Annotated in this window: 96 protein-coding genes and 4 tRNA genes; 68 read left to right on the top strand and 32 right to left on the bottom strand. The window is 72.2% G+C overall.

The window, feature by feature from the left end; all coding sequences use genetic code 11:
• Positions 1 to 58: 58 nt before the first annotated feature.
• Positions 59 to 940, bottom strand: coding sequence for a hypothetical protein (locus ACPYO6_RS06810; protein ID WP_424796248.1), 882 nt, complete (start codon positions 938 to 940; stop codon positions 59 to 61).
• Between the two features lie 86 nt (positions 941 to 1,026).
• Between ACPYO6_RS06810 and mobF the strand changes: the two genes are divergently transcribed.
• The 4 genes from mobF to ACPYO6_RS06790 all read left to right on the top strand — a co-directional run bounded on the left by mobF (position 1,027) and on the right by ACPYO6_RS06790 (position 7,960).
• The gene (gene mobF, locus ACPYO6_RS06805; RefSeq protein ID WP_425714130.1) at positions 1,027 to 4,563 is read left to right on the top strand and encodes a MobF family relaxase; all 3,537 of its coding nucleotides are present in this window, start codon (positions 1,027 to 1,029) and stop codon (positions 4,561 to 4,563) included.
• Between the two features lie 157 nt (positions 4,564 to 4,720).
• On the top strand, positions 4,721 to 5,074 hold the full coding sequence (locus ACPYO6_RS06800; protein ID WP_424796246.1) for a sulfate permease: 354 nt from the start codon (positions 4,721 to 4,723) through the stop codon (positions 5,072 to 5,074).
• 173 nt (positions 5,075 to 5,247) lie between these two features.
• Positions 5,248 to 6,807, top strand: coding sequence for a thymidylate synthase (locus ACPYO6_RS06795; protein ID WP_424796245.1), 1,560 nt, complete (start codon positions 5,248 to 5,250; stop codon positions 6,805 to 6,807).
• Between the two features lie 94 nt (positions 6,808 to 6,901).
• Positions 6,902 to 7,960, top strand: coding sequence for a nucleotide kinase domain-containing protein (locus ACPYO6_RS06790; RefSeq protein WP_424796244.1), 1,059 nt, complete (start codon positions 6,902 to 6,904; stop codon positions 7,958 to 7,960).
• 16 nt (positions 7,961 to 7,976) lie between these two features.
• Here ACPYO6_RS06790 and ACPYO6_RS06785 read toward each other — a convergent pair whose 3' ends face one another.
• Positions 7,977 to 8,603, bottom strand: a complete 627-nt coding sequence (locus ACPYO6_RS06785; protein ID WP_424796243.1) for a hypothetical protein — start codon at positions 8,601 to 8,603, stop codon at positions 7,977 to 7,979.
• Positions 8,604 to 8,618: 15 nt separating this feature from the next.
• Entirely contained in the window at positions 8,619 to 9,086 is a 468-nt protein-coding gene (locus ACPYO6_RS06780) for a TIR domain-containing protein (protein WP_424796242.1), read from the bottom strand.
• Between the two features lie 82 nt (positions 9,087 to 9,168).
• On the opposite strand from ACPYO6_RS06780, the gene ACPYO6_RS06775 reads away from it, so the two are divergent.
• Positions 9,169 to 10,389: a toll/interleukin-1 receptor domain-containing protein gene (locus tag ACPYO6_RS06775; RefSeq protein ID WP_424796241.1), complete on the top strand. Its 1,221-nt coding sequence runs from the start codon at positions 9,169 to 9,171 to the stop codon at positions 10,387 to 10,389.
• Positions 10,386 to 11,234 carry a hypothetical protein gene (locus ACPYO6_RS06770; protein ID WP_424796240.1) on the top strand — a complete coding sequence of 283 codons (849 nt, stop codon included), beginning with the start codon at positions 10,386 to 10,388 and terminating at the stop codon, positions 11,232 to 11,234. The genes ACPYO6_RS06775 and ACPYO6_RS06770 overlap by 4 nt, the downstream gene beginning before the upstream one ends.
• Before the next feature lie 30 nt (positions 11,235 to 11,264).
• Here the strand turns inward: ACPYO6_RS06770 and ACPYO6_RS06765 are convergent, their stop codons facing one another.
• Complete coding sequence (locus tag ACPYO6_RS06765; RefSeq protein WP_425714129.1) at positions 11,265 to 12,464, bottom strand: tyrosine-type recombinase/integrase; 1,200 nt, start codon at positions 12,462 to 12,464, stop codon at positions 11,265 to 11,267.
• Positions 12,465 to 12,644: 180 nt separating this feature from the next.
• Between ACPYO6_RS06765 and ACPYO6_RS06760 the strand changes: the two genes are divergently transcribed.
• Positions 12,645 to 13,073: a very short patch repair endonuclease gene (locus ACPYO6_RS06760; RefSeq protein WP_424796238.1), complete on the top strand. Its 429-nt coding sequence runs from the start codon at positions 12,645 to 12,647 to the stop codon at positions 13,071 to 13,073.
• On the opposite strand, the gene ACPYO6_RS06755 is transcribed toward ACPYO6_RS06760, so the two are convergent.
• On the bottom strand, positions 13,063 to 14,241 hold the full coding sequence (locus ACPYO6_RS06755) for a hypothetical protein (RefSeq protein ID WP_424796237.1): 1,179 nt from the start codon (positions 14,239 to 14,241) through the stop codon (positions 13,063 to 13,065). The genes ACPYO6_RS06760 and ACPYO6_RS06755 overlap by 11 nt on opposite strands.
• Positions 14,242 to 14,392: 151 nt before the next feature.
• Here ACPYO6_RS06755 and ACPYO6_RS06750 point away from each other — a divergent pair, with 151 nt between their 5' ends.
• From ACPYO6_RS06750 to ACPYO6_RS06740, 3 genes are read left to right on the top strand one after another with little or no spacing between them, the layout of a single operon-like run.
• Positions 14,393 to 15,553, top strand: coding sequence for a DNA cytosine methyltransferase (locus ACPYO6_RS06750; RefSeq protein WP_425714128.1), 1,161 nt, complete (start codon positions 14,393 to 14,395; stop codon positions 15,551 to 15,553).
• A 54-nt stretch (positions 15,554 to 15,607) separates the two neighbouring features.
• Complete coding sequence (locus ACPYO6_RS06745) at positions 15,608 to 15,811, top strand: hypothetical protein (protein WP_424796235.1); 204 nt, start codon at positions 15,608 to 15,610, stop codon at positions 15,809 to 15,811.
• Positions 15,808 to 18,402 carry an AAA family ATPase gene (locus ACPYO6_RS06740; RefSeq protein WP_424796234.1) on the top strand — a complete coding sequence of 865 codons (2,595 nt, stop codon included), beginning with the start codon at positions 15,808 to 15,810 and terminating at the stop codon, positions 18,400 to 18,402. Before ACPYO6_RS06745 ends, ACPYO6_RS06740 begins: the two co-directional genes overlap by 4 nt.
• 363 nt (positions 18,403 to 18,765) lie before the next feature.
• Here the strand turns inward: ACPYO6_RS06740 and ACPYO6_RS06735 are convergent, their stop codons facing one another.
• Positions 18,766 to 19,488: a transglycosylase family protein gene (locus ACPYO6_RS06735; protein WP_425714127.1), complete on the bottom strand. Its 723-nt coding sequence runs from the start codon at positions 19,486 to 19,488 to the stop codon at positions 18,766 to 18,768.
• A 318-nt stretch (positions 19,489 to 19,806) separates the two neighbouring features.
• Complete coding sequence (locus tag ACPYO6_RS06730; RefSeq protein WP_425714126.1) at positions 19,807 to 20,940, bottom strand: aminotransferase class V-fold PLP-dependent enzyme; 1,134 nt, start codon at positions 20,938 to 20,940, stop codon at positions 19,807 to 19,809.
• Positions 20,941 to 21,064: 124 nt separating this feature from the next.
• On the opposite strand from ACPYO6_RS06730, the gene ACPYO6_RS06725 reads away from it, so the two are divergent.
• The 7 genes from ACPYO6_RS06725 (at position 21,065) to ACPYO6_RS06695 (ending at position 29,872) form a co-directional block, all read left to right on the top strand.
• Positions 21,065 to 22,255, top strand: coding sequence for a GDSL-type esterase/lipase family protein (locus ACPYO6_RS06725; protein ID WP_425714125.1), 1,191 nt, complete (start codon positions 21,065 to 21,067; stop codon positions 22,253 to 22,255).
• 86 nt (positions 22,256 to 22,341) lie between these two features.
• Positions 22,342 to 23,487 (top strand): ROK family protein, encoded by a 1,146-nt coding sequence (locus ACPYO6_RS06720; protein WP_425714124.1) that lies wholly within the window; start codon positions 22,342 to 22,344, stop codon positions 23,485 to 23,487.
• A 378-nt stretch (positions 23,488 to 23,865) separates the two neighbouring features.
• On the top strand, positions 23,866 to 24,945 hold the full coding sequence (locus tag ACPYO6_RS06715; RefSeq protein WP_425714123.1) for a substrate-binding domain-containing protein: 1,080 nt from the start codon (positions 23,866 to 23,868) through the stop codon (positions 24,943 to 24,945).
• A gap of 109 nt (positions 24,946 to 25,054) precedes the next feature.
• Positions 25,055 to 26,581, top strand: coding sequence for a sugar ABC transporter ATP-binding protein (locus ACPYO6_RS06710; protein ID WP_425714122.1), 1,527 nt, complete (start codon positions 25,055 to 25,057; stop codon positions 26,579 to 26,581).
• A complete protein-coding gene (locus ACPYO6_RS06705; RefSeq protein WP_425714121.1) occupies positions 26,578 to 27,594 on the top strand; it encodes an ABC transporter permease in 1,017 nt (338 codons plus the stop codon). The genes ACPYO6_RS06710 and ACPYO6_RS06705 overlap by 4 nt, the downstream gene beginning before the upstream one ends.
• Complete coding sequence (locus ACPYO6_RS06700; protein WP_425714120.1) at positions 27,591 to 28,586, top strand: ABC transporter permease; 996 nt, start codon at positions 27,591 to 27,593, stop codon at positions 28,584 to 28,586. The genes ACPYO6_RS06705 and ACPYO6_RS06700 overlap by 4 nt, the downstream gene beginning before the upstream one ends.
• Positions 28,587 to 28,618: 32 nt before the next feature.
• Entirely contained in the window at positions 28,619 to 29,872 is a 1,254-nt protein-coding gene (locus ACPYO6_RS06695; RefSeq protein ID WP_425714119.1) for a Gfo/Idh/MocA family protein, read from the top strand.
• Between the two features lie 226 nt (positions 29,873 to 30,098).
• Here ACPYO6_RS06695 and ACPYO6_RS06690 read toward each other — a convergent pair whose 3' ends face one another.
• The gene (locus ACPYO6_RS06690) at positions 30,099 to 30,554 is read right to left on the bottom strand and encodes a hypothetical protein (protein WP_425714118.1); all 456 of its coding nucleotides are present in this window, start codon (positions 30,552 to 30,554) and stop codon (positions 30,099 to 30,101) included.
• A 155-nt stretch (positions 30,555 to 30,709) separates the two neighbouring features.
• On the opposite strand from ACPYO6_RS06690, the gene ACPYO6_RS06685 reads away from it, so the two are divergent.
• Positions 30,710 to 31,933 carry a sensor histidine kinase gene (locus ACPYO6_RS06685; RefSeq protein ID WP_425714117.1) on the top strand — a complete coding sequence of 408 codons (1,224 nt, stop codon included), beginning with the start codon at positions 30,710 to 30,712 and terminating at the stop codon, positions 31,931 to 31,933.
• Entirely contained in the window at positions 31,930 to 32,598 is a 669-nt protein-coding gene (locus ACPYO6_RS06680; RefSeq protein ID WP_425714116.1) for a response regulator transcription factor, read from the top strand. Before ACPYO6_RS06685 ends, ACPYO6_RS06680 begins: the two co-directional genes overlap by 4 nt.
• Before the next feature lie 35 nt (positions 32,599 to 32,633).
• Here the strand turns inward: ACPYO6_RS06680 and ACPYO6_RS06675 are convergent, their stop codons facing one another.
• From ACPYO6_RS06675 to ACPYO6_RS06665, 3 genes are read right to left on the bottom strand one after another with little or no spacing between them, the layout of a single operon-like run.
• Complete coding sequence (locus ACPYO6_RS06675) at positions 32,634 to 35,354, bottom strand: multicopper oxidase domain-containing protein (protein WP_425714115.1); 2,721 nt, start codon at positions 35,352 to 35,354, stop codon at positions 32,634 to 32,636.
• The gene (locus ACPYO6_RS06670; protein WP_425714114.1) at positions 35,351 to 36,550 is read right to left on the bottom strand and encodes a hypothetical protein; all 1,200 of its coding nucleotides are present in this window, start codon (positions 36,548 to 36,550) and stop codon (positions 35,351 to 35,353) included. Before ACPYO6_RS06670 ends, ACPYO6_RS06675 begins: the two co-directional genes overlap by 4 nt.
• The gene (locus ACPYO6_RS06665) at positions 36,543 to 37,208 is read right to left on the bottom strand and encodes a helix-turn-helix transcriptional regulator (protein ID WP_425714113.1); all 666 of its coding nucleotides are present in this window, start codon (positions 37,206 to 37,208) and stop codon (positions 36,543 to 36,545) included. Before ACPYO6_RS06665 ends, ACPYO6_RS06670 begins: the two co-directional genes overlap by 8 nt.
• 51 nt (positions 37,209 to 37,259) lie before the next feature.
• Here ACPYO6_RS06665 and ACPYO6_RS06660 point away from each other — a divergent pair, with 51 nt between their 5' ends.
• Complete coding sequence (locus ACPYO6_RS06660; RefSeq protein WP_425714112.1) at positions 37,260 to 37,568, top strand: DUF2249 domain-containing protein; 309 nt, start codon at positions 37,260 to 37,262, stop codon at positions 37,566 to 37,568.
• A gap of 67 nt (positions 37,569 to 37,635) precedes the next feature.
• Here ACPYO6_RS06660 and ACPYO6_RS06655 read toward each other — a convergent pair whose 3' ends face one another.
• A complete protein-coding gene (locus ACPYO6_RS06655; RefSeq protein ID WP_425714111.1) occupies positions 37,636 to 38,673 on the bottom strand; it encodes a YeiH family protein in 1,038 nt (345 codons plus the stop codon).
• Positions 38,674 to 38,786: 113 nt separating this feature from the next.
• Between ACPYO6_RS06655 and ACPYO6_RS06650 the strand changes: the two genes are divergently transcribed.
• A complete protein-coding gene (locus ACPYO6_RS06650) occupies positions 38,787 to 39,923 on the top strand; it encodes a cytochrome P450 (protein WP_425714110.1) in 1,137 nt (378 codons plus the stop codon).
• Between the two features lie 45 nt (positions 39,924 to 39,968).
• On the opposite strand, the gene ACPYO6_RS06645 is transcribed toward ACPYO6_RS06650, so the two are convergent.
• Positions 39,969 to 40,502: a sugar O-acetyltransferase gene (locus ACPYO6_RS06645; protein WP_425714238.1), complete on the bottom strand. Its 534-nt coding sequence runs from the start codon at positions 40,500 to 40,502 to the stop codon at positions 39,969 to 39,971.
• Between the two features lie 85 nt (positions 40,503 to 40,587).
• Positions 40,588 to 41,226, bottom strand: coding sequence for a DUF4386 family protein (locus ACPYO6_RS06640; protein ID WP_425714109.1), 639 nt, complete (start codon positions 41,224 to 41,226; stop codon positions 40,588 to 40,590).
• A 172-nt stretch (positions 41,227 to 41,398) separates the two neighbouring features.
• Here ACPYO6_RS06640 and ACPYO6_RS06635 point away from each other — a divergent pair, with 172 nt between their 5' ends.
• Positions 41,399 to 42,070, top strand: coding sequence for a TetR/AcrR family transcriptional regulator C-terminal domain-containing protein (locus tag ACPYO6_RS06635; RefSeq protein WP_425714237.1), 672 nt, complete (start codon positions 41,399 to 41,401; stop codon positions 42,068 to 42,070).
• A gap of 75 nt (positions 42,071 to 42,145) precedes the next feature.
• Here the strand turns inward: ACPYO6_RS06635 and ACPYO6_RS06630 are convergent.
• Positions 42,146 to 42,217 (bottom strand) — tRNA-Val (locus ACPYO6_RS06630).
• A gap of 182 nt (positions 42,218 to 42,399) precedes the next feature.
• On the opposite strand from ACPYO6_RS06630, the gene ACPYO6_RS06625 reads away from it, so the two are divergent.
• The 3 genes from ACPYO6_RS06625 to ACPYO6_RS06615 all read left to right on the top strand — a co-directional run bounded on the left by ACPYO6_RS06625 (position 42,400) and on the right by ACPYO6_RS06615 (position 42,670).
• Positions 42,400 to 42,471, top strand: a tRNA-Gly gene (locus tag ACPYO6_RS06625).
• 55 nt (positions 42,472 to 42,526) lie between these two features.
• A tRNA-Cys gene (locus tag ACPYO6_RS06620) sits at positions 42,527 to 42,597 on the top strand.
• A 1-nt stretch (position 42,598) separates the two neighbouring features.
• Positions 42,599 to 42,670, top strand: a tRNA-Val gene (locus ACPYO6_RS06615).
• A gap of 167 nt (positions 42,671 to 42,837) precedes the next feature.
• Here the strand turns inward: ACPYO6_RS06615 and ACPYO6_RS06610 are convergent.
• Positions 42,838 to 43,407, bottom strand: coding sequence for a hypothetical protein (locus tag ACPYO6_RS06610; RefSeq protein ID WP_425714108.1), 570 nt, complete (start codon positions 43,405 to 43,407; stop codon positions 42,838 to 42,840).
• Positions 43,408 to 43,546: 139 nt separating this feature from the next.
• On the opposite strand from ACPYO6_RS06610, the gene thrS reads away from it, so the two are divergent.
• The 17 genes from thrS to ACPYO6_RS06525 all read left to right on the top strand — a co-directional run bounded on the left by thrS (position 43,547) and on the right by ACPYO6_RS06525 (position 62,122).
• The gene (gene thrS / locus ACPYO6_RS06605) at positions 43,547 to 45,655 is read left to right on the top strand and encodes a threonine--tRNA ligase (RefSeq protein ID WP_425714107.1); all 2,109 of its coding nucleotides are present in this window, start codon (positions 43,547 to 43,549) and stop codon (positions 45,653 to 45,655) included.
• Positions 45,656 to 45,662: 7 nt separating this feature from the next.
• Positions 45,663 to 46,295, top strand: a complete 633-nt coding sequence (locus tag ACPYO6_RS06600; protein ID WP_425714106.1) for an HIT family protein — start codon at positions 45,663 to 45,665, stop codon at positions 46,293 to 46,295.
• Positions 46,295 to 46,924 (top strand): phosphatidylinositol phosphate synthase, encoded by a 630-nt coding sequence (gene pgsA, locus ACPYO6_RS06595; RefSeq protein WP_425714105.1) that lies wholly within the window; start codon positions 46,295 to 46,297, stop codon positions 46,922 to 46,924. The genes ACPYO6_RS06600 and pgsA overlap by 1 nt, the downstream gene beginning before the upstream one ends.
• Positions 46,921 to 48,018: a phosphatidylinositol mannoside acyltransferase gene (locus ACPYO6_RS06590; RefSeq protein ID WP_425714104.1), complete on the top strand. Its 1,098-nt coding sequence runs from the start codon at positions 46,921 to 46,923 to the stop codon at positions 48,016 to 48,018. Before pgsA ends, ACPYO6_RS06590 begins: the two co-directional genes overlap by 4 nt.
• Positions 48,015 to 49,331 (top strand): glycosyltransferase family 4 protein, encoded by a 1,317-nt coding sequence (locus ACPYO6_RS06585; RefSeq protein ID WP_425714103.1) that lies wholly within the window; start codon positions 48,015 to 48,017, stop codon positions 49,329 to 49,331. The genes ACPYO6_RS06590 and ACPYO6_RS06585 overlap by 4 nt, the downstream gene beginning before the upstream one ends.
• Positions 49,332 to 49,340: 9 nt before the next feature.
• A complete protein-coding gene (locus ACPYO6_RS06580) occupies positions 49,341 to 50,486 on the top strand; it encodes a PrsW family intramembrane metalloprotease (RefSeq protein ID WP_425714102.1) in 1,146 nt (381 codons plus the stop codon).
• Positions 50,479 to 51,051 (top strand): NUDIX hydrolase, encoded by a 573-nt coding sequence (locus ACPYO6_RS06575; RefSeq protein WP_425714101.1) that lies wholly within the window; start codon positions 50,479 to 50,481, stop codon positions 51,049 to 51,051. Before ACPYO6_RS06580 ends, ACPYO6_RS06575 begins: the two co-directional genes overlap by 8 nt.
• A 205-nt stretch (positions 51,052 to 51,256) precedes the next feature.
• Positions 51,257 to 52,018 (top strand): YebC/PmpR family DNA-binding transcriptional regulator, encoded by a 762-nt coding sequence (locus tag ACPYO6_RS06570; RefSeq protein WP_425714100.1) that lies wholly within the window; start codon positions 51,257 to 51,259, stop codon positions 52,016 to 52,018.
• 98 nt (positions 52,019 to 52,116) lie between these two features.
• Positions 52,117 to 52,872 (top strand): TSUP family transporter, encoded by a 756-nt coding sequence (locus ACPYO6_RS06565; protein ID WP_425714099.1) that lies wholly within the window; start codon positions 52,117 to 52,119, stop codon positions 52,870 to 52,872.
• A 22-nt stretch (positions 52,873 to 52,894) separates the two neighbouring features.
• Complete coding sequence (gene ruvC / locus ACPYO6_RS06560) at positions 52,895 to 53,521, top strand: crossover junction endodeoxyribonuclease RuvC (RefSeq protein ID WP_425714098.1); 627 nt, start codon at positions 52,895 to 52,897, stop codon at positions 53,519 to 53,521.
• Positions 53,522 to 53,631: 110 nt separating this feature from the next.
• Entirely contained in the window at positions 53,632 to 54,258 is a 627-nt protein-coding gene (gene ruvA, locus ACPYO6_RS06555) for a Holliday junction branch migration protein RuvA (protein WP_425714097.1), read from the top strand.
• 76 nt (positions 54,259 to 54,334) lie between these two features.
• On the top strand, positions 54,335 to 55,336 hold the full coding sequence (gene ruvB / locus ACPYO6_RS06550; protein ID WP_425714236.1) for a Holliday junction branch migration DNA helicase RuvB: 1,002 nt from the start codon (positions 54,335 to 54,337) through the stop codon (positions 55,334 to 55,336).
• Positions 55,337 to 55,502: 166 nt separating this feature from the next.
• Positions 55,503 to 55,961, top strand: a complete 459-nt coding sequence (yajC, locus tag ACPYO6_RS06545) for a preprotein translocase subunit YajC (RefSeq protein WP_425714096.1) — start codon at positions 55,503 to 55,505, stop codon at positions 55,959 to 55,961.
• Between the two features lie 9 nt (positions 55,962 to 55,970).
• On the top strand, positions 55,971 to 58,025 hold the full coding sequence (secD, locus tag ACPYO6_RS06540) for a protein translocase subunit SecD (protein ID WP_425714095.1): 2,055 nt from the start codon (positions 55,971 to 55,973) through the stop codon (positions 58,023 to 58,025).
• Positions 58,025 to 59,131 (top strand): protein translocase subunit SecF, encoded by a 1,107-nt coding sequence (secF, locus tag ACPYO6_RS06535; protein WP_425714094.1) that lies wholly within the window; start codon positions 58,025 to 58,027, stop codon positions 59,129 to 59,131. The genes secD and secF overlap by 1 nt, the downstream gene beginning before the upstream one ends.
• A complete protein-coding gene (locus ACPYO6_RS06530; protein WP_425714093.1) occupies positions 59,128 to 59,676 on the top strand; it encodes an adenine phosphoribosyltransferase in 549 nt (182 codons plus the stop codon). Before secF ends, ACPYO6_RS06530 begins: the two co-directional genes overlap by 4 nt.
• Before the next feature lie 145 nt (positions 59,677 to 59,821).
• Positions 59,822 to 62,122, top strand: a complete 2,301-nt coding sequence (locus ACPYO6_RS06525) for a RelA/SpoT family protein (RefSeq protein ID WP_425714092.1) — start codon at positions 59,822 to 59,824, stop codon at positions 62,120 to 62,122.
• A gap of 14 nt (positions 62,123 to 62,136) precedes the next feature.
• On the opposite strand, the gene ACPYO6_RS06520 is transcribed toward ACPYO6_RS06525, so the two are convergent.
• From ACPYO6_RS06520 to ACPYO6_RS06510, 3 genes are all read right to left on the bottom strand, one after another.
• The gene (locus ACPYO6_RS06520; protein WP_425714091.1) at positions 62,137 to 63,135 is read right to left on the bottom strand and encodes an NAD-dependent epimerase/dehydratase family protein; all 999 of its coding nucleotides are present in this window, start codon (positions 63,133 to 63,135) and stop codon (positions 62,137 to 62,139) included.
• Between the two features lie 63 nt (positions 63,136 to 63,198).
• Positions 63,199 to 63,807 (bottom strand): hypothetical protein, encoded by a 609-nt coding sequence (locus ACPYO6_RS06515; protein WP_425714090.1) that lies wholly within the window; start codon positions 63,805 to 63,807, stop codon positions 63,199 to 63,201.
• Between the two features lie 107 nt (positions 63,808 to 63,914).
• Positions 63,915 to 65,801: a DUF349 domain-containing protein gene (locus ACPYO6_RS06510; protein ID WP_425714089.1), complete on the bottom strand. Its 1,887-nt coding sequence runs from the start codon at positions 65,799 to 65,801 to the stop codon at positions 63,915 to 63,917.
• A gap of 170 nt (positions 65,802 to 65,971) precedes the next feature.
• Between ACPYO6_RS06510 and ACPYO6_RS06505 the strand changes: the two genes are divergently transcribed.
• The 4 genes from ACPYO6_RS06505 to ACPYO6_RS06490 all read left to right on the top strand — a co-directional run bounded on the left by ACPYO6_RS06505 (position 65,972) and on the right by ACPYO6_RS06490 (position 71,644).
• Positions 65,972 to 66,712 carry an MBL fold metallo-hydrolase gene (locus ACPYO6_RS06505; protein ID WP_425714088.1) on the top strand — a complete coding sequence of 247 codons (741 nt, stop codon included), beginning with the start codon at positions 65,972 to 65,974 and terminating at the stop codon, positions 66,710 to 66,712.
• A gap of 173 nt (positions 66,713 to 66,885) precedes the next feature.
• The gene (hisS, locus tag ACPYO6_RS06500) at positions 66,886 to 68,271 is read left to right on the top strand and encodes a histidine--tRNA ligase (protein ID WP_425714087.1); all 1,386 of its coding nucleotides are present in this window, start codon (positions 66,886 to 66,888) and stop codon (positions 68,269 to 68,271) included.
• Positions 68,268 to 70,025: a dynamin family protein gene (locus ACPYO6_RS06495; RefSeq protein ID WP_425714086.1), complete on the top strand. Its 1,758-nt coding sequence runs from the start codon at positions 68,268 to 68,270 to the stop codon at positions 70,023 to 70,025. Before hisS ends, ACPYO6_RS06495 begins: the two co-directional genes overlap by 4 nt.
• Positions 70,022 to 71,644, top strand: coding sequence for a GTPase (locus ACPYO6_RS06490; protein WP_425714085.1), 1,623 nt, complete (start codon positions 70,022 to 70,024; stop codon positions 71,642 to 71,644). Before ACPYO6_RS06495 ends, ACPYO6_RS06490 begins: the two co-directional genes overlap by 4 nt.
• A gap of 88 nt (positions 71,645 to 71,732) precedes the next feature.
• On the opposite strand, the gene ACPYO6_RS06485 is transcribed toward ACPYO6_RS06490, so the two are convergent.
• Positions 71,733 to 73,811, bottom strand: a complete 2,079-nt coding sequence (locus ACPYO6_RS06485) for a DEAD/DEAH box helicase (protein WP_425714084.1) — start codon at positions 73,809 to 73,811, stop codon at positions 71,733 to 71,735.
• 300 nt (positions 73,812 to 74,111) lie between these two features.
• Positions 74,112 to 75,710 carry an MFS transporter gene (locus tag ACPYO6_RS06480; RefSeq protein ID WP_425714083.1) on the bottom strand — a complete coding sequence of 533 codons (1,599 nt, stop codon included), beginning with the start codon at positions 75,708 to 75,710 and terminating at the stop codon, positions 74,112 to 74,114.
• Between the two features lie 114 nt (positions 75,711 to 75,824).
• On the opposite strand from ACPYO6_RS06480, the gene aspS reads away from it, so the two are divergent.
• Positions 75,825 to 77,708: an aspartate--tRNA ligase gene (gene aspS, locus ACPYO6_RS06475; protein ID WP_425714082.1), complete on the top strand. Its 1,884-nt coding sequence runs from the start codon at positions 75,825 to 75,827 to the stop codon at positions 77,706 to 77,708.
• Complete coding sequence (locus ACPYO6_RS06470) at positions 77,705 to 78,481, top strand: GNAT family N-acetyltransferase (RefSeq protein WP_425714081.1); 777 nt, start codon at positions 77,705 to 77,707, stop codon at positions 78,479 to 78,481. Before aspS ends, ACPYO6_RS06470 begins: the two co-directional genes overlap by 4 nt.
• A gap of 18 nt (positions 78,482 to 78,499) precedes the next feature.
• On the opposite strand, the gene ACPYO6_RS06465 is transcribed toward ACPYO6_RS06470, so the two are convergent.
• A complete protein-coding gene (locus ACPYO6_RS06465; protein ID WP_425714080.1) occupies positions 78,500 to 79,204 on the bottom strand; it encodes a hypothetical protein in 705 nt (234 codons plus the stop codon).
• A 101-nt stretch (positions 79,205 to 79,305) separates the two neighbouring features.
• Here ACPYO6_RS06465 and ACPYO6_RS06460 point away from each other — a divergent pair, with 101 nt between their 5' ends.
• The 4 genes from ACPYO6_RS06460 (at position 79,306) to ACPYO6_RS06445 (ending at position 82,646) form a co-directional block, all read left to right on the top strand.
• Positions 79,306 to 79,926 carry an L-threonylcarbamoyladenylate synthase gene (locus tag ACPYO6_RS06460; protein WP_425714079.1) on the top strand — a complete coding sequence of 207 codons (621 nt, stop codon included), beginning with the start codon at positions 79,306 to 79,308 and terminating at the stop codon, positions 79,924 to 79,926.
• Between the two features lie 137 nt (positions 79,927 to 80,063).
• Complete coding sequence (locus ACPYO6_RS06455; protein ID WP_425714078.1) at positions 80,064 to 80,987, top strand: ABC transporter ATP-binding protein; 924 nt, start codon at positions 80,064 to 80,066, stop codon at positions 80,985 to 80,987.
• Positions 80,980 to 81,852, top strand: coding sequence for an ABC transporter permease (locus ACPYO6_RS06450; RefSeq protein WP_425714077.1), 873 nt, complete (start codon positions 80,980 to 80,982; stop codon positions 81,850 to 81,852). The genes ACPYO6_RS06455 and ACPYO6_RS06450 overlap by 8 nt, the downstream gene beginning before the upstream one ends.
• A complete protein-coding gene (locus tag ACPYO6_RS06445) occupies positions 81,849 to 82,646 on the top strand; it encodes an ABC transporter permease (RefSeq protein WP_425714076.1) in 798 nt (265 codons plus the stop codon). The genes ACPYO6_RS06450 and ACPYO6_RS06445 overlap by 4 nt, the downstream gene beginning before the upstream one ends.
• A gap of 40 nt (positions 82,647 to 82,686) precedes the next feature.
• On the opposite strand, the gene ACPYO6_RS06440 is transcribed toward ACPYO6_RS06445, so the two are convergent.
• The gene (locus tag ACPYO6_RS06440; RefSeq protein ID WP_425714075.1) at positions 82,687 to 83,961 is read right to left on the bottom strand and encodes an MFS transporter; all 1,275 of its coding nucleotides are present in this window, start codon (positions 83,959 to 83,961) and stop codon (positions 82,687 to 82,689) included.
• Between the two features lies 1 nt (position 83,962).
• Complete coding sequence (locus ACPYO6_RS06435; protein ID WP_425714074.1) at positions 83,963 to 86,272, bottom strand: MMPL family transporter; 2,310 nt, start codon at positions 86,270 to 86,272, stop codon at positions 83,963 to 83,965.
• Positions 86,273 to 86,460: 188 nt separating this feature from the next.
• Between ACPYO6_RS06435 and ACPYO6_RS06430 the strand changes: the two genes are divergently transcribed.
• From ACPYO6_RS06430 to ACPYO6_RS06400, 7 genes are all read left to right on the top strand, one after another.
• Positions 86,461 to 87,822 (top strand): replication-associated recombination protein A, encoded by a 1,362-nt coding sequence (locus ACPYO6_RS06430; protein ID WP_425714073.1) that lies wholly within the window; start codon positions 86,461 to 86,463, stop codon positions 87,820 to 87,822.
• A 139-nt stretch (positions 87,823 to 87,961) separates the two neighbouring features.
• Positions 87,962 to 88,585 (top strand): 30S ribosomal protein S4, encoded by a 624-nt coding sequence (gene rpsD / locus ACPYO6_RS06425; RefSeq protein ID WP_425714072.1) that lies wholly within the window; start codon positions 87,962 to 87,964, stop codon positions 88,583 to 88,585.
• Positions 88,586 to 88,763: 178 nt separating this feature from the next.
• Positions 88,764 to 91,445, top strand: a complete 2,682-nt coding sequence (alaS, locus tag ACPYO6_RS06420) for an alanine--tRNA ligase (RefSeq protein WP_425714071.1) — start codon at positions 88,764 to 88,766, stop codon at positions 91,443 to 91,445.
• Entirely contained in the window at positions 91,442 to 92,038 is a 597-nt protein-coding gene (ruvX, locus tag ACPYO6_RS06415; protein ID WP_425714070.1) for a Holliday junction resolvase RuvX, read from the top strand. Before alaS ends, ruvX begins: the two co-directional genes overlap by 4 nt.
• The gene (mltG, locus tag ACPYO6_RS06410) at positions 92,035 to 93,201 is read left to right on the top strand and encodes an endolytic transglycosylase MltG (protein ID WP_425714069.1); all 1,167 of its coding nucleotides are present in this window, start codon (positions 92,035 to 92,037) and stop codon (positions 93,199 to 93,201) included. The genes ruvX and mltG overlap by 4 nt, the downstream gene beginning before the upstream one ends.
• A complete protein-coding gene (locus ACPYO6_RS06405) occupies positions 93,198 to 94,136 on the top strand; it encodes a shikimate dehydrogenase (protein WP_425714068.1) in 939 nt (312 codons plus the stop codon). The genes mltG and ACPYO6_RS06405 overlap by 4 nt, the downstream gene beginning before the upstream one ends.
• Positions 94,137 to 94,284: 148 nt before the next feature.
• Positions 94,285 to 95,031 carry a prepilin peptidase gene (locus ACPYO6_RS06400; protein ID WP_425714067.1) on the top strand — a complete coding sequence of 249 codons (747 nt, stop codon included), beginning with the start codon at positions 94,285 to 94,287 and terminating at the stop codon, positions 95,029 to 95,031.
• Between the two features lie 92 nt (positions 95,032 to 95,123).
• Here ACPYO6_RS06400 and ACPYO6_RS06395 read toward each other — a convergent pair whose 3' ends face one another.
• The 6 genes from ACPYO6_RS06395 to ACPYO6_RS06370 all read right to left on the bottom strand — a co-directional run bounded on the left by ACPYO6_RS06395 (position 95,124) and on the right by ACPYO6_RS06370 (position 102,537).
• Complete coding sequence (locus tag ACPYO6_RS06395; RefSeq protein WP_425714066.1) at positions 95,124 to 95,777, bottom strand: class II aldolase/adducin family protein; 654 nt, start codon at positions 95,775 to 95,777, stop codon at positions 95,124 to 95,126.
• A gap of 62 nt (positions 95,778 to 95,839) precedes the next feature.
• Positions 95,840 to 96,877 carry a zinc-dependent alcohol dehydrogenase gene (locus ACPYO6_RS06390; protein ID WP_425714065.1) on the bottom strand — a complete coding sequence of 346 codons (1,038 nt, stop codon included), beginning with the start codon at positions 96,875 to 96,877 and terminating at the stop codon, positions 95,840 to 95,842.
• Between the two features lie 211 nt (positions 96,878 to 97,088).
• Positions 97,089 to 98,639 carry a xylulokinase gene (locus ACPYO6_RS06385; protein ID WP_425714064.1) on the bottom strand — a complete coding sequence of 517 codons (1,551 nt, stop codon included), beginning with the start codon at positions 98,637 to 98,639 and terminating at the stop codon, positions 97,089 to 97,091.
• A 292-nt stretch (positions 98,640 to 98,931) separates the two neighbouring features.
• Complete coding sequence (locus tag ACPYO6_RS06380; RefSeq protein ID WP_425714063.1) at positions 98,932 to 100,062, bottom strand: bifunctional 2-methylcitrate synthase/citrate synthase; 1,131 nt, start codon at positions 100,060 to 100,062, stop codon at positions 98,932 to 98,934.
• 55 nt (positions 100,063 to 100,117) lie between these two features.
• Positions 100,118 to 101,011 carry a methylisocitrate lyase gene (gene prpB / locus ACPYO6_RS06375; RefSeq protein ID WP_425714062.1) on the bottom strand — a complete coding sequence of 298 codons (894 nt, stop codon included), beginning with the start codon at positions 101,009 to 101,011 and terminating at the stop codon, positions 100,118 to 100,120.
• Positions 101,011 to 102,537 (bottom strand): MmgE/PrpD family protein, encoded by a 1,527-nt coding sequence (locus ACPYO6_RS06370; protein WP_425714061.1) that lies wholly within the window; start codon positions 102,535 to 102,537, stop codon positions 101,011 to 101,013. The genes prpB and ACPYO6_RS06370 overlap by 1 nt, the downstream gene beginning before the upstream one ends.
• A gap of 91 nt (positions 102,538 to 102,628) precedes the next feature.
• Here ACPYO6_RS06370 and aroC point away from each other — a divergent pair, with 91 nt between their 5' ends.
• From aroC to nusB, 8 genes are all read left to right on the top strand, one after another.
• Positions 102,629 to 103,846 carry a chorismate synthase gene (gene aroC / locus ACPYO6_RS06365; RefSeq protein WP_425714060.1) on the top strand — a complete coding sequence of 406 codons (1,218 nt, stop codon included), beginning with the start codon at positions 102,629 to 102,631 and terminating at the stop codon, positions 103,844 to 103,846.
• Positions 103,843 to 105,510: a 3-dehydroquinate synthase gene (gene aroB / locus ACPYO6_RS06360; RefSeq protein ID WP_425714059.1), complete on the top strand. Its 1,668-nt coding sequence runs from the start codon at positions 103,843 to 103,845 to the stop codon at positions 105,508 to 105,510. Before aroC ends, aroB begins: the two co-directional genes overlap by 4 nt.
• Positions 105,507 to 106,160, top strand: coding sequence for a shikimate kinase (locus ACPYO6_RS06355; protein ID WP_425714058.1), 654 nt, complete (start codon positions 105,507 to 105,509; stop codon positions 106,158 to 106,160). The genes aroB and ACPYO6_RS06355 overlap by 4 nt, the downstream gene beginning before the upstream one ends.
• A 303-nt stretch (positions 106,161 to 106,463) precedes the next feature.
• Positions 106,464 to 108,041 carry an HNH endonuclease gene (locus ACPYO6_RS06350; protein WP_425714057.1) on the top strand — a complete coding sequence of 526 codons (1,578 nt, stop codon included), beginning with the start codon at positions 106,464 to 106,466 and terminating at the stop codon, positions 108,039 to 108,041.
• A gap of 32 nt (positions 108,042 to 108,073) precedes the next feature.
• A complete protein-coding gene (locus tag ACPYO6_RS06345) occupies positions 108,074 to 108,682 on the top strand; it encodes a hypothetical protein (RefSeq protein ID WP_425714056.1) in 609 nt (202 codons plus the stop codon).
• On the top strand, positions 108,679 to 109,170 hold the full coding sequence (locus ACPYO6_RS06340; RefSeq protein WP_425714055.1) for a hypothetical protein: 492 nt from the start codon (positions 108,679 to 108,681) through the stop codon (positions 109,168 to 109,170). Before ACPYO6_RS06345 ends, ACPYO6_RS06340 begins: the two co-directional genes overlap by 4 nt.
• 106 nt (positions 109,171 to 109,276) lie before the next feature.
• Complete coding sequence (gene efp, locus ACPYO6_RS06335; RefSeq protein ID WP_425714054.1) at positions 109,277 to 109,834, top strand: elongation factor P; 558 nt, start codon at positions 109,277 to 109,279, stop codon at positions 109,832 to 109,834.
• Positions 109,835 to 110,548, top strand: a complete 714-nt coding sequence (nusB, locus tag ACPYO6_RS06330) for a transcription antitermination factor NusB (protein WP_425714053.1) — start codon at positions 109,835 to 109,837, stop codon at positions 110,546 to 110,548.
• Positions 110,549 to 110,592: 44 nt separating this feature from the next.
• Here nusB and ACPYO6_RS06325 read toward each other — a convergent pair whose 3' ends face one another.
• The gene (locus ACPYO6_RS06325) at positions 110,593 to 112,884 is read right to left on the bottom strand and encodes an FtsX-like permease family protein (RefSeq protein ID WP_425714052.1); all 2,292 of its coding nucleotides are present in this window, start codon (positions 112,882 to 112,884) and stop codon (positions 110,593 to 110,595) included.
• The gene (locus tag ACPYO6_RS06320) at positions 112,881 to 113,603 is read right to left on the bottom strand and encodes an ABC transporter ATP-binding protein (protein WP_425714051.1); all 723 of its coding nucleotides are present in this window, start codon (positions 113,601 to 113,603) and stop codon (positions 112,881 to 112,883) included. The genes ACPYO6_RS06325 and ACPYO6_RS06320 overlap by 4 nt, the downstream gene beginning before the upstream one ends.
• 426 nt (positions 113,604 to 114,029) lie before the next feature.
• Between ACPYO6_RS06320 and ACPYO6_RS06315 the strand changes: the two genes are divergently transcribed.
• Positions 114,030 to 115,337 (top strand): ISL3 family transposase, encoded by a 1,308-nt coding sequence (locus tag ACPYO6_RS06315; RefSeq protein ID WP_425713489.1) that lies wholly within the window; start codon positions 114,030 to 114,032, stop codon positions 115,335 to 115,337.
• The last annotated feature ends 6 nt before the right edge of the window (positions 115,338 to 115,343 follow it).

Here is a 115,343-nt window from a genome sequence, read left to right as displayed (position 1 = left end):
GCCTGTGTCTGCAACCCGAACAGGTCCCTGAGGAGCTACGCGCGCAACCACCTCGATGTCAACGGGGTCTTCGCAGCCAAGATGGCGCTCGCCGTGCACCGACCGCCGAAGATCGTATCCCGCGGCTGCGCCTCCCAAGTGCCTCGAAGGAATCGTCGCTGAGCGTGAGCTTCTTCGGAACAACGCCCTTGATTGCTTCGAGCTTGCTTCCGACGGCCTCGATGTCCTTGCCAATACGCACGAGTGGATCGATAGGCAACTCGATGCGCTTCTCGACGTCGAGGTCGAGTACAAACGTTTCGTGGAACGGTTCTGGAGATGCCGTTCCGGTGTACTCGGCTTCGACTTCCCAGCGGCGCGGGATTCCCGACGCGTCGTCAAACAACTCAGGTACTTGACCCAGGAACCAGATGTATGTGTTGCCCGGATTGAGCGTACGAAAGCTCACGTTGCCGCTGAACGTCTCGTTGACCTCAGCGAAATGTGCGTTCATCATTCCAGGTTTGAAGAATTTCTCCAGGGAAGTGAACGGCGGGCTCACGCGCAACCGCACCTCGTGGGCCGGACTCACCCCGATGTTTCGTACGGCGATATGAAGCGTGCCCTCTGCCGGTGCACCGCGGTTCTTTCGAACGAAACGAGTGGGTTCCAGGGCGACCTGGACCCTCGGTCGGACGGCTTCGACGTTGACCTGGCGCGCCAGTTCGTTCGATGCGATCAGCGCCTTGTTCGACTGATCCACCTGACGAATCTGATACCAAGCGAACCCCAACGCAACCAGAGCTGACGCTCCGAATATGGCAGACCATTCTTCGGCGGTCGGCATGTTGGGGAACCGCCACCACGAGCCCCATATCGCGACGCTGGCAGAGAACAGCCCGAACGCAACCACTACAACAGCAGCAACCGACAAGACGATGCGTGCGGCCGGGTTCTTCACCTTCCCAACTTTATCGGCGGCGACCTGCGGCCACTGTGATGCTTACGTCAGTTGTACCGCGAACACCTACGTGTATGACCGTTTCGATGCGCGTGATGAGCGCCGGCGACGGCTACAAGTACCTGCTCCGCACCGTCGCCGCAGGCGACGGTGACCGCTCACTCTCGACCCCGCTGACGAGGTACTACGCCGAGGCGGGCAGCCCGCCGGGTCGCTGGCTCGGCGCGGGCGTCGCAGCGCTGGGCGGGGTGATCGTGGAAGGCGATCAGGTCTCCGAATCCCAACTCCAGCTTCTTGTCGGGATGGGCCGGCACCCTGTCACCGGCGACCCGCTCGGACTGGCGTATCCCGCGTACAAGACCGCGGCGGATCGCATCGAGGAGCGCGCCGCGGCGCTCGATCCCGGCCTCGGGCCGGCCTCGCGTGCCGAGGCGGGTGCGCAGATCGAAGCCGAAGAAGCGGGGCGGGGGACGCGGCGCGCGGTCGCTGGGTACGACTTCACGTTCTCAATCCCGAAGTCCGCATCAGTGCTGTGGGCAGTCGCGGACGCGGGCACGCAGGCGCTCATTGCCGAGGCGCATCATGCGGCGGTTGCGGAGGTGGTTGCGTTCATGGAGCGGGAGGTTGCAGCCACCCGCACCGGCGCAACCGCACGCGGTGGAGCCGTTGCACAGGTAGATGTCCGTGGCCTGATCGCCACGGCGTTTGACCACTACGACTCCCGGGCTGGAGATCCGCACCTGCACACTCATGTCGTCATCTCGAACAAGGTGCAGACCGTCCTGGACGGCAAGTGGCGCTCCCTCGACGGCCGGCCCATGCACGCCGCGACGGTCGCGCTCTCCGAGCTGCACGAGGCCGTGTTCGCCGACCACCTCACGAGGTCGTTTGGCGTCTTCTGGGAGTCCCGCGAGATGGGCCGGGACCGCAATCCGGCGTGGGCGGTGGCGGCCGTGCCGGAGGAGCTGGTGGCCGAGTTCTCCTCCCGATCCCGGCACATTGAGGCCGAGAAGAACCGGCTCATCGCCGAGTACGTCGACAAGCACGGCCGTCAGCCCTCGACTGCAACGATCATCAAGCTCCGCGCCCAAGCCACCCTCACCACCCGCCCAGAGAAGCAGGTCCGGTCGCTGGCTGACCTGACCGCCGAATGGCGGCACCGCGCCGGCCGTATCCTCGGCACGGATGCGACCTCATGGGCGCGGATAGTCGCAGCGAACGACGCACCGCTGCTGCTTCGCGCCGACGACATCCCCTTGGACGTGATCGCGTCCCATGGCCAGTCGGTCGTGGAGGTGGTGGGCGAGAAGCGCTCCACCTGGCGTCGGTGGAATCTCACCGCCGAGGCGGCCCGGCAGACGATGGGTTACCGGTTCGCCTCCACCGTGGATCGGGAAGCGGTCGTCGGACTGGTCGTGGATGCCGCCGAGGCCGCGTCGCTGCGGCTCACCCCGCCCGAGCTCGCGACGAGCCCGGTGGCGTTCCGCCGGCCGGATGGCACTTCGGTGTTCCGGCCGAAGCACTCGACGGTGTTCTCCTCCGAGCTCCTGCTGGCAGCCGAAGACCGCCTCCTCAAGCGCGCCCGCATGACGACCGGCCCGACCGTGCCACTTTCCACGGTGGAGCGGATCGCTACCAGGCCCGACCGGGAAGGGCGGGTGCTCGGCGACGATCAAGCCGCCGCGTTGGTGTCGGTCGCCGTGTCCGGCCGCGTTGTCGATGTCCTGGTCGGCCCGGCCGGAGCGGGCAAGACCACGGCGATGTCCGCGTCGCGGCGGGCATGGGAGGCCGAGCACGGACCCGGCAGCGTGGTCGGGCTTGCGCCGTCTGCGGTCGCCGCGCAGGTCCTCGCCGACGACCTCGGGATCGCGACGGAGAACACTGCGAAGTGGTGGGAGATCCATCAACGCACCGGCCAGTCGTTCCGCACGGGTCAGCTCGTGATCGTGGACGAAGCGTCCCTCGCCGGCACGCTGTCCCTGGACCGGATCACCGCGCTGGCGGCCGGGGCGGGGGCGAAGGTGCTGCTGGTCGGGGACTATGCGCAGCTCCAGTCCGTCGACGCCGGTGGCGCATTCTCTCTGCTGGTCCACGATCGGTACGATGCGCCCGAGTTGGCCGATATCCACAGGTTCACGAACTCGTGGGAGAAGACCGCCTCCCTCGGCCTTCGGCACGGGCGCACTGAGGTCATCGACACCTACCTCGACCACGACCGCATCCAGGGCGGGGAGACGGAGGCGATGATCGACGCCGCCTACACCGCATGGCGAGCCGACCGGCAAGCGGGCCGTGCGACGGTGCTGGTCACCGACTCCAACGAATCCGTCCTCGCGCTCAACCAACGCGCCCGTACGGACCTGATCCTCGACGGCACCGTCCACGGCACCCGCGAGGCCGAGTTGCACGATGGCACCCGCGCCGCAGCCGGGGACACGGTCATCACCCGCCGCAACGACCGCCGCCTGCGTGCCGGCCGGTCCTGGGTTCGCAACGGCGACCGGTGGACCGTCACCGACATCCGCAACGACGGCTCAGTCACCCTCCGCCGCGTCGAGCACAGACGGGGCGGATCGGTTGTGCTCCCGGCGGACTATGCGGCCGAGCACCTGGACCTCGGCTACGCGGTGACCTCCTACCGGGCACAGGGCATCACCGTGGACACCTCGCACGTCCTTGTCGACTCATCCATGACGAGGGAGAACCTGTACGTCGCGCTCACCCGCGGCCGAGACGCGAACCTCGCCTACGTCACCATCGACAAGCCCGACGACTCCCACCAGGGACCTCACCCCGGCGACAACACCGACGCCACCGCCAAGAGCGTGCTGTTCGGGGTGCTCCAGCACGTCGGCGCCGAGCTCTCCGCCCACGAGACCATCGCCGCCGAGCAGGACGCTTGGAGGAACATCGGTCAGCTCGCTGCGGAGTACGAGACGATCGCCGCCGCCGCCCAACGCGACAGGTGGGCGAACCTCGTGCGCGCATCCGGACTCACCGACGACGATGCGGGCGCCGCGATCAGCTCCCCAGCGTTCGGCGCATTGACTGCCGAGCTTCGCCGTGCCGAAGCCAACCACCACGACATCGAGGCCCTGCTGCCACGGCTCGTGCGGGCACGGGGCTTCTCCGATGTCGACGACATCGCCGCCGTCCTCCACTACCGCGTGACTCGCGCCACCGCCCGCCCCGCCGGCTCCGGCCGCGCCCGCAAGACGCCCCGGCTGATCGCCGGCCTCATCCCCGAAGCCACCGGCACCATGAGCGGCGAGCTCCGGCAGGCGCTCACCGAACGCCGCGACCTCATCGAGACCCGCGCCGACGCCCTTCTCGACGCCGCGCTCATCGAAGGCAAGGGGTGGGCGAAGGCGCTCGGCGCCCCGCCGAAGGACGCCAAGACCGCCGCGACCTGGCGCGGCCTGGCTCGTACGGTCGCCGCGTACCGCGACCGCTACGGCATCACCGATCCCACGCCGCTCGGCGCTCCCGCCGAGAACGACGCGCAGAAGATCGACGCGGCCCGCGCGAGCGCCGCCCTCGACCGCGCACGCGACCTCGCGCGAGGGCCGGGGGAGGAGCCGCAGCGGCGGCCCGGACAAGAGCCCGTGCGCCGCTCGCTATGACACGCATGCCCTTCCCGATGTCAGGGCCGCGTCGTACGATGGATGACGAGGCGGCCTCTATATTGGCGCTGTCGCTCCCCGCTACAGCATGACCAACCCGCAACAGCGGGCGGTCCTTTCAGGTTCTTGTCGCCGAACCCCTGAGAGGACTATGCCCATGTTCCGGCTCATCTGGGCGGCCGGCGTCCGCACCCACACCATCCTCAGCTACGCGCCCACCAACCTCCTGATCGCCGCGACCCGCACTCGCCGCGGCCTGCGCTGGGGCATCCCGGCCATGCTCGTTGCAGTGCCCTATGGGTTCGTCGCGAGCTGGTGCATCACCACCATTGATAGCGGCGGTTCGGGTTGGCTGAACCTGCTCGTTCTCCTCGCCACCTGGAACATGCTGAAGCTCATCGTCAATGGGCCGATCACCGCGCTGCTCCTGTTTCACACATGGACGTGCGAGATCGCCATTCGACGCCGAGCTCATCGGGCCAGGCCGCGATATGACGAGGTCTCGCGCTAACGCGCCGGCACGACCGACCCTGTCGTCGCATACTGACGCCCCCGCCGCCGAAGAACTGACGCGGCAGTCTCTATGCCACGACACGACCGGCACCGGACTTGTTCGATCACGGGATTCCTCGCGCCACGCGGGATACTCGATCTCAAGATCGAAGCGGCTCGGGGAGGGTATGCATGCTCTATCGCAATGCTGCGCGGGCCTTCATCGCTGAGCTTGCCGAGATTCGTTCGAGTGGGCAACCGGTGACGGTTCGCGGACTGCCGACTCACGAGCGTCTCGCACGTACTGTGACCTTGGCGCAGCCAACGGAACGTTTCATCACAGTACCGGGTCGTCGCAACGATGTGTTCGCGACCATCGCCGAGACGATGTGGGTGCTCGCTGGGCGCAATGACATGGAGTATCTAGCCCGCTACCTCGGCCGCGCGCTGCAGTTCTCGGATGACCAGGTGACATGGCGTGGTGGCTATGGGCCACGGTTGCGCGACTGGGGTGGAGTCGATCAAGTGGATGAGATCCGCAAGCTCCTCCGTTCGGACCCTGAGTCTCGCCGGGCGGTCGCCGTCCTGTTCGATCCGGCGCGCGACTTCGCGGATACGCTCGATGTGCCCTGCAACAACTGGCTGCACTTCCTCGTCAGGGATGGCAGCGTACACCTCAACGTGACCGTGCGTTCCAACGACATCCTGTGGGGATTCTCCGGCATCAACACGTTCGAGTGGAGTGTCCTGCACGAGATGATGGCCTTCTGGCTCGGTGCGCGACTCGGTCACGCGTCGTTCTTCATCTCATCCCTTCATCTCTACGACGAGCGGAATGAGCAAGCTGACCGTGCCCTCGCCGGGTTTGGTGGCGCCACCGGCTATGAGGAGGCGTGGGCGGGCGCTCAGTTCGGGACTCGGTGGGAGGACTTCGCGGGTGTGCTCGATCGCTGGTTCGACATCGAAGCTCGACTGGCGTCCGGGGAGAACTGTCACGTGGAGATCGCTGGCTTCTCCGACCCGTTACTGCGTCAGTTCCTTCAAGCGATCGCGATCAAGTGGGAGATCGCCGCAGGTGCTGACGACGCCCGGCAACGTGAACTCGTCGACGAGCTCGGCCACAGCGACATCGCCTTCGCGCTCCACGAGCAACTGTTTCGAGACTCCGCCCAGCTACTGTCCCAGTCCGTCTCCACGGTGGATTGGGTCGACCTGCGCGAGTCGGTCATCGCCTTGCATCGGTCGAAGGACGCCGCCTACGGCAACTCGTGGAAGAAGCGCGGGGAGCTGATCAGCATCGCCGCCAACCTCGCCCGCAAGATCGATCGCATCGATCAGGTGGCAGGTGGTGCGGCAGCGGGGAGAGAGGCACTTCTGGACACTGTGGTCGATCTCCTCGTGTATGCAGTCAAATATGAGACCTTCCTCGCGGACCAGTCGACCGACGTCGCCGAGCAACTCTTCACGAATGGCGGTGAGCGGTTCAGCGACGGCCCGGATGGTTTCGAGGAACTCATGAAGGCGCGTGACGTCGTCGGCGAGGTCGGGACCGTTCATGCCGAGGCCGCAGAGGCCTCGACGGTGTTCGACGAGTTGAATGCTTTCCTCCAGCTCCACCCGCAGGGCGAGTGGATGGAGAAGCTCGCATTGGCAGAGCGCCTGACGGCGACCGCGTTACGCCTCGTGCTTGCGGTCGCGCTGTCCGACCCGGATGGAGTCGACACGCTACGCCGCGACGCGGGACGATCATGACGGCGGTTCTGGCGGGCTGCGACGCGTCCGGCGAGAGATGATGGAGCGAACCAGTGGCCGACGGGTCGGACTTGCATCTCGCCACGAGAAGCGGATGACCATAGGCAGCACAAAACGGAGACAGGCACAGTTTATGCGAGCACCAACTCCCCGGGACGGGGTCTACGACCTCTACTGGAAGTTCGCCGCTGAGCGACAGCACGTGTTTGAGGCGCGAGTCGCTGGAGCCCCGGGGCCGTGGACGCAGGACCGGATTCTTCAGGAGTACAAGTTCTGCAACGTCTATCGGGCTGCTGACCGTGTCAGCCAGTACCTCATCCGTGACGTCGCTTACCGCGATGACGACTCAAGCCCTGCCGATCGTCTGTTCCAGATCGTCGCGTTCCGAAACTTCAGCAATGTCAGTACGTGGGAGACCGTCGTCGAGATACTTGGGCGGTCGCCTCGGATTGCAGATCTGGAGACCGGTGTGTTCGAAGCCGCGCTCACCGAGGCGAAGGACCGCAACGGCGGCCTCTACACGGGGGCGTTCATCCTCTGCGCCACGGACGCTTACGGTCGCAAGACCAAGCATCTGAACCATGTGGAGCTGTTCCGGGACATGTTCGTGCGGTCGCGCCTTGGCGAGCGGATTCTTGAGGCCAAGTCGCTGGAAGAGGTCTATGACCTGCTCCACACTTTCCCCTTGATGGGGGATTTCATGTCTTACCAGATGGCGATTGACCTGAACTACTCGGAGCACGTGAACTTCTCCGAGAACGACTTCACGAAGCCTGGTCCGGGCGCGCTACGTGGCATCAAGAAGGTATTCTCCGACCTCGGTGGTCTCACGCCGCAAGAGGTGATCATGTGGATGGTCGACAACCAGGAGGCTGAGTTCGCCCGCCTGGAACTTGACTTCAGCGGTCTCTGGGGTCGGCCGATCCAGGCGATCGACGCTCAGAATCTCTTCTGCGAGACGGACAAATACTGCCGTGAGGCGGTTCCGGAGCTTGCTAGCGCGAGAAGCCGGATCAAATCGCGCTACGTCTCCACGCCGGAGCCGATGACGCTCTTCTTCCCTCCCAAGTGGGGGATCAACAGTCACCTGCCTCAGAACGAGGTGCTGGGAGGTGAGTTCGCGCGTGCGCGCGTCCTCGAGCCCATGTTCTAGTTGAGCGCGCTGACGTTCACGCGGCTGCTGCTGGCTGCCGGCGACGTGGCCAGTCGTGCGGGCGTCCTTGCACCCCCGGCTCGAGCGATCGCACCCATTCGATGATCGCTGCGACGTGCTCGTTGGTGAAGTTGCTTCGGTATGCAGGTCCCGAGTGCACGAGGTCGAAGCCATAGTCGTTGCGCAGTGATTCGGGGATGACTGGGCCGTCTCCGCCGAAGTACACGAACTCGTCTCCGAGCATCACCCGCTCGCTCTTCGTGTCGCGCAGCATGTGGCGCGCCTCTAGAGAACCGTCGTCCTTACTGTGGCGGGAGTTCTCCTGGATCCATTCATCGGCCAGATCGCGGTGGTAGATGTTGTCGCCGAAGTGCTGCATGCGGCTGCCCCGAAGGTTCGGCCGTTTCTCAGCGAAGCGTTCATCGTCCCAATACGCCTGGAAGCTCACGATCTCTGAGACGCGCATGGCGTAGACGAGGTTGCCTGCTTTGCCGTTCGGTCGGGAGCCCGTGCCGACTATCCAGTCGTCGACCTGGGCGACCCGGCGGATGTCCTGCTTGCAGGTGGCAAGAGAGCAGACCCCGTGAAAGGGGTTTGGCGCGAACCCGACGTCGTAGCGCACGATGTAGCTGAACACCTTCACGCTCGACCTCCTTATTCAGCAGGCAGCCCGCGGAATCGACTGCACAGGCGCGGGAGCACCACTGGGTTCTGTCCAGTTGTCCTTGCCGTCAAGAGCGTCGATGATCGCCTGGGCATCCCAGTTGACGATCGCGTTCGCGTAGTCTTCGAGCGGCTCGGGCATGTCGTCGTGCGTGGTGCCGGGTGCCCAGACCCCGACGATCCGCTTGTCGGGGAACTTGCGGGCGTACTCGATCTCCCAGTCGACCCACTCGTGGCTCTTCGTGTCGGGGGAGATGATGACGATGATCTTGCCCGCCCATCGGATCTGGTCGGCCAGGATCTGTCTGATGTAGTCGGGGCTCTTCGCGTTGTTCGGGGTCTCGCTCGTGATCGACGAGTCCCGGATCTCGGCTCCGCTGCCGGAGAGCATCTTCTTGAGATCTCCGACCAGCGCGTCGTCCTCGTGACGGTGGCTGATGAAGATGTTGTGCTGGTCGCTCATGTCGGGCTCCTCCCTTCCAGGGATAGTCTACTTTTGACCACCGACATCGCCCCGATGAGGCGGCGTTTCGAGAGGAGAGCGCGTGCCGATCCCGCCGATCCTCGACGTGTTCGTCGTCTGGCACCCCGACGACGCGATCGGCGCCGAGCGATTCGCGGAACTCCATGAGCACTTCCATAGCCCGGCATTCTCGGGCCTGGCTGGCGGTGCCGTCGAGGTGTATGCGCGCAGCGATCCCTGGGAGGACGGAGCTCCGCCACGGCCCTTGGGCATTGCGACGCCGCTCGGCGAGGGACTCCCGGCCGCACAGTTCAACGCGATCGTGCCGATCATCGACACGAATTTGCTCCGTGCAGCGGCCGAGGCGGTCAATCCATGGAACAAGTATCTTCGCGAGATTGTCGAACTGAACCTGAGGGATGGCGTAGGCGTCTACCCTGTCGTGGCGGAAGGCCTGCAATGGGGTACCAGCATCGTCAATCAGATCCTCGGCGGCATCCAGACCCTGCCAGCTGACGTGAACACGGATAGCGGCTTGTTCGGGCGCGAGCTGGCGCAGGCGATCACCCAGCAGATCCAGCAGGAGGCGAACCTCCCCGCACGGCTGACGGTGTTCGTGAGTCACACGAAACACCGTTCTTCCGAGGAAGCTTCGCGTTCCGGCCCCGCGATGTTCGAGCGTGTACGTGACCACATCCAGCAGTCTCACCTGTCGGCGTTCTTCGACGCGCAAGACATCCAACCTGGTGGCGACTGGGAGAGGACGCTTGAGGACGCCGCTGGCAGCAGCGCGCTGCTGATGATCCGCACCGACGTGTACGCCGCACGAGAATGGACCCAACGTGAGGTCCACGCCGCAAAGCACAGCGGCATGCCGGTCGTCTGCATGTACGCGCTCACTGCCGGGGAGGAGCGGGGCTCCTTCCTGATGGACCACGTCCCCTCGGTAGTCTGTGACCTCGCCGATCCCGCTCCCGGGGTTGCTCTTGCCCTCAACAGGCTCGTCGACGAGACGCTCAAGAACACTCTTTGGCAAGCGCAGACGTCCTATCTCTCGGAGGACGGGTTCGATTGGCTTCCTGCGCAATCGCCTGAGCCGACCACACTCGCCCCCTGGCTCGCTTCACATCAAGAGACGCAGCCAGATGACAAGCACCTCTGGGTCATTCACCCCGATCCGCCCCTCGGGCCCGCGGAACGAGAGGTGCTGCTGCAGTTGTGCGCGGTGGCAGGCTACGACGTCGACGTCGACATCTTGACGCCCCGGACGTTCGCTGCGCGCGGTGGAGCACTCAAGAAATGAGCGAACCCACCCTCATCTCGCGAGACGCTCTCTCGGGCCAGAAAGTCACCTTGTCAGTCTCTGAGAGCGCCGATCTCTCACGTCTTGGTCTCACTGAGCAACACTGCCGACTGGTCGTCGCCGAAGTAGGCAGAGCGATCATGCTCGCGGGAGGAACCGTCGTATACGGCGGTCACCTCAATCCCGGTGGCTACACCGAGATCCTGATCGAAGAGGCCCAACGTTTCAGCAGCGGAAGATCCGCGCTTGAGATCACGCTCGCCGAATCTGAGTACCGGAAGCTCACGGCAGACGAGCTGATCGCGGCAGACAGGAATCTCGGTGACATCGGCAGACTGACGTTGGTTTCCGAGTCGCGTAAGACGGTGCCGATCTCGCGTGCCCTGGACGGCTCTTGGACCCAAGACGCCGGCAACGCGTTGACCGCGATGCGCGAGCATGTCGCGAGCGAAACGACAGCCCGTCTGATTGTTGGGGGGCGCCTCGCGGGCTACGTCGGCGCGGAACCGGGCGTGATCGAAGAGGCCCGTCTGACGATTCAGTCCGGACGCCTGCTCCTCGTCGCCGGAGGGTACGGTGGCGCAGCAGCGGCAGTCGCGCAGCGTCTATATCCGCAGTCTTTCGATGGCTGGGCACCCGGCGCGTACCCGGCTCATGCTCAGGACGCACAGGTCGCAGTCGCGCTGGATGCGCTGCATGACGCGTACGCCAGTGCCGCCTCCGGCCCTCACCTTGACGAAGAGCTCTCGCGGCTCCTCACAATCAGCCACAGGCCAGCCGACATCGCGCGCGCGACCGTGCGCCTTCTCTCAGCGGCGGCGAACTCAGCTGACGGCTCGACGTGAGTAGCAAGAGCATCCCCTGAGCGCACCGGGTCAGGTTCCCTGGCGCCGTTGTATGTCCTTCGCGAATGCCTCGTCCAAGTGCACGGCAGTGACCGGATCGACCATCTCGTTTCGACGAATGTAGTGACGCAGCGTCGTCCTCGGATCAGTGTGACCAAGCAGCGCTGCCGCGAGCTCGACACTCGCGCGATCATTGATCGCAGTGGCCGCCGTACGGCGGAACATGTGCGACGTCACACCCTCGATGCCGGCCAGATCGAGGACATGACGAAGCTGCCGACGCACGTTGTTGGTCGTCAGAGGTGTGCCGTTCCGGCTGGAGAACACGAGATCGTCCTCATTCATACGACAGCGATGCGCCAGGCGAGTCCGAAGCGCCTCGGCCGCGAAGGACGGCAGGGCGACCACACGGCGGGAGCGCGCCGTCTTCGGGTGATCTTGACGACTGGTCGCCACCCCACGCTGGCTGACGACTGTCCCAGCGATCCTCACCGTGGCCGGCGCCGAAGTCAGGTCGATGTCGCGCCGCCGCAACGCCAGGACTTCCCCGATGCGAGCGGAGGTGCCGAGCATCACCTCGATGACTGCCCCGAGTTGTCCGTCCGGTCGAGGCCCGGTCTCGTTCAGACCCGTCTCCCAGTAGCGCACCGCAGCACGCACAGCATCAACCTCTGCCGGAGTCAGCGCCGATGGTGGGATGCGCTCGCGGTGGAGCCTTCCAACATGATCCATCGGGTTGCGCGGGAGGATCTCGTGCCGCACGGTAAGGCCCAGTGCGAGGCGGAGCGCAACGCGCGCCCTGTTTCGCTTGCTGGGACTTTCGCGGGCAAGGCTCTTTAGAAACCGGTCGCAGCGGGCCACGCCTACCTCGCGCAATGTCAGGTGCTCGAAAGCGGGCAGCACCAGAGTCCGCATGTTCCGCTCGTAGAGCTGCTGAGTCGTCAACGACAGACGGTCTTCCAGCTCCATGTCCTCAAGCCAGTAGTCCACCAAAGCCGGGAAGCCGCTGTCCGGCGTGATGTCGGCGGCGCCGGGCTGGAACAGTGACCGCTGTGACAGTTTCGACTTCAGCGCGCGCTCCGCTGCGGCCTTCGTGTCTGCTGTGGCTGACACCTGCCGAGACGCACCGTCCCAGTCGCGATAGCGCGTGCTGGCCGTGACCCGGCCCGACGCCACGCGAAAGACTCGGATCTTCCCGAACGTGCCGATCGGCGTGCGCGGCCTACCCAAGTGGCCAACCCTTGCCCGACCTCGTCCGACGCTGGCTACTGGCGACTGGTTGCGGAGACACGGCCTTCAACTTTAGCGGCCTCCTCATCTGGCGGCGACCGAGCGACTCGTCCTTCCCCGGGGCGTCGTAATCGGCCCCGACGGAGTGAACCATTCACGACGAGTCCGTAACCTCGAAGCATGTACACGCCGTGGGCTTCCAGTGCTGCCGCTCGGAAGACCATGCAGGGCAACCGAAGCCGGGACACGCAGGCGGAGCTGGCGGTGCGCCGCCTGGTGCACGCCACGGGACTGCGATACCGGGTCAACGCGCGACCGGAGCGCGACCTGCGCAGGACGGCAGATCTGTTGTTCACTCGCGCCCGTGTCGCCGTGCTCATCGATGGCTGCTACTGGCACGGCTGTCCCGAGCACTTCAAGATGCCGTCGACGAACCGCGACTACTGGGAGGGCAAGATCGGCCGGAACCGGCTCCGCGACATCGAGACCACCGCGTTGCTTGAGGGGCGCGGTTGGAGGGTTCTGCGGTTCTGGGAACACGAAGCCCCCACCTCTATCGCCGCGAGCATCGTGGATGTCGTGCGCGATCGACGAGAGGTCACTCACTGAGAGCGGACAGGCTCTCAGCCCAGTCGTCGGTGATCGTCTGGATCGGCGCGAGCCTGTCGGGAAAATCCTTGTGCCGCGACATGCGTGAGGTGAGCCCGTAACGGAACTCCCACCGTCCGGTCGGCGAGAAGAGGCAGGCGGCGACGACGTCGAACCCGTCGACGGGGTAGAAGCGCGACGCGGGATCGCCCTTGGAGGCGCGGGTCTTCTGCACCTCGACCTTGAAGCTGCCGCTGGCGGAGGTCTTGGGGCTCGCGTTCTTGCACTCGACCCTCATCAGCCTTCCGTCCGCGAGGATCACGTTGAAGTCGTGCATCGCGTCCACGTCGAGCCGCTCGACCGCGGAGATGTCGGGCGAGCTCTCGAGCAGGTGTTCCAGGTGGTACTCGGCGACCCCGCCGCGCACGGCGACAGAGAGCCGGTTGCGTCCGCCGATGATGTCGAGGATCTGCTCGCTGGTGAGCGCGAACTGCTCCTCCAGCACGTGCCGGCGCGGCAGCTCATCGACCGCCGTCTCATCGGCAAGCGCTACGGCAGCCGAGTACCGCAGCGGCGGGTCCAGACGCAGGGAGGTCGCTCGTCGTTCGAGACGCGCGTAGTCGATGAGGCGGTCGGGAGTGAACGCGACGACCGTCTCCAGATTCGTGGGTGAGCGGGGCTCCGAGCGTTTGGTGCCGGTGCGGTTGATCTTCTCCCAGACGTGCCACCCGGATGCTTTGGCCTGCATGATCTCGGCGTCTTTGGCGTAGAAGGAGATGCCCATTGGCAGCGGGTCCCAGAGGTTGGCGTCCAGGCCGAGGATGACGCCGTCGGCGAGGTCGACGCCGAGGATCATCGTCACGTCCACGCCGGCGACGTCGCGTCCAAGGGGGTGCTCTCTCTTCCAGGACTCCTCAGCGCCGTAGCGGAGCTGGCCGCGGACCTCGTCGTCAGGGCGGTTCTTGATCGAGTTTCGGGTGACGCGGAAGGGGTAGACGAGCATCCCGATCCGCTCGTCGGAGCTCAGCTGCACCCCGAGGTAGACCGGCGCGCGGTGCGGGTCGCTCGCGTACAGCACGCGGCCGCCGGAGGCACGCACGGCGTCGAGGAGGAACGCGTGCAGGTCGCTGCGTCCCTGGACACGGTAGACCTCGCCGAAGGCTCGCCCGGCGAGCGGCTCTTCCTCCACAGGACCCCTTCCGGATTGCGTTGTCCACCGATGTCCTTGGTCACGTTGGGCATGTCGGTGGCTGTTGGCAGACTCGTCTCGACGATACTGGTCAGACACGCACTGCCCGCAGAGGCCGGGCCGTGCGTGCACGTATAGAAAGAGGTGGCCGATGGGCGAGCAACTCCCGGTGGTGAGCCTGTTCTCCGGAGCAGGAGGACTCGACCTCGCCGTCGAACGTGCCGACGCCGAGCCCCTCGATGCCGGCGACCCCGGCAGCGGCCTCCTTCGTGTGTCGGTCGCGACGGACTACAACGAGCCCGCGTTGCAGACGTTGAAGGCGAACTTCGACGGTGCCGCGACCCTCACCGGCGACATCCAACAGGTCTCCACCGAGCAGATCCTCGCCACCGCAGGGCTGCGGGCCAAAGAGCCTGTGCTGGTCGTCGGCGGCCCGCCGTGCACTCCGTTCAGCAAGTCGGGGTTCTGGCTGGAGCAGAAGCGCGAGAGCCGCGACCCGAACGCCTCGCTGCTGGACGAGTATGTCCGTGTTGTCCGCGAGTCCCGCCCCGAGGCGTTCATCCTGGAGAACGTGCAAGGCCTGACGTACAAGACCCACAAGGCGCAGTTCGATCGGCTCCTCAAGGGACTCGGCGAGCTCGGCTACAACCCGCAGTGGAAAGTGCTGCTCGCCGCCGATTACGGCGTCCCTCAGCTGCGCCGTCGCGTGTTCGTCGTCGGACGCCGCGACGGGGAGAAGTTCGAGTTCCCCGAGCCCACCCACTCCGGCTGGAGCGAGCACACCCGCACCGTCGACGCGAACAAGATCCCCCACGTCACCTCCTCCCAGGCGTTCGCCGGACTGCCCCGACTGGTCCGTGCGGCCGAGGACGAGATCGTCGATGGCAACTACGGAGAACTTGCCGCGGAAATCCCGCCCGGTCAGAACTACCTTTGGCACACCGAACGCTACGGCGGCCGCAACCACTTCGAATGGCGCAGTCGCTACTGGACCTTCCTGCTCCGCCTCGACCCCAACCGGCCATCCACCACGCTCCAGGCGCAGCCCGGACCGTGGGTCGGCCCGTTCCACTGGGAGAACATCCGCACAGCCTCTGGCGAAGAACGAGCACGACGCCTCCGCGTCAACGAAATGCTGCGCCTGATGTCCTTCCCGGACGACTTCAAGATCGACGGCACTCGAGTCGACGTTCAACGCCAGCTCGGCAACGCCGTCCCGCTCGAACTTGGCAAATCCGTAGTTCGCGCGCTCATGGATCAGCTCGGTTATCTAGGGCGAGAAGGCACAGCTCGAATAGCCGCGTTCGGCTGAGCCGTCTGCTGAACGTCTATTTCTTGGCCCGGTGACGCAAGGAGGAGCATCGCGGTGAGCGCCCTGGTTCCCAATCTTCCAGAGCTGATCGCCCGGCTGGGTGACGGCAACGACGCCCGCGCTGTCGCTGAAGCGTTCGATGCGGAGACAGTCGAGGCAGCACGCACTTCCCTGCAGCGGATCACCGAAGCTTGGGAGGGGCGTACCGCGGAGGCGGACACCGAAGTGATTGCAAGCCGAGGTGAGACGCCTCGATGAGGATCAGCTACATCGAGATCTGTGGCTTTCGCTCCTACGGACCGCAGCCACAACGAGTTGAGTTGAACACCCCGATCACGGTGATCCACGCCGACAACAGCCAAGGGAAGACGAGTCTCGCTGAGGCCTTCGAATTCCTTTACACCGGCAGCACATCCCGACGTCAACTCGGTGGTGGAAGCCCAGGCGAGTTCGAGGGCGCCCTACGCAACGCTCATCTTCCGGCATCTGCTGAGGTATACATCGAGGCTGAGATATGTCTCCAGGATGGCAGCCGCAAGATCCTCCGCCGCCAGTTGATCGACGACTACCAGGGGGCGGCCGACTGCGTCAGCGTCCTGTCGTTGGATGGGATTGACATCGGCTCAGTTACCGAAGCCGGAATGCAGCTGTCCGACCCACCGCTTGCGGCTCCCGTTCTACTTGAACATGCCCTGAGATACGCCGTTTCGGCGAAGCCGGGCGAGCGGAGCGACTATTTCAAGGCGGTGCTTGAGGTCGCGGACCTCGATCTGCTGCGCTCAGAACTCGCAGCTCTGATCAGTGAACGAGAGGCGCAGCCTAGGGAACTTTTGGTAGCAAGGCTGGAGGGTCTGCGTTCACATCCTCAAATCGGCCCGCTTGTGGCGTCCACCTCACCGTGGACCGCGGCTCAGCTCTCCACGTCGCTCGTCTCTGCGCTAAACACTCTCGTACCTCCTGCCGAGAATGAGCCGCAGCCCGCACGCGAGCTGTCGACCGCAGTTGCACGAGTGACGAACGAGCTCACTGCGCGCACGAACACACTGCTACCACTCACCCAACTCCGCCCGTCGACCGCTGCTATGCCTTCACAACGCATGCGACTTTTCGATGCACAGTCGCCGACGCCTGGCGGTCGCTCATCAGCGACCGAGCAATCATTTGCCGCGGAACTTGATAGCTATAACGACGCCGTGTCGAGAGTGGACGCCTCAGTAGCAAAGGTTCTGCCGCTATTCCATGCGGTTCTTGGCGTTGACGGTCTTCCTCAACATCCGGGCGATGGTCCAGTAGACTGCCCGGTCTGCCAGACGCCTGCATCACTGACTGCCGAGAGGGTAGAAGTGATCCGGCACCAGCTGGCAGATCAAGAGGGCCTGACTGGCGCGAGTACCAAACTTCGTGCTGCGATCACGCAGCTTTCGAATGAGCTCGAAGCCGCTGGGAGCTGGGCAAGCGCGAGCATTCCGGCAGCTGCCGGATGGACAGCTGACGGTCGGGCGGCCCACGAGTCTGCTGTCGCTGAACTTTTAGGAGAAACAGACTCCTTCGTCGCCGTCGCGCAGCTTGCGCAAACCCTGAAAGCCAGCGCACAAACGGTTCAGGGACATGTCGACGACTCTCTGGCGGCGATCGAGCACATCCGAGAGCAGGTGAGCAGAAACACCGCAACAACCAGGGCGGATTTCGAGGCTCTAATGAGTGCCGAGGAAGAGCTTCGACAAGCGTTGACCACTCACAAGTCTCTCTTGTCACAGGCAGCGGCCGATGTGGAACCTGTCATCAGCGTGCTGGAGCCCGTGCTCGCCGCAAGGAGCAACACGACCGGATGGACCGAACTGCTTGAGCTCGCCCGAGCTGAGGATGCGCTGCTGGAAGCGCTCGAACGCCAGCGCCTCAGGGATGCAGCGACGAGTCGGCTGAAGAGCGCGCAGCGAAAGATCACGAGCGCAGCTAAAGAGGTCGTTGACCAGAAGCTAGAACTCATGGCCGCCGAGATTCGTAAGTGGTGGTCATTGATGCGGCCCGACGAGCTAACTGCTTTTGATCGCTTGGCTCGACGCGGGGCTGGCAGCCGCTACCTGGATCTGACGGCTTCGCTGGTTCCTGAAGCTGATGCGTCGGGCGTGGTGCGTAACGCATTGGCGGTCTTGAGCAACAGCCAGCTGAACGCGCTCGGGCTGGCGACATTCCTCGCCCGGTGCCGTCAGCTTGGGAGCGCGATGATCTTCCTTGACGATCCGGTGCCCGGAAGCGATCGGGAACACAGATACACGTTCGCGGACAAGGTGACCTCGGAGCTGCTTTCGAGCGGGGTGCAACTCGTAGTCACGACCCATGATGCGGAACTCGCGAGAACCCTTCAGTCCCTCTACCAGCATCTGGGCACTGGCGAGTATTCGGCTACGCTCATCGACCCACGGCAAGGTACCACTGTGCTCCGTACGGGGGACGACTTCGAACGACTCATGTTGAACGCGCAAGGACAGATGAGTTCGCCACTCCACGAGAATCGCCGCTCGGCCGGAAACAGTCTACGAATCGCCACGGAGCGCTTGGCAAAACACATACTCATCGCGGCGCGGCAATCCGACGATGACACCCAAGCTTCATTGGCTGACTACGAGGGGAAAAACCTGCGTGATCTGCGTCCCTTGGTGGTAGCACGCTGCAAGGCACCGAACGAGCCCGGTCAATGGCAGACCCTCGCGCGAATCCTCAACGACTCCGATCACGACACTGACCCTCCTCAGCCCGCCGACTTGAAGACGTGCTACGACATGCTCAGAGACATCAAACGACGACACGGCGTCAGTACCTCGTCGTCGGCAGTGGCTCAAGCAGCATAGGCACCGCCGTCGGGCGGACCTTTCCGGCACCTGGCGAGGTGGACCAATGAGGTGACCAACAGCCCGCAAACTCTGCAAAATGTGATGCGCAGAGCGTGCCCCTGAAAAGCAAAACCCCAGGTCAGGTGGGCTACGAGCGCTGATCCTGGCACCTGGGGGTCAAGGGGTCGCAGGTTCAAATCCTGTCAGCCCGACAACAGCTGAAGGGCCGCCGTCCTGCGGAAACGCGGGAGGCGGCCCTTTCTGCTCCCCACCCATCCTCGTCCCACGACGACGGACCGCCGGCCCACCTCGCGGTGGACCGGCGGTCCGTGGTGCCTGCCGTGCAGGTCCCCGTCAGGGGAGCGGCTGGTGCCGGTCGCCTCAGGCGGCCGGGAGCTCGAGGGCCTGGCCCACGAAGATGAGGTCGGGGTCCGCGACCGTGTCGGCGTTGAGGGCGTAGATGTCCTCCCACGACGCGATGCCGTGGGCCTCGGCGATCGTGCTGAGGGTGTCGCCCTCGGCCACGACGTACTCCTCGCCGGAGCCCTGGACGGTCGGCGCCGGGGCCTGCTCCTGCGGAGCGGCCTGCGGTGCGGGCGCCTGCTCCTGGGGAGCCTGCTCCTGCGGGGCGGCCTCCGGCTCGGGCGCGGGCTGCTGCGGGGCCTGCTCCTGGGGAGCCTGCTCCTGCGGGACGGTCTCGGGTGCCGGCGCCTGCTCCTCGGGAGCCGGCTCGGGCGCGGCCTCGCCGCCGCCCGGCACGGAGTTGCCGGAGAGGCCGAGCTGGGCCGAGCAGGCGGGCCATGCGCCCCAGCCCTGGACGGCGAGCACGTTCTCGGCCACGCGGATCTGCTCGGCGCGCGAGGCGTCGGCCGGGTTGCCGGTGCCACCGAAGGCGGCCCAGGTCTGCGGGTGGAACTGGAGCCCGCCGTAGTAGCCGTTGCCGGTGTTGATCGACCAGTTGCCACCGGACTCGCACTGCGCGAGGTCGTCCCAGACGGAGGTGGGGGCAGCGCTCGCGGCCGAGGCGCCCATGACGCCTCCTGCGGCGAGGACGCCGGCGACGGCGAGGCTGCGGATTGCGGTCGTGGTCTTTCGAGTTCGCATGATCTCTTCCTGGGTGCCTCACGTCAGGCTGCCACCTGCTGATCGACTGTCAGGAGGGCGCCCGCCCGGCAGCGACTGAGGCTGGCGGACGCCCGTGGGACGTGCACGACGTCACCCCGGCTCCGCGTTGCGGAACCGTGACACACGTGACTGCCCAGGTCACGCCATTCCAGTCGACGACTGGCCTGGCGGTCGGTCCGGCGTTGCCGATCCGTGACCTGAACGCATCGCGCCCGCCACGCTAAGGAGAAGGTGGGCGTGCTGTCTACCGTGCCTCGGCGTTGTGGGCCGTGGCGTCGGCCACACCGTCGTCGAGTCTCAGCGCGGGTCGATCGCGTCGAGAGCGGCCTCGAGGCGGCCGACCGCGGCATCGACGTCGCCCAGCTTGTCGAGCCCGAACAGCCCCATCCGGACGGTGGAGAAGTCCTCGCCCTCGCCGCACTGCAGGGGGACGCCGGCGGCGACCTGCAGGCCGACCTGCTTGAACGCCGCGCCCGTGCGCACCGCCGGGTCGTCGGTGTGCACGACGACGACGCTCGGCGCCGCGAACTCTCCGTCGGCCACCGGCGGCAGGCCTCGGGAGGCGAGCAGCTCCCGGACCCGGGTGCCGAGCTCGAACTGCGACGTGCGCAAGGTCTCCAGCCCGCGCCCGACCGTCTCGCGCATGAGCTCGAGGTTGTGGGCCAGCGTGTCGGTGGGCATCGTCGCGTGGTAGGGCGCGCGGCCCTCGCGGTACTCGTCGGCGATCGAGAGCCACTTCTTCAGGTCTGCCGCGAAGCTGGTCGACTCGGTCGCGAGGACGGCCTCCCGGGCCGCCTCGCCGAGCATGACGTACCCGGCGCCCGGCGACCCGCTCCACCCCTTCTGCGGCGCGGTGAGCAGGACGTCCACGCCGATGTCTGCCATGTCCACCCACAGGGCCCCGGAGGCCACGCAGTCGAGGACGAACAGGCCGCCCACCTCGTGGACAGCCTCGGCGACGGCCCGCAGGTAGTCGTCGGGCAGCACCATGCCCGCCGCCGTCTCCACGTGGGGGGCGAGCACGACGTCGGGGCGGCCCGTGCGGATCGCCTCGACGACCTCCGCCACGGGCGCGGGGGTCCACACCGACCGGTGCCCCGTCGTCGTCGGGCGTGCTGCGCACACGGTGACCTCGTCCGCGATGGCGCCCCGCTCGAGGATCTGCGACCACCGGTAGGAGAAGAGCCCGTTGCGGATGACCAAGGCGCGACGGCCCGTGACGAGCTGGCGGGCGACGGACTCCATCGCGTACGTGCCGCCGCCGGGCACGATCGCCACGCTGTGCGCCGCGTACGTCTCGGCCAGGATGTCGATCAGCTCCTGCATGACCGAGACGAAGCGCGCGGACATGTGGTTGAGGGCGCGGTCCGTGAAGACGACCGAGTACTCGAGGAGGCCGTCGGGGTCGACGTCGTCGTGCGGAAGGCTCACGCGGACACTGTGCCACGCATACGCGGCGGGGCGATCGTCCGTACGGCATCCGGGCCGGCGTCCGTACGGTGGTGGGTGCCGCGCCGCGCCGCGCCGGCCGGCGCGGACGGACGAGAGGACGCACATGATCAGCACTCCGGTCACCCCCGACCTGGTGGTCGGGATCGACCGCCTGGAGACGACGGCCCGCGGCCTGCGCCCCCACCGGCTGCCGGCCTGGGTCTGCGAGCAGGTGCCCGACCCGCGGATGGCGGCGATGGAGGCGCAGCCGGCCGGCGCGCGGATCGTCGTGGACACGGCCGCGACGTCTCTCGAGCTCGTCCTGCACCCGACGCACCTCGCCTACCGGGGCATCGTGCGCCCGCGCGGGGCCGTCGACCTCGTCGTCGGGTCCGAGCTCCTCGCCACGGACGAGCTGACCGGGGGTGACGCGTTCGTGACGGACCTGACCACCGGGGAGACCGAGCTCGTGGCCGGGCCGGCGCACGTCGCGCGGTTCGGGGGCCTGGCGGCGGGGGAGAAGCGCCTCGAGCTGTGGCTGCCGCACAACGAGACGGTCGAGCTCGTCGAGCTGCGCTCGGACGCACCGGTGGCGGCGGCCCCGCGGACGGGCCGGCGGTGGCTGCACCACGGCAGCTCGATCAGCCAGGGGTCCAACGCGGCGACGCCGGCGGGGACCTGGGCCTCGCGGGCGGCGCGGCTCGGAGGCGTCGACCTGCGCAACCTCGGACTCGGCGGCAACGCGTTCGTCGATCCGGGCCTCGCCCGGCTCATGCGGGACACGCCCGCCGACCTCCTCAGCGTCAAGCTCGGCATCAACGTGGTCAACGCCGACGCCATGCGCGTGCGGACGCTCGTCCCGGCGGTCCACGGGTTCCTCGACACTCTGCGCGACGGGCACCCCGACACCCCGCTCCTCGTCGTCTCCCCGATCTTCTGCGCGATCCACGAACGCACGCCCGGGCCCGGCGCGTTCGACACCGAGGCCCTGGCGCGTGGGCAGGTGCGCTTCGCCGCGACGGGGACCGAGGGCGACGTCGAGCTCGGCCGACTCACGCTGGAGGTCGTGCGCGAGGTGCTCGCCGACGTCGTCGCGCGCAGGGACGATCCACACCTGCACCTCCTCGACGGCCGGGACCTCTACGGCGAGTCGGACGCGGTCGCGCACCCGATGCCGGACGCCCTGCACCCGGACACCGCGACTCACGAGCTCATGGGTTCCCGGTTCGCGAACCGTGCATTCGGCCCCGGCGGACCGTTCGCAGGATCCTCGCCGGGGAGGACTTCCACCCCGGACTCGCACCAAAGGCCCTGATCCGGCGGTATCGTCCGTCGACGCCGTCGCTCCACCGAACGCCGGCGCACCCGCGGGTGCATCGACGAGACGAGGGGGAGGGCGACGTGCCGGAGGAGGAGGTCCCGCCGGGCCGTCGGGTCGTCGAGTGCATCCGAGACCTCGGGCCGATCTCGAGGGTGGACGTCGCTCGGCGCACCGGTCTGGCGCCGGCCACCGTCAACCGGTGGGTCGCCCGGATGATGCGATCGGGGCTGGTCCGCGACGTGGGTGCCGACCTCGGGACCGGCGGCCGGCCGTCCGTGCTCGTCGAGCTGGACGAGCGCCACGGGGTCGTCCTCGCGGTCGATGTGGCCGACCGGCACATCGACCTCGCGCACCTCGATCTCACCGGTTCGGCGATCTCGACGGAGCGGGTGCCGACGCCCGGGCCCAAGGGACAGGACCGCCTCCAGGTGGTCATCGACCACATCGCCGCGGCCGCCGCGGCCGAGGACGGCCCGCCCGTCCTCACCATCGGAGTCTCCGTGCCCGGGCCCGTCCACCACGACGGCACGGTCCAGTTCGCGCCGTCCCTCGACTGGCACGACGTCCCCCTCGGCCACCTGCTCGAGGAGGCGACCGGCCTCAGCGTGGTCGTGGAGAACGACGCCAACCTCATCGCGCTCGCGGAGTTCGCCCGCGGCCCCTGGGAGGACGTCCAGACGCTGGTGACGATCGCCGTCTTCGACGGCGTCGGCATGGGCATCGTCGAGGGCGGCCGGGTGTGGCGCGGCGCGACGGGGGCCGCCGGCCAGATCGGCCGCATGCTCTTCTCGCCCGACGCGCTCGGGACCACCTTCGGCGGCTTCGGTGACCTCGAGCTTCACCTCGGCCGGGTCGGCATCGCCTCCCGTGCCTCGGCGCTCGGGCTGGTGACCGGGAACGACCCGCGCGACGCCGACGTCGTGCTCGAGCGGGCCGCCGCCCGGGAGCCGGGGACGCGCGCGCTGCTGGGCGAGCTCCTCGACGACTACGCGTTCGCGCTCGTCAACGTGTGCGCGCTGCTCGAGCCGGACGTCGTCGTCCTCTCCGGCCTGTTCGACCGCTGGGGCGACCTCGTCATCCCGTTGCTGGCCTCCCGGATGGAGGGGCAGGTCGTGACGATGCCCCGGCTCGAGCGCCCCTCGATCGGCCCGACCGGTGCCCTCGTCGGCGCCGGCCTGCGCGCCTTCCAGGAGAGCGGCGGGCTCGGCTCGCTCATCACGGGCTGACCGGTCGCGTCGGCGGTGCGGGGGCAGGCCGTGGGAGAGAAGGCGGCCCGAGCCGCGCTCTCGACAGCTCGGCCCGGTCCGAGCCGCACTCTCGACCACAGGGGGTGGCGCGCCCCTTCATCGAGAGTGCGGTTGGGGCCCCAACCGCAATCTCGACGACGACGAACCGCAATCTCGACGACGACGAACCGCAGTCTCGACGGGCCGTGGCTGATCCGTGGCCGAGCTGTGGCCGATCCGTTCATCGGTGCTCCGAGGGGCGCGCCGCGCCGCGTGATCGAATGCGCTTGACGCCTGGCGGAGCGCCGGGGTAACTTCACGGCACGACTTTGCATCACCCCAAAAATAAGTCGGCCACCGGTTCAAGGAGGAACTGTCATGCGCAAGCGCACAGTAGCGACGGCCGCTGCAGGCCTGTCACTCACCATGGTCCTCGCCGCCTGCGGCGGCGGGGACGACGAGGGCGGCGGCGAGGGTGGAGAGGCCGCGGAGGGCCCCTTCACCGTCGGCGTCAGCAACGCGTTCGTCGGGAGCGAGTACCGCACGCAGATGATCGAGGTCATCGAGGAGACGTTCGCGGAGTACGAGGAGCAGGGCCTCGTCGACGAGCTCGTCATGGAGAACGCCGACGCGGACGTCAACGGCCAGATCCAGCAGATCCGCAACCTCATCAACCAGGACGTCGACGTCATCATCGTCGACCCCAACTCCGCCACGGCCCTCGACGCCGTGTTCCAGGAGGCCATCGGCCAGGACATCATCGTCATGGCCATCGACCAGGCGGTCGAGACCGCGGACGTCGTCAACGTCGGCATCTCCCAGGAGGACCTCGGCCGCACGAGCGCAGAGTGGTTCGCCGAGCAGGTCGGCGAGGGCGCGCAGATCGTCACGGTCGAGGGCGCGTCCGGCAACCCGGCCACCGACGCCCGCTGGGCCGGCGCCGAGCCGGTCTTCGAGGAGGCCGGCATCGAGGTCGTCGCCCGCGGCGACGGCGGCTGGGACCAGTCGGTCGGCCAGACCACGGCCACCGACCTCATCTCGACCAACCCGGACATCGACGGGATCTGGACCTACGACGGCATGGCCCAGGGCGTGCTGCGCGCGGTCCAGGCCGCCGACGCCGTCGAGGACCTCGTCATCGGCGGCGAGGCCCGCGTCCAGTTCATGTCGAGCTGGACCACCATGCTCGAGGAGGGCACCGACTTCTCCAGCATCGGCGTCATCAACCCCCCGGGGACCGGGGCCGCGGCGATGCACATCGCCATTCGCCTGCTCCAGGGCGACGAGCTCGACGAGTCGCAGCTCGAGAACGGCAACACGGTCGTCCTCGAGCTCGCCGACCCGGTGACGAACGACAACATCGAGGAGCAGTGGGCCGAGGTCTCCGACGAGGCCGACACCTACGTCCTCGACTCGGTCCTCACGGCCGACGACGTCGACCAGTACTTCGCCGAGTGACGCGACGGGGCGGCGCCACCGCACCGGTGGCGCCGCCCCTCGTGCGCCAGGGGGTCCGCGACCCGGACCCCGTCCCGCCCCACGACATCCGCCCTCAGGAGGTGCCCGGATGAGCACGCTCACGATCGACCAGGTCGACAAACGGTACGGCGGCGTCCAGGCCCTCAAGGACGCCTCGCTCGAGCTGCGCGCCGGCGAGGTCCACGGACTCCTCGGCCCCAACGGCTCCGGCAAGTCCACGCTCAACAAGGTGATGTCGGGCGCCGTCAAGCCCGACCGCGCCCGCATCGCCATCGACGGCACCGAGATCTCCATCGACCGGCCGCTCGACGCCCAGCACCACGGCATCGCGTCGGTCTACCAGCACCTCTCCATCGTCCCGCACCTGACCGTGGCGGAGAACCTCGTGCTCGGCACGGAGGCCACGAGCGCCGGCTTCCTCACGCCCGGCAAGCAGCGCAAGCGGGTCGACGAGGTCCTCGAGCGCCTGGCGCCCGGCCTCGGCCCCAAGGTGCGCCCCGACACCCGCGCCGGGCGGCTCGGCCCGGGCCAGAGCCAGATCCTCGAGCTCGGCAAGGCCTGGCTCCGGGACCCGCGCTTCCTCGTGCTCGACGAGGCCACCGCCTCGCTGCACCGCGACCAGGTCGAGCTCCTGTTCTCCGTGGTCCGCGAGCTGACGGCCGACGGCGTCGGCGTCGTCTTCGTCTCCCACCGCATGGAGGAGGTCCTCGCGCTGTGCCAGCGCGCGACCATCCTGCGCAACGGCCTCAACGTCGCCACGGTCGAGCTCGCCGAGACCACCGACAAGGAGCTCGTCCGGCTCATGGTCGGCGACGAGCTCGCCGCGCGCGTCGGCACAGCGACCGAGACCAACCGTCGTCCCGGGTCCGACCCCGTCATCGCGACGACCGACCTCGTGGCTCGCGGCGTCGACAAGGTGACGATGCAGGTCCGGCCCGGCGAGGTGCTCGGCCTGGGCGGCCTGCAGGGCCAGGGCCAGTCCGAGCTCCTGCTCTCGCTGTTCGGCGCGAACCCCGCCACCTCCGGCGAGATCACGATCGACGGCACGCCGCGCCGCCTCGGCCGCACCCGCACGGCGATCCGCGCCGGCGTCGCGCTCGTCCCCGGCGACCGGGGCAAGGAGGGGCTCTACGACAAGCGCTCCATCCAGGAGAACATCTCGACCGTCTCGCTGCGCGCCCGCGCCCTCCTCGGCGCGATCTCCATGCGCAAGGAGCGGTCGGTCGCCCGCGAGCAGGTCAAGGCGATGAGCATCAAGATCGGCTCCCTCGACCACCCGGTGAGCAGCCTGTCCGGCGGTAACCAGCAGAAGGTCGTCATCGCCAAGTGGCTGCCGGCCGACCCGCGCATCGTCCTCCTCGACGACCCGACCAAGGGCGTCGACGTCGGCGCGAAGGCCGAGATCTACTCGATCATCCGGGCCCTGACCGCCGACGGGGTCGCCGTCGTCCTCAACTCGAGCGACGACGCCGAGCTCGAGGAGCTCGCTGACCGCGTGCTCGTCCTGTTCGAGGGCGGGGTCGTCAACGAGCTCGAGGGCGAGGAGATCACCCACTCCGCCCTCGTGGCGAGCGCCCTGCTGGTCGACGACGACAAGGAGGCCATGCCCTCATGACGCAGACCACCGAGAGCTCCACGCAGGGCTCGACCTCACCCACGATCGCCGACCGGCTCCGGGACGGCGGCTGGCAGCGCCGGCTGACGTTTTCCCTGTCCGGCTGGGTCACGCTCGGCCTGCTGGTGGCGGTCATCGCGCTCAACGCCGCGCTCCAGCCGACGTTCTTCACCGAGTACTCGATCACGAGCAACTTCGCGACGTTCGCGCCGCTCGTGCTCGTCGCGATCGGGCAGGGCATCGTCGTCATCGGGGGAGGGCTCGACCTCTCGGTCGGCTCGAACCTCGCGCTCTCGAGCGTCGTCGCGCTCAAGGCGATGGGCGGCGACGACAGCCGGATCCTCGTCGGCCTCGCCGCCGGCATCCTCACCGGGGCGCTGTGCGGCCTCGTCAACGGGTTCGTCATCGCCGTCGTCCGGCTCCAGCCCCTCATCGCCACGTACGCGACCGGCTCCGTGTTCGCCGGTGCCGCTCTCGTCGTGCTGCCCTCACCGGGTGGCAGCGTCCCCGGCGAGATGGTGAGCACGTACCGCGACACGATCATCGGGCTGCCCGTCGCCGCACTCATCGTGCTGGCCGGCATGGCCGCCTGGTTCGCCCTCGACCGAACGCGCCTCATGCGGCACATCCGAGCCGTCGGCGGCAACGAGCAGGCCGCCTACACCTCGCTCGTCCCGGTCGTGAAGTCCCGCGCGCTGACCTACACGGTCGCCGGCGCGTTCGTCGGCGCCGCCTCGCTCGCCATCCTGGCGAACTCCGGATCGGGCGACCCGTTCATCGGGGAGGCGTTCATCCTCGATTCCATCGCCGCCGTCGTCCTCGGTGGCATCGCCCTGTCCGGCGGCCGCGGGACCGCGATCGGCGCCGTCGCCGGTGCCGTCATCCTCACGATCATCGACAACGTGCTCGGACCGCTCGGCGTCCCGACCTTCTGGCGGCCGCTCATCAGCGGCCTGGTCATCATCGCCGCCTTCGCGCTGTCGGTCCTCACCAACCGGAGGGAGTCCGAATGAGCACCGCGACTGACCTGACCTCTGACGGCGACCTGCGGGCACGGCTCGTGACGGCTCTCCGTCAGCCCATCGTCGTCGCCGCCATCGCGGCGATCGCCATCCTCGTGGTCGGCCAGCTCGTCTCGCCGGGCTTCGCGAGCTACGGCCAGATCATCTCGATGCTCCGCGTGGCGAGCTTCCTCGGGATCATGGCGATCGGCCAGACCATCGTCATCCTGTCCGGCAACACCGGCATCGACCTCTCGGTCGGCGCGGTTGCCACCTTCGGCGCGATCGTCGGGGCGCGGGTGATGGACGGGGACAACTCCAACCTCCTGCTCGGCATCCTCATCCCGGTCGCCCTCGGTGCCGGCCTCGGAGCGATCAACGGCCTCGGCATCGTCGCCCTGCGGCTCCCGCCGTTCGTCATGACGCTCGGGATGATGGGTGTGGCCGGCGGCCTCTCGCTCGCCTACACCCAGGGCGTCGCGGAGGGCCGCAGCGCACCGGCCCTCACGAGCCTCGTCAACACCCGCTGGTTCCTCGGTGTCCCGGGCGTGGTCTACGTGTGGATCGCCCTCATCGTCATCGTCACCCTGCTGCTGCGGCGGACCTCGTACGGCTGGAATCTCTACGCGGTCGGCACGAACCGTCGGGCCGCGCGGCTCTCGGGCCTGCCGGTCAACCGCACGGTCATCGGCGCCTACGCCGCCTCCGGCGCGTTCGCGGTCGTCGGCGGGCTCATGCTCCTGGGCTACAACGAGTCCGTCCTGCTCAATCTCGCCGACGACTACACGCTCACCACCGTCGCGGCCGTCATCATCGGCGGCACGCTCGCCGCCGGCGGCATCGGTGGCTACGCCGGCACCGCGGTGGGCGCGGTCCTCCTGCAGTTCCTGCAGAGCTTCCTCACCACCGTGCGGATCCCTGAGTCCTGGCGGACCATCATCACCGGCCTCGTCCTGCTGTCCATCCTCGCCCTGTTCGGACGCCAACGCCGGCTCCGTTCCTGACCACCACGACAGACCTCACAAGGAGATCCATCATGTCCCAGCGCACCACCCTCGGCGTCGGAATCGTCGGGGCGGGATTCATCGGCAACTTCCACGTCGACTCGTGGCAGGGAGTCCGGGACGCCGACATCGTCGCCGTCACCTCCCGGACGCGCGCCTCCGCCCAGGCCCTCGCGGAGAAGGCCGAGGCCACCGGCGTCGGGTCGGACGTCGCGGTGCACGACGACGTCGCCGCCCTCGTGCGCGACCCCCGCGTCGACGCGGTGTGGGTCCTCACGCCGAACTTCACCCGCCTCGAGGTCGTCCGCGCGATCACCGAGGAGGTGACGTCCGGGCGTGCGGAGCTCAAGGCGATCGCCATCGAGAAGCCGCTCGGCCGCACGATCGAGGAGGCCGTCCAGGTCCTCGAGCTCGTCGAGGGCGCGGGCCTGCTGCACGGCTACCTCGAGAACCAGGTCTTCTCCCCGAGCATCACCCGGGCGCACGAGCTGCTGTGGAACCGCGGCGCCTCCGTGGCCGGCACGCCCTACCTCGCGCGCGCCGCCGAGGAGCACTCCGGCCCGCACAACACGTGGTTCTGGAACGGCGCCGACGAGGGCGGCGGCGTCCTCAACGACATGATGTGCCACTCGGTCGAGTCCGGCCGGTTCCTGCTCACGCCCCCCGGCAAGGACTCCGCCGAGTGGCTGACCCCGGTCTCGGTGACCGCGACCATCGCGTCCCTCAAGTGGGGCCGCGCCGCGTACGCCAAGCAGCTCTCGGACACGTACCCGGGGGTCGTCGACTACACGAAGACCCCGAGCGAGGACTACGCCCACGCCGTCTTCGAGTTCGTCAACGGCGACGGCGAGCCCGTGGTCGTCGAGGCCACGACCTCGTGGAGCTACGTCGGCGCCGGCCTGCGGCTGTCGTTCGAGCTGCTCGGCCCCGAGTACTCGATGAAGTCGGACACCCTGTCGACCGAGTCGCAGATCTTCCTCTCCCGCGCGCTGATCCAGGCCGAGGGCGAGGACATGGTCGAGAAGCAGAACGCCGAGCAGGGCCTCATGCCGATCGTCTCGGACGAGTCCGTCACCTACGGCTACACCGGGGAGAACGCCACGTTCGCGTCGGACTTCCTCGCGGGTCGCCAGCCGGTGGAGAACCTCCGCACGGGCCTCGACGTCGTCCGCCTGCTCATGGCGGCCTACCACTCGGCCGAGACCGGCCAGACGGTGCGCTTCCCGTTCGAGCTGACGGACTACGTGCCCGCCGTCGCGCGCGGGGAGTGGAACCCCCGCGCCTGACCCCAGCCCGGGAGGGCCTCATCGCTCCCTCCCGTCCGCGGTCGGGGCCCGGTGACGGTCCGCTCCCGTCACCGACCGACCGCACCAGCGCGACGCTCCGGCGGACTCCGCCGACTACCGCCGGGGCGTCGTCGCGCGTCCGGACGCCGTCCCTCGCGACGGGTGCAGGAGGACGTACCGCGCGGTGCGGTCCTTCGGACGACGACCGTGCGGCGGCCCCGTGGGGTCAGCGCCGTACCTCGGCGTCGTCCCGGGTCGAGCGCACGGCGAGGGCCAGGAGACCGGCGACCGCACCCCAACCGGCGTTGACCGCAAGCACGGGGACGATGGCGATCGGGTTCGCCAGCGGCCCGTCGAGCCGGCCGTCGAGAAGGGGCGACAGGATCCCGCTGAGCAGGATCGACGCCACCGCGTAGACGAGTCCCGTGACGACGAGCGTGGCGAAGGGGCGCCGCGTCCGGCCCAGTCCCACGACCGCGACCCAGACGACGGTGACGAGCACGGTGGCGCCGATCGGGAGCGCGGCACCGGTCTCGACCTCGGCCTGGCCGGTGACGATCCGGGCGAGCGGGCGCACGAGCCCGAACAGGCCGAGCCCGACGGCGAGGAACCAGCCGATGCCGGCGTGCCAGGGTCGCGTGGGACCGTCCGCCGAGGACCGTGATGCGTGGTGAGTGTTCATGGTCGCGACGCTAGGGACGGCGTCCCGGGACCCGCGTCCGCACCGGGACGCTCGTCCCGTCGTGCTCCGACGACGACGCCGGACGTCCGGAGGCGACACCGCTGTCCGCCCTGCGGCCGATCCCGGAACGGGGCACGGCTGCCTAGGCTGACGGGATGACGGGCGCCACGGTCTCGGCGAGACCCGCGCCCCGGGTCGTCGACCTGCTGCTCGCGGTGGGGGTCTCCGCGGCCCTCGTCATGATCGTCGCGCTCGCCGAGCCGGTGCGGGGCGGCGCGCCGCGGCCGCTGGCGCACCTGTTCGCCGTCGGGTTCGGTGCGGTCCTCCTCCTGCGCCGTCGGTTTCCCGTGGGCGTCCTGGTCGTCAGCGCCCTGGGCACGTTCGGCTACTACGCGGCCGACCTGCCGGTGATCGGGGTGGCCGTCCCGATCCTGGGTGCGCTGTACTCGGCCGCCGAGGCGGGGGCGACCCGCGCCTCGATCGCCTGCGGGTCCGTCGTCCTCGTCGTCGCGCAGCTCTTCCGGCTCCGGGACGATCCCCGCCCGGCGGGTTACGTCCTCGGGTACGAGTCGGTCGCCAACCTCGCTCTCATCGGCGGCGCGATCGCACTCGGGTACGGGGTGCGCGCGGGGCGGGCGCGGGCGGAGCAGCAGGCGCGGATCGCCGAGATGACCCGTGAGCAGCTCGAACGCGAGGGACGGATGCAGGTCCAGGTCGAGCGTGACCGGATCTCCCGCGACCTGCACGACACGGTGGGCCACGCGCTCTCGGCGATCACCCTCCATGCGAGCGTGGGGCTGGAGGCTCTCGGGCGGGACGACGGCGAGGTCCGCTCCACCACGCCCCGTCCGCCGGGCGTCGGCGCCGCCGACCGGCAGGCACCCGACGTGTCCGACGCCGGCCACGCCCTCGCCCAGATCCGCGACGAGGGCGCGCGTGCGCTCGGAGAGCTGCGGACGATGGTGCGCGTCCTGCGCGCGGAGGATCGTCGGCGCGAGGTGCTCTCGCTGGACGCGATCGGCCCGCTCGTCGAGCGTGCGCGCCAGGCCGGGATCGACGTGTCGGCGGACGTCGTCGTCGATGTCGCCGAGCTGTCCGGGCCGGTCGACACGGCGGGCTACCGGGTGGTGCAGGAGGCGCTGACGAACGTGCTCCGCCACGCCCGCGCGCGCACGGTCACGGTGCGCGCCCGTCTCGCCGGCGGGACCCTGGAGCTCACGGTGGCCGACGACGGCGTGGGCGCCGCCGAGGTCACCGCCGGCTACGGCCTTACCGGCATGGCCGAACGGCTCCGCCTCCTGGGCGGTTCGCTCACCACCTCGTCCGCGCCCGGCGAGGGGTTCGTCGTCGTGGCACGCGTCCCGGCGAGGCTCACGTGATCCGCGTCGTCCAGGTCGACGACCAGGAGCTGGTCCGCACCGGCCTGCGCTCCCTCCTCGAGCGGGACGGCGACATCGAGGTGGTCGCGGAGGCCGCCGACGGCCTCGACGGCATGGCCGCCGTCCGGACCCGCGCCCCCGACGTCGTGCTCATGGACATCCGGATGCCCCGGCTCGACGGCATCGCGGCCACGGCACAGGTCGTGGCCGACTCCCGCCTGAGCGACGTCCGTGTCGTCGTGCTCACCACCTTCGACGACGACGCGGACGTGCTCGCCGCGGTCCGCGCGGGCGCGTCGGGCTACCTCCTCAAGGACGTGTCGCCGACCGATCTGCGCGAGGCCGTGCGGGTCGTCGCGGGCGGGGAGGCGCTGCTCTCGCCGGCGGTGACGACGACCCTCCTGGCGCACGTCGCCCGCGGGACGGCCGGTGACGTGCGGCCCGCGCTCCTCGACGGACTGACCGCCCGGGAGCGCGAGGTCCTGGCCCGGGTGGGACTGGGGGAGTCCAACGCCGAGATCGGCGCCGCCCTGCTCATCTCTCCCGCGACCGCGCGCACGTACGTCAGCCGGCTCCTCGCCCGGCTCGCCGCCCGGGACCGTTCGCAGCTCGTCGTCCTCGCCTACGAGTCCGGGCTCGTCACCCCGGGGGGCGGCGACGGCTGACGCTCGTGCGGTCTCGGCGGCGATCCGCCTCGCCGTCACTCGACCTCGATGATCCCGCGCGCGCCCATCTCGGCGTCGACCATGTGGTGCGTGACGACCGTGTAGCTGCCGGGCTCGGCGAAGGAGAGCTCGACGAAGCCGCCCTGGGAGGGGCCGAGCGCGAGGGCCTGCGATCCCCCGTCGCCCGTGGAACCGCCGTCCCGCAGCAGGTAGTCGCCCTCGGTCCACACCGTGTCGAACTGGCCGCCGATGACGTGGAACGCGGTCGGCCGGTTCGGGCCCAGGTCCATCACCCAGAACCGGACGCGATCGCCGACCCGGGCCTCGAGCGGGTCGTGCAGGTACTGGTCGACGTACCCGTTGAAGGTCATCGCGCTCGGCCGCTGCGCGGCGAGGGCCTCGGTGTCGAGCGCGCCGCCCCCGGCGCCGAGGTAGAGCTCGGACTGGGAGATGACGTAGCTGCGGTCGACCTCCGGCAGTCCCTCCGGCTCGATGACCACCGTGCCCGCCATTCCCGAGGCGATGTGCTGCGAGGCCGGCGCCGTGCCGCAGTGGTACATCCACACCCCCGAGCGGTTCGCGGTGAAGGTGTAGGTCAGCGACTCGCCCGGCGCGATCGTGCGCATCGGGCCGTCCGGCGCCACCTCGGAGGCGTGGAAGTCGAGCGAGTGGCCCATGGTCCCCTCGTTGACGATGGTGATCTCGAACGTGTCGCCGACCCGGCCGTGGAGGGTCGGCCCCGGCGCGGAGCCGTCGAACGTCCACATCTGCTGGGTCACTCCGGGCGCCACCTCGATCACCTCCTCCGTCATCGACCACGTCTCCCGGTGCGTGACCGGGCCCTGGTCCTCCGGGAGCGGCTCGAGAGAGGCGTCGCGGGCCTCGAACTCCTCCGACGGGACAGCGGCGGGGTCGACGGTCGCGTTCTCCGACGCGTCGGAGGACGAGCCGTGCTCGCCGTGCGCGGCCGAGGAATCGGCGTCATCGCCCGTGGACGCGTCCACCACCCCGCCGGAGACGACGACGTCGAGGGTCATGCCCTGCTGCCGGTGACCGATGATCGAGCACCACCCCTCGAACGACTCCCCGACGACGCCGACCTCGAGCGTGGCGCTCTCGCCCGGTGCCAGGCGCGGGGTGGAGTGGCCGGTCGGCAGGACGAGGTCGTGGACCTGACCGGCGTCGGCATTGGTCACCTCGAGGATCAGCTCGGTGCCCGCCTCGACCTCGATGCGGTCCGGGGTGAAGGTCATCCCCTCGGCCACGACCTCGACGGTCTCCGTCCGCCCGTTGGCCGGGACCGAGGAGGCGGAGGCGGTGCCGAGCCCGGCCGCGGTGGGGTCGACGAGCACCCCCGCGACGACGACGCCGAGCACCGCGACGAGCACGCCCGCGAGCTGGGGGCGGTGCGAGGCGGAGGTGGCGGCGGGTGCGGGCGCGGCGCCGTCGGACATCGCGGAGAGCCCGACGCGTGCCGCGTCGGTCGTGCCGCCCGGGGCGGGGTCGGTGGGCGGCACCGCGGGGGTCGTCGTCGGGCCTGTCGCCGTCGGGCCGGTGTGCGCGCGACGCGCGGCGCGGACGGACCCGACCGTGACCGGGACGAACGCGGCCATCGCCACGAGGTAGGCGACCGAGGCGAGGACCCGGACCGCGGAGGGCACCGGGAGGACGCAGATGAGGAGCATGGCGTTGGCGACGCCCACCCGCAGCGCCGCCCCCCGGTCCATCGCCGCGTTCGCCGCGCGGGCCGACGCCGGGCCCCGGCTCAGCTGGACCGGCAGCAGGTAGGACATCGCGCCGATGAGCACCTGGGCACCCGTGCCGGCCGCGAGGTAGGGGGCGACCTCGTCGAGCGCGGCCGCGGCGGGCGCGAGGTCGCCGGGGATTCCGCGCAGCGCGCCGACGACCAGCCAGGTGAGGCACGCGAGCAGCCACAGGACGCCGGCGGCGACGGACCAGGCGGCGTACGTCGTCGGACGCTTGTGCACCACGGTGCGGACCATCCGGGCCACGGACCAGGCGGTGCCGACCGCGTAGCCGGCGAGGCCGAGCGCGAGGACCTCGGGCCGGCCGGTCAACGCCCCGGCGGCGGCCACGGCGAGCCCGCCGGCGAGGACAAGCAGCGAGCGACGGGCGACGGTGACGGCGCCGTCGAGCATGCGGGTGCGCAGGATCGTCGGCCACAGGGTGACGAGGGTGCCGAGGATCGTCAGCCCCATCCAGCCCAGGACGTTGACGAGGGCGTGCGCGAGGATGAGCCGGTCGTAGGTCTGCCCGGCCGGGTCGCGCGCGAGGAGCACGCCGAGCGTCGCCCCCACGCCGAGGAACGCGACGGCCGCCAGGTAGTACCGCACCGTGACCGCGAACCGGGACCCGAGCGCCCGGCGCAGCCGGACGGCGAGCGAGGCCCCGTGCCAGAGCACGGCGGCCGCGACGAGCGCGGCCCCGACGAGGACGAGCGCCCAGGTGTCCGTGAGGATCCCGGCCACGACGACGGCGGCACCCCCGTTGCTCAGAGCGAGCCGGAGGTCCTGCGCGCGGCGGTCGGTCCCGGCCCGCAGCAGCGCGGTGGCGAAGTACTCGCTCCACACGAGGATCGAGTGCGTGATCGCACCGAGGAAGAAGAGGTGGAGCATGAGCCAGCGCGGCGCCGGCACCCACGGGTGGACGAGGACGGCGACGACGAGTGCGGCGAGCCAGACGAGCGCGGGCAGGTCGCGCAGCGGGCGGAAGCCGCGCGCGGACGGGGATCTCACGGACGGGTCCTCTCGGACGTGCGGGGCGGGGCGGTGGTCCGCCCCGTGGTGAGGGCCGCGACCACGGCGACCAGGACGAAACCGAGGAGCGCGACGACCGTGGCCGTCGAGCCGATGCGATGGACCACGGTGAGGCCCATGCCGTCGCCGAGCCACACCCGCGCGAGCAGCCCGAGGTGGAGGAGACCCGCGGGCACCCACATGGCGCGGTGGTAGGGCAGCGGGCGGCGGACGACGGCGGGCAGGATGACGCTCGCGTGCGCCATCACCATGCTGAGCGCGAAGCCGACGAACACGCAGTGGATGACGGCGTCGTACGCGGCGTCGGCCGGCGGGCCGAGCAGCCAGATCGCCCCCGCGACCGCGAGCCAGGCGAACCCGGCGAGCATCGCGGCCGCCATGAAGCGGGGCTGACCCGGCCGGCGGACCATGCGCCGGGCGACGTCGTGGACCGCGAGCCAACCCGTGAGCCCGAGCGTCGCGGCTCCCGCGAGCGGGAACCCGACCGCGGGCCACAGCAGCGCGACCGCGCACGCCGCGGCGAGCGCGCCGACGAGCCCGACGAGCACCCGCCCGGCGCTGCGCGGCATGGCGACGCGGGCGAGCTCGAGCCGCTCGCCCCCGATCGTCGCGACGACGAAGACCGCCAGCCACAGGTGGAGCACCTCCATCCCGATGCCGCGGGCGCCGAGGATCGCGGCGCCGGCGGCGAGGACGGCCCCGAGGAGCTGGACGAGCACGGCGTCGTCCCGGGTGCGCCGCCACAGGGGCAGGTAGGTGACGGCCAGCGCGACGGCACCGGCCGCGAGGAGCAGGCGCCCCTCCGCGCGCCCGGCGAGCAGGGTGAGGCCGCCGGCCCCGAGCAGCGCGGGGGCCAGGTAGCCCCAGGCCCGGTCGAGCGCGACGGAACGCTCGAGCGCGATGACCGTGCCGAGGAAGCCGAGCGTCATCAGCCAGCCGTGCTCGTCGGCGAGCACCCCGGGCAGGTCGGGTGCGAGACCGAGCAGGGCGAGCGCGCCGCCGAGCCCCGCGAGCATCGCGAGGCCGCCAGGGAGGAGCAGGAGCGCGCGGGCCGGGAGCGGCCGGGCGGTCCGTGGGTGGGCGGCCGGCGGGGCCGGGGTCGTGCCGTCCGTCCCCGTGGTGCCCGGCCGGTCTGCCGGGGGCGGAGCGGCGCGCGTCGCGGTCTCGTCACTCATCGCTGCCGCCGACCCGCAGCACGCACGTCCCGGGGGAGGCGAACGGCTCGAGCGAGGTGGGCACGTCCCCGGCGCCCCGCGCCTCGAGCGCCCCGCGGACGAGCCCGTGGTGGACCGCGCACACCACCTCGGGCGTCTCGGCGGCGGCCTCGAGGAGCGGGCACGAGTGCAGCGTGACGCGCGGCGTGCCCGCCTCGTGCTGCGGCTCGTAGCCGAGCCGGCGCATGAGGTCGACGACGATCGCGGTCGGGGACGAGCGGGTCTCGTCGTCGGCGTTCGTCGCGTCGTCGGCCGGCTCGAGATCGGCCGCCCAGGCGCGACCCGCCTCGTGCGCGATCGATCCTGCGTCCGGCAGGCCGGTGAGCGAGCGCGCGAGGGCGGAGGCGAGACCGGCGTAGCCGGCGTCGTCGGGACGGGTGGGACGCCAGACCCACGGCGGCCGGCCCCGTCCGGTCGCGGTGCCGCGGGAGCGCTCGACCAGACCCTCGTCGAGCAGCGCCTCGAGGTGGCCGCGCACGGTGTTCTCGTGCAGGCCGGTGAACCGCGCGATCGCCGAGAGCCGGACGCCCCGGTTGCGGCGGACGAGCTCGAGCACCTGGGCGCGCGAGGGGGAGTGCGCGCGCCGGTTCTGCGTCCCGGACCCGGATGTATTTTCCACGGGGTTCATCGTAGTAAAGTTTGAGCACGTCACCTACCGAGGAGGAGCACGATGAAGTCACACGTCGAGATCGGCGCCGAGACCACGAGCCAGGGCGGGTGCGCCTGCGGACACCACGACGACGGTGCCCTGCCCGAGCTGGACGTCCAGCAGATCCCGCACGCCGTCCGGCACGGCGCGATCTTCGGCGCGCTCGGCCAGCTGCGCCCCGGGGGTGGGCTCGTCATCCGCGCGACCCACGACCCGATTCCGCTGCTCGACCAGCTCGAGCAGCGCGCGCCGGGGGAGTACGCCGTCAGCTACCGCGAGCGTGGCCCCGAGGAGTTCGTCCTCGAGCTCAGGCGGAGTCGGGAGGGCTGAGTCTCGACCGCCCACCGGCGCGTCCAGCCTCGTCCGCGTGCGGGTCGGCGAGCGTGCGGACGAGGAGTCAGAACGCGCCGGTCAGCCGCATGAGGACGAGGCTGGCGACCGCCACGACCGCCCAGAGCAGGCCGCCGAACGCGAGGGGTCGCCAGCCGGCCCGGCGGAACGCGGCGAGGTCGGTCTGCAGCCCGATCGCCGCGAGCGCCATCGTGATGAGGAACGCCGCGGCGTCCCCCGCGAACGGCTGGACCGAGCCGGGGATCACGCCGAGGGTCGTCAGCGCGGCCATGAGGAGGAACCCGACGAGGAACCACGGGACGAGCCCGACGACGCCGGCCACCGTGAGCCGCTCGACGCTCTCGCCTGCACCGGCCGCGGCGCGGCGCTCCCGGCGCTGCTCGCGCACCGCGAGCGTGACCGAGATGGGGATGATCATCAGTGTCCGCGCGAGCTTGACGACCACGGCGTAGCTCGTGGCCGCCGCCCCGAAGACGCTCGCCGCCGCGACGACCGAGGACGTGTCGTTGACGGCCGTGCCCGCGAACAGGCCGAACGTGTCGTCGGACATCCCCAGCGCGCGGCCGAGCGGCGGGAAGAGGAGGACGGCTGCCACGTTGAAGAGGAAGATCGTCGAGACCGCGTACGCGATGCTCGCTCCCTTGGCCCGAATGACTGGGGCGGTGGCCGCGATCGCCGACGCGCCGCAGATGCCGGTGCCGACCGTGATGAGCGTGCGGAGCTCGCCCGAGACCCCCAGCAGGCGGCCGAGCGGGGCGGCGGCGAGGAAGCAGATCGCCAGCGTCCCGAGCATGACGGGGAGCGTGTCGACGCCGACCTCCCACACCCGGCCGAGCGACATGCCGATGCCGAGCAGGACGACCGCGAGCTGGAGGACCCGCTTGGCGGACAGGGCGAGGCCCGGCGAGAGCACCGTGCCCGGCCTGCGCAGCTGACCGAGCGCGACGCCGATGACGACCCCCGCGACCGCGGAACCCACCACCGGCACGGCGCGCCCGACGAGCGTGGCGACCACCGCGATGGCGGCGGCGAGGGCGAGACCGGGCAGCTTCTCCCGAACGGTGTTGGACCGGGTGGCAGGCATGGTCGACAGGATGCGCCCGCCCGGCCGACCCGTGAGCGACGTGTCCGCGGACACGCGGGCTGACATCATCGGGGACGAGGCGCGGGCGCCGCGCCCGAGACGGAAGGAGCGTCGTGCCCGACCACGTCCCTGACCAGCTGGACCCCGCAGGGAGAGACCTGCGCGCCTACACCGACGAGCTACGACCGGACCACCCGGTCGTGCGTAACGACCGCGGGCAGTGGGTGCTCCTGCGGCACGGCGACGTCGTCGAGGCGGCGCGGGACGCCCAGCGGTTCTCGAGCGCGGTCTCCGCCCACCTGCAGGTGCCCAACGGCCTCGACGGCGACGAGCACCGAGCGGTCCGTGAGGCGACCGACCACTTCTTCTCGCCCGGCGAGCTGACCGGGCTCGAGCCGGTCCTGCGCACCATCGCCCGCGAGCTCGTGGCGGGCGTGGGGCCTGGGGAGAGCGTCGACGCCGTCGAGCTCGGTGCGCGGTTCGCCGTGCGCGCCCAGAGCGCGTGGCTCGGCTGGCCGGCGGAGCTCGAGGCGCCGCTCCTGGACTGGGTGGCCGAGAACCACGCCGCCACCCGCTCGCGAGACAGGGCGCGCACGGCCGCGGTGGCGGCGGCGTTCGACGAGATCATCGCCTCCGTGGTCGAGCCGCGGCGCGCGCTCGGCGATGAGGCGCCGGACGACGTGACGACGCGCCTCATGCACCAGGACGTCGCGGGCCGCGTCTTCAGCGACGACGAGATCACGTCGATCCTGCGGAACTGGACCGGGGGAGATCTCGGGTCGATCGCCCTGTGCGCCGGCGTCGTCGTCGCGTTCCTCGCCGCGGAGGAGAGGCACGTCGAGCATCTCCGTGCGGCGGACCCCGCCGAGCTCGAGTCCGCGATCGACGAGATCCTGCGGATCGACAACCCGTTCCTCTCCAACCGTCGGCGGACGGTATGCCCCGTGCGCGTCGGGGGCGCGGACATCCCGGCCGGGGACGTCGTCACGCTCCACTGGACGTCCGCCAACCGGGACGAGTCTGTGGTGGGCGATCCGGACCGGTTCGACCCGGAGGGCAACGCCGGGCACAACCTCGTCTACGGCACCGGCCCGCACGTCTGCCCGGGCCGGCCGCTCGCCACGATGGAGCTGCGCGTCCTCACCGAGGAGCTGCTCGCCCGGGGCGGGGCGATCACCTGGGCCGGCGAGCCCGAGCGGGAGACCGCACCGCTCGGCGGCTACCGCCGGGTTCCGGTCGTCCTCGGCTGACGGGGCGCACGGCAGTCCGCCCCGGGGCCGCGCGGGGCAGGTGGGTCAGATCGGCCGGATCACCCGCGCGGGGTTGCCCACGGCGACGACGCCGGCCGGCACGTCCTTCGTGACGACCGCGCCCGCGCCGATGACGGAGTCGTTCCCGATGGTGACGCCCGGGCAGACGATGACGCCCCCGCCGAGCCACACGTTGTCCTCGATCGTGATCGGCGCGGCGGCCTCGAGCTTTGCCCGGCGCGGCTCGGCCTCGACCGGGTGCGTGGGCGTGAGGAGCTGGACGTTCGGCCCGATGAGGCAGTCCTGCCCGATCGTCACGGCCGCCACGTCGAGCACCATGAGGTTGTAGTTGACGAACGAGCCCGCGCCGATCGAGACGTTGCTGCCGTAGTCGACGTAGAGCGGGGGCCGGACCTCGACGCCGTCGCCGACGTGGCCGAGGAGGCGGCGCAGCAGCTCCGGGGCGGTGCCGTCGGCCGCAGTGTGCGCCCGGTGGTAGGCCTCCTGGAGACGGCGGGCCTCCTCCTGGAGGCGTTCGAGCTCGGGGTCGTCGGCGATGTAGAGGTCTCCGGCGAGCATCCGCTCGCGGTTCGAGCGGGGGTCGCCGGCGAAGTGGTCGGCGGCCGCGTCCGGGGCGGGGTCGGGCGTCGTCACGACGACGAGCCTAGGCGAGGGCCCTGCGCGCCCGGAGCCCGTTCAGGACGAGCCAGACGATGAGGGCCACCTCGCCCACGAACGAGATCGTGCTGACCTCGAACGCGCCCGCGGGGCCGACCTGGGACACGACGGCGTCGACCACGTACCCGGCTCCCGCGACGACGACGAGCGCGGCGAGCCACCGCGGAGCCCCCGCGAGGCGCCACAGCAGGACTCCGACGCCGACCAGCGAGAGTCCGAAGACACCGAGGGCGAGGTCCCAGATCTGGTCGAACCGCTCGGCGTCCCCGGCGACCACGAGGCCGGCCGCGGCGTACCCGAGGACGAGGCCGTAGCCGATCCGCAGCGCGGCGGTGACGCGGGCGAGGCGACGACCGGCGGGCTCGAGCACGGGTACGAGGGCGAGCGCGACGACGACGTCGAGCGCGGCGACGACCAGCATGAGCCAACCGGCCACCGAGGTACGGCCGTCCGGGAGGAGGACGAACGTGGCGATCGGCGCGAGCGCCGCCATCGCGGTGAGGGCCGCGGCGGCGACGAGGGGCGGCCGTGCGGACCGGGGTGTGCGGGCCGTGCCGGGCGTGAGCGGCGGGGCGGCGCTGGACGGGGCGGGGGAGATGGGGGAGACGGGGGAGCTCGAGCGCATGTGTACTTAGTACACTATCGGTGGGTCGGCGACAAGAGGCTCGACCCGCGGGCGGTCGCGCCACCCCGGGCTCACGGGTGCGACGTGGTGTGCTGGCCCGAGATCGAGGGGTCGGCGAGGTGCGCAGGCGCGCGACGCGCACGGCCCGAGGTGGACGACGTGCGTGAGGGAGATGGAGGCCGTCATGGGGGACCGGACGAGCGCGGGGCGCCCCCGGGCCCGGCTGAGCCGGGAGCGGGTGGTGAGCGCCGGCGTCGGGCTCGCGGACCGGGACGGACTGGGCGCGCTGACGATGCGATCGCTCGCCGACGAGCTCGGCGTGCGGCCGATGGCCCTCTACCGGCACGTGGCGCACAAGGAGGAGCTGCTCGACGCCCTCGTCGACGCGGTCTTCGACGAGATCGTGCTCATGACGCCGGGGGAGGAATGGCGGGACGAGCTGACCCGGCGCTGCCGCTCGATGCGGGCGGCCCTCGGGCGGCACTCGTGGTCGCTCGCGCTCATGGAGACGCGCAGCAGCCCCGGACCCGCCACGCTCGAGCACCACGAGAACGTGCTCGAGGTGCTGCGGACCGCCGGGTTCTCGGTGCCGGCCACGGCCCATGCCTACGCGGTGGTCGACGCGTTCGTCTACGGCTTCGCGCTGCAGGAGGCCGAGCTCGCGGCGGCCGGCCTCGGCGAGGCGGAGCAGACGCTCAGCGGGATCCCGCTGGAGAAGGCGCCCCGGATGGCGGAGCTCGCCCAGGAGCACGTTCTCGCTCCCGGCTACGACTTCGGCGACTCGTTCGAGGTCGGCCTGACGATCGTGCTCGACGGGCTCGAACGGCTGCGCCACGAGTTGTAGGGACTGCGTCGCAGGGCATGGACGAGAACGGCCCCTGAGCAGCGTGTCCGCTGATCAGGGGCCGTGTCCTACGGGTGGGCGATACTGGGTTCGAACCAGTGACCTCCTCGGTGTGAACGAGGCGCTCTACCACTGAGCCAATCGCCCGCGCCCTGCCGCTCGCGCGACGGGGACGGTCGTCAACTCTATCCGATCGACGGCCCTGATCACGACCTCGACGGACGTGACAGCGTTCACCCTCCAGACAGGCCCGGTTGGTTTGAGTTTTGCCGGGACCGATGGTTAAAGTTCTGGTCGCACGAGGGGCTGCCACGCGGCCCTGGTGCGATGCGGATGTGGCTCAGGGGTAGAGCATCACCTTGCCAAGGTGAGGGTCGCGGGTTCGAATCCCGTCATCCGCTCGGAGGTCCCACCACCACGTGGGAGCATGTCCCCGAGAGGGGGCATGGACCTCATGGTGGCGTGGCCGAGAGGCGAGGCAGCGGCCTGCAAAGCCGTACACACGGGTTCGAATCCCGTCGCCACCTCGGGCGATTGGCGCAGCGGTAGCGCGCTTCCCTGACACGGAAGAGGTCACTGGTTCGATCCCAGTATCGCCCACCGGACGAAGCCCCCGACCAGCAGGTCGGGGGCTTCGCTGTTCCCCGCCGAGTGCCCCTCAGATGCCGTTGAGGGAGCCGCATGACGATCGTCACCCTGCGCCCGTGGCGCCCCGACGACGGCCCCGTAGGCCGTCTGGAGGCCTCGAGCGACGGCCCCGTGGGCCGTCAGGAGTCCTCGAGGATCGACGGGTCGTACCGCACGTCGTCGGCGGAGTCGACCCCGAGCTCGTCGAGCGTGATCTCGCGGACGATGATCCGCAGCCAGTTCATCTCGCACTCGAACTGCTCGTCCGGCTCCGTGGGTGCGACGGCGTGGCCGGCGATCGCTCCCGTCCCGTCGGTGACCACGCGGAGGGACTCGTCGCAGATCGGCTGGGCGTAGGTGAGGACGACGGAGGTGTCGAAGTCGACGTCCGCGGTCAGGGTCTCGGTCTCGATCTCGGGGGACGGGAGGCCGTCGAGCCATGCGTCGTACTCGTCCTGGGTCCGGATGAGGGCGGTGATCTCGTCGACGGGGACGTCGCCGATCGGGTCGGGCTCCTCGCTCCAGCCGCCGACGCCGGTCCCGACCGAGGTCAGGCTCTCGGGCTCCGTCGACGCGGTCCCGGTGGGGTCCGCGACGTCGTCGCCGCATGCTGCGAGCACGAGCACGGCCCCGACGACGCCGAGCGTCGCGAGCCTCGTGCGGAGTGGCCGCCCGTCCGTCGTCGTGGCCCTCGCCGGTCGCGTCGTCATCCAGCTCCCCGTTCGTCGTGTCCCTGCCGCCCCGATCGTCCCCCGAGTTCACCGGCTCGCGCGGGCGATATGCACGGGTACTGCTCCCCGGGCGTCGGTAGCATGGGACGGCACCCGTCCCCGTTCCTAGGAGCCCCGCATGTCTGCAGCGCCCGTGTCCGTCCGCCTCGACGACGAGCTGCTCGAGGTGACCACGGGGACGACGGGTGCCGACCACTTCGCGGACCGTCGCGACGTCGTCGCCCTGCGGGTGGACGGGGAGCTGCGCGACCTCGCCACCGACCTCGGGACGCTGCCGGACGGCGCCGTCGTCGAGGGCGTGACGATCGACAGCCCGGACGGACTCTCGATCCTGCGGCACTCCGCGGCCCACGTGCTCGCCCAGGCGGTCCAGCAGGTCAACCCGGCGGCCCGCCTCGGCGTGGGCCCGCCGATCACGGACGGCTTCTACTACGACTTCGACGTCGACGAGCCCTTCACGCCCGAGCAGCTCAAGGAGCTCGAGAAGGTGATGGGGCGCATCGTCAAGGAGGGGCAGAGCTTCGTCCGGCGCGTCGTCACCCTCGACGAGGCGAACGCCGAGCTGGCCGGGGAGCCGTACAAGCTCGAACTCGTCGCGCTCGCCGGCGGACCCGGCTCGGGCGGGGCCGCCGAGGACGGCACCCAGGTGGCCGAGGGCGCGAGCGTCGAGGTCGGCGGCGCCGAGCTGACGATCTACGACAACGTGCGCCGCGGGGGAGAGGTGGCCTGGGGCGACCTGTGCCGGGGCCCGCACCTGCCGAGCACGAAGCTCATCGGCAACGGCTTCAAGCTCATGCGCTCGGCCGCCGCGTACTGGCGCGGCTCGGAGAAGAACCCGCAGCTCCAGCGCATCTACGGCACCGCGTGGCCGACGAAGCCCGAGCTCACCGCCTACCTCGACCGGCTCGCCGAGGCGGAGCGTCGCGACCACCGCCGGCTCGGCTCCGAGCTCGACCTGTTCTCCTTCCCGGACGAGATCGGGTCCGGCCTGCCGGTGTTCCACCCCAAGGGCGCGATGATCCGCATGGAGATGGAGGAGTACTCGCGCCGCCGCCACGTCGAGGCCGGCTACTCGTTCGTCCAGACCCCGCACATCACGAAGAAGAACCTCTTCGAGACCTCCAAGCACCTTGAGTGGTACGCCGACGGCATGTACCCGCCGATGCACATCGACGAGGAGGTCGGCGCCGACGGTCAGGTGACCAAGCAGGGCCAGGACTACTACCTCAAGCCGATGAACTGCCCGATGCACAACCTCGTCTACCGCTCGCGCGGCCGCTCGTACCGCGAGCTGCCCATGCGGCTGTTCGAGTTCGGGCACGTGTACCGGTACGAGAAGTCCGGCGTGGTCCACGGCCTCACCCGGGCGCGCGGCTTCACCCAGGACGACGCGCACATCTACACCACGCGCGAGCAGATGAAGGAGGAGCTGTCCGGTCTGCTCACCTTCGTCCTCGACCTGCTGAAGGACTACGGGCTCGACGACTTCTACCTCGAGCTCTCGACCCGCAACCCGGAGAAGTCGGTCGGCGACGAGCAGACCTGGGAGGACGCGACCCGCACGCTCGCCGAGGTCGCGACCGAGTCCGGTCTCCAGCTCGTCGACGACCCGGGCGGCGCCGCGTTCTACGGCCCGAAGATCTCGGTCCAGGCCAAGGACGCGATCGGCCGCACCTGGCAGCTGTCCACCATTCAGCTCGACTTCTTCGAGCCCGAGCTGTTCGAGCTCGAGTACACGGCCGGCGACGGCTCGCGGCAGCGCCCGGTGATGATCCACCGCGCCCTGTTCGGCTCGATCGAGCGGTTCTTCGGTGTCCTGCTCGAGCACTACGCCGGCGCCTTCCCGGCCTGGCTCTCCCCGGTCCAGGTCCTCGGCATCCCCGTGGCGGAGGCCTTCGAGGGGCACCTGTCCTCGGTGGCGGACAAGCTCCGCGCCGAGGGGGTCCGGGTCGACCTCGACCTGTCCGACGACCGGTTCGGCAAGAAGATCCGCAACGCCGCCAAGGTCAAGGCCCCGTTCGTCCTCATCGCCGGCGGCGAGGACGAGGAGGCCGGGGCGGTCTCCTTCCGCTACCGCGACGGCAGCCAGCGCAACCAGGTCCCCGTCGACGAGGCCGTGGCCGAGATCGTCGCCCACATCCGCTCTCGCGTGAACGCCGACCCGGCGGCACCGCAGGACGCCTCGGAGGACGCCTCCGCCGACGCCGGGGCCCCGGCGGGAGCCTGAGCCGATCGTGAGCGCCGACCAGGTCGAGGACCCGCTGGACCAGCCCGGCGTGCCCGACGCCCTCCAGCGGCTGTGGACGCCGCACCGGATGGTCTACGTCGGCGACACCGGCGGTGACGTGCGTCCGCGCACCGGGGAGTCGGCGGCGTGCCCGTTCTGCGCGACACCCACCCGCGACGACGCCGACGGGCTCGTCGTCCACCGGGGCGAGCACGCGTACGTCGTGCTCAACCTCTTCCCGTACAACCCCGGCCACCTGCTCGTGTGCACCTACCGGCACGTCGCCGACCTCACCGACCTCACGGTCGCCGAGCGGGACGAGATCGGCCGACTCTCGGCGCGCGCGATGCGGGTCGTACGCGGCGTGTCCTCGCCGGCCGGCTTCAACCTCGGGATGAACCAGGGCGCGGTCGCGGGGGCGGGCATCGCCGCGCACATCCACCAGCACGTGGTGCCCCGGTGGGCCGGCGACGCCAACTTCCTGCCGATCGTCGCCCGCACCAAGGCCGTGCCCCAGCTGCTGTCCGAGACCCGCACCCTGCTCGCGGACGCCTGGGACGACGAGGCGTACGACGACGAACAGCCCGACGACGACCCGCGGACGTCCGCCGATCCGCCTCGATCAGGACCGAGGCCCTGATGCTGTCCTCGAGCGGCCGTGGGATCACGGAGGCGATGCTGGCTCCGGTCACCCGGGCGCTCGTGCGTCGCCGGGTACCGGCCACGGCCGTCACCGTGACCGGCGGGGCGCTGACCGTCGCGATCACCCTCGCGCTCATCCCGACCGGCCACCTGTGGATCGGCGCGCTCGTGCTCGGCGTCGTCGTGCTCGTCGACTCCCTCGACGGCCAGGTCGCGCGCGCCACGGGGACCGTGTCGCCCTTCGGCGCGTTCGTCGACGCGACGACCGACCGGCTCGTCGACGGCGTGCTGCTCGGGTCGATCGTGGTCTACGCGCTCCGGCACGTCCCCGGCGAGCAGGGCGACGCCCTGGTGGTCGCCGCGCTCGCCGCTCTCGTCGCCGACCAGCTCGTGCCGTACACGAAGGCCCGGGGCGAGGCCGAGGGCTTCGCGGTGGGCGGCGGGCTCGCCGAGCGCGCCGACCGGCTCGTGCTCGTCCTCGCCGGCGTCCTCGTGCACGGGCTCGGTGCGCCCGCCTGGGTCCTGACGACGGTCCTCGCACTGACGGCGCTGGCGTCCCTCGTCACCGCCGGGCAGCGGGTCGCCCAGGTGCGCGCGCAGGCCCGTCGGTCCACGGAGGCCTCGTGAGCCTCGACCCCATCCGGCTGCTCCCCGCGGCCGCGCGGCTGGTGGCGCGCACGCCGGAACCGGTCGTCGACCGGATCGTCGGCGCCGCGGGCAGCCTTGCCGGCTCCCTGCCGTCGGAGCGCACGCGCCGCATCGCCGCCCACACCGCGCGCCTGCGCCCCGACCTCACCCCGCCCCAGCTCCGCCGCGCCGTCCGGGCCAACATGCGCGGGTACCTGCGTTACTTCGCCGAGGCACTCACGCTCGGCCGACTGACCGACGAGCAGGTCCTCGCCCGGTTCCGCGCGGTCCACCGGGAGAACGTCCAGCCGACCTTCGACGCCGGCCGACCGGTCGTCGCCGCCCTTCTGCACGCGGGCAACTGGGACCTCGCCGGCGCCTGGTCCTGCCTCGCGATGGCGCCGGTGCTCACCGTCGCCGAGCGGCTGCAGCCCGACGCCCTGCACGAGCAGTTCGTCCGCCTGCGCACCGAGCTCGGCATGACGATCGTCGTCGATGACGGGTCACCGGTCCTGCCCCGGCTCACCGAGCTGGCGCCGACCCGGCCCCACCTGGTCCCGTTGCTCGCCGACCGGGACCTCGGCCGCACGGGCGTCGAGGCCGAGGTGGCCGGGCGGCCCGTCCTCGTCGCCGCCGGTCCCGCGGCCCTGGCCCTCGCGCTCGACGCCCCGCTCGTCGTCATCACCATCCGTCACGAGCGGCTCGACGGCGAGCGGGCGCGGCGCGCCGGCTCGCGGTGGGGGATCGTCACCGAGTTCAGCGCTCCGGTCGAGGTGCCGGGGATCGCCCCCGGGCGGTCCGCGGCCTGTTCCGGTGCCGGCGGCGGAGCGGGCACGCGGCCGGGCACCGCCGCCGCGGTGCGGACGCCCGGACACGCCGAGGAGGCGGCCGCCGGCTCCTCGCCGACCAGGCCCGTCGACCGCGCCGACGTCGTCGCGCTGACCCGCGCGTGGGTCGAGGTGGCGGAGCCGTTCCTGCTCCGGCACCCCGAGCAGTGGCACATGCTCCAGCGGGTCTTCGTCGAGGACCTCGACGCCGAACGGCTCGCCGCCGGACGCGCGCGGGAGGCACGGGCCGCCGGCGGTCTCGCGTGAGGATCGGCATCGCGCACCCGTACGACGTCGCGCACCCCGGCGGGGTCGACGTGCACGTCCGCCAGCTCGCCGCCGCGCTGCGCTCCCGCGGCCACGAGGTCGTCACCTTCGCGCCGGGTCGCCGGCCGCGAGGCACGGACGAGCAGGTCGCCGGCCGGTCGCTGCCGGTCCGCTTCAACGGCTCCGTGGCGAATGTGGCCCCGCACCCGGCCGCCGCGCGGCGCGCCCGCCGCTGGGTGCGGGAGAGCGGGCTCGACGTGCTCCACGTCCACGAGCCGACCGTCCCCTCGGCGTCGGCCTTCGCCCTGCGCGCGGCCCGGGCCGAGGGGATCCCGGTCGTCGCCACGTTCCACGCCGCGATCGACAGCGTCGACCGCCTCGGGCCGCTGGCCGCTCTCCAGCGCCGGCACCTGCGCGGGATCGCCGCCCGGATCGCCGTGTCCGAGGAGGCCGCCCGGACCCAGAGCCGTTGGCTGGGGGCGGAGTGCGAGGTCGTGCCCAACGGCCTCGACGTCGCCGCGTTCCGGCCGGGCGCCGGGGGCAACGACGACGAGCGTCGTGCAGTTTCGCATCCGCATCCGCATCCGCATCCGCGTCCCGCCCCGGACGGGGGTGGCGCCCCGTCCTACGGCGACGCGCCGGTCCGCGGTCCGCGCGTGCTCTTCCTCGGCCGCGCGGGCGAGCCGCGCAAGGGGTTCCGCGTCCTCGCCGAGGCGTGGCCGCGGATCCTGGCCGCCCACCCGGGGGCCACCCTCGTCGTCGCGGGCCCAGGCGGCGACCGGGCCGTCGAGGCGTTGGCCAGTCGCCTCGACCCGGGGCACGGCGGCGACGGCACGACCGGCACCACCGGCACGGCCGACACCGCCGGAACGGCCGCCGCCGCGCGCGTCGACGTCCGGGGCCGCGTGAGCGAGGACGAGAAGGTCCGGCTCCTGCGGGGCGCCGACGTGTTCGTCGCCCCGCACACCGGGGGCGAGAGCTTCGGGATCGTCCTGCTCGAGGCGATGGCGGCCAGGGCACCCGTCGTCGCCACGGACCTGCCGGCCTTCACGGCGATCCTCGGGGCGCACCCCGCCCCGCTCGGGCTCCTCGCCCGCCGCGACGACCCGGCCGATCTCGCCGACCGCGTCGGCGAGGCGTTGTCGGAGCGCACCGCGGCCCTCGAGCGCGCCGCCCGGGCCGCCCGGGCGGTCGAACGGTACGACTGGTCCGTCGTCGCCGCCCGCGTCGAGGAGGTCTACCGCCGGGTCGTGGGCACCCCCGGCGAGACCTCCCCGCCCCGGTCGTCGGACGGAGACCCGGGTCCCTCGTAGGGTGTCCCGGTGAGTCAGCACATGGGCATCGCGCCAGGTCCCGGGTCCTACGGTCCGCCACCCGCCGCCTGGCCCGTCCCGCGTCGCCGCTCCCGCGCCTTCACCGTCACCGAGATCGTCGCCGTCGCGATCGCCGTCGGGGGACTGGCGTGGATCCTGCCGCGCCTCGTCGGCGGCGCCTCGGGTCCCGGCCAGATCCTCGTGGCCGTCGCCCTCGCGATCGTCCCGTTCGTCGCGATCCTCCTCCTCGTGCGGTGGATCGACGCGTGGGAGCCGGAGCCGCGCGGTCTCCTCATCGTCGCCGTGGCCTGGGGCGCAGGCGTCGCCACCGCGGTCGCAGCGACCGGCAACTCGCTGTTCCAGGTGGTCGTCGCCGAGGACCAGGGCCTCGAGCGTGCGGCGGCCCTCACGGCCGTCGTCAGCGCCCCGCTCACCGAGGAGTCGATGAAGGGTCTCGGGCTCGTCGTCGTCGTGCTCCTCGGGCGCGGCCAGTTCCACGGACTCGTCGACGGCGTCGTCTACTCGCTCGCCGTCGGCTCAGGATTCGCCGCCGTGGAGAACATCCAGTCCTTCCTCACCTACTGGGACTCGATCACCGCGGTCTTCGTCCAGCGCGGGCTGATGACCCCGTTCGCCCACCCGATGTTCACCGTGTGCATGGGCCTCGCGCTCGGCATCGCCTCGCAGTCCGACCGGCCCGGGCGCTGGCTGCTCGTGATTCCGGGCTGGATCGCGTCGGTGGTGCTGCACGGGTTGTGGAACTACACCTCGGTGAGCGGTTCCTTCTTCCAGGTGTTCGTCTCGTTCCAGATCCCCCTCTTCGGCGCATTCATCGCCCTCGTGCTGTGGCTGCGTCACCGGGAGCGACGCGCGATCGAGTCCGGGCTGCGCGACTACGCCGCCGCCGGGTGGTTCGCCCCGTTCGAGGTCCAGATGCTCACGTCCACCGGGGCCCGGAAGAACGCCGTGCGCTGGGCGGGCGGACGGGGGAACCCCCAGCGCAGCGCGATGATCGACTTCCAGCAGGCCGCCGTGGAGCTGGCGCTGGGCCGACGCCGTGCGCGCGCCGGACGCCAGGGGCGCGACCACCAGGCCAAGGAGTCCGCCCTCCTCCGGCGCGCCGTGGCCGACCGGGCGGTGTTCCTCCGTGGCTGATCACGAGCCTGCCGCCGACCTCCCCCCGGCCGACCTCGGTGAGGAGTGGGTGCCGGGTCCCGACGGCATCCCGTTCCGGCGCGGTGCCCGGGTCCTCCTGCTCGACGACGACGGCGCGCTCCTGCTGGTCGAGGGGCACGACGGCGACGACGACGACCACCGCTGGTGGTTCACCGTCGGCGGCGGAATCGCGACCGGCGAGGACGACCGCACGGCTGCCGTCCGCGAGGTGCGCGAGGAGTCGGGCCTGACGGTGGCGGCCGAGGACCTGCTCGGCCCGGTGGCCACGAGGAGCGCGACGTTCCGGTTCGTGCGCCGCACCGTGCGCCAGGACGAGGTCTTCTTCGTCGCACGCGTCCCGGGCCGGCGACCGGGCACGGACGAGGCCGGCTGGACCGAGCTCGAGCGCGACGTCCTCGACCAGATGCGCTGGTTCAGCCCCGACGAGCTCGACGCTCTCGTGGCCGGCGGCGCCACCGTCTACCCGAGCGAGCTCCCCGACCTCCACCGCCGCGTGGCCTCGGGCTGGGACGGGTCGCAGCCGCACCTCGTCCAGGACGACTGAGCGACCAGGACTCACTGACGGCCGCGTCCCGGTGACGTGGACGGCTGGCACGCACGACGGACGGTGCCCCGGACCGCGCGCCGCCGCGCGGCGGACCGGCGTCGGGTGCCAGGTACGATGCCCGACGGACCAGGCGCCGACGACGCTCGGTGACGACAGCTCACCGGCCGCGGACCAGCAGCGAGAGCCGAGCGAGGGAGACACGATGTCGGGACACTCCAAGTGGGCGACGACCAAGCACAAGAAGGCCGCGATCGACGCCAAGCGCGGCAAGCTCTTCGCGCGCCTCATCAAGAACATCGAGGTGGCCGCCCGCACGGGTGGCGGTGACCCGGCCGGCAACCCCACGCTGTTCGACGCGATCCAGAAGGCGAAGAAGAACTCCGTCCCCGGGGACAACATCACCAACGCCGTCAAGCGCGGCTCCGGCGAGCTCGCGGGCGGCGCCGACTACGAGACGATCATGTACGAGGGCTACGCACCCGGCGGAGTGGCCCTGCTCGTCGAGTGCCTGACGGACAACAAGAACCGCGCGGCCTCGGACGTCCGCGTCGCCTTCACCCGCAACGGCGGCAACCTCGCCGACCCGGGCTCGGTCGCGTACCTGTTCAACCGGCGCGGCGTCGTCGTCGTGCCCAAGGCCGAGGGCGTGACCGAGGACGACGTCCTCGCGGCCGTGCTCGACGCGGGGGCGGAGGAGGTCACCGACCAGGGCGAGAGCTTCGAGATCCTCTCCGAGGCGACGGACGTCGTCGCCGTGCGGACCGCCCTCGTCGACGCGGGCCTCGACTACGACTCGGCCGAGTCGCAGTTCGTCCCGTCGATGGAGGTCACGGTCGACGCCGAGGGCGCGCAGAAGGTCATGCGGCTGATCGACGCGCTCGACGACCTCGACGACGTGCAGAACGTCAGCTCCAACGTCGACATCCCCGACGAGGTGCTCGCCGAGCTCGACACGGAGGACTGAGCCGTCCGCGGCACGTCGGAGGTCGCGCCGGCTCCGGGCTGGTCCTGCGACCGGGACGTGCGCGACCGGGACGCGCGCGGCCGGGACGCGCGCGGCCGATGAGCCCGCTCGAGATCGTCGTCGCGGTGCTCGCCGTGGCGATCGGCGCCACGCTCCAGCGCGTGTCCGGGATGGGGGTCGGCCTCGTGGTGGCGCCCGTCCTCGCGCTCCTCATCGGGCCGGTCGCCGGCGTGTGGCTGACCAACGCGACCACCACCGTCTCCGCCCTCGTCATCTGGCGCGCCATGCGCACCGGGTTCGACTGGCGGCGGCTGCGCGTCCTGCTGCCGTGCGCGGTCATCGGTGCGGTCCCGGCGGCGATCGTCGTGCGCGAGCTGCCGCTGGCCTGGCTCGAGATCTCCGTCGGCTCGATCCTCGTGCTCGGCCTGCTCGGCACCGTCCTCGCCTCGGCGCTCGACCGGCTCCCGCCCGTGCGGGGACCGTTCGCCGCCGGGGTGGCGGGCGCGATCGGCGGGTTCTTCAACACGACGGCCGGGGTCGCCGGCCCGGCGATGGTGATGTACTCCCGGCTCTCCCGGTGGTCCCAGACCTCGTTCGCCGCGTCGATGCAGCCGACGTTCTTCACGATGGGCGCCCTGTCCGTCACGCTCAAGCTCCTCCTCGGCGCCCCCGCGTCCGAGCTCCCGCCGTGGTGGGTCGTCGCCCTGCTCGCCGCCACCGTGATCGCGGTGGTCCCGGCGGCAGGGAAGCTCGCGGCGCGCGTGCCGGCCGGGCGGGCCCGGACGCTGACACTGGCGGTCGCCTGGGCCGGGGCCCTCGCCACGCTGGCGCGGGGGATTGTCCGCCTCGTCTGAGACGGGGTGCGAGAGTGGGGACGTGCGCATCCTCGGAGTCGACCCCGGCCTCACACGCTGCGGCCTCGGCCTCGTCGAGCGCGGCGGGGGGCGCGAGGTCGAGCTCCTGCACGTCGAGGTCGTGCGCACCCCGGCGGACGAGGACCCGCACCTCCGCCTCCTCGCGGTCGCCGACCGACTGGACGCCGTGCTCGCGGAGCACCGGCCCGACGTCGTGGCGGTCGAGCGCGTGTTCGCCCAGGCCAACGTCCGCTCCGTCACGGGAACCTCGCAGGTCGCCGGCGTGGCGATGCTCGGGGCCGCGCGTGCCGGAACCGCCCTCGCCCTGCACACGCCGAGCGAGGTCAAGGCGGCCGTGACCGGGGACGGTCGCGCGGGAAAGAAGCAGGTCCAGGAGATGGTGCGCCGGATCCTCCGCCTCGAGGCGGCTCCACGGCCTGCGGACGCCGCCGACGCGCTCGCGCTCGCCATCTGTCACGCGTGGCGCGGCGGGGCGACGGTCCCGGGCCGGGGGACCGCCACCGCCCAGCATGGCGGGGCCGGCATGCTGCCAGACGCCGCGGGCGCCGGGCTCACGCCCGCGCAGCGCGCCTGGGCCGACGCCGAGCGCCTGGCGCGTCGGGCGGGTGCCGTCGCCCAACGACGGTAGGGTGTCGAACACATGTTCTGGCACGGGTGCGCCGTCGGGCGCCCGGTGCACCCCGGGACCGCCGACCGATGCGCGGGCGGGGGACGTCGATCGAGGAAGGTGCACCACCGGTGATCTCATCGCTGCGCGGCCTGGTGGGTCGCGTCTCGCTGCAGGACGCCGAGATCGTCGTCGGCGGGGTCGGGATGCGCGTCCAGTGCGCGCCCGGGACCCTCGCGGGACTGCGCGAGGGCGCGGAGGCCCGGGTGGCGACCTCGCTGGTCGTGCGCGAGGACTCGCTCACACTGTTCGGGTTCGCCGACGAGGAGGAGCGCGACGTCTTCGAGACCCTGCAGACCGTGTCCGGCGTGGGGCCGCGGCTCGCGCTGGCGATGACGGCGGTGCTGAGCCCGGACCAGCTGCGGCGTGCGGTCGCGGACGAGGACCTCACGGCGCTCCAGCGGGTGCCCGGCATCGGGAAGAAGGGCGCGCAGCGCATCGTCCTCGAGATCGGTGACCGGCTCGGGCCGGCCGGGGAGGCCTTCGACGTCCCCGGTGCGACCACCGCCGAGCCGGAGAAGCCGGACGCGCACGTCGGTGAGGTCGTCGCCGCGCTGACGACGCTCGGCTGGAGCGACACCCAGGCAACGGGGGCGGTCGACGCGGTGCTCGCGGCCGAGGACGCTCCCGCGGACGGCGACGTCCCCGGCCTGCTCCGCGCGGCCCTCACCCACCTCGGCGGAGGACGCCGTGGCTGAGGGAACGGGCGCCGAGGGCGGGACGGGCTCTCCGGGCGTGGGCCCCGCAGCGACCGGACGGAGCGACGACGACCCGATGACGACCGGGGCCGACGACGTCGAGCGTGCGGCCGAGGCCGCCCTGCGCCCGCGGCGGCTCGCGGACTTCATCGGCCAGCGGGTCGTGCGGGACCAGCTCGCGCTCGTGCTCGCCGCCGCCACCGCGCGCGGAGCCGCGCCCGACCACGTCCTCCTGTCGGGCCCACCGGGGCTGGGCAAGACGACGCTCGCGATGATCGTGGCCAACGAGGTCTCCGGCTCCCTCCGGCTGACCTCCGGCCCCGCCATCACCCACGCGGGAGACCTCGCCGCGATCCTCTCAGCCGTCCAGGAGCACGACGTGCTCTTCATCGACGAGATCCACCGGCTCGCGCGCCCGGCCGAGGAGATGCTCTACCTCGCGATGGAGGACTTCCGGATCGACGTCGTCGTGGGGAAGGGGCCCGGCGCCACGTCGATCCCGCTGACGCTCCCGCGGTTCACGGTCGTGGGCGCGACGACGCGGGCCGGGCTGCTGCCCGCCCCGCTGCGCGACCGGTTCGGCTTCACCGCGCACCTCGAGCACTACACCGCCGACGAGCTCGTCCAGGTGCTCACCCGCTCCGCCACGCTGCTCGACATCGAGCTGACGCGGGACGCTGCGAGCGAGCTCGCGTCCCGCTCGCGGGGCACGCCCCGGATCGCCAACCGCCTCCTGCGGCGGGTCCAGGACTACGCGCAGGTGCGGGGCACCGGCGTCGCGGACCTGGGTGCGACGCGGGCGGCGCTGGCCATCTTCGAGGTCGACGACCTCGGCCTCGACCGTCTCGACCGCTCCGTCCTCACCGCCCTGTGCACGCGGTTCGGCGGGGGACCCGTGGGCCTGACGACGCTCGCGGTCTCGGTCGGGGAGGAGCCGGAGACCGTCGAGACGGTCGCCGAGCCGTTCCTCGTCCGCGAGGGGCTCGTCGTGCGTACGCCGCGCGGCCGCGCCGCGACCGCCGCGGCGTACGCCCACCTGGGGTTCGAGCCGCCCGCGGAAGGCGCGCTGTTCTCCTGAGCGTTGCCCTTCTGAGCGTGGCACTCGTGAGCGCGGCCTACCTGAGCGGCGCCCGCCTGCCCTCGGTGCCGACCGGGAGACAACCTTCACGGCCGGGCCTCGGCCCGGCAGGAGCGCCCACGGCCTAGACTGTCCAGGTTCGCCCCTTCATCTGATTGGTTCTCGCGTGGATCCCACATTCATCATCCTCATCGCCGGCATGATCCTGCTCTTCTGGTTCATGAGCCGCCAGGGGAAGAAGGCGCAGGAGCGCCAGCGGGCCAAGGTGGAGGAGGCCCTCGTCCCGGGGGGCTGGGTGCAGACGATCGCGCGCACCTACCACCAGGTCGTCGAGGTCAACGGCGACATCATCACGCTGTCCAACCCCGACGGTAGCGAGTACCTCGTCCACCGCACGGGCATCGCGCAGCCGAGCGAGTCCCCCTACGAACTGATGTCGAACGGGGTCGACGGTTCGCACGACGACCTCGACGACGAGTCCGCGACCGGCACCGGTGCAGCCGGCTCCGCGCCGGAGACCTCGATCGAGGAGGCCCGCGGGGCCGCCGGCGGCGACACCTCGGCGGTCGACCAGGAGAACGACTGGTTCGACGACGGCCGCCCGGGCCGCGACGACCGCGCCTGACCGAGCCCCGTGTCCGAGTCCCTCAGGCGGCGTGAGCCGCGTCGCTCAGCCGCGCCCCGGCCCGTCCGCACCCTCCTCGGGCTGCTGGTCCTCGTCGTCGCCCTCGTCGGCACGCTCGCGGCGGGCAACCTCGCCGGGAGCGCCTCCCCGGTGCCCCGCCTCGCGCTCGACCTCGAGGGCGGCACCCAGGTCATCCTCACGCCCCGGACGACCGACGGGTCCGCGATCGACGACGAGGACGTCGTCCAGGCGATCGAGATCATCCGCAACCGGGTCGACGGCTCTGGCGTCGCGGAGGCCGAGATCTCGAGCCAAGGCGGCCAGAACATCGTGGTCGGGATCCCCGGCCGGGCCTCGGAGGAGACGCTCGAGCTCATCAGCCGGTCCGCGCAGCTGCGCTTCCGTCCGGTGCTCGCCCTCCAGGGGCCGACGACGATCGACCCCTCCCAGCTCCTGCCCGAGGAGAGCGCGACCGAGGGGCCCGAGAGCGGAAGCGACGGCGCCGAGTCGCCGAGCGCGGCCGAGTCCGGCAGCGAGTCGCCCTCGGAGTCCGCCTCGGCGGGAGCCGGGACCGAGCGGGCGCTCGAGGCCGCCCAGAACGCCCCCACCGACGGCCCCGGTGCTGCCGAGATCCCCGACGAGGTCCGTGGGGCAGCCTTCATCGCGGCCGACGCGAACGGCGACGGCGAGCTGTCGACCGAGCCGGACACCGAGCCCGCGGACACCTCCGACCAGGCGTGGATCACCGAGCGCGTGATGTACGACATCTACGCGCTCGACTGCACCCTCCCGGCCAACCAGTCGGGCGGCTGGGCGGACGACTCCGAGAGCGCCGTCGTCGCCTGCGACTCCTCGGGCCAGCAGAAGTTCGTCCTCGGCCCGGCCGTGGTCGAGGGCACCCAGCTCACCGGCGCCAGCTCCGGCATGCAGACCAACAGCCAGGGCATGTCGACGGGCCTGTGGGCCGTCAACCTCGAGCTGAACTCCGAGGCCACCGAGGTGTTCGCCGAGGTGTCGCAGCGGCTGCCCACCCTGCCCACCCCGCAGGACCAGTTCGCCATCGTCCTCGACGGCGTCGTCATCTCCAACGCCGGCTTCACGAGCCCGATCCTCGACGGCAGCGCCCAGATCACGGGCGACTTCACCGACGAGGAGGCGAACGCGCTCGCGAACCAGCTGAACTTCGGCTCGCTCCCGATCACGTTCGAGGTGCAGTCGACCGAGCAGATCTCCGCGACGCTCGGTTCGGAGCAGCTGACGAACGCCGCGCTGGCGGGGCTCATCGGCCTCGTCCTCGTCGTCGCCTACATGATCTGGCAGTACCGCGGCCTCGGCCTCCTCTCGGTCGCGAGCCTCGCGGTGGCCGCCGTCATCGTTTACGTCGTCATCGCGCTGCTGAGCTGGACGATCAACTACCGGCTCTCGCTGCCGGGCGTCGCCGGACTCATCATCTCGATCGGCACGACCGCGGACTCGTTCATCGTCTACTTCGAGCGGATCCGCGACGAGATCCGGGACGGCCGCACGCTCGCCTCCGCCGTGGAGCACGGGTGGAAGCGCGCGCGCCGGACGATCATCGCCTCGGACGCCGTCAACTTCCTCGCGGCGATCGTGCTCTACCTGCTCGCCGTCGGCGGCGTGCGCGGGTTCGCGTTCACCCTCGGCCTGACGACGATCATCGACCTCCTCGTCGTCGTGCTCTTCACGCACCCGATGATGCAGGTGCTCGTGCGGATGCCGTTCTTCCGGGACGGGCACCGGCTGTCCGGACTGTCCCCGGAGCGGCTCGGCGTGGACCCGGCGCTCTACCGGGGCGCCGGCCGGTTCCGCTCCCGCACGAGCGGGAGGGACCGCCCGGGGACGAGCGGCACGGACGAGCCCGACGACGACGGGCCGACCGCGTCCGGGCGCGACCGCGAGACGGTCGGCGCCGCGGCCGGCACGACCATCGCCGAACGACGTGCCGCCGAGCGCCGCGCCGAGCGGGAGAAGCGCAAGAAGGAGAGATCGGTCGACCCGTACGCGGGTCTCGGCGGGTCCGGTGACGACGGGGCGGTGGTCTGATGGCGTCCCTCGCAACGATGGGCAACGACCTCTACACGGGGAAGCGGTCCTTCGACATCGTCGGCCGGCGGCGCACGTGGTTCGTCGTTGCCGCGCTCCTCGTCCTGCTGTCCGTGGGCGTGCTGCTCGTGCGCGGCATCAATCCGGGCATCGACTTCCGCGGCGGCTCGCAGTTCACCGTCTCCGGCGCGGAGACCCTCGACCAGTCCCTGGCCACCGACGCGGTCACCGACGCCGGGGGAGAGCCCCCGCGGGTCGCCGCCGTCGGATCCTCGTCCTTGCGCGTGCAGACCGCGGAGCTGTCCGACGAGCAGACCCGCGAGGTCAGTGCCGCGCTCGCCGAGGCGTACGACGTGCCGGTCGACGACGTCACCGCGACCTTCGTCGGCCCCACCTGGGGCGCGGACGTCACCCGGCAGGCGTTGACCTCACTGGTCATCTTCCTCGTGGCGGTCTCGGTGGTGATGGTCCTGTACTTCAGGGCCTGGACCTTCGCGGCGGGGGCGATCCTCGCCCTCCTCCACGACGTCGTCCTCACCGTGGGCATCTACGCCGCGATCGGGTTCGAGGTCACCCCGTCCACGGTCATCGGGTTCCTCACGATCCTCGGGTACTCCTTGTACGACACGGTCGTCGTTTTCGACAAGGTCCGCGAGAACACGGAGGGGGTGCTCGAGCAGGGGCGCGACACCTACGCCGAACGCTCGAACCTCGCGGTCAACCAGACGCTCGTCCGCTCGATCAACACCTCGGTCACCGGCCTCCTGCCGGTCGCGGCGATCCTCGTCATCGGCGTCGCGCTGCTCGGCGCCGGGACGCTGCGGGACATCGCCCTCGCGCTCTTCGTCGGCATGCTGCTCTCGACCGTGTCGTCGGTCTTCATCGCGGCGCCCGCCGAGGTCAGCCTGCGGATGCTCGACCGGGACTACCGCCAGCACACCGAGGACGTGCTCCTCGAGCGTGACGGCACCCACCCGGAGGTCGCGCGCGACGGCGACGGCTCCGACGACGAGGCCACCGGCGCAGACTCCGGTGACGACGCGGGTGACGGTGCTACCGTCCCGGCGACGTCCGGGACCACCGGCAGGAAGAGGAAGAAGCGATGACGAACGGGCGCGGCGGGTTCGGTCCCGAGATCACGGCGATCGTCGAGCACCACATCGACCTCGTCCCCGACTACCCCAAGCCCGGGGTGCTGTTCCGCGACATCACGCCGCTGCTCGCCGACGGGCCAGCCTTCGGCGCACTCGTCGAGGCGTTCGCGGAGGCCTACCGCGGGCGGGTCGACGCCGTCGCCGGGCTCGAGTCGCGCGGGTTCATCCTCGGTGCGCCCGTGGCCGTGGCGCTCGGGGTCGGCATGATCACCGTCCGCAAGGCGGGGCGACTCCCCGGCGAGGTCATCGGTGCCGACTACTCGCTCGAGTACGGCGAGGCCCGGATGGAGGTCCGGCCGACCACCGTGGCGCGGGGGCAGCGGGTCCTCGTCGTCGACGACGTCCTCGCGACCGGTGGCACCGCCGAGGCCGCCTGCCGTCTCATGGAGGAGGCGGGCGCCGAGGTCGCGGCCCTCGGGATGCTCATCGAGCTCTCGGAGCTCGGCGGCCGGGAGCGGCTCGCGGGTCGGCAGGTCGACTCGGTCGTCGTCGTCTGACCCTGCGCTCCCGGGTGCGCCCGACCGGTCGAGGCGTTTCCGACCTGGAGAGTTACGTGCGTCCGGCGGGGGAACGACGTCCTTCTGGCTCGCCGTCCGGGCGGTCCGGTCCACCGGTGCTCCGCGGGAGCACTAGAATTCTGGGATGACGATCGAGCGGACGGGGCCGCCGGCGGCGTCCTCGCCGTCCGGCTGGGGCAGGTCGCGCCTCGTGTGGCTGGGCGGGCGCTCCCACCAGTTCCCCGCGGCGATCGAGCCCGTCATCGGCGCCCTGCGCGCGAACCACCCCAAGTCCGACGTCCAGCTGGTCAGGCGCGCCTACGAGGTCGCCGAGCGCGCGCACGAGGGCCAGACCCGCAAGTCCGGCGAGCCCTACATCACGCACCCGGTGGCGGTGACGACGATCCTCGCGGAGCTGGGGATGCCCGACGTCGTGCTCGCCTCCGCCCTGCTGCACGACACGGTCGAGGACACGGACTACTCGCTCGACCAGGTGCGCAAGGAGTTCGGCGAGGAGATCGCGCTCCTCGTCGACGGGGTGACGAAGCTCGACAAGGTCCACTACGGCGAGGCCGCCCAGGCCGAGACCGTGCGCAAGATGGTCGTGGCGATGGCCAAGGACATCCGGGTGCTCGTCATCAAGCTCGCCGACCGGCTGCACAACGCCCGTACCTGGCGCTACGTCTCGCAGGACTCGGCCCGCCGCAAGGCCCGCGAGACCCTGGAGATCTACGCGCCGCTCGCGCACCGGCTCGGCGTCAACACCATCAAGTGGGAGCTCGAGGACCTCTCGTTCCGCACCCTGTACCCCAAGGTGTACGACGAGATCGACCACCTCGTGGCCGAGCGCGCACCGGCGCGCGACGAGTACCTGGCCAAGGTGCGCACGCAGATCGAGCAGGACCTCAAGACGCACAAGCTCAAGGCGGTCGTCACCGGCCGGCCGAAGCACCACTACTCGATCTACCAGAAGATGATCGTGCGCGGCCGCGACTTCGACGACATCTTCGACCTCGTCGGTGTGCGGGTGCTCGTGGACTCCGTCGGCGACTGCTACACGATGCTCGGCGCGGTGCACGCCCGCTGGACCCCCATCCCCGGGCGGTTCAAGGACTACATCGCGATGCCGAAGTTCAACCTCTACCAGTCGCTGCACACGACCGTGCTCGGCCCCGGAGGGCGGCCGGTCGAGATCCAGATCCGCACCCACGCGATGCACCGCCGCGCGGAGTACGGCGTGGCCGCGCACTGGAAGTACAAGGAGGGGTCGCGTGCGGGCAAGGAGGCGCCCGAGCCGTCCGGCGGGGAGATGGGCTGGCTGCGACAGCTCGTCGACTGGCAGAAGGAGACCGCCGACCCCGGCGAGTTCCTCGACTCGCTGCGCTACGAGATGGCCGGCTCCCAGGTCTACGTCTTCACCCCGAAGGGGGACGTGCTCGCGCTGCCCGGGCACTCCACGGCCGTCGACTTCGCCTACGCCGTGCACACCGAGGTCGGCCACCGCACCGTCGGCGCCAAGGTCAACGGCAAGCTCGTCCAGCTCGACCGCCGGCTCGACAACGGGGACACGGTCGAGGTCATCACCTCCAAGGCGCCCGAGGCCGGCCCCTCCCAGGACTGGCTGAGCTTCGTCGCGAGCCCGCGCGCGAAGAACAAGATCCGGCAGTGGTTCACCAAGGAGCGGCGCGAGGAGGCCGTCGAGGGCGGCAAGAACGCGCTCGCCAAGGCGATGCGCAAGCAGAACATGCCGATCCAGCGGCTGATGAGCGCGGAGGCCGTGCACTCCCTCGCCGTGGAGATGCGGTACCAGGACGTCTCCGCCCTGTACGCCGCGATCGGCGAGGGGCACGTGTCGGCGGCGAACGTCGTGGCCAAGCTCGTGGAGTCGATGGGCGGCGACGACGGCGCCGAGGAGACGCTCGCCGAGGCCACGATCCCCGGCACCGGCACGCCCGTGCGCCGCAACGGGGACTCCGGCATCTCCGTCGACGGCATGGACGGCGCGGACGTGTGGGTGAAGATCGCCCGCTGCTGCACGCCCGTGCCCGGCGACCCGATCGTCGGGTTCATCACCCGGTCCCAGGGCGTCTCCGTGCACCACGCCGAGTGTCAGAACGTCGACCAGCTGCGGGGCCAGCAGGAGCGGCTCGTCGGCGTCGAGTGGGTCGAGAGCCCCGAGTCGACCTTCCTCGTCCAGGTACAGGTCGAGGCGCTCGACCGGCACGGCCTGCTCTCGGACCTCACCCGGGTCCTCTCGGAGAACCACGTCAACATCCTGTCCGCCTCCATCTCGACGACGAGGGAGCGGGTGGCGATCGGCCGCTTCGTCTTCGAGATGGCCGAGACGGCGCACCTGGGCTCGGTGCTCACCGCGATCCGGCAGGTCCAGGGCGTGCTCGACGTGCACCGCGTGATGGGGCGACGCCCCGAGAACCGCCGCGCCTGACCCGGCGCTCAGGATCAGCCGGCCGCGCTCAGCGCGGCGGGCACGTGGGGGAGTACCTCGTCGAGCGTCGTGAGGTCGAACGGGACACCCGCACCGACGAGCCGCCCGTCGAGGGCGAGTCGCGTCAGCGCGGTGGCCACCGAGGCGGTGGCCCCGTAGTCGGACTCGCACGCGATCCGTACCCCGTCCCGCACGGGCCGGCCGTCGCGGTGGCCGAGGACCCGGACCGTGAGGGTCGCCTCCTCCGGCAGGCTCGGGTCGTGGGTGGCGAGCGACGCCACCCTGGGGGCGAGCGCGTCGAGGACCCGCAGGGTCGACAGGGCGGAGACGACGCCGGTGAGGACGGGGGAGTCCCACCGGGTCCAGTACCGCACGTCGGCCCCGGTCCGTCGGGCGAGCAGCGCGCGCTCGGGGTGCTCGAACCGACGCATGCCCGCCTCGCGCGCGTGCCGGTCGCGCAGGCCTGCCCGGTCGTCCGGCGGCACGGGGGCCGCGACCCAGCGGAGCATCTGCTCCGTCCCGTCCGGTCCCACCCTGGCGTTGGCGCTCTGCCGCAGGAGGAGCTCGAGATGGTCGACCCGGTCGAGGCCGGACGCGAGGTCGCACGCCACGAGCCCGGACAGTCCGGGGAACATCCCGGCCATCGTCACGGAGGCGAGGCCCCGACTGCGGGCGCGGTCGTCGAGCCCGCGGTTGTCCTCAGCCAGTACCGGGTCCGGCGAGACGTCGACGACGTGGACGCCGAGCTCGAGCCCGACCTCCTGCACGAGCGGCCGGGGCTGAGGTGCGGTGACGACGACCGCGTCGGCGCCGTCGAGCGCGGCCGCCACCACGGCGGCCTCCCGGACGTCGAGGTGCACGTGCTGGGACGTCCCGACGGCCGCGGCGGTGCGTGGTGCGCGTTCCGGGCGGTGGTCGCCGGCCACGACGGTCGCGCCGTCGATCGCGGCGAGATGCTCGACGATGCGTGCGCCGAGGACCCCTGATGCTCCGGCGACGACGATGCGGGACATGGGGCTCCTTGCAGTTCGGCGCGTTCGTGGTGGTCCGTGCCCGGTCACCGTACCGAGCGGCCCCTAGGCGGGGACGAACGACGGGTGCCCGAGATCGGTGAGCAGGAGCGCGAGCAGGCGGCCGGCGCGCCGCATCCCAGGTAACCGGCTGCGCTCGAGGACGAGGAGGCGTGCCGCCGCTGCGGCCTCCCGACCGCGCAAGAGTGCACGCGCGGGGCCCACGGCGTCGGAGAGCGACGCGCGGCGCAGCAGGTCGACGGCCGTGCGGCCCGGGGTGGTGAGCACGATCCCGTGCATCCGCACGACATCCTCCTCACGCAGCACGAGCCTGTGCCGCGCGCGGATGCTCATACCGGGGGCGCGAGCAGTGTCCATCACCGACGGCGGCCTGCCTCCGACATGGACCCAGGCGGCCGAGGCGAGGCACAGCGCCTGACCGTGGATCAGGTCCGGGGCGGCCTCGCCGGCACGCGCCGCGCGCTCGAGCCCCGCCAGCAGGTCCGCCTGCCCCGCCTGCCCCTCCCGTCCATCGACCGGGTCCCACCCCGACGGCAGGGCATGCCCGTCACCCGGGAGAGGGGTACGGACGACGAGGCCGTGGCCGTCGCCCCACCGGAGGAGCGGCGGCGGGGGTGCGGGGCGCGGCGCCAGCCAGGTGAGCGCGGGGTGCATACGGACACGATGCCCGGGACGGCCGCGGCCCCGCCCACGAGCTGTGGACGGGGCTGCGCGACGGAGTCCTGTGGATCACCGCTCGCCGGGGTGTCGGCAGGTGCGGGTCAGCGCTCCGAGGCCGCCTGGATCTGCTCGAGCCAGGCGCGCCGGGCGTCGAGCGCCTCCTGCGCGGCCGCGATCTTCTTCGCGTCCCCGCCGGCCTGGGCCTTCGCGAGGTCCGTCTCGAGGCCGGCGATAGCGTCCTCGAGCTGGGCGAGCATGCCGTCCGCGCGGGCCTTCTTCTCCGGGTCGGTGCGGTTCCAGCGCTCGGACTCCGCGTCGCGGATCGCCTTCTCGACGGCCCGCATGCGACCCTCGACGCGCTGGATGTCGGCGCGCGGCACCTTGCCCGCCTCCTCCCACTGGTCCTGCAGGGGGCGCAGCGCGGCCTTCGCCGCCTCGACGTCCGTGATCGGCAGGAGCGCCTCCGCCTTCGTGAGGATCTCGAGCTTGACCTCGAGGTTGCCCTCGTACTCCTTGTCGATCGCCGCGTTGGCGGCCGTGCGGTTGTCGAAGAACCGCTGCTGGGCGGTCCGGAAGCGGTGCCAGAGCTCGTCGTCGACCTTCTTCGACGCCCGGCCGGCGGCCTTCCACTGGTCCATGAGGTCCCGGTAGGCACCCGAGGTGGGTCCCCAGTCGGTGGACCCGGACAGCTCCTCCGCCCGGGTGATGAGCTTCTCCTTGGCGCGACGCACCTCGTCCTGGCTCGAGTCGAGCTGGTGGAAAAACGTCTTGCGCTGCTTGTCGAACTGCGTCCGGGCCGCGGAGAACCGCTTCCACAGCCCGTCCTCGTCGGGCTTGTCGATGCGCGGACCGGTGCGCTGAGCGTTCTTCCAGGAGTCGAGCAGGCCCCGCATCTCCTCGCCGGACGCCTTCCACCGCGTGTTGGCCGGGTTCTGCGCAGCGATCTCCTCGGCCCGCTCGATGAGAGCGGTCCGCTCGACGAGGGCCGCCGCCTTCGCCTCGGCGCGCTCGACGCGCGCCTTCTCCCGCTCGACCTCGATGACCTGCTCGACGGCGGACAGCCGCTCGCGCAGCGCCGGCAGGTCGCCGACGGCCGCGGGCTCGGTGAGCTGCTCGGTCAGCTTGCGGTGCGTCTGACCGGCCTCCTTCGGCGTGATGTGCGTGAGGCGCGTCTCGAGAAGGGCGACCTGGGCGGCGAGGTCGAGGTACCGGCGCACGTACATGCCGAGCGCCTCCTCCTCGGTGCCGCCCGGGAACTGGCCGACGATCCGCTCGGTCTCGCCGTCCTTGACGAAGACCGAACCCTCCTCGTCGACCCGGCCGAACGCGGCCGCGGCGGCGGCGAGCGCGGGGTCGAGGGCCGGCTGCGGTGCCGCCGGCGCGGCGGCTGCTGCGGGCACCGGTGCGACGGACGGCTTCGCCGGCATCGCCTTCGGCGTCGGGACCGAGCCGGGCGTCGGCGCGCCCCCCGGGCGCGGACGCGGTCCGGGCGCGGGGGTCGGGGCGGGGGCAGCCTTCGGAGTGGGAGCAGCTTCCGGGGCGGGAGCCTCGGGGGCCGCGGGCTCCGGCTCCTCCGTCGCCGCAGGCTCGGCGGCCTGCTCGGCCTCGGGGGCTGTTGCCTCTGCGGCGGGCTCCTCGGTCGCAACAGGCTCGGCGACCTGCTCGGCTTCTTCGACTGCCGGCTCTGCCGGAGCCACGGGCGCCTGCTCGGCCGCCTCGACTGCCGGCTCGGTGGGGACCTCAGTTGCCTGTTCGACTGCCGGCTCGGCGGGAACCTCGGGCGCCTGCTCGGCCGCCGGCTCTGCCACAGCTTCGGGCGCCGGCTCTGCAGCTGCCTGGCCCGCCTGCTCAGCGGCAGCGGGAGCCTCGGGTGCGTCCACCGGCGCGGCAGGCTCCGGTGCCTGCGCCTCGTCGGGGGCTGCGGGTGCCTCGGGGGTGCCGTGCGGCTCCGCCGGGGCGTTCTCGTCGCGGTAGGGCTGATCGCTCACGTCGCTCACTCCATGCCGAGGCCCGCGTGCGGGCGTCGTCGTCACCGCGGCACCGACCTGGTACGCGGGTCCCCGGCTCGGCAGGGGACCAGGACAGCGTAGTTGGCTCGGCGCCCCCCGGTTGACACGCGGCGCCCGGGCCTGCCTGCGGCCATGCCTACCCTGGCCGCATGCTGCTTCGCCGCGTCGTCGCCCCGGCCCTCGACGTCAACACCTACGTGCTCGCGCCGTCGCCGTCGGGGCCGTGCGTCGTCGTCGATCCGGGCGGCGGTTCCGCCGGCCCGCTCGCCGCCGTCCTCGCGGACCTCGACCTCACCGTGGGGGCCGTGCTCGTCACGCACGGGCACCCCGACCACGTGTGGGACGCGGCCGCGGTGGCCGATCCCGCCGGCGTCGCCGTGCAGATCGCGTCCCCCGACCGCCCGCGCCTCGCGGACCCGGCCGGTCCCGACCAGGTCGGCGAGCTCCTCGGCCACCGTTTCCCGCAGATCGCCGGGACCCCGTGGCGCGAGCCCGCCCGGTCCGACTCCTTCTCCTCCGCGCTCCTCACCGGCGGCGGGACGGCTGTTCTCCCTGGTCTCGGCGTCCGCGGCATCCCGGCCCCCGGGCACACCGCCGGCTCGACGGTGCTCCTGCTCCAGGCCGACACCCTCGATACGGGCACCGCCGGCGACCCCGGGCACCTCGACCTTCCCGCATCGACCGGCCCGCACCTGCTCCTGCTCACCGGGGACGTCGTGTTCGCCGGCTCCGTCGGGCGCACCGACCTCCCGGGCGGCGACCCGCAGGCGATGGACGAGACGCTGCGCACCCTCACCAAGGTCGTCGACCCACGCACGATCCTCCTGCCCGGCCACGGCCCCGTGACCACGCTCGAGCGGGAGCTCGCCACGAACCCCTTCCTCGTCTGAGCGGGCGGCCGGGCGGCCGTCGCACCGGTCCCGAGGACGAGACCCGGCCCGACGACGAACCCTGTGGGTCGTCGCTCCCACCGGCGCGGGTGGGACCAGGCGCACACCCCCGCCCGGCGGCACACGGGCCTCCCGGACGGGCGAGTCACGGGTTCGGTGGAACAATCGGGGTCATGGCCCGTACCTCCTCGTTGTCCGGATTCCCCGAGTGGCTGCCCGACGGCCGCATCGTCGAGAACCACGTCCTGGACACGCTGCGGCACACCTTCGAGCTCCACGGCTTCGCCCCGATCGAGACCCGCTCCGTCGAGCCGGTCGAGCAGCTCCTCGCCAAGGGGGAGACCTCCAAGGAGATCTACCTCCTCAGCCGGCTCCAGGCCGACGCGGAGGGCACCGACGACGACGCGCGCGCGGACGGTGGCACCGGCGCGGGCGGCCCCGACCGCCGGCTCGGCCTCCACTTCGACCTCACCGTGCCGTTCGCCCGCTGGGTGGTCGAGCACGCCGGCGACCTTGCCTTCCCGTTCCGCCGCTACCAGATCCAGAAGGTGTGGCGGGGCGAGCGGCCCCAGGACGGCCGCTTCCGCGAGTTCACGCAGGCCGACGTCGACATCGTCGGCGACGGGACCCTCGCCGAGCACCACGAGGCCGAGCTCGCCCTCGTGATGGCCGAGGCGATCGCCGCGCTGCCCGTGCCGCCCGCCCGCGTCCGCGTCAACAACCGCAAGCTCTCCCAGGGCTTCTACGCCGGCATCGGGCTCACCGACGTCGACGCCGTCCTGCGCGCGATCGACAAGCTCGACAAGATCGGCCCCGACGCCGTCGCCCGGCTCCTGCAGGACGAGGCTGGCGCGAGCGAGCAGCAGGCCGAGCAGGCGCTCGCGCTGGCGGCGATCCGCGGCACGGCGCACGAGGTCGAGGACTCGGTGCGCGGCCTGGGCGTGCGCACGGACCTCCTGGAGGAGGGGCTCGACTCGCTGATCGGCGTGCTCTCGGCGGCGGAGCGCCGGCGGCCGGACGCCGTCGTCGGGGACCTGTCGATCGCGCGCGGTCTCGACTACTACACGGGCACCGTCTACGAGACGACCCTGCTCGGCCACGAGGACCTGGGCTCGATCTGCTCCGGCGGGCGCTACGACTCGCTCGCGTCGGCCGGCAACCGCACGTTCCCCGGCGCAGGACTCTCGATCGGGGTCTCCCGGCTCGTCGCCCGCATCCTCGGCGCCGACCTCGCCCGCGCGAGCCGCCCGGTGCCGAGCGCCGTGCTCGTCGCGGTGGCCGACGAGGCGCACCGCTCGACCTCCGACGACGTGGCGGCCGCCCTGCGCGCCCGCGACATCCCGGTCGAGGTCGCCCCGAGCGCGGCGAAGTTCGGCAAGCAGATCCGCCACGCCGACCGTCGCTCGATCCCGTTCGTCTGGTTCGTCGGGGACGACGGGCACGAGGTCAAGGACATCCGCTCGGGCGGCCAGGTCCCGGCCGACCCGGCGACCTGGGAGCCGCCCGCGGCCGACCGGTGGCCGAGCGTCTCGGCGACCGCCGTCGAGGACGGTTCGTGAGCCTTCCCGCGGGCACCGGCGCGGCAGCCCGCCGCGTCCTGGCGGCGCTCACCGAGCTCCGCGACGTCCTCGGCGAGGTCCGGCTCCCGCTCGAGACGCCCGTGGCGGCCGGTGCACGCGCCGAGACGAGGCGGGTGACCCAGCAGCTCGACGACTACGTCCTCGCCCGGTACTCCCGGATCGACGCTCCGCTGCTCGCGGTCGTCGGCGGGTCCACCGGCGCCGGCAAGTCGACGCTCGTCAACGCGCTCCTCGGGGCGCCCGTGACGACCTCCTCGGCGATCCGCCCGACCACCCGGCGCCCCCTGCTCGTCCACCACCCGGTCGACGCGAAGTGGTTCGCCTCCGAGAAGGTCCTGCCCGGCCTCGCCCGGGTCCACGTCTCGGGCGGCGCCGCGCCGACGCCGGCCGGCGAGGGAACGCACGGCGAGCTCGAGCTGCGGTCCTCGGACCGCGTGCCGGTGGGCCTGGCCGTCCTCGACGCCCCGGACATCGACTCCGTGGTGGAGGACAACCGGCGCCTCGCCGGGGAGCTGCTCGCCGCCGCGGACCTGTGGGTCTTCGTCACCACCGCCGCCCGGTACGCCGACGCCGTCCCGTGGGAGCTCCTCGCGGAGGCCGCCGCCCGCCGCATCGTCGTCGCGGTCGTCCTCAACCGCGTCCCGCAGGGCGTGTCCGGCCAGGTCCGTCACGACCTGTCCGTCCGCCTCGCCTCGGCCGGTCTCGGGCGCGCGCCCCTGTTCACGGTGGCCGAGCTGCCGATCCTGGACGGCGGTCTGCTGCCGGACATGGACGTCGCCCCGCTGCGCGCCTGGCTCGGCGGCATCGCGACGGACGCCGCCTCCCGCGCCGCCGTCGCCCGCGCCACCCTGGGCGGGGCGGTCGACGACATCGTGCGCCGCACGGCCGCCGTCGCCGAGGGTGCCCGCGAGCAGTCCGTCGTCGTCGATCGGCTGCGCGAGGACGTCCACGCCGCCTACTCCGCCGCCGAGGAGCGGGCGGTCGAGGCCGCCGGCGACGGCTCGATGCTCCGCGGCGAGGTGCTCGCCCGCTGGCAGGAGCTCGTCGGGACCGGGGAGCTCATGCGCGCCGTCGAGTCCCGGGTGGGACGCATCCGGGACCGCATCGTCTCGGCGCTCAGCGGGAAGGGCGCACCGGCCGAGCCGGTCACCGAGGCCATCGAGACCGGGATGATGGCGGTTCTCGCCGAGGAGGTCCGCCGCGCCTCGGTCGAGACCGAGCGGTACTGGCTCCGCGAGCCGGTCGCCCGGGAGCTCGTGCGCGCGGCCGTCGACCGGCGCCCCGACGACGAGACCGTCCGCGCCCGGGCCGCCGAGGAGGTGCGCGCCTGGCAGGCCTCGCTCCTCGACCTCGTGCGCGAGGAGGGCGCCGACCGCCGGCAGACCGCCCGGGCCCTCTCGTTCGGCGTCAACGTCCTCGGTGCGGCGCTCATGGTGGCCGTCTTCGCCTCGACGGCGTTCATCCCGACGGGCGCCGAGGTCGCCGTGGGCGGCGGGACCGTGGTGGTGGCCCAGAAGATCCTCGAGGCCGTCTTCGGCGACGACGAGGTGCGCCGCATGGCCGAGCGCGCCCGCGCGGACCTGGCCGGCCGGGTCCGCACGCTGCTCGCCGAGGGCGCCCGGCACTTCACCGACCAGCTCGACGCGCTCGAGGTCGACGCCGCCCTCGCGGACCGGGTCGACGCGGCGGCACGCGCGGTGTCCGCCGCGCGCGGCGTGGAGCACGGCCGATGAGGGGGCGCCGCCGGAAGAACACCCCCGCCGTCGACCTCGCGGGAGATCTCGACCAGCTGACCACGGCCGTCGAGGCGGCGGACGGGCACCTGCCCGCCGACGTGCTCGACCGGGCGCGGGCCGTCCTCGCGCGGGCCGGCGAGCGCGGCTCGCTGGCCCCGGGCACGACGGTCGCCGCCCTGCTCGGCGCCACCGGGTCGGGCAAGTCCTCGCTCGTCAACGCCCTCGCCGGCGCGCCGGTGTCGCGGGTCGCCCCCACGCGCCCGACGACGCAGCGCCCCCACGCGGTGACCTTCCGCCCCGGGCCCGACGGCCCCGCGGCGACCTCCGCGCTGCTCGACTGGCTCGACGTCCCCGAGCGCACACCGGCAAGCGCCGCCGACGAGCGGACGACGGGCCTCGTCGTCCTCGACCTGCCGGACATCGACTCCACCGCCGCCGAGCACCGGGCGCTGGCCACCCAGCTCGCCGAGCGGGTCGACGTCCTCGTCTGGGTCCTCGACCCGCAGAAGTACGCCGACGCCGTGGTCCACCGCGACTTCCTCGCGCCCATGGCCCGGCACGCCGACGTCACCCTCGTGGTCCTCAACCACGCCGACACGCTCGCGCCGGCCGCCCGCGAGGCGGTCGTCGGCGACCTGCGGCGCCTGCTGGCAGAGGACGGCCTCGGCGGCGTCCCGGTGCTCCTCACCTCGGCGCGCACGGGCGAGGGTGTGGCCGAGCTCGCCGGGGCCGTCGCGGACCAGGCCGCGTCCCACGTGGCCGCGCACGCCCGGCTGCGCGCCGACATCTCGACCGTCGCCGACGAGCTCGCCGTCGCGGCGGAGCTGGACTCCGCCGGCGGTGCGCGGGCGAAGGACGCCGACGAGCGGCACGTCGTCACGGCCGCGGCAGACGCCGCCGGCGTCCCGGTCGTCACGCGCGCCGCGTCCGCCGCCTACCGGCGCGGGGCGGCACGGCAGGTCGGCTGGCCGCCCGTGCGCTGGGTCGCCCGCCTGCGGCCGGACCCGTTGCGTCGCCTCCACCTCGGCGAGCGCGGGGGTGAGGGGCGGGCGACCTCGCTGCCTCCCGCGGGCCCCGCGCAGGTCGCTGCGTTGACGACCTCCGTGCGTCGGCACGTCGACGCCCGCACCGCGGGTCTGCCCGACTCGTGGCGGGCGGACGTCGGGGCCGACGTCGAGGGGCGCGTGCCCGGCCTGCTCGAGCAGGTCGACCCCGAGATCGGCGCTGTCGACCTCGGCCAGGGCCGGCGCCCGGCCTGGTGGCGGGTGCTCGGGTTCCTCCAGTGGGTGCTCATCGGCGCGGCGATCGTCGGCGGCGTGTGGCTCGGCGCGCTCGCGGTCATGGGTTACCTGCAGGTGCCGGCACCGGACACCCCCGAGTGGCGCGGCTGGCCCGTGCCGACGCTGCTGCTCCTCGGGGGAGTGGTCGCCGGCCTGCTGACCTGGCTCGTCGGCTCGTGGTGCGCGCGGCTCGGTGCCCGGCGGCGGGCGGCGGCGGTCCGGAAGCGGCTCGGTTTCGTCGTGGCGGAGCGGGTGCGCGCCGACGTCACGGCACCGCTGGACGCGCACCTCGCGCGCTACGAGCAGTTCGCGACGTCGGTCCGCGCCCTGCGCTGACGCTCATCGCGATCGACCACCCGACCATGTGTCGAGCGTGCGGCTCAGAACCATGAGCTGAGCGTGATCGAGTGGTCGAGAGTGCGGCTCAGTACCGCGGCCGGCTGGGGCGCGACGGCGAGCTCGAGCGACGGTCGTCCCGGCCGCCACGGGGGCGGTCCCCGCCGCGACCCGCGGGCTTGTGCCCGCCCTTGGGACCGGAGTCCTCGCGGAGGTTGAGCCGGCGGCCACCGATGACGGCGCGCGCGAGCTTCTCGCGCGAGCGGGAGTCGAGGTCGGCGCTCACCTCGACGAGGCTGAAGCTGGGGAAGATGTCGATCTTGCCGATGTCCCCACCGCGCAGCGAGGACTCGCCGGTCAGCGCGCCGACGATCGCGGCCGGGCGGACCCCGTCGCGGTGGCCGACGTCGACCCGGTAGGTCGTCCCGTCACCGCCACCTCGGGGGCGGCGGGCGACGCGGCCCTTGGGCTCGCGCCCGTCCTCGAACCGGGCGCTGAGGAACTCCCCCTGCTCGTCGACCTGCTCCTCGCGCCGGGTGCGGCCGCGGCGGTCGTCACGCCCGGACGACCCGGGACGGTCGTCCTTCCAGGAGCGGTCGCGCTCCTTGCGGGCGGGCAGGGCCAGCTGGTCGGGCTCCTGCTCGGACCGCGGCCGGGGGCCTGAGTCGCCGACGGCGAGGGCGAGCAGCGTGGCCGCGACCTCGGCCGGGTCGGCGGGGGCGGAGACGCCCATGGCCTCGGTGAGGAGCTCGCGGTACATCTCGAGGCGACCGGCGTCGTGCCGCTCGGACGCCTGGAGCAGGATCTTCTGCGCCTTGTGCCGGGAGACGTCGGCCGGCGTGGGGATGACGGCCTCGGTGAGCGTCGCGTTCGTCGCGCGCTCGATCTGGCCGAGCCGGCCCCGCTCGCGGGGCGTGAGGAACGTCAGCGCCCGGCCCGTGCGGCCCGCGCGGCCGGTGCGGCCGATGCGGTGGACGTAGGAGTCGGTCTCGCGCGGGACGTCGTAGTTGACGACGAGGCCCACCCGCTCGACGTCGAGCCCGCGGGCGGCGACGTCGGTGGCGACGAGGACGTCGAGCGTGCCCTCCCGGAGCCGCTCGACGATGCGCTCGCGCTCCTTCTGCGGGACGTCGCCGGACAGGGCGGCCGCCTGGACGCCGCGGCCCTGGAGCTCGACCGCGACCTCCTCGACCTGGGCCTTGGTGCGGACGAACACGATGGCCGCGTCGGCGTCGGACACCGCGAGGATCCGGGCGAGCGCCCCGGTCTTGTGCCGGAACGGGACGACGGCGTAGGTCTGCTCGATGTTCGCCACCGTGCTCGCCGGCGGGGTGACCGACACGTGCGCCGGGTCGGTCATGTGCGTGGCGGCCACGCGGCGGATCTGGGACGGCATGGTGGCCGAGAACAGGGCGGTGCGCCGGTCGGTCGGGACGTGCGACGCGATCGACTCGACCTCCTCGGCAAAGCCCATGCGCAGCATCTCGTCGGCCTCGTCGAGCACGAGGAACGTGACGTGCGTGAGGTCGAGCGAACCGCGCTCGATGTGGTCGATGACGCGACCGGGGGTCCCGACGACGACCTGCGCGCCGTCCTTGAGCCCGCGCAGCTGCGGCGTGTAGGAGGAGCCGCCGTAGATCGGCAGCACCTGGAGCCCGGGCATGCGGTGCGCGAAGTCGGCGATCGCGTCCGCGACCTGTACGGCCAGCTCGCGGGTGGGGGCCAGGACGATCGCCTGAACCTTGCGCAGCGACGGGTCGACGGCGGCGAGCAGCGGCAGGCCGAACGCGGCGGTCTTGCCGGTGCCGGTCTGGGCGACGCCGACGACGTCCCGCCCGCCCATGAGGACGGGGATCGTGCGGGCCTGGACGTCGGTGGGGGCGACGAAGCCGAGGTCCTCGACGGCGCGGAGCAGGTCCGTCGGCAGGCCCAGCGTCGCGAAGGTCGCGGGCTTCTCGTCCCGCTCGGCGGGGCGCTTCTCGCCGGCCGTCGGGGACGCGGCCTGCTCGGCCGTCGAGGACTCGGCCTGCTCGTCCGCAGACGTCTCCGCCTGCTCGGCCGGGGCGTCGATGGCCGCACCGGTGGGCTCGTCCCGCTCGGCGGGGGCCGGCTGCGACGCGGCGTCGTCGTCGCGGTCGTTCGTGGGGTTGTCGACGTGATCGGACATGGTTCTCCTCGGGGTGCGGCGAGCGGGGCGCCCAGGACGGGGCGCATGCCGCACAGTGCCCGGGAAAGGTCCGCGCCTTGTGCGTCGGACTGCGAGGGGGCGTGCACGGCCATGGATGGCGCGCTCGACTCGTCAGGCTACCGCCGCGGGGCCCGGCGCGTCCGGCGCGGTGCCGGTGAGAACCGGCACAGGCGGTGCACGGTCGCGCCGGATCGGCCGCGCACGGACGGGCGGATCGGTTCGATCGCAGCCGGACCGGCGGACCGCACCGGCGGACCGGATCGGCGCCGCTCGGCCCCGTCAGTCCCGTTCGGTCCCGAGGGTCGCGCGATCGCCCTGGGACCGGAAGTAGGCGGACGCCGACCCCACCGCGAGCACGAGTCCGATCCCGAGCGCGGCGACGTAGGGGAGCTCTCCGGACGCGCCGGGCGGGGCGACCGCGACCGCCACGCCCGTGAGGGCCACGAGGACCGCTGGACCGAGGGCGTCGGCGATCTGGAGGTGGGCGCTCACCTCGCCCTGGCGCGACCGCGGTGCCCATCCGAGCGCGAGGACGGACGAGGAGGACATCGCGAGCCCGATCCCGCCGCCGGCGACCACCCACGCGACGATCGTCAGCCAAGCAGGCACGGCCGGCCACGACGTCGGCAGCGCGAGCGCGATCCCGACGGCCAGCATCGAGGCGCCGATCCACGGCAGCCGCGCCCTCGTCGCCTCGGTCCGCACGCGCGCGGCCACGACCGAGGCGGCGCCCCACGAGAGCGACCCGACGGTCAGCACGCTCCCGGCCGACATCGCGCCCCACCCGTGCTGCTCCTGCAGGAGGAGGACGAGGTAGACCTGGGTCGCGACGTACGCGCCGTTGAGCAGCGCGCGCCCCGAGATGAGCGCGGGGACCCGCGGCCGCAGGCTCAGCGCACCCGCCGGCAGCACCCGCGGAAGGCTGACGACCAGCACGACGACGCCGAGCGCGAGGAGCACCCAGTCCGTCACGGTGAGCCCGACGCCCTCGCCGGGCGCCGAGCCCGCGGACTGGAGGAGCGCGGCTCCGACGCCGGCGCCGACCCCCACGGCGATCGCGAGCACGCCGCTCGACGCGCGACCGCCGTCGTCGGCCGGCGCTGCGCCGGACTGCGGCGGCGCGGGCGCGGAGGGGGCAGGGCCAGGGACCGGTGCGTCCGCCGGGGTGGTGCCGTCAGGCAGCGGCGCGTCCGGCGTCGGGGCGTCGGGTCGTGGCGTCGTCGAGACGTCCGCCCGGGCGCCCCGGGGACGCGTGTCGTCCTCCCTCGCCGCCGCCTCGTCCCGCGCGAGCCGGGCGAGGACGGCGATCACGAGGACGAGGGACGGCAGGGCGACCCCCGCGATCCCGAGGAACACCCACCGCCAGGACAGCTGGTCCGCGAGGAAGCCGGCCAGCAGGGGTCCCACCAGCGACGGCACGACCCAGGCCGCGGAGAATGCGGCGAAGAACCCGGGCCGGCGCCGCGCGGGGACCACGGTGCCGACGAGCACGTAGAGCGGCACGATGACGAGCGCCCCGCCGATCCCCTGGACGGCGCGGCCGAGGACGAGCAGCCACATGTCGGGTGCGAGGCCCGCGAGGGTGAGGCCGGCGATGAACGTGACGATGCCGGTCACGAGCGCGGTGCGGGTCCCGCCGGCGTCGCACCAGCGCCCGGCCGCGGTGGTCGTGGCGACCTGCGTGGCGAGCGTGATGCCGTACGCGAGCGCGTAGAGCTGCCCGCCGTCGAGGTCGCGGGAGACCGACGGCATCGCGGTGGCCACCGCGAGGGCCTCGAACGCGACGAACGTGATGAGCGCGATGGAGACGACGAGGAGGAGCCGGATCGTCCGCGCGTCCGTCCGTTCCGCGAGGTCCTCGCCCGCCGCTGCTGCCACACGCGCATCGTCGCCCGCCCGCAGGCGGGGGACAAGCGGGCCGCGCGTGAGTCGTACCATCGGAAGGACGCCCCCGCCCGTCTCGCGGGGTGCACCCCGACGGAAGGACCACCCGTGCTCCGCACGCGCCCCGCAGGATCGCTCACCGCCGCCGACGCCGGCACCGAAGTCACGCTCGCCGGCTGGGTCGACCGCCGGCGCGACCACGGCGGCGTCGCGTTCCTCGACCTGCGGGACTCGTCGGGCATCGCCCAGGTCGTCGTCCGCGACGAGGACGTGGCCCACGAGCTGCGCAGCGAGTTCGTCGTCCAGGTCACCGGCGAGGTCTCGATCCGTCCCGAGGGCAACGCGAACCCCGACCTCGCGACCGGCGAGATCGAGGTCATCGCCACCGACCTCACGGTCCTCAACACCTCCGCCCCGCTGCCGTTCCAGGTCTCCGACCACGCCGGCGACTCGGGTGCGGTCGGCGAGGAGGCGCGCCTGCGCCACCGGTACCTCGACCTGCGCCGCTCCGGCCCGGCCGCCGGCATGCGCCTGCGCGCCAAGGTCAACCAGGCCGCGCGCCGCGTGCTCGACGCCCAGGACTTCGTCGAGGTCGAGACCCCCACGCTCACCCGGTCCACCCCGGAGGGCGCCCGCGACTTCATCGTCCCCGCGCGCCTCGCCCCGGGATCGTGGTACGCCCTGCCGCAGTCGCCCCAGCTGTTCAAGCAGCTGCTCATGGTCGGCGGCATGGAGCGCTACTACCAGATCGCCCGCTGCTACCGCGACGAGGACTTCCGCGCCGACCGGCAGCCCGAGTTCACCCAGCTCGACGTCGAGATGAGCTTCGTCGACCAGGACGACGTCATCGCCGTGGCCGAGGAGATCCTCGCCGAGCTGTGGGCGCTCATCGACGTCCAGATCCCGCGCCCCATCGCCCGGATGACCTACGCCGAGGCCATGCGGCGGTTCGGGTCGGACAAGCCGGACCTCCGCTTCGGGGTCGAGATCACCGAGCTCACCGACTTCTTCGCGGGCACGCCCTTCCGCGTGTTCCAGTCGCCCTACGTCGGCGCCGTCGTCATGCCCGGCGGCGCGAGCCAGCCGCGCCGCACGTTCGACGCCTGGCAGGACTGGGCCAAGCAGCGCGGCGCCCGCGGCCTCGCCTACGTGACGATCGCGGAGGACGGCACCCTGGGCGGGCCGGTCGCCAAGAACATCTCCGACGACGAGCGGGCCGGCCTCGCCGCGGCCGTCGGCGCCGAGCCCGGCGACTGCGTGTTCTTCGCCGCGGGCGAGGCCACCCCGTCGCGCGCCCTGCTCGGGGCGGCCCGCGGGGAGATCGCGCGCCGGGTCGGTCTCATCGACGAGGACGCCTGGGCGTTCGTCTGGGTCGTCGACGCTCCGCTGTTCAAGCCGGTCGCCGAGGCCGTCGACGAGGGCGACGTCGCCGTGGGCGGGGGCAAGTGGACAGCCGTCCACCACGCCTTCACCTCGCCGACGCCCGAGTGGATCGACCGCTTCGAGGAGGACCCGGGCGAGGCGCTGGCCTACGCGTACGACATCGTGTGCAACGGCAACGAGATCGGCGGCGGCTCGATCCGTATCCACCGCCGCGATGTCCAGAGCCGCGTGTTCGACGTCATGGGCATCGGCGAGGAGGAGGCGCAGGAGAAGTTCGGCTTCCTGCTCGACGCCTTCCAGTTCGGGGCGCCCCCGCACGGCGGCATCGCGTTCGGCTGGGACCGGATCGTCGCGCTCCTGCACGGCGTGGACTCGATCCGCGAGGTCATCGCCTTCCCCAAGACCGGCGGCGGGTACGACCCGCTGACCGGCGCGCCCGCGCCCATCACCGACGACCAGCGCGCCGAGGCCGGCGTCGACGCCGAGCCCGAGGACGACGAGGCGGAGGGCGCTGCCGCCGCGGACGGGTCCGGCGACGCCGGCGCGCCGACGGGCGCGGCAACCGGCTCGGCCGGCTCGGCGACCGCGCCCGCGGCCCCCGGGGCGTGACGACCGCGACCGGAGGGTTCCTCGACGGCGACCTGTTCTACCGCGCCCAGGCGGCGCGGATCGGCGCCCGGACCGTCGCGGAGAGCGCGGCGGCCGGCGTCGGCGTCGGGCCGGACCCGAACGGGACCGGACGGCGCATGCTCGCGGCGGGCGACGTCGAGGAGATCGTCGACCTCCTGCTCGCCCACCCCGTCGCCGACCTCGTCTCCGCCCAGGCGCCGGACGGGACCCTGGCCGCGCTGCGGCGTCGGGCGGCGACCGACCCGGGCGCCACGGCGGCCGCCGCCCCGTGGCTCGCCATGACGACGGGCCGGGCGTGGGACCTCCTCGCCATCGACGAGGCGCCGGCCCGGAGGCCCGGGGAGGAGCACGCCGAGCTCCTCCCGTCGGACGACGCGGGGGCCGTCGTCCGCGACGTCCTCGCCGAGGCCTACCCGGACACGTGGGCGCTGCAGCACGTCGAGGACCACGACTGGACCGGGTACCGCGACGGGGACCGGTGGCTCGCCGTCATGGCCTCGAGCCGCGCACCCGTGCAGGGCGGGGGAGAGGTCGCCGTCCTCTCCGGGCTCGGCACCCGTCCGGCCGACCGGGGACGCGGCGTCGGCTCGGCCCTGACGTGCGCCATCACGCGCCGGGAGCTCGCCGCCGGGGCCCGCGTCGTCCAGCTCGGCACGTGGGCCGACGTCGACGGGCCGCGGCGCCTGTACGAGTCGCTCGGCTTCGCGCACGTCCAGCGCGTGGAGAACATCCACGCGCGCCCGGCCGACTGACCGCGATCGACGACGTCGTCACGTGTCGCGACGTGCCCCGTCGGCCGGTGCGTCGATCGCGCCGGCGATGCGGTGCTCGACGGCATCGGTGGCCGCCGTCGGCAGCACGACGAGCCCACCGAGCTCCCGGGTGGCCCGCCGGTAGGCCGTCTGCCGCTCGGCGTACGTGGCCGACCCGTCCTCGGCCAACGCGAGGAACTTCTTGGCTCGCAGCAGCGCCTGCTGCTCGGTCACGGAGAAGTCCGAGGTCTGCCGGCGCCGTGCCTCCTGCTCGGCGACGTCGAACGCGGTCTCGTACCGGCGCACCGCCTGCCGGTACTCCTCGTGCAGCTCCGGGTCGGTCGGACCGCCGTCCTCGTCGGGTCGCAGCGCGTCGGCGTCCCGCCGGGCCTGGTGGAAGTCGACGGTCAGCGGTTCGCGCATGTCGGTCATCAGCGGGTGGTCGATGAGCTTGGCGATGTCGAGCTCGTAGTCGAGCCAGCGCCGGTCCACCGCGTCGTGCCGCGAGCGCGTGCGATCGAGCGTGCGCCGGGAGACGTCGTCCCGCTCCACCTCGGCGGCTCGCGCACCGTACTTGATCCGCGCGAGCTCGATCTTGTGCTTACGCCTGCGCTTGTCCCACGTGCTGACACCGCTGGCGATGCCCCCGACCGCGCCGCCGACGACCCCGCCCAGCGGGAACACCAGCCACCAGTAGTCGGCGACGAAGTCGAGGATGCCCACGGCTGAAGTGTAGGGAGTCCCACATTCCAGGCCTGTGGTGCCGACGCTGGGTCGGTCGACGACAGGCGACGCCGCCGGGGCTCCGGTGGCACGATGGGGCGATGGTACGCCACCTCGACATCCACCCGAAGGACCCGGAGCCCCGCAAGATCGCGCAGATCGTCGACGTCCTGCGCCAGGGCGGCCTGGTCGCCTACCCCACGGACTCCGGGTACGCGCTCGGCGCGACGCCCGGCAACAAGGAGGCGATCGAGCGGATCACCCAGATCCGGCGCCTCGACAAGAAGCATCACTTCACCCTCGTGTGCCACGACTTCGCGCAGCTCGGGTCGGTCGTCATCGTCGACAACTCCGACTTCCGGCTCATCAAGTCGCTCACGCCCGGGCCGTACACGTTCATCCTCACCGCCACCAAGGAGGTGCCGCGGATGATGGTGCACCCGAAGAAGCTGACCGTCGGCGTGCGCATCCCCGAGCACCCGGTCGCGCTCGCCCTGGTCCGCGAGCTGGGTGAGCCGATCCTGTCCTCCACCCTCATCCTGCCGGAGGCCGAGGAGCCGATGTCCGAGGGGTGGGTCGTCGCCGAGGAGATCGGCCACGCGCTCGACGCGATCGTCGACTCCGACGTCACCTCGACCGAGCCGACCACCGTCCTCGACCTCAGCGAGGGTGACGTGCGGGTCGCGCGGGTCGGCGCGGGGGACGTCAGCCGGTTCGAGTGAGCATGGACGAGTGAGCCGGGTCGCCGCCGGGCGGCGTCGGCCGTTTCGAGTGAGCCCGTAACCGGCCACCGGTCGGCCGTGCCGCCCGCCCCGAAATCCCGAGGCAGGCGGCGCCGGCCTGGCCTACGATCCTCCGCGTGCCACCCGCCATCCACGCCTCGAGGCTGCGCAAGACGTACGGGGACTTCGTCGCCGTCGACGACATCGACCTCGAGGTGGCGCCGGGGGAGAGCTTCGGACTCCTCGGCCCCAACGGCGCCGGCAAATCGACGACGATGCGCATGATCGGCGGCACCCTCGACCGCACGGGCGGCGAGCTGAGCGTGCTCGGCATGGACCCCGCGGCGCAGGGCCCCGAGGTCCGCGCGCACCTCGGCGTGATCCCGCAGCAGGACAACCTCGACGAGGAGCTCCGCGTCAAGGAGAACCTCGTCATGTACGGCCGGTACTTCGGCATGTCCCGCCGCGAGCTGACGGCCAGGGCCGACGAGCTGCTCGAGTTCGCCCAGCTCACCGACAAGGCGACCGCCAAGGTCCAGTCCCTGTCCGGCGGCATGAAGCGGCGCCTGACCATCGCGCGGGGCCTCGTCAACGACCCGCGGATCCTCCTGCTCGACGAGCCCACCACCGGCCTCGACCCGCAGGCGCGGCACATCCTGTGGGACCGCCTCTTCCGGCTCAAGGAGGGCGGGACGACCCTCGTGGTGACGACCCACTTCATGGACGAGGCCGAGCAGCTGTGCGACCGGCTCGTCGTCGTCGACCACGGTCGGATCATGGCCGAGGGCTCGCCGCGCGACCTCATCCGGCGCTACTCCACCCGCGAGGTCGTCGAGCTGCGGTTCGGCGCCGACCGCAACGCCGCCGTGGTCGACACCCTCGCCGACGTCGCCGACCGCACCGAGGTCCTCCCGGATCGCGTGCTGCTCTACGCGGACGACGGCGAGTCCCTGCTCGAGGAGGTCGCCCGCCGCGGCCTCACCCCGCTCACGTCGCTCGTGCGCCGCTCGTCGCTGGAGGACGTCTTCCTCCGGCTCACCGGCAGGAGCCTCGTTGACTGAGCGGGAGAGCAGCCCCACCTTCGACACCTCCGCTGCCCCCACCTCCGCGGGAGCGACCGAGCGGCACCTCGCGATGGCGGCGAGGGCCCGGCGGTGGGGCTGGTGGTACGAGGTCGAGGCCTGGTTCCGCGGCTTCCGCTCCTACGCGATCTCGGCGTTGATGTACGCCGTGGGGCAGCCGCTGCTCTACATGGTCGCCATGGGCATCGGGCTCGGCATGCTCGTCAGCCAGGGGGCCGGCACCGTCGACGGGGTCGACTACCTCACCTTCGTCGCGCCCGCGATCCTCGTCTCCACGGTCGTCATGTCGGTCACCGGCGAGATGACCTACCCGGTGATGGGCGGGTTCAAGTGGCAGCGGCTCTACTACGCGCCCGCGGCCACCGCGCTGAGCCCCGGTCAGATCGCGCACGGCCACTTCCTCGGGGTCATGCTGCGCTTCGCCGCCCAGTGCGTCGTCTTCTGGCTCATCATGCTCGCGTTCGGCGCGACCACGTCCCCCGCCTCGGTGCTCACCGTCCCTATCGGTGTGCTCGCGGCGGCCGCGTTCGGTGCCCCCGTCCAGGCCTACGCCTCGACGCTCGAGGACGAGGGCTTCCAGTTCTCCGCGATCCAGCGGTTCGTCGTCATGCCGATGTTCCTCTTCGCGGGGACGTTCTTCCCGCTCACGGTCATGCCGGTCTACCTCCAGTGGATCGGCTGGATCTCCCCGGTGTGGCACGGGAGCCAGCTCGCCCGCGTGGCCTCCTACGGGGCGGACGTCGCGCCGTGGCTCGTCGTCGTGCACGTGGTGTTCCTCCTCGCGTGCACCGTGGCCGGGCTGCTCTGGTCGCGGCGGTCCTACACGAGGCGGCTGAGCTCGTGAGCGCGCGGTCGGTGGTGCGGTCCCTGTGGGCCGGCAACGTGGGTGCGGTCCTCGAGCGCGGCTTCAAGGTGGTCCTTGCGCAGAACTGGATCATCGTCGTCTCGGGGTTCTTCGAGCCGGTGCTCTACCTGCTGGCCATGGGCATCGGCATGGGCGGGCTCGTCGGGGAGGTGAGCGGCCCCGGCGGGCGGACGGTCGAGTACGCCGCCTACATCGCGCCGGCGCTGCTCGCGACCTCGGCGATGAACGGCGCGATCTACGACTCGACCTTCAACGTCTTCTTCAAGCTCCGCTTCGCCAAGCTCTACCAGGCGATGCTGCAGACGAGCCTCGGCCCGCTCGACGTGGCCCTCGGCGAGATCCTCATGGCCCTGTTCCGCGGGTTCCTCTACGCGAGCGGCTTCCTCGGCGTCATGGCGATGATGGGCCTGGTCACCAGCTGGTGGGCCCTGCTCATGGTCCCGGCGGCCGTCCTCGTGGCGTTCGGCTTCGCCGCCGTCGGCATGGGGATCACGAGCTTCATGACGAGCTTCCAGCAGATGGACGTCATCGGGTTCGTCATGCTGCCGATGTTCCTGCTCTCGGCCACGCTCTACCCGATCGACGTCTACCCCGAGGCCGTGCAGTGGTTCGTCCAGGCGCTCCCGCTCTGGCACGGGGTCGAGCTCATGCGGCACCTGAGCGTCGGGCACGTCGACCTGGCCACGCTCGGGCACCTCGGGTACTACGTGGCGATGGTGGCCGCGGGGCTGTGGCTGACCACCGTGCGGCTGCGGAAGCTGTTCCTGCGCTGACGGCCTCCGCAGGTCCTGCTCGACGCGGCAGGCACCGTCGTCAGGGCCGCGGGTCCGCGGCGTCGTAGTCGAGGAAACGGCGCTGGACCGACACGAGCACGGTGAGCGCCACGACGCACGCCACCCCCGCGCCGACGAGCGCCCAGCCCTCGCCGGTCACCGTGGCGAGCGAGCCGAGGAGGAACTCGCCGAGCCTGGGCCCGCCGGCCACGACCACGATGAAGATCCCCTGGAGCCGCCCGCGCAGGTGGTCGGGGGTGGCCACCTGGAGGATCGTCGTGCGGAAGACCATCGCCATCGAGTCCGCCGAGCCGGACAGCGCGAGCGCCGCGCACACGAGCACGAGGGCCCACGTGGTGCCGAGCTGCCCGCCGACCAGCACGGCGACCCCGGCGAGCCCGACCGCGACGCCGTACGCGCCGACCGCCGCCACCGTCCCCACACCCTGGCGGCGCACGCGTCCCACGGGCCCGGAGAAGGTGAGGGCGAGCAGCGCCCCCGCGGCGATCGCGGCCGAGAGGACGCCGGTGGTCCCCTCGGTGCCGCCGAGCCAGACGATGGCGACCGCCGGCAGGAGCGCCCGCGGGTTGGCGAGCACCATGGCGCAGAAGTCGGTGAGGAACGTCATCCGGATGTTGGGGGCCGTGGCGAGGAACCGCACGCCGTCGGCGACGGACCGCAGCCCCGGCATCCGGGCGCGGACCCCGGCGACCGACCCCTGCGGCGGCACGGGCGGCAGCGTCCACATCCCCCACATCGCCACCGTGTACAGCAGGGCGTCCCCGAGGTAGGTCGCCGTGTACCCGACGTGCTCGACCATGAACCCGGCGAGCAGGGGGCCGACGAACATCGACCCGGACATGACGATCGCGTTGAGCGCGTTGGCCGCGGGCAGCTGCTCGGGCGGCAGGAGGCGCGGGTAGATGGACGAGCGCGCGGGGGAGACGATCGCGAACCCGGTCGAGTGCAGCGCGACGAGCGCGTAGAGCACCCACGGGTGCGTGTTGCCGAGCGCCGCCTGCGTGACGTTGAGCGCGCCGGTGACCCACAGGAGCACGCCACCGGCGAGCGCGACCTTCCGGCGGTCGAACACGTCGACGACGGCTCCCCCGTACAGGCCGACGACGACGATGGGCACGAGCGCGAACAGCCCGACGAGCCCGACCGACATCGAGGACCCGGTCTGCGCGTAGAGCTGGAGCGCGATCGCGGTCGTGGCGAGCTGGGCGCCGACGGCGGACGCGAGCTGGCCGATCCACAGGTGCCGGTAGGGGACCGACTCGCGCAGCGGGGTGAGGTCGACGAGGAGCCGCACCTCAGTGCTCGATCGAGAAGCGGGAGTACAGGCGGCGCAGCGGCGCGGGCGCCCACCAGTTCCAGCGGCCCAGCAGCGTCATCGTGGCGGGCACGAGCAGCATGCGCACGAGGGTCGCGTCGATGAGGACCGTGAGCGCGAGCCCGAGGCCGACCTGCTGGATCGCGTCGATCTCCCCGAGGGCGAAGCCGAGGAACACGGCGATGATGATCGCCGCCGCCGAGGTGATGATCCGGCCCGAGCGCTGCAGCCCCCGCTCGACGGCGAGGTCGTTGTCCCCGGTCGAGTCCCAGTACTCCTTGATCCGCGCAAGAAGGAAGACCTCGTAGTCCATCGCGAGGCCGAACCCGAACGCGACGATGATCGCCACCACGTAGGTCTCCAGCCCCGCGTGCGGCTCGCCCAGGCCGATGAGGCTCGACCCGGTCTCGCTGGTGAACAGCCAGCTCGTCAGCCCGAGCGACGCCGCGATCGACAGCAGGTTGATGAGCAGCGCCTTGAGCGGGATGAGGAGCGACCCGGTCATGAGGAAGAGCAGGACGAACACGGCCACGACGACGACGCCCGCCGTCAGCGGGAGCCCGTCGATCAGGGCGTCGGTGAAGTCGATCTGGGCGCCGGCGGTACCACCGGTGAACGTCTCGAAGCCGGGGTCGAGGGCACGGATCTCCTCGGTGACGGCCACGCCGGTGGCGTCCCCGGGGTCGTCGGTGGTCAGCTGCGTGGTGACGAGCGAGCGACCGTCCTCGAGCGGGCTCGGGGTTCCGACGGCCTCGACACCGTCGATCGCGCCGACCTGGTCGCTCCAGTCGCCGAGCTCCTCGGGGGAGGCGTCGGCGATCGTGTAGACGTCGGCGAACCCGAGCGCGGGGTAGTCCTCGGCGACCGTGCGCACGGCCTGCCCGGTGCTCGTGTCCGCGGGAACCATCTCGATCGTCGACGCGCGCAGCGTCATGCTGCCGAGCGGGACGACAGCGGCCGCGAGCAGCGCGACGACGCCGACGAGGATCGCCCACGGGTGGCGGTGGACGAACCGGGCGAGGCGGGCGAAGGCGCCGTCGTCGGAGCCCGTGTCGCCGAAGGCCCGGACGAGGACCCGCAGGCCAGGGACGCGGGCGAGCGCGGAGCCGCGGGCAAGGACGTGACCGACGAGCACGAGGATCGCCGGGACGAGCGTGACTGCAGCGACGACGGCGAGGAGCACGACGGCGACGGCGCCCGCCGAGATCGTCGTGAGGATGTCCGGCCGCATGAGGAGCAGGCCGGCCACGGAGATCGCCACGGTGACCGCCGAGAAGAACACGGTGCGGCCGGCGGTCTCGACGGTGGTCCTCACCGCGGCGAGCAGTCGCGGGTCGCGGCGGACCAGGGGGGAGCCGGGGCGGGTGTCGTCGTCGTGCGTGCCGCGGGTGTCGGGCGTCTCGACATGGGCGGCGCCGGGCTGTTCGTCGTCGTGCGTGATCCGTGCGACCTCCTCGCGGAACCGGGAGACGACGAGGAGTCCGTAGTCGATCGAGAGGCCGAGGCCGAGGACGGTGACGACGTTGAGGACGAACGACTGGATGTCCATCGTCCACGTGAGCGCGAGCAGGACGCCCATGCCGGTGACGATCGAGGCCAGCGCGCCGATGACGGGCAGCGCCGCGGCGAGGAAGCCGCCGAAGACGAGGACCATGATGAGCAGCGCGATCGGCAGCCCGATGGCCTCGCCCTTGACGAGGTCGGTCTGGATCTGGGCGTTGATCGCGTCGACGACGAGCTCGCCGGAGGTGAGGTGGGCCTCGGCGTCGTCTCCGAGGGGAGCGAGGTCGGTGGCCTCCATCGCCTCGACGACCTCGGAGTGAGTCGCCTCGAGGTCCGCGGCGGCGTCGATCGTGGCGGAGACCGCGACCCCGTCGCCGGCGGCGGAGACGAACGGCGCGGCCTGCTCGTCGGTGACGCCGCCGGGGAACGCGGCGGGGGAGACGGCCTGCGCGACGCCGTCGATCTCGCCGAGCTCGGAGGTGAGCGGGCCGAGGGTCTCCACGACGGCGGCCTGGACCTCCGGGTCGGCCACGTCGATGCCGGTGACCACCATCGTCACGGAGTCGGCGGCCGTGGAGGACTCGTCGAGGGCCCGGCTCGCGATCGTCGACTCCGAGCCCTCGATGATCGGCTCGTCGCCCGCGGCCATCCGGTCGAACAGCCCCTGGCCGCCGAGCCCCGTCAGCGCCCAGGCGCCGGTGACGAGGACGACGACCGCCCACACGGCGACGACGGTGCGGGGGAACGAGGTGACCAGTCGGCCGAGTGCGCGGAACACGTGGGACATGGTCCCACCGCGCAGCCCGACCGTCCGCCGCAATTCACTGGCCGAGAGTGCGGCTGAGCCGTCGCGTCCGCTTGTTCGTCGAGATTGCGGTTCGTCGTTGTCGAGATTGCGGTTGGGAGGGTGCGGGCGCCCACCAACCGCAATCTCGACGAGCACCGGGTGTCGGGGCGGCTCCGTAGGCTGGGGCGGTGGACCTGTTCACCTCCGCCTCGACCTCCGACGACGGCACGCCCGCCGCGTCGGCCGGCGCCCCGCTCGCCGTGCGGATGCGACCCGCGAGCGCGGACGAGGTCCTCGGGCAGGAGCACCTCCTGGCCCCCGGGCAGCCCCTGCGCCGCCTGCTCGAGCCCGCCGACGCCGCCGGCGCGCGACGCACGTCCCCGGCGTCGGTCGTGCTCTGGGGCCCGCCCGGCACCGGGAAGACGACGATCGCCTACCTCGTCGCCCGCGCGTCCGGCCGACGGTTCGTCGAGCTGTCCGCCGTCACGGCCGGCGTCAAGGACGTGCGCGCCGTCGTCGAGTCCGCCCGCCGCGACCTCGTGACCTCGGGCCGCGAGACCGTCCTGTTCGTCGACGAGGTGCACCGCTTCACCTCCACCCAGCAGGACGCACTGCTCCCGGCGGTGGAGAACCGGTGGATCACGCTCGTCGCCGCCACCACGGAGAACCCGAGCTTCTCCGTCCAGGCCCCGCTCCTGTCGCGCTCCCTCCTGCTCACCCTGCACCCGCTGGGGCCCGACGACGTCGCCGAGGTCGTGCGTCGAGCCCTCGCCGACGAGCGCGGGCTCGACGGCTCCCTCACCCTCGACGACGACGCGGCAGCCGTGCTCGTGCGACTCGCCGGGCCGGACGCCCGCAAGGCCCTCACGGTCCTCGAGGCCGCGGCCGCCGCCGCGGAGGACGCGGGGGACGAGCAGATCACCACCGCCCACGTCGAGGCCGCCGTCGACGTGGCGGCCGTGGTCTACGACCGCGACGGCGACCAGCACTACGACGTCATCTCCGCGTTCATCAAGTCGATGCGCGGGTCCGACGTCGACGCCGCGCTGCACTACCTCGCCCGGATGATCGCGGCGGGGGAGGACGCCCGGTTCATCGCGCGTCGCCTCATCGTGCACGCCTCCGAGGACGTCGGGATGGCGGACCCGACCGCGCTGCCCACGGCCGTGGCGGCGGCGCAGGCCGTCCAGCTCATCGGGATGCCCGAGGCGCGGATCCCGCTCGCGCAGGCGGTCATCCACATCGCCTCGGCGCCGAAGTCCAACGCCGCGATCGTCGGCATCGACGAGGCGCTGGCCGACGTGCGCAAGGGCCGCTCCGGCCAGGTGCCGCAGCACCTGCGCGACGCCCACTACGCCGGGGCCGAGGCGCTCGGTCACGGCGCCGGCTACCGGTACCCGCACGACGACCCGCGCGGCGTGCTCCGGCAGGACTACCTGCCCGACGATCTGGCGGGCACCACCTACTACCGGCCGACGACCCACGGCCACGAGCGGGAGATCACAGCCCGCCTGGCTGCCGTGCGCTCGATCCAGCGCGGGGACCGCTGATATCCTGCCCTGGTTGTCCTGCGCCCCTTCGGCGCAGGCGCTCCCGGGGTCCTGGCCACCGCCGGCTCGCAGCCGGCCAGAGTCGACCCCACGCCGACGGCGCAGCGCCGATCGGTCGTGACACGAGTAAGGAACACGCATGGCCCCCAGCCGTACCCGCCGTCAGGTGCGCCTCTCCCGCGCACTCGGCATCGCCCTGACCCCCAAGGCGCAGAAGTACTTCGACAAGCGCCCCTACGGCCCCGGTGAGCACGGCCGCGCCCGTCGCCGCCAGGACTCGGACTACTCCGTCCGTCTGAAGGAGAAGCAGCGCCTGCGCGCCCAGTACGGTATCCGCGAGGCCCAGATGGCCCGCGTCTTCGAGGAGGCGCGCCGCGAGCCGGGCATGACCGGTGAGTCGCTCGTCGAGCTGCTCGAGATGCGTCTCGACGCCCTCGTGCTGCGCTCGGGCTTCGCCCGCACCACCGCGCAGGCCCGCCAGGCGGTCGTCCACCGCCACATCCTCGTCGACGGCAAGATCGTCGACCGCCCCTCGTTCCGCGTGCAGCCCGGCTCGGTCATCCAGGTCAAGCCGCGCTCGCAGACGACGACGCCGTTCCAGGTCGCCGCCGCCGGCGGGCACCGCGACGTCCTCCCGGAGCTCCCGCCGTACCTCGACGTCCAGCTCGAGAAGCTGCGCGCCGAGCTCACGCGGCGCCCGGCCCGTCCCGAGGTCCCCGTGACCTGCGACGTGCAGCTCGTCGTCGAGTACTACTCGCGCTGATCCACCCCCACCGTGCGCCCCGGTCACCCTCGTGACCGGGGCGCCGGTGTCTCAGCCGGCCGCAGGATCAGCCGGAACGCCGATAGGTAACGTTCGCGTCTCGTCGCGATACCCTGCCCCGAGTCCGTCCGGGCCCCATCGCCCCCGACGGACCCACACCCCCCACTCCGGAGGCCAGATGCGTACCGCCGAGATCCACCGCCGGTGGAACGAGCACTTCGCCCGGCACGGCCACGAGGTCGTCCCGTCGGCGTCGCTCGTGTCGCCCGACCCCTCGCTGCTGTTCACGATCGCCGGGATGGTGCCCTTCATCCCGTACATCATCGGCACGGAGAAGGCACCCCACCCGCGCATGGCCTCGGTGCAGAAGTGCATCCGCACCAACGACATCGAGAACGTCGGCCGCACCACGCGGCACGGCACGTTCTTCCAGATGTGCGGCAACTTCAGCTTCGGCGACTACTTCAAGCAGGGCGCGATCGACCTGTCGTGGGAGTTCATCACCGACGCCGAGCGCGGCCTCGGCCTCGACGGCGACCGCATGTGGATCACGCTGTGGGACGAGGACTCCGAGTCCTACGACCACCTCGTCCGCGAGATCGGCCTCGACCCCGCCCACATCGTGCGTCTTCCGCGCGAGGAGAACTTCTGGGACACGGGCCAGCCCGGCCCCGCGGGCCCGTGCGGCGAGTGGCACTACGACAGGGGCCCGGAGTTCGGGCCCGAGGCCGAGGGCGGCACGGTCGACCCCGGCGGCGACCGCTACCTCGAGATCTGGAACCTCGTCTTCGACCAGTTCCTCCGGGGGCCCGGCCAGGGCAAGGACTACCCGCTGCTCGGCGAGCTCGAGAGCAAGTCGATCGACACCGGCGCCGGCCTCGAGCGCATGGCCTACCTGCTCCAGGGCAAGGACAACATCTACGAGACCGACCAGGTCCACCCGGTCATCGCTCGCACCGAGGAGCTGACGGGACGACGCTACGGCGCCGACGCCGAGGACGACGTGCGGCTGCGTCTCGTCGCCGACCACGTCCGCTCCTCCCTCATGCTCATCGGCGACGGCGTCCGCCCGGGCAACGACGGCCGCGGCTACGTCCTGCGCCGCCTCATCCGCCGTGCCGTGCGCTCGGTGCGCCTGCTGGGCGTCGAGGAGGCCGTGCTGCCCGAGCTCCTCCCCGTCTCCCGCGACGCGATGGCGGAGACGTACCCCGAGCTGGGGACGGACTTCGCGCGGATCTCCGACATCGCCTACGGCGAGGAGGACGCGTTCCTGCGCACCCTGACCGCGGGGACGACGATCCTCGACACCGCGGTGACGAAGGCCAAGGAGCAGGGCGGCCCGACCGCCGCCCGCCTGTCCGGGGCCGACGCCTTCGCGCTGCACGACACGTACGGGTTCCCCATCGACCTCACCCTCGAGATGGCCGCCGAGCAGGGCGTGTCCGTCGACGAGGAGGGCTTCCGCACGCTCATGGGCGAGCAGCGCCAGCGCGCGCGCGCCGACGCGATGGCGAAGAAGTCGGGCCACGTCGACACGAGCGTCTACAACGAGATCCTCAGCCGCCTCGGCGGTCCGGTGGACTTCCTCGGGTACCACGACGCCGAGGCGGAGGGCCGGGTCGTCGGCCTGCTCGTCGACGGGATCCCGGCCCCGACGGCGAACGCCCCCGCCGACGTCGAGCTCGTCCTCGACCGCACCCCCTTCTGGGCGGAGCAGGGCGGCCAGCTCGCCGACCAGGGCGAGATCCGCCTCGTCGGCGGCGGGGTGATCGACGTCGCTGACGTCCAGCAGCCCGTCAAGGGCCTGTCCGTCCACCGCGGCACGCTCACCGAGGGCACCGTGACCCTCGACGAGGGCGTGCACGCGGCGATCGACACCGAGCGGCGCCGCCACATCGCCCGCGCCCACACGGCGACCCACATGATCCACAAGTCGCTGCACGAGCACCTCGGTGAGCAGGCGACCCAGGCCGGGTCCGAGAACTCGCCCTCACGCGTGCGGTTCGACTTCCGCCACGGTGCGGCGGTCGACGCCGGTGTCCTCGGGGACATCGAGGGCCGCGTCAACGAGCGCCTCACCGAGGACCTCGACGTCACCGACGAGACGATGAGCCTCGACGACGCCCGCGCCGCGGGAGCGATCGCCCTGTTCGGCGAGAAGTACGGGGACCGCGTCCGCGTGGTCTCGATCGGCGGCGACTGGTCGAAGGAGCTGTGCGCCGGCACCCACGTGGATCGCACCGGCAACCTCGGCCTCGTCACCGTGCTGGGGGAGTCGTCGATCGGCTCGGGCGTGCGTCGCGTCGACGCACTCGTCGGCGCCGGCGCCTACCAGAACCAGGCACGCGAGAAGGCGATCGTCTCCCAGCTCGGCCAGCTCGTCGGGTCCCGCCCGGACGAGCTCGTCGACCGCATCGGCTCGCTCATGACGAAGCTCAAGGGCGCCGAGAAGCAGCTGGCGAGCCTGCAGCAGGCCGAGCTCCTGCGCCGGGGCGGCGACCTGCTCGACGCGGGCGAGGATCTCGGGGGCGTCACCCTCGTCTCCGCGGACCTCGGTGCCGTCTCCGGCGCCGACGACCTGCGCACGCTCGCCCTCGACGTCCGCGGCCGGGCCGGCGAGTCGCGCCCGCTCGTCGTCGCGCTCGTCGGCACCGCGAACGACCGGCCCCTCGTCGTCGTCGCCACCAACGCGGCCGCGCGCGAGGCCGGCGCCCGTGCCGGGCAGCTCGTCCGGACCGCGTCCGGCGAGCTCGGCGGCGGTGGCGGAGGCAAGGACGACGTCGCACAGGGCGGCGGGACGGACGCCTCGGCGGTCCCGGCCGCGCTCGCGGCGGTCCGCACGGCCGTGGCGGGCGCATGACCCTGCGCCGCGGCGTCCGGATCGGCGTCGACGTGGGCACCGTCCGCGTCGGCGTCTCCCGGTGCGACCCCGACGGCGTGCTCGCCAGCCCCGTGGCGACGCTCGCCCGGGACGCCGGCGGCGCCGACCAGCGCGAGATCGCGCGCCTCGTGGCCGAGACCGGCGCCATCGAGGTCGTCGTCGGCCTGCCGCGCAGCCTCGACGGCAAGGTCCGTGCCTCGGCGCGCGCGGCGACCGACTACGCCGCCACGCTCGCCGGGATCATCGTGGCCGGAACCGGAACCGGAACCGGAACCGGAACCGCAACCGCAACCGGAACCGGTACCGCGGACGGAACGCCGACCGCTACCACGTCATCGACCGGCGCCGCGACCGACGGCGTGGCGGTCCGCCTCGTCGACGAGCGCCTGACCAGCACCTCGGCGCACCGCGCGATGCACGCGAGCGGCCGCCCCGGGCGGCGCCACCGCGAGGTCGTCGACCAGGTCGCGGCGGTGCTCATCCTCGAGTCCGCACTCGACGTCGAGCGCGCGACCGGTCGTCCCCCCGGGCGCCCGGTCACCCCCCGAGCGCCCAAGGAGACCCCCGCATGAGCGACCTGTTCGACGAGGTGGCCGACGCCCCGGAGCCCGAGGAGCCCCGCACCTCGCGGCGCGCGGTCCGCGCCCAGGAGGAGGCCCGGCGGCGACGCCGGAACCGCCGCACCCGGACCGGGATCGTCGTCGTCCTCACGCTGGGCCTGCTCGCCGCCGTCGCGTGGTTCGCCCTTCCCCAGGTGCGCGAGACGCTCGGCTTCCGCCCCGACACCAGCGCCGAGGACTACCCGGGGCCCGGGAGCGGCGAGACCGACGTGACGATCCCGATCGGCGCCTCCGGATCCGAGATCGCCAGCACGCTCGTCGAGGCCGGCGTCGTGGCATCCGAGCGGGCGTTCACCGACGCCTACGCGAACGACCCGACGGCGGCCGGCATCCAGCCCGGCACCTACACGCTGATGGAGGAGATGCGCGCGGAGGACGCCGTGGCCGCGCTGCTCGACCCGGCCAGCCGCAACGAGATCACCATGACGATCCCCGAGGGGTTCACGCGCACCCAGGTGATGGAGCGCATCGCCGCCAACCTCGAGGTCGAGGTCGAGGAGGTCGCGTCCGCTCTCGAGGACCCGGCCGCGATCGGCCTGCCCGAGGTCGCCGAGGGCGAGGTCGAGGGCTGGTTCGGCCCCGCGACCTACGCGTTCGAGCCGGACGCGACCGCGGAGGACGTCCTCGCCGAGATGGTCTCCTACCAGGTCGCCCGGCTCGAGGAGCTCGGCGTACCGGAGGACGAGTGGCAGTCCGTGCTCACGCGGGCGTCGATCGTCGAGCGCGAGGTCAACATCGACGAGTACATGCCGCAGGTGGCCACGGTCATCCAGAACCGGCTCGACGACACGACCGAGACCCACGGGATGCTCGGGATGGACTCCACCGTGCTCTACGGGCTCGGCCGCTCGGGCGGCATCCCCACGAGGGACGAGACGGAGAACCCGGACAACCGGTACAACACCTACGTCCACCCGGGTCTGCCGCCGACCCCGATCGGCTCGCCGGGCGAGACGGCGATCGACGCCGTCCTCAACCCTGCCCCGGGCGACTGGCTCTACTTCGTCACGATCAACCTCGACACGGGGGAGACCCTGTTCGCCGAGACGCTCGAGGAGCAGAACGAGAACGTCCAGCTGCTGCGCGAGTGGCAGGCAGAGAACCCGTCGTCGTGACCGCGGGGGAGGTCCTCGTCGGCCAGGACGTGCACGCGGCCGGCGTGCGGCACCGGGCCGCGGTCGTCGGGTCCCCGGTGGCGCACTCGCTCTCGCCCACGCTCCACCGGGCCGCGTACCGGAGCCTCGGGCTGACCGACTGGGCCTACGGGGTCCAGGACGTCACGGTCGACCAGCTGCCCGCGGTCATGGGCGGGCTCGACGAGACCTGGGCCGGGCTCTCGGTGACGATGCCGCTCAAGCTCGCGGCCGCCGCGGCGGTCGACGTCAAGGACTCGGTCGCGAGCCTCCTCGGCGTCGTCAACACCCTCGTGGTCCAGCCCGGTGGCCTGATCGTCGGCGCGAACACCGACGTCGCGGGGATCACCGGGGCGCTGGCCGACGCCGGGGTCACCCGGGTGGACGGCCCGGTCGTCATCCTCGGCGCCCGCGCCACGGCGTCCTCGGCGGTGGCCGCCCTGGGCAGCATCGGGGCCCGCGAGCTCACCCTGCTCGCCCGCAACGTCGGCGGCCCGGGCTCGGCGCTGCCGGTGGCGCACCGTGCCGGGCTCGCGGCCCAGCACGTCCGGCTCACCGACGAGGACGGGGTCCGACGCGCGCTCGCGGGCGCCGCCGTCGTCGTGTCGACGCTGCCCCGAGGGGTCGCCGACCCGGTCGCCGAGCTCGTCCCCGACCTTCGTCCCGACGCCGTCCTCCTCGACGTCGTCTACGACCCGACGCCCACCCCGCTCGCCGCCGCCTGGGCCGCCGCCGGCGGCCGCGTCGCCGAGGGCTGGGGAATGCTCCTGCACCAGGCCGTCGACCAGGTCAGACTGTGGACCGGGCGACAGCCGGACGTCGCCGTCATGCGGTCGGCGTTGCTCGACCAGCTGGCGGTGCGTGCGACGGGGGTCGCGATCCCGGACTCCCCGCCGGTCCTGCCGCCCGCGGTCTGACAACCAGGCCCCGGCGCACCCCGCCTGGGGTCGACCTCGGTCACCGTGGCCGGGGGACGATGTCGGTCGGGACGACCGGGTGCGGCTCCCGTCGTCCGGCCGTCGGCGAACCGGCACGACAGGGTCGACAGAGGTGACAGGGGGCGGGATGGACGAGGCAGGACGCACCGCGGGCGACGCGGGACGTACCGACGACACGACGACCCCGCACCCCCGTCCGCGCCCGCGCGCCACCGCGTTCGGCGCCGTCGGGCCGGTGTCCGTCGTCGTCGCGGCGATCGTCGCCCTCGCCGTCGTCTCCGCCCTGCTCACCGCGGGTCCCGGGACGGGCCCGTTCGGCGGCGGTCCGGAAGGCAGCTCGGGCACGGGGCACGACGACGCCGGGACCGTGTCAGCGGGCATCGCACGCGCCGGGTGGGCCCTCGCCGGCGGGTGGCTCGCAGGCGTGGGGGTCCTCCTCGCCGTCACCGACCACCGCACGCACCGGCTGCCGGACAAGCTCCTCATCGGTGGCGGGGCCGTCGCGCTCCCGCTCCTCGTGGCGGCCGCCCTCCTCGCCGGCGAGCCCGGCGCCCTGCTGCGCGCCGCCGCCGGCGCCCTCGTGCCGGCGGGCGTCCTCTACGCGGTCGCGCTCGTCACGCCCGGCGGGGTGGGGCTCGGCGACGTCAAGCTGCTCCTGCTCACCGGCGCGTGGCTCGGGTTCCTCTCGGTCCCGGCGGCCACGGTCGGTCCCGTGCTGGGGATCGTCGTCGGGGGCCTCGTCTCGATCGTCGCGGTCGTGGCGCGACGGGCGACGCTCCGCTCCCACGTGCCCCTCGGTCCGGCGCTCCTCGTCGGCGCGGCCGTGGCCACGTGGCTCGATCTGGCGGGTGCCCTCACGCTCGCACCGGCCTGACGCTCGGGTCGGCCTCGGTCGCACGGCCCCGACGACGAACGACGTCCCGCGCGGTCACGGAACGTCGTTCGTCGTCGGGCGGTGATCCTGCGTCAGTCCTTCGTCTGCCCGTACCCGGACAGGCCGGACCCGGCCTCGTCGAGGAGCTCGCGGCTGAGCACCTTGATGCGGGGCGAGTCGGCACCGGCGGCGGCCATCGCACGCAGCTGGACCTCGCACACGTACTCGAGGTACGGCAGCAGGCTGAACGCCTTCGCCAGGTTCGGTCCGATCGTCAGCGCGCCGTGGTTGGCCATGAGCGCCCCGGACCGGCCCTCGAGGGCCGCCGCCACGTTCTCCGCGAGCGCGTCGGACCCGAAGGTCGCGTACGGCGCCACGCGCAGCGGACCGCCGAACATCGACGAGTAGTAGTGCGTGGCCGGCACCTCGTCGACCACGACGCTCAGCGCGGTCGACGCCGGCGCGTGGTTGTGCGTGATCGCCCCGGCGTCCGTGGCCGCGTACACGGCGAGGTGGAGGGGGAGCTCGCTCGACGGAGCCCAGCGCGCGTCGATCGGCGCACCCGTGAGGTCGTGGATGCCGACGTCACCGGGCTCGACGTCCTCGTAGGCCATGCCGGACGGCGAGATCGCCACCTGGTCGCCGACCCGGACCGAGACGTTGCCGGCCGTGCCGACCACGAGTCCCTGGCGTTGCATCTCCTGGCACACGCGCACCACCTCGGCGCGCTCCTTCTCGAGCAGCATTCCGTGCTCGTCCTCTCTGTCGTCGTGCGTGATCGGGTCTCTCGGTGGGGGAGCGGGCGCGCTCAGGGCTGGAGGATGTACTTCGACCCGCGCCCGGCGGCCATGTCCTCGAGGGAGTCCACGAGCGCCTCGAGCGGGCGGACCTCGGTGCACAGGCTCATGCCGTCGAACCGGCCCGTCGCCAGGAGGTCGACCGCGATCTGCACGAACCGCGGCTGGTGGTGGTAGACGCCCTTGAGCGTGTACTCCTTGTAGTGCATGTCCGAGCTGTTGACCGAGAACGGCGCGTTCTTCGGGGTCCCGCCGAACAGGACGGCGGTGCCGCCGGGCCGGAGCCCGAGCACGGTCTGCTCCCACACGTTCGGCAGGCCGACGGCCTCGATGGCGACGTCGGCGCCGCGCCCGCCCGGGGTGAAGGGGCGCACGGCGGCCGCGCACTCCTCGGGCGTCTCGAGCCCGGTGAGGTCGACGACGTGCGCGGCCCCGGCGGCGCGCGCCTGCTCGAGGCGTCCGGCCGAGCGGTCGGCGACGACGACGGTCGCACCGCGCAGCTGGGCGAGCGTGAGGAACATCTGGCCGATCGGCCCGGCGCCGTTGATGACGACCGTGTCGCCGAGCGCGATGCCGGACTCGTGCATGCCGTGGACGACCGTCGAGAGGGGCTCGAGCGGGGCGGCGGCCTCGAACGCGAGCGAGTCGGGGATGACGTAGGTGTTGCGCTCGACGATCGCCCTCGGCACGACGATCTGCTCGGCGAACGCGCCGTTGAGGTACTGGAGGTTCTCGCACAGCGACTCGCGGCCGATCGTGCAGGCCCAGCAGCTGCCGCAGGGGGCGGTGTTCGCCGCGACGACCCGCTGGCCGACCTCGAAGTCGCTCACGCCGTCGCCCACCTCGGTGACGACGCCCGCGAACTCGTGGCCGAACCGGGCCGGGAGCGTGGGGAAGAGGGTCGGGTGCCCGCGGCGGTAGGACTTGAGGTCGGTGCCGCACGTGGCGGCCGCCTTGATCTCGACGGCGATCTCGCCGGGACCGGGACGCTCGGGCTCGATCTCCTCGAGCCTCAGGTCGCCGGGTCCGTGGAACATGTAGGCGCGCATGGGCTGGTCCTTCCTCGGTGGTCGGCCCCGGCGGGAGTCGGGGCGCGGGTGCTGGGCTGGTGGCGTGGGTCGGCGTGGCGCGAGTCGTGTCGGAGGTCGTCGGTCGGTGCGCCGAGGGTCGTGGGGCGCCGTGCGGGCGGTTGGCGCGGTGCCCGACGAGCGGGGTCGGCCGGGGACGGACCGTGGCGGTCCGTCCCCGGCCGGCGGGGTCCTACTCGATGTCGGTCACCTCGGCGTCCGGGTACTTCGTGGCGAACGCCTGGAGCTTGTCCGTCGTCGGCTTGAGCGCCTCGTAGAGCTCACCCTGGATCGCGCCGAGCTCGGCGTAGATCTCGTGGTTCTCCTCGTTCGGCTCGGTGACGTCGCCGAACCGGGCCATCGCCTGGGCCGCGGTGCGCACGGAGGTGTCGCCGTGCACGCCGGTGGAGGCCATGGCGAGCACGCCGGCGCCGAGGGCGGAGATCTCGTCCTCGAGGCAGGCGGTGATCGGCTTGCCGCTCGTGTCGGCCATGATCTGCCGCCACAGGGGCGAGCGGACGCCGCCGCCCATCGCGCGCACGGTCGTGATCTCGGTGCCGGTGGCCTTCTCGAGCCCGGCGACCGAGCGGGCCATCTCGAGGCCGATGGCCTCGAGGATGGAGCGGTACATCGAGCCGCGGCCGTGGGAGCCGCGCCAGCCGACGACGCCGCCGCGGGCGATCGGGTCCCAGTGCGGGCTCTGGACGGCGTTCCAGTACGGCATCGTGATGAGGCCGCCGGAGCCGGGCGCGCGCTCGGCGGCCATGCGCTCGAGCTCGGGGTCGGGGCGGCCGCGCAGCTCGGGGTTCCAGAAGGCCGTGCGGTACCAGGTCGGCAGGAAGGCGCCCGAGGACTGGAGGATCTCGAGCACGTAGGTGTCGGCGACGCCGCCGGCCAGGGTGCGGTAGATGGGCCCGAACGCGTACTCCTCGGACAGCACGCCCGCGACGACGGCCGTGCCGAGGTTCATGTACAGCGTCTGCTCGTCGACGGAGGCCGCGCCGATGCCGGCGCCCTGCCCGTCGCCGAGGCCCGCCACGAGCTGGACGTCCTGGGACAGGCCCCAGCCGTCGAGCACCGACTCCTGGATGTTCCCGAGCACCTCGCCGGGCTTGTGGAGCTCGACCATCTGGTCCTCGCGGACGCCGGCGATCTCCAGGAGCGAGGCGTCGTAGCTCTGCCTGGCGATGTCGAACAGGCCGAGCGAGTCGGCGCAGGCGACCGAGTCCTTCCACTCGCCGATGAGCTTCTTGACGAGGAAGGCGTGGACGTTGACGACGCGGTCGGCGTTCTCGAGGACGCCGGGCTCGTTCTCCTTGACCCAGGCCATCTTGTAGATCGCGGGGGTGACGTCCGGCGGCTTGCCGGACAGCTCCCAGATGTCCTTGGTGCCGTGGCGCAGGATCTGGTCCGAGGCCCGGATGTCCATCCACAGGATGCCGTCGCGCTGCGGCGTGCCGTCCTCGCTGAAGGGGGCGAACGTCTCGCGCTGGTGCGTGACGCCCATGGCGACGATGCGCTCCTTGTCCGCGTTCTTCAGCTGCGAGACCGCGGCGGCGACGGCGTCGTTGGTGGAGTTCCACCAGGCGTTGGGGTCGTGCTCGGCGAAGCCCGAGCGCGGGCTGCGCAGCTGGATCTCGCGCTTGCCGAGGGCAAGGACCTTGCCGTCGGGGTCGACGATGATCGCCTTGCTGGACGTGGTCGACGAGTCGACCGCGATGACGAGCGGTGCTGACGGGGGCATGGGAACCTCGAATCGGCGCTGATCGGCGTCGCGACCGGCCTCGGCCGACGACGGGAGCCGCAGTCCCGGCGCGGGCTCCGCCCCGATCTCACCACGTTCCGTGTTGGAAGCACCAGCAGACCTGGTGACACGCACGATCGTTCGTCGCTGCGTCGTCGTCATGCACGTCCGGTCGCCGATGGTCAGCGCGACCGACTGCCGGGCCCTGGGCGGGACGGACTCGACCTCGCCCCCGACCCGACCTGACCCGATCTGATGGGCCGGGGCCCCGGGGCCCCGGGGCCCCGGGGCCCTACCGGAGGTGCCGCTCGTCCGGACCGGCGTACGCGGACAGCGGCCGGATGAGTGCGTTGCTCGCCCGCTGCTCCATCACGTGGGCTGTCCAGCCCGTCACCCGGGCGGCGACGAACAGGGGCGTGAACATCTCCGTGTCGAAGCCCATGAGGTGGTAGGCCGGGCCGGAGGGGTAGTCGAGGTTGGGGAGGATGTTCTTCGTCCCCGTCATGGCCTCCTCGAGCGCGTCGTACAGCGCGAGCAGGTCGGGCCGGACGTAGTGCTCGACCAGGGTGTCGAGGGCGGCCTTCATCGTCGGGACCCGGGAGTCGCCGCTCTTGTACACGCGGTGGCCGAAGCCCATGATCTTCCGCTTCTCGGCGAGCGCGCCCTCGAGCCAGCCGGCGGCGTTCTCGGCCGACCCGATCTCCTCGAACACGTGCATGACGGCCTCGTTCGCGCCCCCGTGCAGCGGCCCCTTGAGTGCGCCGATCGCCGCGGTCACGGCGGAGTGCAGGTCGGCCAGGGTCGAGGTGACCACCCTCGCGGTGAAGGTCGAGGCGTTGAACGAGTGCTCGGCGTAGAGGACCATCGAGCGACGGAAGGCGTCGACGACGACGGGGTCGGCCTCCTCGCCGAACGTCATCCACAGGAAGTTGGCGGAGTGGTCGAGGTCGTCGCGGGGCTCGACCGCGTCCTTGCCCCACCGGCGCCGCTGGTCGTAGGCGACGACGACGGGCAGCTGGGCGAGCAGACGGACGGACTTCTCCAGCTCGGCGGCGGGGGAGGAGTCCTCCGAGAGCGGGTCCTGCGCGCCGAGCACCGAGACGGCGGTGCGGACGACGTCCATCGGGTGCGCGCTCGTCGGCAGGGCGTCGACGACGGCGCGCAGCGCCGGGTCGAGCCTGCGGTGGCTGCGCTCGGTGCCGACGAAGGCGTCCGTCTCGGCGGCCGTCGGGAGCTCGCCCTGCCACAGGAGGTAGGCGACCTCCTCGAACGAGCAGCTCGCGGCGAGCTCCTGGACCGGGTAGCCCCGGTAGAGCAGCGAGTTCGTCTCGGGGTTGACCTTCGAGATCGCCGTGGTGTCGGCGACCACGCCGACCAGGCCCTTGCGGATCTCGGGCTCGGCGGTGCCGTGCTGCTGCGTCATGGGGTGCTCCTGCCGGTCGAGGGATGGATCGAGGCTCGTCGGTGACGAGGGTGGATCAGGGCTCGTACGTGAAGATGTCGGAGTCGAACGCGTTGTACCCGGCGTAGTCGAGGAGCTCGTAGAGCCTCGCCCGGGTCTGCATCTCGGGGACCACTCCGGTCAGCGTGCCGTGCTCGCGCAGGTGGTCGAGGTGCCGCTCGGCGGCGCCCATCGCGGACCGCAGGAGCGAGACGGGGTGGATGACGATCGTGATGCCGGCGTCGGCGAGCTGGGCGTGCGTGAACAGCTCGGACTTGCCGAACTCGGTCATGTTGGCGAGCACGGGGACGTCGACCGCCGCGCGCACGGCGGCGAACTCCTCGAGGCTGCGCAGCGCCTCCGGGAAGATCGCATCTGCCCCGGCGTCGACGAGGGCCCTCGCGCGCTCGGCGGCCGCCCCCGGCCCCTCGACGGCGGCGATGTCCGTGCGCGCCATGACGAGGAAGTCGGGGTCACGGCGCCCCTCGGCAGCGGCGCGCACCCGCTTGAGCGCGGTGGCCTCGTCGACGACCTGCTTGCCGTCGAGGTGCCCGCACCGCTTGGGGTTGACCTGGTCCTCGATGTGCGCGCCGGCGAGCCCGGCGTCCTCGAGGACCTGGATCGTGCGGGCCACGTTCATCGGCTCGCCGAACCCGGTGTCGGCGTCGACGATCGCCGGCAGGTTCGTCACCCGCGCGATCTGGCCGGCGCGCTGGGCCACCTCGGTGAGCGTGGTGAGCCCGATGTCCGGCAGACCGAGGTCGGCGGACAGCACGGCGCCGGAGATATAGACGCCGTCGAAGCCCTTGTCCTCGATGAGCCGGGCCGAGAGGGGGTTGAACGCCCCGGGCAGGACGAGCTGCTCCCCGGCGGCGAGCCGGGCACGGAGGGCCCGGCGCTTGTCGGAGGCGGAGGCGGGCGCGTGCAGCACTAGAGGATCCCCTCGGGTCGGCCGGCCGCGTCGATCGTGGCGGCGGGGGCGGTGACGGTGACCTGGCCGAGCTCGTCGGGACCGAGGTCGGTCAGGCGGCGGGCGACGTCGAGGAAGCGGGCCACCTCGTCCGCGCCGAGGACGTCGGTCGCGAGCGTCTCGAACTTGCCGACGTACTGGTCCCGAGCGAACGGCCGTGCGCCGTCGGGGTGGGCGTCGGCGAGCGCGAGCTCGTCCGCGACGACGGTCCCGTCGTCGAGCGTGGCGACGAGGCGGCCGCCGAACGCCTTCACCGCCGGGTCGCTCGAGTGGTACCGCTCGGTCCACGCGGGGTCCTCGACCGTCGTGATCTTCTGCCACAGCTCGACCGTGTCGGCGCGCCGGGCGCGCTCGGGCGCGTAGGAGCGCTCGTGGTGCCAGGCACCGTCCTGGAGCGCCACGGCGAGGATGTAGGGGATCGAGTGGTCGAGCGTCTCGCGCGTGGCCTCGGGGGAGTACTTCTGCGGGTCGTTCGCGCCCGAGCCGATGACGTGGTGGGTGTGGTGGCTCGTCTCGAGCACGATCCCGGCCACCCGGACGGGGTCACGCAGCTCCGGGTGCGCCTCGCCCATCCGCCGCGCGAGGTCGATGAGCGCCTGCGCCTGGTACTCGGCCGAGTGCTCCTTCGTGTAGGTCCGCAGGATGCCGCGGCGCTGCTCACCGGGCGCGGGCAGGTCGACGTCGTACCCCGCCCCCGGCCCGTCCAGCAGCCACGCGATGACCCCGTCCTCGCCCTCGTAGATCGGCTCGGGCGAGGTCTGGCCGCGCACCGCACGGTCGACGGCCTCGATCGCGGCCTTGCCGGCGAACGCGGGCGCGTACGCCTTCCACGTCGAGATCTGGCCCTTGCGGGACTGGCGGGTCGCCGTCGTCGTGTGCAGGGCCTGGCCGACGGCCTGGAAGATCGTCGTCGGGTCCAGGCGCAGGAGAGTGCCGATCCCGGCGGCCACGGCGGGCGCGAGGTGAGCGACGTGGTCGATCTTGTGCGCGTGCAGCGAGATCGAGGTGACGAGGCTGACCTGGACCTCGTAGGCGGTGGCGATCGCGGCGACGAGGTCGGCGCCCGTGAGTCCACGCGCCTCGCCCAGGTGCTGGGCGACGGCGAGGATCGGCGCGATCGTGTCGCCGGGGTGCGAGTACTCCGCGGCGAGGTAGGTGTCGTGGAAGTCGAGCTCGCGCACGGCCACGCCGTTTGCCCACGCCGCCCACTCGGGCGCCACACGGGTCTCGGACGGGAGTCCGGCCACCGTCGATCCCGGGGTGCGCGGGCGGTCGAGCGCCTGCGCGCGTGCGGCGACGACGGGCGCCCGCGTGAGCGAGGCGGCGGCCACCGCGTGGTTGTCGATGACGCGGTTGACCACCATGTCGGTCACCTCGGCGTCGGGGGCCACCCGCTCGGCGGCGAGCTCGGCGATCGCCCAGGCGAGCTGCCGCTCCCGGGGGAGGTCGTCCGCGGACGGGTGGACTCTCACGTGGTGCCTGGTCATGGCTCCCTCTCGGCGGCGGTGGCGGGGGTCCAAGAGTCTCACGGGACGAGGGGCGCGGGGGAGCGGGCGGGACGGATGGGATGATCGGTGCATGCTGAGCTGGACCACTGCCGGGGAGTCCCACGGCCAGGCGCTCGTCGCCGTGCTGCAGGGCGTGCCCGCCGGACTGTCGATCACCACCGACGAGATCGTCGCCGCCCTCGCGCGCCGCCGCCTGGGCTACGGCCGCGGGGCTCGCATGAAGTTCGAGACCGACGTCGTCACCCTGCTGGGCGGCGTCCGGCACGGCGTGACGATGGGCGGCCCGGTCGCCCTGACGATCGGGAACGCCGAGTGGCCCAAGTGGGAGACGGTGATGTCCGCCGACCCCGTCGACCCGAGCGAGCTGCTCGTCGACGCCGGCACCGGGGACGAGCGTGAGGTCGCCCGTAACCGGCCCCTCACGCGGCCCCGCCCCGGGCACGCCGATCTCACCGGCATGCGCAAGTACCACCTCGACGACGCCCGGCCCGTCCTCGAGCGCGCCTCCGCCCGCGAGACCGCCGCCCGGGTCGCCCTCGGCACCGTGGCGGCCGCCGTCCTCGAGCAGGTCGCGGGCGTGCGCCTCGTCTCGCACACGCTCGCCGTCGGACCGGTCCGTGTCCCCGACGGCGCACCCCTGCCCACGCCCGACGACGTCGCAGCCCTCGACGCCTCCCCGCTCCGGTGCATCGTCCCCGGGGTGGACGAGGAGATGGTCGCCGAGGTCGACGCGACGAAGAAGGACGGCGACACCGTGGGCGGCGTCGTCGAGGTCCTCGCCTACGGCCTGCCGCCCGGGCTCGGCTCGTTCGTCTCGGGGGACGCCCGGCTCGACTCCCGGCTCGCGGGCGCGATCATGGGCATCCAGGCCGTCAAGGGCGTCGAGGTCGGCGACGGGTTCGAGACCGCCCGCCGCCGAGGCTCGCAGGCGCACGACGAGATCACCCGCGACGACGACGGCCACATCGTGCGCGAGACGAACCGCGCCGGCGGCACCGAGGGCGGCATGAGCAACGGCGAGGTCCTGCGCGTGCGCGCCGCCCTCAAGCCGATCTCCACGGTCCCGCGCGCGCTCGCGACCGTCGACGTCGCCACCGGCGAGGAGGCCACCGCCCTCCACCAGCGCTCCGACACGTGCCACGTGGCGCCGGGCGCCGTCGTCGCCGAGGCGATGGTCGCGCTCGTCCTCGCCCAGGCGCTGCTGGAGAAGACCGGCGGCGACTCGGTCGAGGAGGCCGCCCGCAACCTCGCCGCCTACCTCGAGGCGATCCCGGAGCACCAGCGTTGACGGGCAACGACGTGCACGACGACGGGCCTCCGGCCGGGGACACCCCCGGCGGGCCGGCCGTCCACCCGATCGCCGGGGCGCCCGTGCCCGGCCGCGGACCCGACCTCGTCCTCGTCGGCCTGCCCGGTGCCGGGAAGTCCGCCGTCGGGCGGCACCTCGCCCGGCTCCTCGGCACCACGGTCTCGGACAGCGACGACCTGGTCGAGAAGCGCGCCGGCCGCAGCGTGAGCGACGTGTTCGCCGCCGCCGGCGAGGGGTCGTTCCGCGAGCTCGAGCGCGACGTCATCGCCGCACAGCTCGCCGACGGCACCGGGATCCTCACGCTCGGAGGCGGCGCGGTCCTCGACCCGGCCACGCGGGCCGACCTCGCCGACCGCAGGGTCGTCCACCTCGCCGTCTCGCCGGAGCAGGCGCACGCCCGGGTGGGCTCCGCCTCGAGCCGGCCCCTGCTGGCCGAGGACCCGGTGGGGCGCCTCGCCGCGCTGGCGGAGGAACGGGCGCCGCTCTACGCCGAGGTCGCCACCTGGACGGTCGACACCGACGGGCGCGATCTGAGCGACGTCGCCGCCGAGGTCGCGGCACTCGCGGCCGCCCCCACCGTCCTCACCGTGCCGGGTGCCCGCCCCTACCCGGTGACGATCGGGCACGACCTGTCCGGCGAGGTCGCCCGCGCGATCCCGGAGACCGCCCGTCGCGTCCTCCTCGTCCACCCCGAGGTCATGGCGGACCGCGCCGGCCGCATCGCCGCCGCCCTCCGCTTCGGCGGGCGCGAGGCGCACACGTTCCTCCTCCCGGACGCCGAGGCCGCGAAGACCTGGGAGGTCGTCGGCCGGTGCCACACCGTCCTCGGCGAGCACGGGTTCGGCCGTCAGGACGTCGTCGTCACCCTGGGCGGCGGCGCCACCACCGACGTCGGCGGGTTCGTCGCGGCCACGTGGCTGCGCGGCGTCGGCGTCGTCCACGTGCCCACCACGCTGCTCGGCATGGTCGACGCGGCGGTCGGCGGCAAGACGGGCATCAACACGCCGGCGGGCAAGAACCTCGTCGGGTCCTTCCACGCACCGCTCGCCGTGGTCTGCGACCTCGACCTGCTCGCCACGCTGCCGGCCGCCGACCTCGCGGCCGGGCTCGCCGAGGTGGTGAAGATCGGGTTCGTGAGCGATCGGCACATCCTCTCGCTCGTGCGTTCCCACCCCGAGGAGGCGCTCGACCCCGGCTCGGCCGTGCTGCGCGAGCTCGTCGAGCGGGCAGTCGCCGTCAAGGCGCACGTCGTGGGGGAGGACCTGCGCGAGGCGGGGCTGCGCGAGGTCCTCAACTACGGCCACACGACCGGGCACGGGATCGAGCGGGCGTCCGGGTACTCGTGGCGGCACGGCGACGCGGTCGCGGTCGGCTCGGTCGTCGCCGCCGAGCTCGCCGAGCGCAGCGGGTTGGCCGAGAGCGGCCTCGCCGACGGTCACCGGGCCGTGCTCACCTCCCTCGGCCTGCCGGTGACCGTGAGCGGGCTCGACTGGGGCGGCGTCCGCGCGGCGATGGGCAACGACAAGAAGGTGCGCGGCGACCGGCTGCGGTTCGTCGCCCTGCGCGCCGAGGGGGAGCCGGTCATCCTCGACGGCCCCGACGACGACGTGCTCGAGGCCGCGTGGGCCACGGTGAGCGCGTGACGGGCGACGACCACTCCCTCGACGCCGGCTCCGGCCAGGACGTGCCCGGCGCCTCGGGACCGGATCCCGGCGCGGGAGCACGCGTCGGTGCAGGCCCTGACTCGGGCACCGGCGACACGCCGGAAGCACGCACGATCGTCCTGCTCGGCGTCCCCGGCGCAGGCGTCTCGACCTCCGCCCGGGCTGTCGCCGGGGCGCTCGGCCTGCCTCTGCGCGACACCGACGACCTCGTCGCAGATCGCCTCGGCGCGCCGGTGCACGAGCTCGTCGTCGATCTCGGCGAGTCCGAGTTCCGTGCCGCGGAGTCCGCCGTGGCGGCCGAGGCGCTGGGCGGCGACCCGCTGGAGGAGCCCGCCGTCGTCGCCCTCGGGTCCGGCGCGATCGACGCGGCCACCGAACGGCTGGCCGACCTGCGGGGGAGCGGCGCCGTCGTCGTCCACCTGCGGATCACCCCCGGCACCGCGATGCGCCGGCTCGGCCTGTCCGGCCTCGGCTCGGTCGCGCTGCCGAACCCGCGGGCGATGTGGACGACCATGGCGGCCGAGCGGGACGCGGCCCTCGCCGCGGTCGCCACCGTCACGATCGACACGACGACGATGAACGAGGAGCAGGTGCTCGCCGCCGTCCTCGAGGTGGTCCGCGGCGACTGACAGCCAGGGCGCGTCGGACTTCGCTCGACGTCACGCGTGCGTCGTTCGTCGTCGTTCGACGTGCTGTCCCGTCGGCAACGCCCTTGTCGCCGTCGACGACGCTAGAACACACCCTGTTGGCGACGCCGTCCCCACAGGTCGGCCTGCTGCACGACTGTCCACAACCGTTGCAATCCTGCGGTTTCGTTGTCGGTGGTGGCCCGTAGCGTAGTCACCAGATCGACCAGACCGGCGGGGTGCGCGAGGACGCGTGCCCACCCCCGAGGGTCGTTCGGCAGCGACGCGACGGGGGAGGTGAGCGACATGACGACGGACTGGACGCTGGGGTCGGGCACGGACGACGACGCAAGCGGGACGGGACCGGCCGAGCGCGCAGCCGGGACGGACACGGGGGCGGTCGACCACCATGGCGCCAGCCCCGGCCCCGAGGAGATCCTCGCCTTCGCGAGGTCGCTCGCGCGGATCGAGGTCGCCGACCAGGCGGAGGCGATCGCGATCATCTCGGCCGCCGAGTCGCTCAAGCGCACGGCCGAGGCTGCGCAGGCGCGTGCGTCAGTGGCGCTGGACGACATGCGTCGGGACGACGAGGCGCGGCGCGGCATTCCCGTCGAGCGGCAGGGCAGGGGAGTGGCCGACGAGATCGCGCTCGCCCGCCGCGAGTCGCCGTTCGCCGGCGGCGTGCACCTGCGCCTCGCGCGGTGCCTCACCTCGGAGATGCCGCGCACGCTCGAGCTCATGGAGGCGGGTGAGGTCTCCGAGTGGCGCGCGACCCTGGTGGCCAAGGAGATCGCGTTCCTCGCGCCCGACGACCGCCGCGTCGTCGACGAGGTGCTCGCGCCCGACCTCCCCACGATGGGCGACCGACAGGCCGGCAACCGGGCGCGCAAGCTGGCCCAGGAGCTCGACCAGGAGAGCGCAGTCCTGCGGATGGAGCGCGCGAGGAGCGAGCGGCGCGTGAGCGTCCGCCCGGCGCCGAACGGCATGGCCTACCTCAGCGCCCTGCTGACGGTGGCGGACGCCGTGAGCGTCAAGGCGGCCCTCGAGCGCGACTCCGGCACCGCCGTCGCGACGGGCGCCGCCGCCTCGCGGACCAAGGCCCAGATCGCCGCGGACCTCCTCGTCGAGCGCGTGACCGGCCGGGCCGTCGACGAGCCCCGGGACGTCGCGCTCACCCTCGTGATGACCGACGAGACGCTCCTCGGCGGGCCGGACTCCGCCTGGCTCCCCGGGCACGGCCCCGTCCCCGCGGCGGTCGCCCGCGGGTACCTCTCCGAGGAGCAGGCGTCGGACGTGTCGCTCCGCCGGCTGTGGCTCCGGCCCGGGACCGGACAGATCGAGGGCCTCGACTCGCGCGCCCGCACGTTCCCCGCCTCCCTGCGCCACATCGTCAGCCTGCGCGACGACATCTGCCGCAACCCGTTCTGCGGCGCAGACCTCCGGCAGGTCGACCACGCCACGCCGTGGGCCGCCGGCGGCGCGACGAGCCTCGCCAACGCCTCGGGGCTGTGCCAGCGGTGCAACCTCGCCAAGGAGAACCCCGGCTGGACCCACGAGTCGACGGCGACCGGCCTGACCGTCACGACGCCGACCGGGCACCGATACGCCGCGAGCCGCTCCACGCTCGCCCAGAACGTCACCGACCGCCGCATCGACGACCTTCGGGCACGCGTCGCGGCGAACCGGGAGGCACGACGTGTGCGCGACGACGAGCCCGACCCGGATCGAGCCGGCGGCGCCCGGGGACCGATGAGGGGCCGCCGGGAGCTCGCCGGAGCGACCCGCGATCGGGCCGGCCGGTCCCCGGAACGCGACTCGGTGGGCCACGAACGCGCGGGCCCCGGGTCGGACCACCCGCCCGACATACCGGACTCATCGCCTTGATCGGCAGCAATCAAGAACATAGCCTTGATGGCATGTTTGTCGTCACCGCCGACCAGAACCGGTCGACCCAGCGCGGCGTCCTCGTGGACGAGATCCTCGCCGAGCTCGCCCCGTGGCACGAGCGCGCCGGCCGGGTGGTCGCGCTCCCGTTCGAGCGGACGGTCGGGGACGAGATCCAGGGCGTCCTCACCAGCGCGCCGGCCGCGGTCGACGTCGCCCTGCGCCTGGCCCGGCTCGACTGGGCGGTCGGCATCGGCGCGGGCCCCGTCGACACGCCGCTGGCCGCGAGCGCGAGCGCGTCGTCGGGCACCGCCTTCGTCCTCGCGCGGGACGCGGTCGAGACGGCGCGGAGCAAGGCGTCGAGCTACCCGATCGTCGTGCGGGGAGCGGACGAGGACGCCGCCGAGTCCGCCACGGCCGTCCTCCATCTCGTCGGGGCCCTGCGCCGCACCCGCTCCGACGCCGGCTGGGAGGTCTCCGACCGCCTCGTCACCGGGGTGACCCAGCGGGCCGTCGCCGAGGAGCTCGGCATCACCTACCAGGCGGTCCACGACCGGGTCCGCGTCGCCGGCGTGCGCGAGGAGCTCGCCGCGCTCCCGCACGTCGCCGCGATGGTCGCCGCCGCGGAGGAGATCTCGTGAACGACTGGCTGCTCGGGCTGCTCACCTCGCTCTTCGTCGTCGTCGCCGCTCTTCTCGCCGCCGTCACCGGCAGCCCCGTCGTCGCCCGGCTGCTGCGCCGGTTCACCGTGGCCGGCGCGAGCGGGGACGACGCGCCCGAGCTCATCACCCATCCGGTGGGCCTCGACCGGGGCGGGCAGTGGATCGGCTACCTCGAACGGGCCGCGATCGCCGGCGGGCTGGTCACCGGGTTCCCCGAGGTCGTCGCGGTCGTCCTCGCCCTCAAGGGACTGGGCCGGTATCCCGAGCTGCGCGCCGACCACGGGGCCGGTTCCCGCGACGACGACACCGCGATCGTTCTCCAGCCCGACGACGAGCGCCGCGTCCCGCCCCGGGTCGTCGCCGCCGGCCTGACCGCCGAACGGTTCATCATCGGCACGCTCGCCTCCTACCTGTGGGCGGCGTCATGGGGTCTCCTCGGCCGGGCCGTGCTCGCCGCGATATCCTGAACCGCCGACGAGGGGCACCCGTGCCCCGTGCCGGGACCGCGCGGCCGTGCTCCGCCGCTCCCTCCGGCCCGACCGAACGACTCCCACCCGACAGGACGGCTTACACATGGCTTCGACGAACGACCTCAAGAACGGCATGGTGCTGAAGATCGACAACCAGCTCTGGTCGGTCGTCGAGTTCCAGCACGTCAAGCCGGGCAAGGGGCCCGCGTTCGTGCGCACCAAGCTGAAGAACGTCCTGTCCGGCAAGGGCGTGGACAAGACCTTCAACGCCGGCGTCAAGGTCGAGACCGCCACGGTCGACCGCCGCGACATGCAGTACCTGTACAACGACGGCACCGACTTCATCTTCATGGACTCCGAGAACTACGAGCAGATCCCGGTCCGTCCCGAGGTCGTCGGCGACGCCTCGAACTTCATGCTCGAGAACACCGACGTCGTCGTCGCCACGCACGAGGACCAGGTGCTCTTCGTCGAGCTGCCCACGTCCGTCGTGCTCGAGGTCACCGAGACCGAGCCGGGCCTGCAGGGCGACCGCTCCTCGGCCGGCACCAAGCCCGCCACCCTCGAGACCGGCTACCAGATCCAGGTCCCGCTCTTCCTCGAGCAGGGCGTCAAGGTCAAGGTCGACACCCGCTCCGGCGACTACCTCGGACGCGCCTGAATGGGCGGAGAGAGTCCCGCGCCGGGCGAGCCCGGCACGGACGGGCACGACGTCGACCACCCGGCACCGGCCGGGCCCGACAGCGACACGCATGCGCCTGTGCGCCCCGCCGTCGACCAGGTCGTCGCAGCGGCCGACTCCGAGCCGACGTCGACAGGCGACGAACCGACCCCGATCGAGGTCGCGACGGAGGACGAGGTGCCGGCCGGCGCGGTGCGCGTGAGCGCGGACGTCCCGTCCGCGGAACGTGCGGGTGCCCGCGGTGCCCGCCGCACCTTCCACGCGACCGCCCGGACCAAGGCCCGCCACCGCGCGCTCGACGTCCTGTTCGAGGCCGACGCCAAGGGCCTGGTGACCACGGGTGACCGCCTATTGGCCGTCCTCGCCGAGCGCACGGGCCGGACTATCGCCCAGGACGGGCTGCCCGCCTACGCGGTCGAGCTCGTCGAGGGGGTGGCCGACCACCTCACGGTCATCGACGAGATCCTCACGGCCACGTCCCACGGCTGGTCCCTGCGGCGGATGCCCGCCGTCGACCGGGGCCTGCTGCGGCTCGGCGTGTTCGAGGTCGTCTTCCTCGACGACGTCGAGGACGGGGTCGCCATCGAGCAGGCCGCCCACCTGGCCGGACAGCTCTCCACCGACGACTCCCCGCGGTTCGTCAGCGGCGTCCTCGGCGAGGTGTCCAGGAACAAGGACCTCTACCGGGTCTGAAGGAAGGCGCGACGGTACCGGCCAGTCGGTGAGGCGATCACTTCTCAGGCACCATGCAGGTGATCGACCGCGGTGGCCCTGGGCACGATCAGGGCAGCCACGCTGCCAATCGCGGCGGCCCCCGCGACGCCTACTGCCACGGGCCACAGACTGACGAGGGCGCTCCATCCCGTTGCGCCCAGGCTTCCTGGGGCAAGCGCCGCCACCATGAGTCCGAGCCCGGCGGCGACGAACGAGAACAGCAGCAGTGGGACTACGGTGACGAGCAGGACGACCCGGCGCAGGCTCCGGTGCGGCGTCCCGACGGCGTGCAGGACGGCTAGCGTTCGTGCACTCTCGATCGCTGTGGTCAGGTTTGCGAGGAGGAGTGCGACAGCGGACGTCCCGAGCACGGCGCCGCCGCCCCACAGCATGATGCTGTAGTAGCGGCGCAGCTGTCCGTCGAATCCCTCCTGGGAGGACTCGCGGGTGGCGACCTGCGCGCTCGGGTCTGCCGTGAGCACAAGGGTGCGGACGCGGTCGAGGGCGGCCGGGTCGTCGATCCCGGCGATCAGCAAAGTGGGTCGGAAGTGCGTCATATCCAGCCCCGCTTCCCGCTCGTCGACAAGGACGCTGGGTGCGTCGACGGCGCGCGCCGACGTCGCAAGGGTTCCAGCAGCGTCGGTCTGGACAGTGAGCATGGACGGCGTGCTCTCGTCCGGCACCTCCAACGTTGTGACGACGTCCCGCTGGGCGAGGTCATAGACGTCGACCTGTCCGGCGGGGCCGAGCACAGCGGCCGCGGCCGCGTTGAGCAACACACCCCCGTCGACGGCACATGACGTCAGGTCCAGGTGGGCAGCGGCGACGATGCGCGCGCAGTCCCCTATCCAGACCGGGAAGACAGAGCTGGACGCGCTCCCCTCTCCGGCCGCGGTCCCCGTCACGACGCTCGCCACGTCGCCGACACCATCGAGCGCACCGATGTCGTCGGCGAGCCGTGTCAGCTCCGCCTGGTTGGTCGCCATGCTCGTGATCTGGACGACGTCGTCAGCCTGATCGATCACCGCGTCGTCCTGGACGGCACCTACCGCGCCAGGAAAGGTGACCACGAAGATCGTGGCGACGAAGACCGCGAGGCCCGCTGTCGTCACGCCGCGCGCGGTTGCGCGGGGAGCGGCCGTAATCGTTCCGCCCGCGAGCATGGCGGCCGGCCGCCGAGAACGGCGTAGAACTCGCCCTACGGTCCGGCTCACCCACGGAGCGAGCAGGAGCAGACCGCCCGCTCCCAGCGCGACCGCGAGGAGAAGGCGCTGCCGCTCCGCGAGGAGGTTGGTCAGCATGACAGCGGCAGTGGCTGCCAGGAGCAGGGCGCCGGCAATCACGGTGCGATGCATCCCCGGCTCCTCATGGCTGCTCACCCCGGTTCCCAGTGGGTCGCGAGTCGCATGATCCGCCTGGCGAACTGCGATGACCGCGACTCCGACAGGCAGGGCGACGACCAGGAGCAACACGATCCCGACCGGCGGGACGAGGTCCGACGGAAACGGCGCGGGATCCTCGACGAGGATCGGCGCCAGCATTCTGCGCAACGCGGCAAACAGGAGAGTGCCAGCCGCGACGCCGAGAACGGCGCCGATGCACGACTCCCACAGCACCGCTCGCCTGAGCAGCGAACGCGGGGCGCCGGCGACGACGAGAGTCGCGGTCCGTCGAGCCCGGGTTCGCGCGGCGGCGCGGGTGGCGACGTGAGCGAGGAGCAGAGGTGGGATCACCATCGCGGCCCCCGCAAGTGCGAGTAGCAGCGCGAGCGATGGGTCGCCATTCTGCGGCCGCGGTTCCCCGAGGTCGAGCAGCGGGAGCTCGACCGGAGCGAGATCCTCGACCGCCACGCCGCGGACTGCCACCATGTGCCCAGGTCCGGCGAGGGCGCTCTCGTCCACCATTCCCGCGGGCAGGCCGTAGCGCGCGAGCGCCGCGTCGCCCACTGCGCGTTCCAGAGCTGGTGACAGCAGGACCTCCCCTGCTTCGGGGAACGCGTCTATCCCCGGCGGAGGTTCGATGCCCTCTCCGTGCTGAGCTACGTTGACCACGGTGACGGCGAGTTCCCCGACCCGATCGTTGACGGTGCCGATGTAGGCGTAGTCCTGGTTCAGCTCCGGGTCGGCCAGCAGCGAGAAGTCGGACGGCCGGGTCCAGTAGGTGCGCTCGTCCTGACGGTCGAGCGCCGCAGGCAGGCTGCCTACCAGCAGCACGACGACGGTCGCCAGAGCCACGGTGGAAACGAGAGCGCCGGCCAACAACCATTGCAGGCCGCCGGCGCCGCGCCACAGCCGCGCGAGAAGCCAGGCGGTCATGGGGCGGTGGTCGACGTGACCCGACCGTCCCGGACGTGTACCTGCCGAGACGTACGCGCGGCCACACTAGCGTCGTGCGTCACGAGGACAACTGCCGCCCCGCGCGTCGAGGCGGACAAGATCAGGAGGTCGAGGACGGCCTCGGAGGCCCCGGAGTCGAGCGAACCGGTGGGTTCGTCGGCGAGTACCACGGAAGGGTTCGTAATCAGCGCCCTGCCGATCGCCACGCGCTGCTGCTGTCCGCCGGAGAGCTGGTGCGGATAATGGTTGGTGACGTCGCCGATGCCAAGTTCGTCGAACAGCTTTCTCGCGCGCCTCCGAGCGTCGATCTTGGTTGCGCCGTCGAGGAGCAGCGGAAGCATGACGTTCTCCGTAGCCGTAAGTTCGGCAACGAGCTGGCCGAACTGGAAGATCAGCCCGATGTGCTGCCGCCGGAGCGTCGTTCGAGCGTCATCGTCGAGCATGAATAGTGATCGCCCCGAAATCTCGACCTCGCCGGAATCGGGAAGCAGCAAGCCTGCGAGAGTGAGCAGTAGCGTCGTCTTGCCCGATCCACTGGAGCCTGTGACAGCAACGACCTCTCCTCCGTCGACAGCAAGGTCGACGGAGGAGAGAACGAGGTCGGGACCATACGCCTTGGATATTCCGCGGCAGACGATTCCCGAGGAGGGTGCTCCGAGCAATCTAGACGTCAAACTCTCGGAGGTAGATGTACGCATTCGACCCGTTTCGCCACGGCAGCGTAAATGCTACACGCGTTCCACTTGGGCATGCGCGTGGACCGTAATCCGTCGCGGTTGAGACATTGTACGAGGCGTAAACCTGGGCGCACTGTCCGTCGTTGTCCGTGTCCGTGACGGTGCCGTTGACACGGATCTGGGTTCCGGCCGTATTTCGGCACTCACGGACGCTGGCCTGCGCGCCGCTGGTTTGGATGACGTAGTAGGCGCCACACCGCCCAGCCGGCGGAGGTGGTGGTATCTGATAGGGCGCGAGTTCGGTCGGCGGATCTTGGCTCTTCCGGATTGAGGGTGTAGACGGCCTGGCGCGGTGGTGAGCGAGGTGCCGGCGTGTCAGCGTCCAGATAGGGGTCGAGGTCTTCCGATGATGGGGGTTCTCACGCCACCCACCGGGAAGACCTCGACGTGCCTGACGCTACCTTCGCCCGCCCTGATCTGACCACGTTCGCTCGTCTGGACGAGCTCGGCTTGGAGGTCGTCGGCCAGCGCATCGAGCCTGGTCGGGCGGTCCTGGCCTGCAGGGTCGTCGAACCGGACAGCTGGTGCCGGCGGTGCGGGTGCGAGGGCGTCGCGCGGGACACCGTCACGCGCGAGCTCGCTCACGAGCCTTTGGGGTGGCGTCCCACGACGCTGGAGGTGAGGGTGCGTCGGTACCGGTGCACGGGCTGCGGGCACGTGTGGCGTCAGGACACGACCGCCGCGGCCGAGCCGCGCGCTCGGCTCTCCCGCCGCGGGTTGCGGTGGGCGCTGGAAGGGATCGTGTGCCAGCACTTGAGTGTCGCTCGTGTCGCCGAGGGGCTGGGGGTCTCGTGGAACACCGCCAACGCCGCGGTCCTGACCGAAGGACGCCGCGTCCTCATCGATGATCCGACCCGGTTCGACGGCGTCAGCGCCATCGGTGTCGACGAGCATGTCTGGCGCCACACCCGCCGCGGCGACAGGTTCGTGACCGTGATCATCGACCTCACCGCTGTTCGCGAGGGGACCGGCCCGTCCCGGCTGCTGGACATGGTCGAGGGCCGCTCGAAACACGCCTTCAAGCAGTGGCTCGCGGGCCGGCCGCAGGACTGGCGCGACGGGGTCGAGATCGTCGCGATGGACGGCTTCACCGGGTTCAAGACCGCCGCCGCCGAAGAGCTGCCCGACGCGGTCGCCATCATGGATCCTTTTCACGTGGTCCGCCTCGCTGGCGACGCGCTCGATGACTGCCGGCGCCGTGTCCAGCAGGACACCTGCGGGCACCGGGGCCGCAAGGGCGATCCGCTCTACGCCGCCCGCCGGACCCTGCACACCGGCGCCGACCTGCTCACCGAGAAGCAGTCCCAGCGCCTGGAGGGCCTGTTCGACGGCGACACCCACGTAGCGGTCGAGGCCGCCTGGGCCGTCTACCAGCGCATGATCGCCGCCTACCGCGTCCCCGACCGCGCACATGGTCGCCAGCTCATGGCCCAGCTCATCGCCTCCGTCAGCTCCACCGTGCCAGCCGCCCTGACCGAGCTGCGCAAGCTGGGCAGGACCCTGAAGCGCCGCGCCGCCGACGTGCTCGCCTACTTCGACCGGCCCGGCACGTCCAACGGCCCCACCGAGGCCATGAACGGCAGGCTCGAGCACCTGCGCGGCTCGGCCCTCGGCTTCCGCAACCTGACCAATTACATCGCCCGATCACTACTCGAGACGGGCGGATTCCGACCCCAACTACACCCTCGAATGTGAAGAGCC

It is taken from the genome of Georgenia sp. Z1344 (assembly GCF_049856295.1).
GTDB lineage: Bacteria > Actinomycetota > Actinomycetes > Actinomycetales > Actinomycetaceae > JB111.
This window is presented reverse-complemented; position numbering and strand designations above follow the sequence as displayed.

Bases quoted from the DNA above. Each gene is read 5' to 3' on its own strand.
- mobF (WP_425714130.1), top strand. From the start codon at position 1,027: ATGCGCGTGATGAGCGCCGGCGACGGCTACAAGTACCTGCTCCGCACC.
- ACPYO6_RS06800 (WP_424796246.1), top strand. From the start codon at position 4,721: ATGTTCCGGCTCATCTGGGCGGCCGGCGTCCGCACCCACACCATCCTC.
- ACPYO6_RS06795 (WP_424796245.1), top strand. From the start codon at position 5,248: ATGCTCTATCGCAATGCTGCGCGGGCCTTCATCGCTGAGCTTGCCGAG.
- ACPYO6_RS06790 (WP_424796244.1), top strand. From the start codon at position 6,902: ATGACCATAGGCAGCACAAAACGGAGACAGGCACAGTTTATGCGAGCA.
- ACPYO6_RS06780 (WP_424796242.1), bottom strand. From the start codon at position 9,086: ATGAGCGACCAGCACAACATCTTCATCAGCCACCGTCACGAGGACGAC.
- ACPYO6_RS06770 (WP_424796240.1), top strand. From the start codon at position 10,386: ATGAGCGAACCCACCCTCATCTCGCGAGACGCTCTCTCGGGCCAGAAA.
- ACPYO6_RS06760 (WP_424796238.1), top strand. From the start codon at position 12,645: ATGTACACGCCGTGGGCTTCCAGTGCTGCCGCTCGGAAGACCATGCAG.
- ACPYO6_RS06750 (WP_425714128.1), top strand. From the start codon at position 14,393: ATGGGCGAGCAACTCCCGGTGGTGAGCCTGTTCTCCGGAGCAGGAGGA.
- ACPYO6_RS06740 (WP_424796234.1), top strand. From the start codon at position 15,808: ATGAGGATCAGCTACATCGAGATCTGTGGCTTTCGCTCCTACGGACCG.
- ACPYO6_RS06735 (WP_425714127.1), bottom strand. From the start codon at position 19,488: ATGCGAACTCGAAAGACCACGACCGCAATCCGCAGCCTCGCCGTCGCC.
- ACPYO6_RS06725 (WP_425714125.1), top strand. From the start codon at position 21,065: ATGATCAGCACTCCGGTCACCCCCGACCTGGTGGTCGGGATCGACCGC.
- ACPYO6_RS06715 (WP_425714123.1), top strand. From the start codon at position 23,866: ATGCGCAAGCGCACAGTAGCGACGGCCGCTGCAGGCCTGTCACTCACC.
- ACPYO6_RS06710 (WP_425714122.1), top strand. From the start codon at position 25,055: ATGAGCACGCTCACGATCGACCAGGTCGACAAACGGTACGGCGGCGTC.
- ACPYO6_RS06705 (WP_425714121.1), top strand. From the start codon at position 26,578: ATGACGCAGACCACCGAGAGCTCCACGCAGGGCTCGACCTCACCCACG.
- ACPYO6_RS06700 (WP_425714120.1), top strand. From the start codon at position 27,591: ATGAGCACCGCGACTGACCTGACCTCTGACGGCGACCTGCGGGCACGG.
- ACPYO6_RS06695 (WP_425714119.1), top strand. From the start codon at position 28,619: ATGTCCCAGCGCACCACCCTCGGCGTCGGAATCGTCGGGGCGGGATTC.
- ACPYO6_RS06690 (WP_425714118.1), bottom strand. From the start codon at position 30,554: ATGAACACTCACCACGCATCACGGTCCTCGGCGGACGGTCCCACGCGA.
- ACPYO6_RS06685 (WP_425714117.1), top strand. From the start codon at position 30,710: ATGACGGGCGCCACGGTCTCGGCGAGACCCGCGCCCCGGGTCGTCGAC.
- ACPYO6_RS06670 (WP_425714114.1), bottom strand. From the start codon at position 36,550: ATGAGTGACGAGACCGCGACGCGCGCCGCTCCGCCCCCGGCAGACCGG.
- ACPYO6_RS06660 (WP_425714112.1), top strand. From the start codon at position 37,260: ATGAAGTCACACGTCGAGATCGGCGCCGAGACCACGAGCCAGGGCGGG.
- ACPYO6_RS06655 (WP_425714111.1), bottom strand. From the start codon at position 38,673: ATGCCTGCCACCCGGTCCAACACCGTTCGGGAGAAGCTGCCCGGTCTC.
- ACPYO6_RS06645 (WP_425714238.1), bottom strand. From the start codon at position 40,502: ATGCTCGCCGGAGACCTCTACATCGCCGACGACCCCGAGCTCGAACGC.
- ACPYO6_RS06640 (WP_425714109.1), bottom strand. From the start codon at position 41,226: ATGCGCTCGAGCTCCCCCGTCTCCCCCATCTCCCCCGCCCCGTCCAGC.
- ACPYO6_RS06635 (WP_425714237.1), top strand. From the start codon at position 41,399: ATGGAGGCCGTCATGGGGGACCGGACGAGCGCGGGGCGCCCCCGGGCC.
- ACPYO6_RS06610 (WP_425714108.1), bottom strand. From the start codon at position 43,407: ATGACGACGCGACCGGCGAGGGCCACGACGACGGACGGGCGGCCACTC.
- thrS (WP_425714107.1), top strand. From the start codon at position 43,547: ATGTCTGCAGCGCCCGTGTCCGTCCGCCTCGACGACGAGCTGCTCGAG.
- pgsA (WP_425714105.1), top strand. From the start codon at position 46,295: ATGCTGTCCTCGAGCGGCCGTGGGATCACGGAGGCGATGCTGGCTCCG.
- ACPYO6_RS06570 (WP_425714100.1), top strand. From the start codon at position 51,257: ATGTCGGGACACTCCAAGTGGGCGACGACCAAGCACAAGAAGGCCGCG.
- ACPYO6_RS06565 (WP_425714099.1), top strand. From the start codon at position 52,117: ATGAGCCCGCTCGAGATCGTCGTCGCGGTGCTCGCCGTGGCGATCGGC.
- ruvB (WP_425714236.1), top strand. From the start codon at position 54,335: ATGACGACCGGGGCCGACGACGTCGAGCGTGCGGCCGAGGCCGCCCTG.
- secF (WP_425714094.1), top strand. From the start codon at position 58,025: ATGGCGTCCCTCGCAACGATGGGCAACGACCTCTACACGGGGAAGCGG.
- ACPYO6_RS06530 (WP_425714093.1), top strand. From the start codon at position 59,128: ATGACGAACGGGCGCGGCGGGTTCGGTCCCGAGATCACGGCGATCGTC.
- ACPYO6_RS06525 (WP_425714092.1), top strand. From the start codon at position 59,822: ATGACGATCGAGCGGACGGGGCCGCCGGCGGCGTCCTCGCCGTCCGGC.
- ACPYO6_RS06520 (WP_425714091.1), bottom strand. From the start codon at position 63,135: ATGTCCCGCATCGTCGTCGCCGGAGCATCAGGGGTCCTCGGCGCACGC.
- ACPYO6_RS06515 (WP_425714090.1), bottom strand. From the start codon at position 63,807: ATGCACCCCGCGCTCACCTGGCTGGCGCCGCGCCCCGCACCCCCGCCG.
- ACPYO6_RS06505 (WP_425714088.1), top strand. From the start codon at position 65,972: ATGCTGCTTCGCCGCGTCGTCGCCCCGGCCCTCGACGTCAACACCTAC.
- hisS (WP_425714087.1), top strand. From the start codon at position 66,886: ATGGCCCGTACCTCCTCGTTGTCCGGATTCCCCGAGTGGCTGCCCGAC.
- ACPYO6_RS06490 (WP_425714085.1), top strand. From the start codon at position 70,022: ATGAGGGGGCGCCGCCGGAAGAACACCCCCGCCGTCGACCTCGCGGGA.
- ACPYO6_RS06485 (WP_425714084.1), bottom strand. From the start codon at position 73,811: ATGTCCGATCACGTCGACAACCCCACGAACGACCGCGACGACGACGCC.
- ACPYO6_RS06460 (WP_425714079.1), top strand. From the start codon at position 79,306: ATGGTACGCCACCTCGACATCCACCCGAAGGACCCGGAGCCCCGCAAG.
- ACPYO6_RS06435 (WP_425714074.1), bottom strand. From the start codon at position 86,272: ATGTCCCACGTGTTCCGCGCACTCGGCCGACTGGTCACCTCGTTCCCC.
- rpsD (WP_425714072.1), top strand. From the start codon at position 87,962: ATGGCCCCCAGCCGTACCCGCCGTCAGGTGCGCCTCTCCCGCGCACTC.
- alaS (WP_425714071.1), top strand. From the start codon at position 88,764: ATGCGTACCGCCGAGATCCACCGCCGGTGGAACGAGCACTTCGCCCGG.
- ruvX (WP_425714070.1), top strand. From the start codon at position 91,442: ATGACCCTGCGCCGCGGCGTCCGGATCGGCGTCGACGTGGGCACCGTC.
- mltG (WP_425714069.1), top strand. From the start codon at position 92,035: ATGAGCGACCTGTTCGACGAGGTGGCCGACGCCCCGGAGCCCGAGGAG.
- ACPYO6_RS06400 (WP_425714067.1), top strand. From the start codon at position 94,285: ATGGACGAGGCAGGACGCACCGCGGGCGACGCGGGACGTACCGACGAC.
- ACPYO6_RS06395 (WP_425714066.1), bottom strand. From the start codon at position 95,777: ATGCTGCTCGAGAAGGAGCGCGCCGAGGTGGTGCGCGTGTGCCAGGAG.
- ACPYO6_RS06390 (WP_425714065.1), bottom strand. From the start codon at position 96,877: ATGCGCGCCTACATGTTCCACGGACCCGGCGACCTGAGGCTCGAGGAG.
- ACPYO6_RS06385 (WP_425714064.1), bottom strand. From the start codon at position 98,639: ATGCCCCCGTCAGCACCGCTCGTCATCGCGGTCGACTCGTCGACCACG.
- ACPYO6_RS06380 (WP_425714063.1), bottom strand. From the start codon at position 100,062: ATGACGCAGCAGCACGGCACCGCCGAGCCCGAGATCCGCAAGGGCCTG.
- ACPYO6_RS06370 (WP_425714061.1), bottom strand. From the start codon at position 102,537: ATGACCAGGCACCACGTGAGAGTCCACCCGTCCGCGGACGACCTCCCC.
- aroC (WP_425714060.1), top strand. From the start codon at position 102,629: ATGCTGAGCTGGACCACTGCCGGGGAGTCCCACGGCCAGGCGCTCGTC.
- ACPYO6_RS06350 (WP_425714057.1), top strand. From the start codon at position 106,464: ATGACGACGGACTGGACGCTGGGGTCGGGCACGGACGACGACGCAAGC.
- ACPYO6_RS06345 (WP_425714056.1), top strand. From the start codon at position 108,074: ATGTTTGTCGTCACCGCCGACCAGAACCGGTCGACCCAGCGCGGCGTC.
- efp (WP_425714054.1), top strand. From the start codon at position 109,277: ATGGCTTCGACGAACGACCTCAAGAACGGCATGGTGCTGAAGATCGAC.
- nusB (WP_425714053.1), top strand. From the start codon at position 109,835: ATGGGCGGAGAGAGTCCCGCGCCGGGCGAGCCCGGCACGGACGGGCAC.
- ACPYO6_RS06325 (WP_425714052.1), bottom strand. From the start codon at position 112,884: ATGACCGCCTGGCTTCTCGCGCGGCTGTGGCGCGGCGCCGGCGGCCTG.
- ACPYO6_RS06320 (WP_425714051.1), bottom strand. From the start codon at position 113,603: ATGCGTACATCTACCTCCGAGAGTTTGACGTCTAGATTGCTCGGAGCA.